Origin of the sequence: Erythrobacter donghaensis, assembly GCF_002155425.1 — a bacterium.
Classification (GTDB): Bacteria; Pseudomonadota; Alphaproteobacteria; order Sphingomonadales; family Sphingomonadaceae; genus Erythrobacter; species Erythrobacter donghaensis.
Map to the genome: position 1 here is coordinate 168,651 of NZ_MUYG01000008.1, position 96,350 is coordinate 265,000.

The 96,350-nt window shown below is 65.9% G+C and carries 70 protein-coding genes and 1 tRNA gene (1 of these 71 only partly in view); 46 read left to right on the forward strand and 25 right to left on the reverse strand.

Annotated features, from left to right (window positions below; genetic code table 11):
* Positions 1 to 737: the 5' portion of a phytase gene (locus tag BZF59_RS05355; protein WP_086607220.1), read on the reverse strand. Its footprint begins 304 nt before the window's first position; only the first 737 of its 1,041 coding nucleotides appear in the window; its start codon is at positions 735 to 737; its stop codon lies off the left edge, out of view.
* On the reverse strand, positions 737 to 3,529 hold the full coding sequence (locus BZF59_RS05360; protein WP_086607221.1) for a TonB-dependent receptor: 2,793 nt from the start codon (positions 3,527 to 3,529) through the stop codon (positions 737 to 739). The genes BZF59_RS05355 and BZF59_RS05360 overlap by 1 nt, the downstream gene beginning before the upstream one ends.
* Before the next feature lie 196 nt (positions 3,530 to 3,725).
* On the opposite strand from BZF59_RS05360, the gene BZF59_RS05365 reads away from it, so the two are divergent.
* The 7 genes from BZF59_RS05365 (at position 3,726) to BZF59_RS05395 (ending at position 13,628) form a co-directional block, all read left to right on the forward strand.
* A complete protein-coding gene (locus tag BZF59_RS05365) occupies positions 3,726 to 4,520 on the forward strand; it encodes an SDR family oxidoreductase (RefSeq protein ID WP_086607222.1) in 795 nt (264 codons plus the stop codon).
* A gap of 128 nt (positions 4,521 to 4,648) precedes the next feature.
* Positions 4,649 to 5,719, forward strand: a complete 1,071-nt coding sequence (locus BZF59_RS05370) for an NAD(P)-dependent alcohol dehydrogenase (RefSeq protein WP_086607223.1) — start codon at positions 4,649 to 4,651, stop codon at positions 5,717 to 5,719.
* Between the two features lie 243 nt (positions 5,720 to 5,962).
* The gene (locus tag BZF59_RS05375; RefSeq protein WP_086607224.1) at positions 5,963 to 6,919 is read left to right on the forward strand and encodes a TorF family putative porin; all 957 of its coding nucleotides are present in this window, start codon (positions 5,963 to 5,965) and stop codon (positions 6,917 to 6,919) included.
* 132 nt (positions 6,920 to 7,051) lie between these two features.
* A complete protein-coding gene (locus BZF59_RS05380; protein ID WP_086607387.1) occupies positions 7,052 to 9,331 on the forward strand; it encodes a penicillin acylase family protein in 2,280 nt (759 codons plus the stop codon).
* An 11-nt stretch (positions 9,332 to 9,342) separates the two neighbouring features.
* Positions 9,343 to 10,062, forward strand: a complete 720-nt coding sequence (locus BZF59_RS05385) for a haloacid dehalogenase type II (RefSeq protein ID WP_086607225.1) — start codon at positions 9,343 to 9,345, stop codon at positions 10,060 to 10,062.
* Between the two features lie 112 nt (positions 10,063 to 10,174).
* Positions 10,175 to 12,802 carry a M14 metallopeptidase family protein gene (locus BZF59_RS05390; protein ID WP_245806037.1) on the forward strand — a complete coding sequence of 876 codons (2,628 nt, stop codon included), beginning with the start codon at positions 10,175 to 10,177 and terminating at the stop codon, positions 12,800 to 12,802.
* Between the two features lie 43 nt (positions 12,803 to 12,845).
* A complete protein-coding gene (locus BZF59_RS05395) occupies positions 12,846 to 13,628 on the forward strand; it encodes a hypothetical protein (RefSeq protein WP_086607227.1) in 783 nt (260 codons plus the stop codon).
* On the opposite strand, the gene BZF59_RS05400 is transcribed toward BZF59_RS05395, so the two are convergent.
* From BZF59_RS05400 to BZF59_RS05415, 4 genes are all read right to left on the reverse strand, one after another.
* The gene (locus BZF59_RS05400; RefSeq protein ID WP_086607228.1) at positions 13,602 to 14,279 is read right to left on the reverse strand and encodes a Fe2+-dependent dioxygenase; all 678 of its coding nucleotides are present in this window, start codon (positions 14,277 to 14,279) and stop codon (positions 13,602 to 13,604) included. The genes BZF59_RS05395 and BZF59_RS05400 overlap by 27 nt on opposite strands.
* A gap of 85 nt (positions 14,280 to 14,364) precedes the next feature.
* Positions 14,365 to 15,366 (reverse strand): DUF6607 family protein, encoded by a 1,002-nt coding sequence (locus BZF59_RS05405; RefSeq protein ID WP_086607229.1) that lies wholly within the window; start codon positions 15,364 to 15,366, stop codon positions 14,365 to 14,367.
* Positions 15,367 to 15,383: 17 nt separating this feature from the next.
* Positions 15,384 to 17,648 (reverse strand): TonB-dependent hemoglobin/transferrin/lactoferrin family receptor, encoded by a 2,265-nt coding sequence (locus tag BZF59_RS05410; protein WP_245806038.1) that lies wholly within the window; start codon positions 17,646 to 17,648, stop codon positions 15,384 to 15,386.
* 178 nt (positions 17,649 to 17,826) lie between these two features.
* Positions 17,827 to 18,480: a TetR/AcrR family transcriptional regulator gene (locus tag BZF59_RS05415; RefSeq protein ID WP_086607230.1), complete on the reverse strand. Its 654-nt coding sequence runs from the start codon at positions 18,478 to 18,480 to the stop codon at positions 17,827 to 17,829.
* 120 nt (positions 18,481 to 18,600) lie between these two features.
* Between BZF59_RS05415 and BZF59_RS05420 the strand changes: the two genes are divergently transcribed.
* Complete coding sequence (locus tag BZF59_RS05420) at positions 18,601 to 20,931, forward strand: TonB-dependent receptor (RefSeq protein WP_086607231.1); 2,331 nt, start codon at positions 18,601 to 18,603, stop codon at positions 20,929 to 20,931.
* Between the two features lie 72 nt (positions 20,932 to 21,003).
* On the opposite strand, the gene BZF59_RS05425 is transcribed toward BZF59_RS05420, so the two are convergent.
* Positions 21,004 to 21,285, reverse strand: coding sequence for a hypothetical protein (locus BZF59_RS05425; protein ID WP_086607232.1), 282 nt, complete (start codon positions 21,283 to 21,285; stop codon positions 21,004 to 21,006).
* A gap of 100 nt (positions 21,286 to 21,385) precedes the next feature.
* On the opposite strand from BZF59_RS05425, the gene serS reads away from it, so the two are divergent.
* The 3 genes from serS (at position 21,386) to BZF59_RS05440 (ending at position 24,739) form a co-directional block, all read left to right on the forward strand.
* Positions 21,386 to 22,792, forward strand: a complete 1,407-nt coding sequence (gene serS / locus BZF59_RS05430) for a serine--tRNA ligase (protein WP_086607233.1) — start codon at positions 21,386 to 21,388, stop codon at positions 22,790 to 22,792.
* A gap of 112 nt (positions 22,793 to 22,904) precedes the next feature.
* Positions 22,905 to 23,669 (forward strand): 5'/3'-nucleotidase SurE, encoded by a 765-nt coding sequence (gene surE / locus BZF59_RS05435; protein WP_086607234.1) that lies wholly within the window; start codon positions 22,905 to 22,907, stop codon positions 23,667 to 23,669.
* Positions 23,669 to 24,739 carry a potassium channel family protein gene (locus BZF59_RS05440; protein ID WP_086607235.1) on the forward strand — a complete coding sequence of 357 codons (1,071 nt, stop codon included), beginning with the start codon at positions 23,669 to 23,671 and terminating at the stop codon, positions 24,737 to 24,739. The genes surE and BZF59_RS05440 overlap by 1 nt, the downstream gene beginning before the upstream one ends.
* A gap of 294 nt (positions 24,740 to 25,033) precedes the next feature.
* On the opposite strand, the gene BZF59_RS05445 is transcribed toward BZF59_RS05440, so the two are convergent.
* Positions 25,034 to 25,435, reverse strand: coding sequence for a DUF1761 domain-containing protein (locus BZF59_RS05445; protein WP_086607236.1), 402 nt, complete (start codon positions 25,433 to 25,435; stop codon positions 25,034 to 25,036).
* Positions 25,436 to 25,451: 16 nt separating this feature from the next.
* The gene (locus BZF59_RS05450) at positions 25,452 to 25,691 is read right to left on the reverse strand and encodes a DUF6356 family protein (RefSeq protein ID WP_086607237.1); all 240 of its coding nucleotides are present in this window, start codon (positions 25,689 to 25,691) and stop codon (positions 25,452 to 25,454) included.
* A gap of 137 nt (positions 25,692 to 25,828) precedes the next feature.
* Between BZF59_RS05450 and BZF59_RS05455 the strand changes: the two genes are divergently transcribed.
* The 3 genes from BZF59_RS05455 (at position 25,829) to BZF59_RS05465 (ending at position 28,782) form a co-directional block, all read left to right on the forward strand.
* Positions 25,829 to 26,203, forward strand: a complete 375-nt coding sequence (locus tag BZF59_RS05455; RefSeq protein WP_086607238.1) for a hypothetical protein — start codon at positions 25,829 to 25,831, stop codon at positions 26,201 to 26,203.
* Between the two features lie 57 nt (positions 26,204 to 26,260).
* Positions 26,261 to 27,643, forward strand: coding sequence for a 30S ribosomal protein S12 methylthiotransferase RimO (gene rimO, locus BZF59_RS05460; protein WP_086607239.1), 1,383 nt, complete (start codon positions 26,261 to 26,263; stop codon positions 27,641 to 27,643).
* 308 nt (positions 27,644 to 27,951) lie between these two features.
* Complete coding sequence (locus tag BZF59_RS05465; RefSeq protein WP_086607240.1) at positions 27,952 to 28,782, forward strand: L,D-transpeptidase family protein; 831 nt, start codon at positions 27,952 to 27,954, stop codon at positions 28,780 to 28,782.
* 113 nt (positions 28,783 to 28,895) lie between these two features.
* Here the strand turns inward: BZF59_RS05465 and tilS are convergent, their stop codons facing one another.
* From tilS to BZF59_RS05490, 5 genes are all read right to left on the reverse strand, one after another.
* The gene (tilS, locus tag BZF59_RS05470; RefSeq protein WP_086607241.1) at positions 28,896 to 29,897 is read right to left on the reverse strand and encodes a tRNA lysidine(34) synthetase TilS; all 1,002 of its coding nucleotides are present in this window, start codon (positions 29,895 to 29,897) and stop codon (positions 28,896 to 28,898) included.
* Complete coding sequence (locus tag BZF59_RS05475; protein ID WP_086607242.1) at positions 29,888 to 30,874, reverse strand: tetratricopeptide repeat protein; 987 nt, start codon at positions 30,872 to 30,874, stop codon at positions 29,888 to 29,890. The genes tilS and BZF59_RS05475 overlap by 10 nt, the downstream gene beginning before the upstream one ends.
* Positions 30,875 to 31,000: 126 nt before the next feature.
* Entirely contained in the window at positions 31,001 to 31,981 is a 981-nt protein-coding gene (locus tag BZF59_RS05480; RefSeq protein ID WP_086607243.1) for a helix-turn-helix domain-containing protein, read from the reverse strand.
* Positions 31,982 to 32,129: 148 nt separating this feature from the next.
* Positions 32,130 to 34,415, reverse strand: coding sequence for a phosphoenolpyruvate--protein phosphotransferase (ptsP, locus tag BZF59_RS05485; RefSeq protein ID WP_086607244.1), 2,286 nt, complete (start codon positions 34,413 to 34,415; stop codon positions 32,130 to 32,132).
* An 80-nt stretch (positions 34,416 to 34,495) separates the two neighbouring features.
* Positions 34,496 to 34,663 carry a YdcH family protein gene (locus BZF59_RS05490; protein WP_086607245.1) on the reverse strand — a complete coding sequence of 56 codons (168 nt, stop codon included), beginning with the start codon at positions 34,661 to 34,663 and terminating at the stop codon, positions 34,496 to 34,498.
* A 283-nt stretch (positions 34,664 to 34,946) separates the two neighbouring features.
* On the opposite strand from BZF59_RS05490, the gene BZF59_RS05495 reads away from it, so the two are divergent.
* Positions 34,947 to 35,156: a DUF465 domain-containing protein gene (locus BZF59_RS05495; protein WP_017666379.1), complete on the forward strand. Its 210-nt coding sequence runs from the start codon at positions 34,947 to 34,949 to the stop codon at positions 35,154 to 35,156.
* Positions 35,157 to 35,429: 273 nt separating this feature from the next.
* The gene (locus tag BZF59_RS05500) at positions 35,430 to 35,891 is read left to right on the forward strand and encodes a DUF1465 family protein (protein WP_086607389.1); all 462 of its coding nucleotides are present in this window, start codon (positions 35,430 to 35,432) and stop codon (positions 35,889 to 35,891) included.
* 3 nt (positions 35,892 to 35,894) lie between these two features.
* Here BZF59_RS05500 and glpK read toward each other — a convergent pair whose 3' ends face one another.
* The gene (glpK, locus tag BZF59_RS05505) at positions 35,895 to 37,367 is read right to left on the reverse strand and encodes a glycerol kinase GlpK (RefSeq protein ID WP_086607246.1); all 1,473 of its coding nucleotides are present in this window, start codon (positions 37,365 to 37,367) and stop codon (positions 35,895 to 35,897) included.
* A 190-nt stretch (positions 37,368 to 37,557) separates the two neighbouring features.
* On the opposite strand from glpK, the gene BZF59_RS05510 reads away from it, so the two are divergent.
* The 6 genes from BZF59_RS05510 to BZF59_RS05530 all read left to right on the forward strand — a co-directional run bounded on the left by BZF59_RS05510 (position 37,558) and on the right by BZF59_RS05530 (position 42,573).
* Positions 37,558 to 38,463, forward strand: a complete 906-nt coding sequence (locus BZF59_RS05510; protein ID WP_086607390.1) for an MBL fold metallo-hydrolase — start codon at positions 37,558 to 37,560, stop codon at positions 38,461 to 38,463.
* Entirely contained in the window at positions 38,460 to 39,284 is an 825-nt protein-coding gene (locus BZF59_RS05515; protein WP_143738099.1) for a hypothetical protein, read from the forward strand. The genes BZF59_RS05510 and BZF59_RS05515 overlap by 4 nt, the downstream gene beginning before the upstream one ends.
* A gap of 71 nt (positions 39,285 to 39,355) precedes the next feature.
* The gene (gene nadA / locus BZF59_RS05520; RefSeq protein WP_086607248.1) at positions 39,356 to 40,357 is read left to right on the forward strand and encodes a quinolinate synthase NadA; all 1,002 of its coding nucleotides are present in this window, start codon (positions 39,356 to 39,358) and stop codon (positions 40,355 to 40,357) included.
* Between the two features lie 63 nt (positions 40,358 to 40,420).
* Complete coding sequence (locus BZF59_RS16205; protein ID WP_158094277.1) at positions 40,421 to 40,591, forward strand: hypothetical protein; 171 nt, start codon at positions 40,421 to 40,423, stop codon at positions 40,589 to 40,591.
* A 239-nt stretch (positions 40,592 to 40,830) separates the two neighbouring features.
* On the forward strand, positions 40,831 to 42,162 hold the full coding sequence (locus BZF59_RS05525) for a DUF2254 domain-containing protein (RefSeq protein WP_086607249.1): 1,332 nt from the start codon (positions 40,831 to 40,833) through the stop codon (positions 42,160 to 42,162).
* A gap of 117 nt (positions 42,163 to 42,279) precedes the next feature.
* Positions 42,280 to 42,573, forward strand: a complete 294-nt coding sequence (locus tag BZF59_RS05530; RefSeq protein WP_086607250.1) for a GIY-YIG nuclease family protein — start codon at positions 42,280 to 42,282, stop codon at positions 42,571 to 42,573.
* A gap of 40 nt (positions 42,574 to 42,613) precedes the next feature.
* Here the strand turns inward: BZF59_RS05530 and BZF59_RS05535 are convergent, their stop codons facing one another.
* The gene (locus BZF59_RS05535; protein WP_086607251.1) at positions 42,614 to 43,516 is read right to left on the reverse strand and encodes a DMT family transporter; all 903 of its coding nucleotides are present in this window, start codon (positions 43,514 to 43,516) and stop codon (positions 42,614 to 42,616) included.
* A 70-nt stretch (positions 43,517 to 43,586) separates the two neighbouring features.
* Between BZF59_RS05535 and BZF59_RS05540 the strand changes: the two genes are divergently transcribed.
* Together BZF59_RS05540 and BZF59_RS05545 are read left to right on the forward strand one after the other, a co-directional pair.
* The gene (locus BZF59_RS05540) at positions 43,587 to 44,699 is read left to right on the forward strand and encodes an alkene reductase (RefSeq protein ID WP_086607252.1); all 1,113 of its coding nucleotides are present in this window, start codon (positions 43,587 to 43,589) and stop codon (positions 44,697 to 44,699) included.
* A 260-nt stretch (positions 44,700 to 44,959) separates the two neighbouring features.
* Entirely contained in the window at positions 44,960 to 45,355 is a 396-nt protein-coding gene (locus BZF59_RS05545) for a VOC family protein (RefSeq protein WP_086607253.1), read from the forward strand.
* 184 nt (positions 45,356 to 45,539) lie between these two features.
* Here the strand turns inward: BZF59_RS05545 and BZF59_RS16335 are convergent, their stop codons facing one another.
* Positions 45,540 to 45,842, reverse strand: coding sequence for a hypothetical protein (locus tag BZF59_RS16335; RefSeq protein WP_211277354.1), 303 nt, complete (start codon positions 45,840 to 45,842; stop codon positions 45,540 to 45,542).
* Positions 45,839 to 46,528 (reverse strand): lipoyl(octanoyl) transferase LipB, encoded by a 690-nt coding sequence (gene lipB / locus BZF59_RS05555; protein ID WP_211277355.1) that lies wholly within the window; start codon positions 46,526 to 46,528, stop codon positions 45,839 to 45,841. The genes BZF59_RS16335 and lipB overlap by 4 nt, the downstream gene beginning before the upstream one ends.
* Positions 46,529 to 46,607: 79 nt before the next feature.
* Between lipB and BZF59_RS05560 the strand changes: the two genes are divergently transcribed.
* On the forward strand, positions 46,608 to 47,459 hold the full coding sequence (locus BZF59_RS05560) for a DUF7847 domain-containing protein (protein WP_086607255.1): 852 nt from the start codon (positions 46,608 to 46,610) through the stop codon (positions 47,457 to 47,459).
* A 23-nt stretch (positions 47,460 to 47,482) separates the two neighbouring features.
* The gene (locus BZF59_RS05565; RefSeq protein WP_086607256.1) at positions 47,483 to 48,841 is read left to right on the forward strand and encodes an MFS transporter; all 1,359 of its coding nucleotides are present in this window, start codon (positions 47,483 to 47,485) and stop codon (positions 48,839 to 48,841) included.
* Between the two features lie 118 nt (positions 48,842 to 48,959).
* On the opposite strand, the gene BZF59_RS05570 is transcribed toward BZF59_RS05565, so the two are convergent.
* Positions 48,960 to 49,304, reverse strand: a complete 345-nt coding sequence (locus BZF59_RS05570) for an arsenate reductase family protein (RefSeq protein ID WP_086607257.1) — start codon at positions 49,302 to 49,304, stop codon at positions 48,960 to 48,962.
* A 154-nt stretch (positions 49,305 to 49,458) separates the two neighbouring features.
* On the opposite strand from BZF59_RS05570, the gene BZF59_RS05575 reads away from it, so the two are divergent.
* On the forward strand, positions 49,459 to 51,639 hold the full coding sequence (locus BZF59_RS05575) for a TonB-dependent receptor (RefSeq protein ID WP_086607258.1): 2,181 nt from the start codon (positions 49,459 to 49,461) through the stop codon (positions 51,637 to 51,639).
* Between the two features lie 9 nt (positions 51,640 to 51,648).
* On the opposite strand, the gene BZF59_RS05580 is transcribed toward BZF59_RS05575, so the two are convergent.
* Positions 51,649 to 52,197 carry a (2Fe-2S)-binding protein gene (locus BZF59_RS05580; protein WP_086607259.1) on the reverse strand — a complete coding sequence of 183 codons (549 nt, stop codon included), beginning with the start codon at positions 52,195 to 52,197 and terminating at the stop codon, positions 51,649 to 51,651.
* Positions 52,198 to 52,217: 20 nt separating this feature from the next.
* The gene (locus BZF59_RS05585) at positions 52,218 to 52,982 is read right to left on the reverse strand and encodes a class II aldolase/adducin family protein (protein WP_086607260.1); all 765 of its coding nucleotides are present in this window, start codon (positions 52,980 to 52,982) and stop codon (positions 52,218 to 52,220) included.
* A gap of 94 nt (positions 52,983 to 53,076) precedes the next feature.
* Here BZF59_RS05585 and BZF59_RS05590 point away from each other — a divergent pair, with 94 nt between their 5' ends.
* The 9 genes from BZF59_RS05590 (at position 53,077) to BZF59_RS16400 (ending at position 65,328) form a co-directional block, all read left to right on the forward strand.
* A complete protein-coding gene (locus BZF59_RS05590) occupies positions 53,077 to 54,456 on the forward strand; it encodes an MATE family efflux transporter (protein ID WP_086607261.1) in 1,380 nt (459 codons plus the stop codon).
* 66 nt (positions 54,457 to 54,522) lie between these two features.
* Complete coding sequence (locus BZF59_RS05595; protein WP_086607262.1) at positions 54,523 to 57,000, forward strand: chemotaxis protein CheA; 2,478 nt, start codon at positions 54,523 to 54,525, stop codon at positions 56,998 to 57,000.
* Positions 56,997 to 57,452: a chemotaxis protein CheW gene (locus BZF59_RS05600; RefSeq protein WP_086607263.1), complete on the forward strand. Its 456-nt coding sequence runs from the start codon at positions 56,997 to 56,999 to the stop codon at positions 57,450 to 57,452. Before BZF59_RS05595 ends, BZF59_RS05600 begins: the two co-directional genes overlap by 4 nt.
* A gap of 54 nt (positions 57,453 to 57,506) precedes the next feature.
* Complete coding sequence (locus BZF59_RS05605; protein WP_086607264.1) at positions 57,507 to 57,872, forward strand: response regulator; 366 nt, start codon at positions 57,507 to 57,509, stop codon at positions 57,870 to 57,872.
* Entirely contained in the window at positions 57,869 to 59,029 is a 1,161-nt protein-coding gene (gene cheB, locus BZF59_RS05610) for a chemotaxis-specific protein-glutamate methyltransferase CheB (RefSeq protein ID WP_245806040.1), read from the forward strand. The genes BZF59_RS05605 and cheB overlap by 4 nt, the downstream gene beginning before the upstream one ends.
* 5 nt (positions 59,030 to 59,034) lie before the next feature.
* Positions 59,035 to 59,892 carry a CheR family methyltransferase gene (locus tag BZF59_RS05615; RefSeq protein WP_086607266.1) on the forward strand — a complete coding sequence of 286 codons (858 nt, stop codon included), beginning with the start codon at positions 59,035 to 59,037 and terminating at the stop codon, positions 59,890 to 59,892.
* Between the two features lie 115 nt (positions 59,893 to 60,007).
* Positions 60,008 to 61,561: a putative bifunctional diguanylate cyclase/phosphodiesterase gene (locus tag BZF59_RS05620; protein WP_245806041.1), complete on the forward strand. Its 1,554-nt coding sequence runs from the start codon at positions 60,008 to 60,010 to the stop codon at positions 61,559 to 61,561.
* Complete coding sequence (locus BZF59_RS05625; protein WP_245806042.1) at positions 61,558 to 63,372, forward strand: methyl-accepting chemotaxis protein; 1,815 nt, start codon at positions 61,558 to 61,560, stop codon at positions 63,370 to 63,372. The genes BZF59_RS05620 and BZF59_RS05625 overlap by 4 nt, the downstream gene beginning before the upstream one ends.
* A 96-nt stretch (positions 63,373 to 63,468) precedes the next feature.
* Positions 63,469 to 65,328 (forward strand): methyl-accepting chemotaxis protein, encoded by a 1,860-nt coding sequence (locus BZF59_RS16400; RefSeq protein WP_158094278.1) that lies wholly within the window; start codon positions 63,469 to 63,471, stop codon positions 65,326 to 65,328.
* A gap of 1 nt (position 65,329) precedes the next feature.
* Here the strand turns inward: BZF59_RS16400 and BZF59_RS05635 are convergent, their stop codons facing one another.
* Positions 65,330 to 67,237 carry a hypothetical protein gene (locus BZF59_RS05635; protein ID WP_143738100.1) on the reverse strand — a complete coding sequence of 636 codons (1,908 nt, stop codon included), beginning with the start codon at positions 67,235 to 67,237 and terminating at the stop codon, positions 65,330 to 65,332.
* A gap of 194 nt (positions 67,238 to 67,431) precedes the next feature.
* Positions 67,432 to 68,025 (reverse strand): HD domain-containing protein, encoded by a 594-nt coding sequence (locus BZF59_RS05640; RefSeq protein WP_245806043.1) that lies wholly within the window; start codon positions 68,023 to 68,025, stop codon positions 67,432 to 67,434.
* Between the two features lie 91 nt (positions 68,026 to 68,116).
* Here BZF59_RS05640 and BZF59_RS16015 point away from each other — a divergent pair, with 91 nt between their 5' ends.
* The 10 genes from BZF59_RS16015 to BZF59_RS16345 all read left to right on the forward strand — a co-directional run bounded on the left by BZF59_RS16015 (position 68,117) and on the right by BZF59_RS16345 (position 94,292).
* Positions 68,117 to 68,329: a hypothetical protein gene (locus BZF59_RS16015; protein WP_143738101.1), complete on the forward strand. Its 213-nt coding sequence runs from the start codon at positions 68,117 to 68,119 to the stop codon at positions 68,327 to 68,329.
* A 72-nt stretch (positions 68,330 to 68,401) separates the two neighbouring features.
* On the forward strand, positions 68,402 to 68,845 hold the full coding sequence (locus tag BZF59_RS05645) for a hypothetical protein (protein WP_211277356.1): 444 nt from the start codon (positions 68,402 to 68,404) through the stop codon (positions 68,843 to 68,845).
* Entirely contained in the window at positions 68,842 to 70,143 is a 1,302-nt protein-coding gene (locus tag BZF59_RS05650; protein WP_143738102.1) for a relaxase/mobilization nuclease domain-containing protein, read from the forward strand. Before BZF59_RS05645 ends, BZF59_RS05650 begins: the two co-directional genes overlap by 4 nt.
* A gap of 17 nt (positions 70,144 to 70,160) precedes the next feature.
* Entirely contained in the window at positions 70,161 to 71,936 is a 1,776-nt protein-coding gene (locus BZF59_RS05655; protein ID WP_086607268.1) for a type IV secretory system conjugative DNA transfer family protein, read from the forward strand.
* A gap of 545 nt (positions 71,937 to 72,481) precedes the next feature.
* Complete coding sequence (locus tag BZF59_RS05660) at positions 72,482 to 74,266, forward strand: M23 family metallopeptidase (RefSeq protein WP_086607269.1); 1,785 nt, start codon at positions 72,482 to 72,484, stop codon at positions 74,264 to 74,266.
* 30 nt (positions 74,267 to 74,296) lie between these two features.
* The gene (locus BZF59_RS05665) at positions 74,297 to 84,976 is read left to right on the forward strand and encodes a hypothetical protein (RefSeq protein WP_086607270.1); all 10,680 of its coding nucleotides are present in this window, start codon (positions 74,297 to 74,299) and stop codon (positions 84,974 to 84,976) included.
* Positions 84,973 to 91,941 carry a hypothetical protein gene (locus BZF59_RS05670; protein WP_143738103.1) on the forward strand — a complete coding sequence of 2,323 codons (6,969 nt, stop codon included), beginning with the start codon at positions 84,973 to 84,975 and terminating at the stop codon, positions 91,939 to 91,941. The genes BZF59_RS05665 and BZF59_RS05670 overlap by 4 nt, the downstream gene beginning before the upstream one ends.
* A gap of 59 nt (positions 91,942 to 92,000) precedes the next feature.
* Positions 92,001 to 93,416: a hypothetical protein gene (locus BZF59_RS05675; protein ID WP_086607272.1), complete on the forward strand. Its 1,416-nt coding sequence runs from the start codon at positions 92,001 to 92,003 to the stop codon at positions 93,414 to 93,416.
* Positions 93,417 to 93,677: 261 nt separating this feature from the next.
* Positions 93,678 to 93,806, forward strand: a complete 129-nt coding sequence (locus tag BZF59_RS16480; protein ID WP_281251637.1) for a hypothetical protein — start codon at positions 93,678 to 93,680, stop codon at positions 93,804 to 93,806.
* Positions 93,807 to 94,007: 201 nt separating this feature from the next.
* A complete protein-coding gene (locus tag BZF59_RS16345; protein ID WP_143738104.1) occupies positions 94,008 to 94,292 on the forward strand; it encodes a hypothetical protein in 285 nt (94 codons plus the stop codon).
* Positions 94,293 to 94,420: 128 nt separating this feature from the next.
* Here BZF59_RS16345 and BZF59_RS05685 read toward each other — a convergent pair whose 3' ends face one another.
* Positions 94,421 to 95,905, reverse strand: coding sequence for a hypothetical protein (locus BZF59_RS05685; protein WP_086607274.1), 1,485 nt, complete (start codon positions 95,903 to 95,905; stop codon positions 94,421 to 94,423).
* Between the two features lie 247 nt (positions 95,906 to 96,152).
* Positions 96,153 to 96,229 (reverse strand) — tRNA-Met (locus BZF59_RS05690).
* Positions 96,230 to 96,350 lie beyond the last annotated feature (121 nt).

Here is a 96,350-nt window from a genome sequence, read left to right on the forward strand (position 1 = left end):
TCGACATCGGCCACCAACATACCCGTGCCGACCGGAGCGACGATTTCCTTCGAACCCGTCGCGATATCGATCGCCCAGATCCCGGCGGCTTCCTCCCCGACATAAAGCGTGCCGGTACGGTCATCGACGACGCAGCCTTCCGGCTGCGAAGGGACGCTGGCAAGCACCGATGACTCGGCAATCGCGTCGCCATGATGCCCTTCGCTTATCCGCGTCTGGTAGATCACGCCGTTCTTGGGAGCGGAAAACGCGGTGAACGATCCATCCGAGGCGAGCATACCCAAGCATAGACCATAGCCTTCACCGGGGCCGACAGGCACACGCTGCGTGGCATCAAATTCCAGCTTCCACGGGTGAAACAGCGTGATCGAAAGATGCGCCGTGGCGAGATCGCTGCGGTCGCTCGCCACAATCCAGATACTCGCGCCGGTCTGGATCAGATCGACATTGTTGAGCCCCGGCGCGGCAAGGAACGACACCTGCTCGCCCTTGAGGTTATAGACGTAAAGCCCGCCCTTCTTGTCGGTCCCGACGATCAGGCTGGCGGCGGGGTCGGCCGCATTGCGCCAGATCGCCGGATCGTCCGCCGCGTCCGCGTTGGCGGTGCCGACTGGCGGGGTTTCGGCCCGCGCGGTCACGCTCACCGTCGGATCGCCCGTGATCGCCGGGGGCACCGTCGCGCAGGCGGCGGCGATCCCGAGCGAGAGCAGTGCGAAGCCGTGAAGGGGTCGGAGCATCAGAAGTTCGCCCTTACCCCGAACTTGAAGGTCGAACCATAGGCCTCGTATTGCAGCAGACGGCGACGATCGTTGAAGTTCTGGAAGGCGAAATACTTGGCGTCGTTGACGTTGATCCACTCGGCGAAGACGCGGATCTGCTTGGTGATGTCGTAGCGCGCCGACAGGTCAAGCTGGAAGTGGTTGTCGACGAAGCGGTCGGTCTCGGCATCGTCGCCCAGCTCGTCGAGATAGCCGTCGCGGTAGGTGCCCGCCGCGCGCAGGTCGAGCCCGCCCTTGCTGTAGCCGAGCACCACGTTGAAGGTGTTCTTCGATGCCGAGGGCAGTTCGATGTCCCGCAGATCGGCAAGATCGCCGTCGGTCGGCACCGATCCGGTCGCGTCCGTATAGGTGTAGTTGGCCTGAAACAGCATTCCGTCGAAAGGCGCGGGCAGCATGTCGAAGGTCTGCGCGAAGCTCGCCTCGAAACCGAAGATGTCGCCGGAATCGCCGTTGATCGGGATCAGCGCCTCCTGATAGTCGACCCCGTTGAAGCTGCCCGGATCGCCGTCGCGGATCACCACTTCGAAATTCTTGACGCGCTTGTAGAACACGCCTGCGGTGATCGCGCCGTTACTGCTCATGTAATATTCGACCGTCCCGTCGAAATTCCACGCTTCGAAGGGCTGGAGGTCGGGGTTGCCGAATTCGGCCTCGCCATCCTCGTTGATGGTGAAGCGCGGAGCGAGGCGCGACAGGCGCGGGCGCACCAGGCTGCGATAGGCGGCGGCGCGCAGGATCAGGTCGCTTTGCGCGGCGTAGCGCAGCGTCAGGCTGGGCAGCCACTGGGTGTAGTCGCGCTCGAAGCTGACGGGCGTGACGATGACGTCAGGCTCGGCATCAAGCACGGTGTTGCCGTTCAGCTCGTTGCTGGTGCGCTCGACCCGCACGCCGCCGATCGCCAGCAGCTGCCCGGTTTCGTAACGGCCCATCAGATAGCCCGCGGTGATATCCTCGGTAACGCTGTAGTCCTCAATCGCCGAGCCCAGCGCGGTCTCGTAGTCGTCGACCTCGAAATTGGCCGCGTTGGCGAGGAAGAAATCGGTCGGCGCGGTGCGGCCCGACATCGGGCCGAGGTCGACGATCGGGTAGCGATAGGGCCCGAGCACGTCGGCAAGCGTATAGTCGCCGTCATAACCGCCGAAGAAGGTCAGGTTGAAATCATAGCTCTTGTCGCGCCAGCGCTGCTTGGCCCCGGCCTGCACGGTCAGCTCGCCATCACCCAGCGCAAAGACGCGGGCGATGTCGGCCTTGAGCGCGAATTCCTCGTCCTGGCTGTCCGACAGGTCGGTGAGTTCGAGGCGGTTGAAGCTGTAGCGCGTAGGATCGTTGAAGGCCGCGGCCCCGCCGGTCAGCGAATAGAGCGGCACGCGCTCGTCGCTGAAGTCGAAATCGATGCCTACCCCGGCATTGGTGAAGCGCGCGCGGAAGCGGGTCGGGTCGAGCGAGAAATCCTCGCGCTCGGTCGACTTGGCGTAGCTTGCCAGCCAGCCCACCTTCCATTCGCCCGTGTCGGTATCCCCGCCCAGCACCAGCGAACGGATGCGCTGGCGCTCGAAGCGGTCCTTGTTGTCGCGGCGCACTTCGATGCGGCTTCCACCAGCCCCGGTGGTGTCGCTGAACTGCGCGCTGTCGGCGTCGCCGCCCACCGGCTCGCCCGACGGCAGGATCACCAGCCGGCGGCGGTATTCCTGATCGTCGAACTGGCTCCAGTTGCCGCGCAGGTAGAGCTTGGTGGTGTCGGTCGCGCGCAGATCGAACGAGAGATAGGTGCTGATGCGGGTGCGCTCGACATCGTAATCGCGGTATTCGATGCCCGGCGAATAGTCGACGCCGCTGGCCGATGTTTCCCAGAAATCGGCTTCGACGTTGTCGGTTTCGAACTTGCGCTCGTAATAGCTGACACCGCCCGCAACGCCGAAATTCTCGCCCAGCCGCTTGGCGAAATCGAGCGCGCCCTTGGGCGTCACTTCGTCCGAATATTCGTTGTAGCTGCCTTCCGCGGTGAGGGTCAGCAGATCCTTCTTGCGGTCGAACACGCTCGGGGTGCGGATCTCGATCGAGGCGCCGATGGTGTCGGCGTCCATATCGGGGGTGAGCGACTTCTTGATCTCGATCGATTCGATCAGGTCCGAGGACAGCACGTCGAGCGCCACCGCGCGGGTGTCGCTTTCGGGTGCAGGCAGGCGCACGCCGTTCAATGAGGTCGCGTTAAGCTGCGGATCGAGACCGCGGATCGAGACGAAGCGGCCCTCGCCCTGATCGTTGAGGATGTTGACGCCCGGCAGGCGGCGCAGGCTTTCGGCGACGTTCTGGTCGGGAAACTGGCCGATCGCGTCGCGGGTCAGCACGTCGGACACGCCGTCCGCCGCCTTCTTGCGCGACAGGGCCGAGGCAAGGTTCGCGCCCTGGCCGAGCACGAGGATGTTGGAGCCACTTTCGCCCAGCACGAAGTTCTGCCGCACGGTGCCGGTGGCCGGGACGGTAACGGTGAACTGCTGCGGCTGCGCGCCGACATAGCGGGCGGTGATGGTGTAGGTGCCCGCCGGAACATCGCCGATCAGGTAGCTGCCGTCACGCTGGGTGACGGTACGGCGGCCGAGTTCCTCGATCACCACTTCCACCGCGTCGAGACCGGCGGTTTCGCTGGCGTCGGCGACGACCCCGGCGACTTCCCCGGCGAAAGCAGGAGCGGCGAGACTGGCGGCGAGCGCCAGCGCGGCGCTGCCCGTGGCGAGACGGATAGAGTTCATCGAATTTCCCCTGTGCCTGCCCGCTGGTGCGGGCGCTTTCGGGGGGCGGTTAGCGCAGGGTCATGACAGCCGGGCGAAGGCCCGGTTACGGATCGATGACGGCGCCAGGTGTGGCGCAAATGTCGCGAATTGAAGAGGTGGCGCGGGCGGCGCGAAAGGCCTAGCCTTGCGCAAAATCCATCAGGAGAGGACAGGGATGAAACTGGAACCGGGCATGGCAGCGGTCGTCACCGGCGGGGCGAGCGGGCTGGGCAAGGCGAGCGCGCAAGCCTTTGCCGATGCGGGCCTGAAGGTCGCGATCTTCGACATCAACGACGAAGCGGGCGAGGCCCACGCGGCAGCGATCGGCGGCACGTTCCACCATGTCGACATCATGGACGAGAGCTCCGTCGAGGCCGGTTTCGCCGCCGCCCGCGCCGCGCATGGGCAGGAGCGCGTGACGCTCCACTGCGCGATGGCGAGCCGCCGCGGCAAGACGCTGGGCTGGGACAAGGAGGCGGGTGCCTACAAGCGGCTCTCCACCGAGGACTACGCCTTCGGGGCCGAGGGCATACTGGTCGCCAGCTACCGCGTCGCGAGCATCTCGGCGCTGGGGATGGCGAACGCCGACCCGGTCAATGACGACGGCGAGCGCGGCTGCATTATCCTCACCGCCAGCGTCGCGGCGCAGGACGGGCAGATCGGGCAGGTGATCTATGGCAGCTGCAAGGCCGGGGTGAACGGCCTCGTCCTTCCGATGGCGCGCGACCTGATGGACTTGGGCATCCGCGTGAATTCGGTCATGCCCGGCATCTTCGCCACGCCGTTGATGCTGGGGATGAAGGACAGGAACCCGCCAATGTGGGTGCAGCTGAACGCCAGCGTCCCCTTCCCCAAGCGCCTCGGCGAGCCGGAGGAATTTGCTTCGCTGGTGCTGGAGATCGCCCGCAACAGCTATATCAACGGGCATCAGTTCCGGCTGGACGGGGCCATCAGGATGCCGCCGAAGTAATTCCGTTTCCACGTCGTCATTGCGAGGAGCCGCAGGCGACGTGGCAATCCATGAACGAACATCGCCGCCTGCGGGAAGGTCAGTCCATGGATTGCTTCGCTCCGCTCGCAATGACGAGGAATTGTGCAATGACCACCGCCACCAACGAATACCCCACCAAGGCCTATGGCGCGACTGCGCCCGACAGCGGCGTCGGGCCGATGCAGATCACCCGGCGCGGTCTGCGCCATGACGATGTGCTGATCGACATCACCCATTGCGGCATCTGCCACTCGGACTTGCACGCCTCGCGCAACGACTGGGGCGGGACCACCTATCCGATCGTGCCGGGCCACGAGATCGTCGGCATCGTCGCGGATATTGGCGAGAGCGTCACCCGCCATGCGGTTGGCGACCGGGTGGCGATCGGCTGCATGGTCGATTCCTGCATGGAATGCGCGCATTGCGAGGCGGACCTTGAACAATATTGCCGCAATGGCGGGATGACGGGCACCTACAACGGCACCGACCGGCGCGACGGCTCGCCCACCTATGGCGGCTATTCGGAACGGATCGTGGCCCGCGAGGAATTCGTGCTCAAGGTGCCCGATGCCCTGCCGATGGCCGAGGCCGCGCCGCTGCTGTGCGCCGGGATCACCACCTACTCGCCGCTTCGCACCTGGAAGGTCGGCCCCGGCAGCAAGGTCGCGGTCGCCGGGCTCGGCGGGCTCGGGCACATGGGCGTGAAGTTGGCAGCGGCGATGGGGGCCGAGGTGACGGTGCTCTCCCGCTCCGAAAGCAAGCGCGCGGATGCGGAGAAGCTCGGCGCCCATGCCTTTCTCAACACCACCGACAAGGACGCGATGAAGGCGGCGCGGGGGCGTTTCGATATGGTGCTCAACACCATTCCGGTGCGCCACGACGTCACGCCCTACCTCCACCTGCTGCGGATCGACGGGGTGCAGGTGCTGGTCGGGATGATCGACATGCTGCCCGAACTGCACACCGGCGTGCTGCTGGGCCGCAAGGTGCTGACCGGCAGCGGGATCGGGGGCCTCGCCGAAACGCAGGAAATGCTCGATTTCTGCGCGGAAAAGCAGATCCTTCCCGAGATCGAGGTGATCGCGATGCAGGACATCGCCGCCGCCTATGAGCGGATGGAGGCGAGCGACATCAAATATCGCTTCGTCATCGACATGGAGAGCCTGCGCGGCACCTGATCGCAAACTGCGCGGATGACGTATCGACCCCGCCCGGCGCGGGGCGATATTGACGCCTGCAAACTGTTGCAGGATTGCCACGCAAGAAAGTTTTATGAACCGCTACGCAAACATAACCTTTGTGCGCTGCACAAGGTTGGCCGATTATGCTTGCGACGTGACGGGAACCCGATTCTTCGGATAAAATCTTCTGCACGGCCCACGCAGGTGGAACGATCCAAACCTCTTCATGGAGCGTTCCTTATGTTTATTCGTTTCGCATCGGCCGCCTCGGCTCTGACCCTTGCCGCCGTTGCCATGCCCGCTTTTGCGAGCGACGCCGGCGCCGCTGAGGCCGCCATCGACACCACCCAGGACGAAGAAATCGTCGTCGTCGACACTGCTGCCGACGACACCGCCGTCGCCGTGCGCGCGATCGCGCCGATCGATCTGGCGACCGCCACCGGTCAGGAAGAAACCCCGGCGATCACCGTCTCGGGCTCGGCCACGCTGGCCTCCGACTACCGCTTCCGCGGCGTGTCGCAGACCGATGAAGGCATGGCGATTCAGGGCGGCTTCACCGTCTCGCACTCGAGCGGCTTCTATGTCGGCACCTGGGGTTCGAACCTCGCAGGCTGGGGCACCTTCGGCGGCTCCAACATGGAGCTCGACATCTTTGCCGGTTACGCCATGCCGGTCGGCGAAGGCACGCTCGATGTCGGCGTAACCTGGTTCATGTATCCCAGCGGCGCGGACACCACCGACTTTGCCGAGCTCTATGCCAAGCTTTCGGGCGATGTCGGCCCGGTCTCGCTTACCGCGACCGTCGCCTACGCCCCGCAGCAGGAAGCGCTGGGCAATGCGTTCCCCGTGGGCGCCGCGCCCGATCCGGGCGACAAGGAGGACAACCTCTACCTCGCCGGTGACCTCGTCTACGGCATCGCCGACACCCCGATCAGCCTCAAGGCGCACCTCGGCTATTCGGACGGCAACCCCGGCCTTGGCCCCAACGGCACCTCGATCGCGCCGACCGGCACCTATTTCGACTGGCTGATCGGCGCGGACGTTTCGCCGATCGAGGGCCTGACGCTGTCGGTCGCCTATGTCGATACCAGCATCACCGAAGCCGAAGCCAACCGCATCCGTCCGAACTTCGCCACGCTGGCGGGGGATTCGATTTCGGATGCGACCGTGGTGTTCTCGGTCACCGCATCGTTCTGATCAAATCGGACGCAGGAGAGGGGCGCTCTGCCACGCGGCGGAGCGCCCTTTTTCCTTTGCGCCTTCCCTTTTGCGCCCCCCGCCGATAGGTTTTGCGGCGCAACCCGCATTGCGGGGCAAAGGGAGAGAATGATGATGCGGATCGCGGCTCTGGCGACCGGTGCGGCTGTGCTGGCGCTGACACCGGCCAGCGGGGCTCTGGCGGGCAAGCGCTACGAAGCCACGATCACCCGCACCACTTACGGCATCCCCCATATCGAAGCGCGCGACTGGCGCGGGGTCGGCTACGGTGTCGCCTATGCCTATGCCGAGGACAACCTGTGCCTGCTGGCCGAGGAATTCGCTACCGTGGCGGGCGAGCGCTCCCGGAATTTCGGCCCCGAGGGCAAGGCGGTGCTCGGCTTCGAGGAGATCGACAACCTCTCCTCCGACATTTTCTTCCGCGCGGTGCTCGACCTTCCGGCGCTGCGCGAGGGTGCCAAGGCGCTCCCCGCGCGGGTGCAGGGGCTGATCGATGGCTATGTTGCGGGCTATAACCGCTTTCTGAAGGATGCAGGCGACAAGGGCATCCCGCCTGAATGTCGCGGCAAGGCGTGGGTGCGCCGCATCACCGCCGACGACATGCTGCGGCTCAACGAAAAGCAGATGCTGCTCGCCAGTTCGCTGAACCTTGCCGCCGCGATTGCCAATGCCGCCCCGCCGGGTAGCCCCGCGCCCAAGGTTGCGATCAGCATGCCGGATCCGCAAGAGCTCGGCATCGGCAGCAACGGCTGGGCCTTCGGGGCCGAGACCACCGCCGACGGGCGCGGGCTGGTGATCGGCAACCCGCACTTCCCGTGGAAAGGCCCCGCCCGCTTCTGGCAGATGCACGTGAAGGGCCCTGAAGGCTACGAGGTGATGGGCGTCGGCCTTGCAGGCACCCCGCTGCCGACGCTGGGCTTCAACAAGGATGTCGCCTGGACCCACACCGTCACCGAAGCGCGGCACTTCACGCTCTACCAGCTGACGCTCGATCCCGCCGATCCGACCCGCTACATGATCGACGGAACCAGCGAGGCGATGACGGCGCAGACCGTCACCGTGCCGATGCCCGAAGGCCAGCCCGCCGTCAGCCGGACGCTCTATTCGACCCGCTTCGGCCCGGTTTTCGTGGTGCCGACACGCGGGATCACCTGGAGCGCGCAGAGCGCCTTCACGCTCAAGGACGCCAATCGCGGCAACCAGCGCGGGATCGAGGCGTGGCTGCGGATCGGCGAGGCGAAGAATGTCGGCGAGGTGCAGGCCGCGGTGAGCGAGACGCTCGGCATTCCGTGGGTCAACACCATCGCCGCCGATCGCTATGGCGATGCGCTCCATGCGGATGTGACCGCGGTGCCCAATGTCTCGGCGGAGATAATCACAGCCTGCTCCCCGCCGATTGCCGGGCTGTTTGCCGAATTCGCGGTGTTGCTGGATGGCGCGCGCGCGGCCTGCGACTGGGAGATCGCCGCAGGCACCGCCGCCCCCGGCCTGATGCCCGCGAGCGATCAGGCGGCGACCATCACGCGCAGCTGGCTGACCAATTCGAACGACAGCTACTGGCTCAGCAACCCGGCGATGCCGTATCGCGCCCTGTCGCCGATCCTCGGGCGCCATGCCACCGCGCGGTCGCTGCGCACGCGGTCGAACTTCGTCGAGACCGCCGCGCTGCTGGCCGCAGGCAAGGTCGATCACGCCCGCGCGCAGGACTTCGCCTTCGCGAACAAGAGTCTCGCTGCGGACATGGCGGTGGACGCAATGTTCCTGCTGTGCACGCAAGAGGCACCCCTGCCCGAGGCGGTGGTGCGCGGCTGCAAGGCGCTTGCCGGATGGGACAAGCGCTTTGACAACACCAGCCGCGGCGCGGCGCTGTTCCGCGCCTTCTGGCCCAAGGCGGCGCGCCTGCCGGGGCTGTGGAGCGTGCCCTTCGACGCCGCCGATCCGGTGAACACCCCACGCGACCTCGCTACAGACGGCGCGAAGGGCGAAAAGCTGCTCGCTGCGCTGGGCGAGGCTGTGGCCGAACTCGACAAGGCCGGGATCGCGCTAGATGCACCGTGGGGCGAAGTGCAGCGGGTGATGGCGGGCAACGAGGCGATCCCGATCCACGGCGGCCCGGGCGGGCTCGGCATCCTCAACGTGCAGGAAGCCGCCGCTGCGTCTTGGGGCCTGACCCCGCGCCACGGGACGAGCTATATCCAGATCGTCGGCTTCGACGAGAACGGGCCGGTCGCCGACGCGATTCTGAGTTACGGCCAGTCCACCAACCCCGCCTCCCCCCACGCCGCTGACCAGACCCGCGCCTATGCCGAAAAGGACTGGCATCGCCTGCCGTGGCACGCCGAGGCGATCCGCGCGCAGGCGCTGGGCAAGCCGAAGCGGATCGCGGAATAGGGCGGCGCGCCGTGGCCCCGCTTCCCAAGGCGCTCGCATTCGACGTGTTCGGCACGGTGGTCGACTGGCGCACCAGCGTCGCGCGCGAGTCTGCCGGGTTTCTAGAAGCGATCGGGCTTGGCGGGCGCGATCCTGCCGAATTTGCCGACGCATGGCGCGCGCAATATATCGCTGCGATGATCGGCATGAAGGCCTCGGGCCGGGAGTTCGTGGTGCTCGACGTGCTCCACCGCGAAATGCTCGAGGCGACCCTGCGCGATTGCGGCGCCGATCCGGCAACGCTCGACGAGAGCCTGCTCGCCGACTGGAACCGCGCCTGGCACCGGCTCGATCCCTGGCCCGACACCGTGGCCGGGCTGACGCGGCTGAAGGCGCGCTTTCCCATCCTTACGCTCTCCAATGGCAATATCGCGCTGCTCTTGGCGATGGCGCGGCGCGCTGGCCTGCCGTGGGATGCGATCCTCGGTGCCGAAGTGAGCGGGTTCTACAAGCCCGACAGGCGCGCCTATCTCCACACCGCCGAAGTGCTCGGCATCGCGCCGGGCGAGCTGTGCCTTGTCGCCGCGCATCACGGCGACCTCGCCGCCGCGCGCGCCGCGGGGCTGCAATGCGCCTATGTCGACCGCCCGCAGGAATATGGCGGCGCGCCCGCACCCGACGCGCATCACGAACAGGCGTGGGAATGGTCGGCGACCAGCCTCACCGACCTCGCCGATCAGCTCGGCTGCTGAGCGCGGCCGCGCGCGCTTTGCGTCATTCGCCCCTCCCCGCTTGACCGCACCGGCTGTCTCGCGGCAAGGCTGCGGGCCTGCCCGGTGTTGGGCGATGGGGCGAGGAACGTTGATGACGAAGGTGTTCAAGGGGCGTTGGCTGGCGATGCTGGCGGCAGGTATCGGGCTAGGCCAACCGGCGGCTGCGCAGTCCTTCATCGAAGGCCAGTTCGATCCCGCCATCCCGACACTCACCGCCACCGCAGGCCACGCGCCGGGAACGCGGATCACCACGCCCGATCAGGCCTATGCCTATCTGAAGGCGCTCGCCGAGGCCGCGCCCGACCGTGCGCAGCTGGTGCAATATGCGGTAAGCTGGGAAGGCCGCCCGCTCTATTACCTCGTCCTCTCCGCGCCTGCCAACATGGCCCGTATTGACGCGATCAAGGCCGACATGGCGAACATCGCCGCAGGGCGCGCGGGCAACGGCGCGGCGCTGCCGGTGACCTGGCTGACTTACGGCGTCCACGGCAACGAAATCTCCTCGACCGACGCCGCCTTGATGACCGCCTATCACCTCCTCGCCGCCGAGGGCGATGCGCGCGCGGCGAAGATCATGGCGAACACCATCGTCGTCATCGACCCGATGCAGAACCCCGACGGGCGGGCGCGCTTCGTCAACAATTTCCTCGCATCCACGGGAATCGAACCCGCCGGTGACCGGCAGGCCGCGGAGCATGACGAGCCGTGGCCCTCGGGCCGCGTGAACCACTATATGTTCGACCTCAACCGCGACTGGTTCACGCTCTCCCAGCCCGAAACCCGCGGCAAGGTCGCCGCGATCCGGCAGTGGAACCCGGTGGTGGTGGTGGACCTGCACGAAATGAGCGGGGACGAGACCTATTTCTTCAGCCCCGCCGCCCAGCCCTTCAACCCCAACCTCACCCCTGCGCAGGTGCGCGCCTATGAGCTGATCGGGCGCTACAACGCCGCCGCCTTCGACGCGCGCGGCGAGCCCTATTTCACGCGCGAGGTCTATGACCTGTTCTACCCCGGCTACGGCGACACCTGGAACGCGCATCAGGGCGCGATCGGCTCGACCTACGAACAGGGATCGGCCCGCGGGCTGGTGTGGGAACGGCGCGACGGAACCGAGCTGACCTATGCCGACGGGGTCGAGAACCACTTCACCGCCAGCCTCGCCACCGCTGCCGCGGTCGCCGACAATGCCCAAAAATTCCTCTCCGATTTCGCGGCCTATCGCAGCGGCAATGCCAGCGGCGCAGCGGGGCGCGGCACCTATGTGATCGATCTCGGCACGCGGCGCTGGAATGCCGAGCGGCTGGGGCGACGCTTGGCCGAACAGGGCATCACCGTGCTGCGGCGCGAGGGCGGCGCGAGCGTGTGCGGCAAGTCCTATCCGGCAGGCTTCCTCGCCGTGCCGCAGGCCCAGCCCGCCGCGCGGCTGATCCGCAGCCTGCTTGACCGCGACACGCCCCTGCCGCCCGATTTCCTCGCCGAGCAGGAGCGCCGCCGTTCGGTCGACCTGCCGCATGAGCTTTACGACGTCACCGCCTGGTCGGTCGGGCCGATGGCGGGGGTCGACGTGCAGCTGTGCAACGCGCCCGCCGGCGGCGATCCGCTCAGTGCCACCGCGCCGATCGTCGCCAAGGCCGAAGGCTCGGGCAGCTTCGCCATTGCCGTGCCGTGGACCGACAGCGGGCAGGCGCGGCTTGTCACCCTCGCCCTGCGCGAAGGGATCGACGCGCGCGTCACCGACCGCGCTTTCTCCACCGGCGGGCGCGAATTGCCGCGCGGCACGGTGGTCTTCCCCGCGGGCAGCAACACGCCCGACAAGATGGCGCGCCTCGCCGAACTCGCCCGCGAGGTCGGCGCGCATACGGTCGCGATGGAGAGCGGCTGGGTCGACAGCGGGCCGAACCTCGGCAGCGAGCACTTCGCGCGCCTCACTCTGCCGCGCGTCGCGGTGGCGTGGGATGACGGGGTCTCGCAACTCTCCGCCGGGGCGCTGCGCTATGTGCTCGAACAGCGCATCGGGCTTCCGGTGACCCCGATCCGCACCAGCCGCCTCGCCCGCGCCGATCTCAGCGAGTACGACGTGTTGCTGGTGCCCGAAGGCGATCCGTCGAGCGTGCTCGGCGAAGGCGGCCAGCGCGCGATCCGCAGCTTTGTGCAGCGCGGCGGGGTGCTGGTGGCGATCGGCGACAGCCTCGAGACCTTCAGCGGCGGTGACAACCCGCTGCTCGCGGTAAAGCGCGAGGCCGCGCTGGGCCGTGAGCCTGCCGCAGCTGGAGACGATGCCAAGGGCGACCTTGCCGAGGCGGTCGCGATCACCAGCGATGCCGAATATCGCGAGGCGATCAAGGATCAGGCCGCGCTGCCCGATACCCTCCCTGGCGCGCTGCTCAACGTAGTGGGCGAGCCCGACCATTTCCTCTCCGCCGGTTACGACAAGGGCGCGGTGGTGCTGGCAACGGGGACGCAGATCTTCACGCCGCTGGGCCGGGACGAGGGCGTCAACGTGATGCGCTTTGCGGCCCCCGGCAATCTCATCGCCAGCGGCTATGTGTGGGACGAGAACCGCAAGCAACTGGCCTACAAGCCCTATCTGATGGCGCAGCGGCAGGGACGCGGGCTGGTGATCGGCTTTGCGCATGATCCCTCGACCCGCGCCTATCTCGAAGGGCTCGACCTGATGATCGCCAACGCGGTGCTGATCGCGCCGTCGCGGGTGCGGTGACACGAGCGCGATAGTGTCCTAGCGATTTGACACGAGCTGTGTCATGCTGACGGGCATGGCGCTGTTCGAAGCCCTTGTCGCTCTCCATGTCGCCACCGGGGTGGTGGGGCTGACGGCGTTCTGGGGGCCGATCGCGACCAAGAAAGGCGCCGCGCGGCACCGCCAGTGGGGCCGCGCCGCCTGCTACGGCTTTCTCGGGGCGGGCGGGCTGGCGATCGCGATGGCGCTGCTGTCGCTCTACGGGCCGGAGCATCGTCACCCCGAAATCACCGACCGCGCGCTTTATGAAGGCCTGTTCGGGTGGATGATGCTCTATCTGGGCATGCTCACCATCGGCTTTGTCGACTATGGCCTCGCGGTGGTCAAGCACAGCCGCAACCGGCGCGCCTTGCGGGCGGTGCGCTATCAGGCGGTGATCGCCGCCGTGGTGATCTCGGGCGCGTGGTGCGGGGTCTATGGCTGGGGCGTCGGCCACCCGTTGATGGTGCTGGTGGCTGTCATCGGGATCGTCTCGATGCTGATCCAGCAGCGCTATATCTGGCGCACCGACGAGCCGCCGCGCACGACCACCGCCCTCAAGCAGCGAAGCGGTAGGGCAAACGAATATGTCGGCGAGCATTTCCGCGCGCTGATCGGCATGGGGATTTCGGCCTACACGGCGTTCCTCTCGGTGGGGCTGATCCGCCTTGTGCCCGAGCACGTCTTCAACCCCGCGATCTGGGCCGGGCCGAGCGTGATCGGGGTGAGCCTGATCCTCTATTTCACCCTCAAGGGCAAACGCGCCGCGACCCCGCGCGCGTCAGGGGTGCGCCCACATCCGCAATAAGTTGGCGATGGTCTTGTCGAGCGTCAGCAGCTCCGCCGACTGGCTGGGCAGCTGGCCGCGCAGCGCGGTGCGCAGGTTTTCCAGATCGAACAGCATCTCGCGCTGGCCGGGATCGGCGACCAGACTCTCGATCCAGCCGACGCACACGATCCGGGTGCCGCGCGTCACCGGCTTGACCTCATGGATGCTGCCCGAGGGGTAGAGCACCAGATAGCCCGCCTCGCCCTTGACCTCCTGCGTCATCCCGGCGGTGTGCACCACCAGCTCGCCGCCGTCGTATTCGCCCGGCGGGGTCAGGAAGAGGGTGAAGGAGAGGTCAGTGCGCAGCCGCCTTGCGCCCTGTCCCATCAGGGCATTGTCGACATGCGCGCCATATTTGCCGTCCACTCCGGTGCGGCTGACGATCAGCGGCGAGAAGCGACGCGGCTGCGCGGCTGCGCGCACCACGGTATTGTCGTCGACGATCCGGGTAAGCTCTTCCTGCAAGGCGCGGCCGGGCGCGGAGTCCATCGCCGCCTGTTCGTTGCGCTTGACCTCGCGCGCGACCGAGCCCGCGGTCTCGCGCCCGTCGCGCCATTCGAGCATGGCGATCCGCTCGGCCAGCGCGGCGAGATGGCTTGCATCGGGAATGGCGTTGATGACGAGGATCATAGCAAGGGGCTTAGCCGCACGGAGCGGGCCTGCAAAGGGCCGGCCGGGGAGAGGACGCATCCCCCGCCGAGAGCTGCAAGCGCGCTCAGCCGCCCTTGCCGGAAGTGCCTGCCTCGATCAGCGCAACCGCCTTGGCGCTGGCGGCGGCGGAGGTCTCCTTGCCGTCCTTGATCGCATCGGCGAGAGTCAGGAGATCATTGGCAATGGTCGTCCCCGCACCCGCTTCCTGTGCGATGCGGATGCCGCCATGGGCCTCGGCCACCGCATCCCACTTGGCACGCACCGCATCCCAATAGGCTCTGGTCTTGTCCCAATAGGTCTCGGCGGCGGCGACATTGTAGCCGTCGAACCGCTCATAGGTGTTGAGGACATACTCCTGCACCACCGGCTTGGGATCGCCACCTTCGGCAGGGGTGATCATCTTGGTGTTGTCCTGCCAGTGGATCCACCCGGTCGGCGTCAGCTGGTGGCGGTTGATGCCCATGTAGTGATCATAGACAGGGCCCCGGATCGCATCGCGCCGGGCGAGCGGGCGCGCGGTCCAGTTCGATCGCCAGCGGCGGATGCCCTGCGTCACCTCCCACTCGCCCCACCCGGCATAGCGCGGGCTGTCATCGACCTGATAGACCGTCTGCGACCAACGCCCGGCGCGCATCTTTTCGGGCACCGGGGTCAGTTCCCACGTGTCGCCGCCCTTGTAGGCGAGGATCACGTCGGGCTCATATTCCCAATCCTGCCGCCAGTGCTTGACGACATAGGGATTGGCCTCGTCCCCGGTGACGAGCAGGTGCTGAAGCACGATGCGCGTGCCGGTGTCCTCGATCACGCGGACAGACTCGTAGCCGCCCGAAATCTTGCGCTCCAGCGGGGTGTAGCCCGCCATCCAGGGGGTCGATTCCTGCATGTCGAAGGTGACCTTGAAGTCGCCCGCCATCGCAAGGATAGTCTGGCGATCCTGCTCGAAGGCGGCCTTGGCGGCTTCCGCGGTCTGGACGATAGGGCCGTCAGCCAGCGCCGGGGCAGGCGCGGCGGCCAGCGCCAGCGCGGCGAGGCCGGTGGAGAGCAGGGTCTTTGTCAGTCGGGTCATGGTGTCCTCCAGAGGGTTCAGAAACGGTAGCTGGCCGAAAGGCTGAGGTTGCGGCCCGGCCGGGTGAAGGTGTCGAGGATGCCCGCGTCATCGACACTTAGCCCGCGCAGATCGGACCACAAAGCGTAGCTCTCGTTGGTCAGGTTGAAGAGCCCCGCGCGCAACTTCAGCCGGTCGGTGACGGCGTAGAAGGCGGTAAGATCGAGGATCGTGGAAGCATCGGGCCGCACGAACAGATCGGTGCCGTCCTCGGCGCGCCCCACTTCATCCTTGTCCTTGCGGGCGTTGTGGGTGAGGATCAACTCGCCCCCGAACCGGCCCGAAGGCGCGCAGTAGCCGAGACCCGCGACCACGTTGAAGGGGTCCACGGTGTCGAGCGGGGTCCGCATCCCCGCCGGGTTGATCGTGTCGCCATTGACATAGGCAAAGGCCAGCCGCGCGTGGAGGCCGCTCTCCAGCTTCATCTCCGCCCGCGCCTCGACCCCTTCGATCCGCGCGCGGTCGAAATTGACGAACTGGAAGACGGCGGGGTTCTGCGGGGTGAAGCCGCCGCTCACAACCTGCTGGTTGATGAAGTCGTCATAGTCGCCGCGAAACCCGGTGAGTTGGAGCGAGAAGATGTCGCCGACATAGCGCGCGCCGACCTCCCAGCTCTCGCTGGTCTCGGGCCGCAGATCGGGGTTGGGGATAGAGGTGTAGCCGCCCGCGATGAATTCAAAGAAATTGTTCACCTGCGACGGCGTGGGCGCGAGGAAGCCTTGCGCATAATTGCCGAACAGCACCACATCGCGCGCCAGCTTCACCGTGGCGCCAAATTTGGGGCTCAGCCGGTCGCCGCTCTGGCCCGAGGCGGCGAAGGTCGGCAGCAGCGGGTCGGCCGTGGGGTTGAGGTCGTAGAAGTCGAACCGCAGCGCCGGGAACAGGGTCAGCACACCGCCAGCCAGACTGATCTCGTCGGCGATGAACACCCCGCCCAATGTAAAGTCGGTCGCGGGGAAGGCGCGGGTGGGGAAGGTCTCGCCGCGCCCCGGAACCGTGCCGTCGCGCAGCCCCTCCTGCCGCGTCCAGCTGACATCGCCGCCGATCGCGATGCGGTGGGTCATCCCGGCCAGCGCGAAGCCGCTGCGCACTTCGCCCGCGGCGCCATAGACGCGGTTTTCGAAGGTGTTCAGCCGCTCACGATCGGGTGCGGGTATGGCGGTGAGGCTGGTGCGTTCCTCACGGGCAAACTGGCGGTCCTCGGCATCCTGCCAATAGGCGGAGAGGAACGCGTATTCGATCGCGTCGCCGGGCGTGCCGTCATAGGTCCAGTCGAGCGAGGCGCGCTTGCGCTGGTTGGTGTCGCGGGCGTTCAGCGCATCGACCGTCCACACCGGCGCAGGGCCGAAGGTGAAGGCCGGGCCGAGGCCGCTCAGCACCTCGGTCTCCACCGCGCTGTCGAGCCATTCGCCGGTCAGGCGGATGCTGTGCGGGCCATTATCCCACACCAGCTTGGCGAGCACCGCGTCGCTGCGTCCGTCCTGCGGATTGGGCGCAGTGCGGGTGGGGCCGGTGCCCTCGACGCGGCCGCGGTTTTCCAGCTCGCTGAAGTCGCGGCGGGTATAGGCGATCATCGCAGAAAGGTTGCCGGTCTGCCCAGCGAGGGTGGCGGTCTGCGCGAATTCATTGTCGTCGCTCGAATATTGCGAGGTGACGAAGCCGCCAACGTCCGCGCCGCCGATGATGTCGACGGGATCGGAGGTGACGAAGCTGACCGCGCCCGCAAGGCCATCACTGCCATAGAGCGCCGAGGCCGGGCCGCGCAGGATCTCGACCTGCTTGACCAAACTGACGTCGGCAAACCCGCCGCGCCCGGCGGCCTGCGGACCGAAGCTGAAACCTTGGGGGGAACGGATGCCGTCGACCTGGATCAGCACCCGGTTGCCGCCGATCCCGCGCACGGTGAAGTCCTCGTTGCGCGCGCGACCGGTTGCGCCGATCGCCGCGCCGAAGCGGGCGGGCGCGCGGCGGACAGAGACGCCGGGTTCGAAGCGCACCAGATCCTTGATGTCAGTCGCGAGCTGATCGGCGATGTCCTGATCGGTGATGACCGTGACCGTCGCAGGCGCTTCCTCCTGCAACACAGGAGTGCGGGTCGCGGTGACGGTGATGCGCCCGGTCTGCTGCTGGCTTTCCGCCTCGGCAGCAGCGGCGGATTCGGCGGCGGCGTTCTCGGCGAAAGCGGGCGCAGCGAAGATGGCGAGCGGAGCGGCGGAGAGGGCAAGTCGGGTAATCAGAGACACAAGCGGGGACTTCCTGCTGGAGGAGAGGGAACGCCCGGCTTGTGGTCTTGTTGCGAATGAGAGTCAATAGTAATTGCTAATAGGAATCGTTCTCATTTTTGTTATCCAGCCGAGCGCCCGTGCCCGGCGACCTCGGCGGCGCTGGCAAAGTCCTGACAATCAGTCGATTTCAGCGCCCTCAGCGGCGCAGCAGGCCCTCGGCCAACAGGCGGTTGACCCCGGCGGCAACCTCGTCCGGGCTCATGTCGCCGGCAGCGCCGTCCTCGCCCCATACGACATAGCGCAGGCCGACGAAGACGTTCATGCCCATCATCGCCCAAGCCTCGAGCTCGCCCAGCCCGTCGCGGAATTCGCCCGCCTCCGCTCCGGCGCGCAGGCGATCGGCGATGCGCGCGGCGATGGTTTCGTAGTGTGCACGGTAGCTCGCCGGATCGACGAATTCGGCCTCGTCGATGATGCGGTAGATTTCCTTGTGCTCGGCGGCGAAGTGCAGAAATGCCGCCAGCGCGGCGCGCTCGATCTCGATCGGGCCCATGCCTTCGTGCAGCGCGGAGCGAGCCGAGGTGCGCACCTTCTCGCTCATGTCGCCGACCAGCGCGCGGAACAGCGCGTCCTTGCTGTCGAAATAGGTGTAGAAGCTGCCCAGCGCCATCCCGGCGCGCCGGGTGATCGAACTGACCGAGGCTTCGTGGAAGCCCTTCTCGCCGAATTCCTCCGCCGCCGCGTCGAGCAGCTTGCGCAAGCTCCGCCTTCCGCGCTCGGTACGCGGGGTCTTGGCATCGCTCACGGCGGCCTGTGCGACTGTAGTCGCGGTGCCCGGACTGTTGCCCATCAGCTACTCCCTCCACGCTTTCGGTAGGCTGCGCAAGCACTCCATACAAGTCTAAACTTGAAAGGTGGTTCAACTTTCAATATTGAAGCGGACACAAGAGGGACAGGAGAGGAACACCCCATGATCAAGACACGTTACGTCCGCGCCGCGCTGCTTGCGGGAACCGCCGGACTCGCCGCCTTTGCCGCACCCGCCATGGCGCAGGACAGCGCTGCCGACGCTGCCGCAGAGGTCGATGCCGCCGCCGCCGAGGAAGAGGGCGTGATCTACGTCACCGCCCGTCGCCGCGAGGAACGCCTGATCGACGTGCCGCTCTCGGTCACCGCATTGTCGGGCGATGCGCTGGTCAAGCAGGGGGTGCAGGACATTGTCGCGGTCGCGCAGCAGGTGCCCAACATCACGCTTGAGGTGAGCCGCGGCACCAACACCACCCTCACCGCCTTCATCCGCGGGGTCGGCCAGCAGGACCCGGTCGCCGGGTTCGAAGCAGGCGTCGGACTCTATGTCGACGATGTCTACCTCAACCGCCCGCAGGCCGCGGTGCTCGACATCTATGACGTCGAGCGGATCGAAGTGCTGCGCGGACCGCAGGGCACGCTCTACGGGCGCAACACCATCGGCGGGGCGATCAAGTACGTCACTGCCCGCCTGCCCGACGACACCAGCGTCAAGATCCGCGGCACCTATGGTTCCTACGATCAGGCGGATCTCATCGTCACCGCCTCGACCCCGATCAGCGACAGCCTCAAGATCGGCGCGAGCGGCGCGCGCCTTTCGCGCGGGGGCTTCGGCGACAATCTGACGCTCGGCACCGAGAACTACAACAAGGACGTGTGGGCCGCGCGCGGGACGATCGAATTCGACAACGGGCCGCTGTTCGTGCGCCTCTCGGGCGACTACGTGAAGGACAATTCCGAAGCGCGGCAGGGCCATCGCTTCATCCCCGGCCTCGTCAGCGGCGCGCCGGTGCTCGATAACGTGTTCGACACCCGCGCCGGGCTCAACATCGTCGACCAGGAGGTCGAGGCCTGGGGCGGCGCGCTCAACATCGCGCTTGAAGTCAGCGACACCATAACTTTGAAGTCGATCACCGGCTACCGCGAGGACAAGTCAACCACCCCGATCGATTTCGACAGCCTGCCCGCAGTCGATCTCGACGTGCCGGCGATCTATGAGAACGACCAGATCAGCCAGGAACTCCAGCTGCTCTACGAGGGCGACCGGCTGTCGGGCGTGCTCGGGTTCTACTACCTCGACGCCAACGCCTTTACCGCTTTCGACGTGGCGCTGTTCACCACGCTCAACGGGTTGACCGCGCAGACGCTGGGCGACGTCAACACCAAGACCTGGTCGGTGTTCGGCGACTTCACCTATGATCTGACCGACACGGTCAGCATCTCGGTCGGCGGGCGTTATACCAACGACAAGCGTTCGAGCCGGGTGCTGCGCACGACCTTCCTCGGCGGGTTCTCCAACCTGTTCGGCGGCACCGGGGTTGCCGCGGCGGTGACGAGCAACTTCAACGGCAGTGCGACCTTCAAGGACTTCAACCCGCGCGCCTCGATCAGCTGGCAGCCCAACCCCGACAACAACCTCTATTTCACCTATTCGCAGGGCTTCAAGGGCGGCGGCTTCGACCCGCGCGGCCAGACCAGCGCGTGCCGCAACGCCACCGGCGGGTCCTGCACCCCGCAAGAGGTGTTCGACTTCATGGCCTTCGACCCCGAGACGGTCGACAGCTACGAAGTGGGCTACAAGGCCTCGTTGCTCGATAACCGGCTGAACATCAGCATCGCGGCCTTCCTCGGCCAGTATAGCGATGTGCAGATCCCCGGCTCGGTCGGCTTCGATGCCAACGGCGACGGGGTGAACGAGAGCTTCATCGGGATCACCTCCAACGCCGCTTCGGCCGACGTCAACGGGATCGAGTTCGAAGGCTCGGCGCTGGTCGGCACCGACTTTGCGGGCGAAGGCAGCCGCTTCAGCGTCAACTGGTCGCTGGGCGTGCTCGATGCCAAGTTCAACACCTTCATCGACAATTTCGGGCGTGACGTTGCCGATCAACGCGTGTTCCAGAACACGCCCGACATCACCGCGCATATGGGCTTCACCATGGGCGTGCCGGTGGGCGAAGGGATGATGGACTTCATCGGCCTCGCCTCGCTCCGGTCGGATGCGAGCCAGTTCGAAGTACCCAACCCGTTCCTCGATCAGGACGGCTTCGTGCTGGTCGATGCGAGCATCGTCTACACCGCCGACAGCGGGCTGTATTCGATCGGGCTGCACGGCAAGAACCTGTTCGACAAGGAATATATCGTCGCAGGCTACAACTTCGTCGCGGGCGGTGTGGGCGGAGCGCCGTTCATCCCGACGCTGGGCCGCGAAGGTACGCTGACCGGCTTCTACGGCGATCCGCGCCGGGTGTTCGTGACCGCGCAGATCAACTTCTGATCGCCACGCAGACGACAAAAGGGCGGCGGAACCACGATCGGTTCCGCCGCCCTTTTTGTGTCTGGCTTAGCCTCAGTGCGCCATCGGCGCGGTCTGCGGGGTGAGCGGAGCCGTTTGCGGTGCGGGCTTCGGCGGCGGGGGCGTCGGCTCGCTCGGCTGCTCGGCCGCCTTCTTGTCGAGATAGCGCTTGGCGAGACAGCCGCCCACGCCGATCACCGCCATCGCCGGCAGGCTGACACGCGCGATGATCGCGGGAACGGCCCCTGCGACAACGGCGCCGGTCACTCCGCCTGCGGCCTTGTGCCGCTTGGCCACGCTCGCGCCGATGCCGGCGCCAATCAATTTACGGATCATGGTATCGTACCTCCTTGACGAACCAAGCCTTCCGGGCGGCGGGATGTTCCATCGCGATTGCGGCTTTTCTTGCCAAGCCCAAGCGGGCATAGCGCGGCCCATGCACGACATTCGCCTGATCCGAGAGAACCCCGAAGCGTTTGATGCAGGCCTCGCCCGGCGCGGGCTGGAGCCGCTCGCCGCGCAGCTGATCGCGCTCGACGAGCAGCGCCGCGCCGCGACCACCGCGGTGCAGGTGGCGCAGTCGCGCCGCAACGAAGCCTCGAAGCTGATCGGCGCGGCGATGGCCAAGGGCGACCGCGAGGGGGCCGAGACGATCAAGGCCGAAGTCGCCGCGCTCAAGGAACAGATGCCCGCGCTGGAGGCCGAGGCCGAGACGCTTGCTGCCAAGCTGAAGGCCATGCTCGAAGTCATCCCCAACCTGCCGGGCGCGGACGTGCCCGATGGCGCGGGCGAGGAGGAGAACGTCGAAGTCAGCCGCTGGGGCACCCCGCGCGCCTTCGACTTCACGCCGCGCGAACACGCCGACATCGCCCCGGCGCTGGGCATGGACTTCGAGACCGGCGCAAGGCTCTCGGGCGCGCGCTTCACCTTCCTGCGCGGTGGCATGGCACGGCTGCATAGGGCGCTCGGGCAGTTCATGCTCGACGTCCAGACCGGCGAACATGGCTATGCCGAATGCAACCCGCCGGTGCTGGTGAATGACGCGGCTATGCGAGGGACCGACAAACTGCCCAAGTTTGCCGAAGACAGCTTCTTCGCTGCCGACATGAGCACTCGAACGAAGCTGTTTTGGAACGCAATGCCTTCAGATTTCGAAGCGCAGATGGCTTCAACTGAAGAGGGACAGTTTAAGCCTGCGGTGCAAGGGATGCTCGACACGGCAGACACAGCTGAACAGTTCTGGCTCATCCCCACTTCGGAAGTCTCCCTCACCGCCAGCGTCATGGGCGAGCTGCTGGACGAGGCCGCGCTCCCCATGCGCCTCACCGCGCTCACCCTGTGCTTCCGCTCCGAGGCGGGCGCGGCGGGGCGCGATACGCGGGGGTTCATCCGTCAGCACCAGTTCGAAAAGTGCGAGCTGGTCAGCATCGTGCGGCCCGAGGACTCCGAGGACGAACACCAGCGCATGGTCCGTGCCGCCGAGACCATTCTCGAGCGCCTCGCCCTGCCCTATCGCAAGCTGCTGCTGTGCACCGGCGACATGGGCTTCGGCGCGCGCAAGACCTATGACCTCGAAGTCTGGCTCCCCGGACAGGGCGCTTTCCGCGAGATCAGCTCCTGCTCCAACACCGGCGACTTTCAGGCGCGCCGCATGAACACCCGCTACCGCGTCGCGGGCGAGAAGAAGACCGAGTTCGTCCACACCCTCAACGGCTCGGGCCTCGCCGTCGGGCGCACGCTGGTGGCGGTGATCGAGAATTACCAGAACAAGGATGGCAGCGTGACGGTGCCCGAGGCGCTGCGGCCCTACATGGGCGGGCTTGAGGTTATCCAGCCACAGTAACAACTTCCGTCATCCTGAACTCGTTTCAGGATCCATCCCTCCGCAAGCACCGGCATTGAAAGGACAAATGGATGCTGAAACAAGTTCAGCATGACGACGTTGAGGGTGAGGCATGAGAATCCTCCTCACCAATGACGACGGCATCCACGCCCCCGGCCTCAAGGTGCTGGAAGAGATCGCGCGGCAATTCTCCGACGATATCTGGATCTGCGCGCCGTCCGAGGAGCAGTCCGGCGCGGGACACTCGCTCACGCTCACGCGCCCCGTGCGGCTGCAACAGCTGGGCGAGCGGCGCTTTGCCGTCACCGGCACGCCCACCGATAGCGTGATGATGGCGCTGCGTACGGTCATGCCCGATGCGCCCGATCTCATCCTGTCGGGCGTCAACCGCGGGGCCAACCTTGCCGACGACATCACCTATTCGGGCACCGTCTCGGCGGCGATCGAGGGCGCGCTGGCAGGCATCCGCTCGATCGCCTTCAGTCAGGTCTATGCGCGCGAGGGCATGGGCGATGACGTGCCCTTCGGCGCGGCGCGCGAATGGGGGCCGCGGGTGCTCGCGAAGCTGATCGACGCGCCGATGGCCGAACGCACGCTGATCAACATCAACTTCCCCGCGCTCGCCCCCGAGGCGGTCAGGGGCATCCGCGTCGTGCGGCAGGGCTTCCACGACTATTCGCGCGGCACCATCGTCGAAGGCCGCGACCCGCGCGGCTATCGCTATTTCTGGTTCGGGCTCGACCCGATTGAGCACACGCTCGACCACGGCACCGACCTTGAGGCGATCGAGGACGGCTTCGTCGCGGTCACACCCTTGCAGCTCGATCTGACCCACTATTCGACCATCGGCATCCTCGCGGAGCGGTTCGGCGACTGATGGCGCAAGACGTCAGCCTCAACCCCTTCAAGCGCAAGCGGAAGCGGACCGAGCCGTTCCGCCCGCTCAAGCGCGAGGTGCGCCTGCCGGTGTGGGGCGACGTGTTCATCCGGCTCGGCGTCGCTTTCTTCCTGCTGGGCATGGTCATCATGATCCACTGGTGGGACCGCGACGGGCTGGTCGACAATGTCGACAAGCACATCAGCTTCATCGACGTGGTCTATTTCACCATGATCAGCGTCACCACCACCGGCTTCGGCGACATCGCCCCGGTGTCCGACCGCGCGCGGATGATCGAGGCGCTGATCGTCACCCCGGTCAGGATCGCGGTGCTCTTCATCTTCGTGGGCGCGGCCTACGATTTCGTCATCAAACGCAGCTGGGAGAAATGGCGCATGGCCCGGATTCAGGAGCAGCTCACCGATCACGTGGTGGTGCTGGGCTACGGCGTGTCCGGCTCGCAGAGCGTGGGCGAGCTGATCGAGCGCGGGGTCGATCCACGCTGCATCGTGGTGATCGACCCTTCGGAAGACCGCCTGGCGGAGGCGGAGAAGCTCGGCGTCAACGTCATGGCCGCCGATGCCACGCGCGACGAGACGCTGAAGGCGGTGCGGATCGATGCGGCGCAGACCGTGCTGGTGAGCGCCGGGCGTGACGACACCTCGATCCTGATCGTGCTGACCGTGCGCCACCTCGCGCCCGACGTGCCGATCAGCGTGGTGGTGCGCGCCGACGACAACGAGCTGCTCGCGCGGCAGGCGGGGGCGAACAATGTCATCAACCCGGTGCGCTTCACCGGGCTGCTGCTGGCCGGCAGCGTCAAGGGCGCGCACATCGCCGATTACCTCGCCGACCTCGCCAGCGTCGGCGGGCGGGTGCAGTTGGTCGAGCGGGTGGTGGGGCCTGAGGAGTGCGGCAAGCCGATCACCGACCTCAAGAGCGGCGGCCAGGGCCTGCGCCTCTACCGCAACGGCCGCGCGATCGGCTTCTGGGAGGAAGAGTGCCAGACCCTCCAGCCCGGCGACGTGGTGGTCGAGATCGTGCCGACGGCGGGGAACGGGGCGGAGTAGCGGCCGCAGGGCGGAAGCTTGCGCGGCTTTGCGAAGAAGAGCTGCCGTTCGGCTAGCGACCCCTCAGCGGCCCTCTACTACTCGTCGCCCCGTGCTTGACACGGGGTTTGGCTTTTCTTCCTCTCAGGTGGCGAAGCAAAGGAGCCAAGCCCCGTGTCAAGCACGGGGCGACGGTGAGGAGAGGTGGCAGCTTACCACCCACTTGCAGACCCAAGCCCCGTCGATCGCTTCCGCCAAAACCCGCCGTCGGCTCCCCCTCAACTGGCAATCGCCCCGGAGCGGGTGTCCCTTCCCTCACCCCCGAAACCACACGAACACCGCGCCCATCGCCGCCATGCCGACGAGGAAGTGCCCGGCGTCGATCAGGAACAGCGCGAGCGGCTTCCTGAGGTAGAGGTAATTGATCCCGATCGCGGGGATCATCACGCCCACGGCAAAGCCTACCGCCATCATCATCACCACGAAGGCGGGCGGATCGGTGCGGGCGAGGAGGTGCCACAGCACCATCGCCACCAGCATCTCGAAGGCGAAGGTCAGGCCGAAGATCAGCGCCATGTTGCCGCTTTGCAGCTGGCTGTTCGACAGCCCCGCCGCGCGCTGCCACGGCCCTGCAAAGATCACGCCATACCACAGCGCCCCGACCAGGAAAAAGGCGGCGGTTCCGGCGAGCACCGGCACCAGGGCAAAGTCGTTCATGCTCGCGCTCCCGTGACTAAATGACGTAGGCGAATTCTTCCTCCGCCTCGGTCGCCTTGCGGCCGCGCATTTCCGCATCGAGCTGCACCACGGTGCGGCTTGCGGTCTTGACGAACAGGCCGGGCACCAGCGCGTGGACCATGCAGGCGAGACCGCCCACCACCATGCGCCAGCCGAAGCTCAGGGCGGTGCGGGCGTGCTGGCCATAGGTCTCGCCAATGGCGCGCGGGTGGTCGGTGAAGAGCTTGGCGATCATGCCCCGCGTCATGCCTCTTGCGGGCGACAATCGTCAAGCCCGCTGCTTCGATGTGCCGACCGGCAATACCGGCTTCCCTTTGCGACCAAGGCCTTGCATATCTTGCGCTATCCAGACCAACGCAGGGGGCAGACAGAGTGGGCGTAAACATCAAGGGCATCGACAACATGACGGTCGAGGAGATCGTCGAGGCGGTCGATGCGGGCGGGCGGTTCGTGGTCTATCAGTGGGCGGTCTCGGTGATCTTCGCCTCGTTTCGCAATTCGACCGACATTCTCTTGGTGCCGGGCACCAGCAACCGCATCCTGAAGGGCCTGCCGTGGACGCTGCTGACCTTCGTGCTGGGATGGTGGGGCATTCCGTGGGGCCCGATCTACACCGTCCAGTCGCTGTGGCAGAACCTTTCGGGGGGCAAGGACCTGACCGAGGCGGTGTTGCAAGAGATCATGCACCCGCGCGACTATGCCATGCGCAGCGGCCACCAGCCGTCCTTCCCGATGCCGGAGGCCTAGGCCCTCGCACGGGTAAAGCGTGACAGCGGCGCGCTGCGGGACTATGGGCGCGCCGTCATGACCTCCGCGCCCCTCTCCCTCCCGGACCAGAAGAAGATCGGCATGGTCAGCCTCGGCTGTCCCAAGGCCCTCGTCGATTCCGAGCGCATCCTCACCCGGTTGCGCGCCGATGGCTATGCCTTCGCCGAGGACTATGCGGGGGCCGACGTGGTGCTGGTCAACACCTGCGGCTTCCTCGATTCCGCCAAGGAAGAGAGTCTTGCCGCGATCGGCGAGGCGATCGCCGAGAATGGCCGTGTGATCGTCACCGGCTGCATGGGCGAGGAGGCCGACGCGATCCGCGCGGCGCATCCCAGCGTGCTCGCGGTGACGGGGGCGCACCAGTATGAGCAGGTGGTCGAGGCGGTGCACATCCACGCCCCGCCGAGCCAGGGCCCGTTCGTCGACCTGATCCCGCAACCCGATATCAAACTCACGCCTCGACATTATTCTTACCTCAAGATTTCAGAGGGTTGCAACCACTCCTGCGCCTTCTGCATCATCCCCGATCTGCGCGGGAAACTCGCCAGCCGCCGGATCGACGCGGTGCTGCGCGAGGCGGAGAAGCTGGTCGCGGCGGGCACCCGCGAGCTGCTCGTCATCAGCCAGGACACCAGCGCCTACGGAGTCGATATCCGCCACGAGAGCCGCTCGTGGAAGGGTCAGGACGTCCGCGCGCACATGACCGACATGGCCCGCGAACTGGGCCAGCTTCGCACCCCTGAAGGCCAGACGCCGTGGGTGCGGCTCCACTACGTCTACCCCTACCCGCACGTCGATCAGGTCATCCCTCTGATGGCCGAGGGGCTGCTGACGCCCTATCTCGACATCCCGTTCCAGCACGCCAACCCCAAGGTGCTGAAGCTGATGAAGCGCCCCGCCAATGAGGCCAAGGTGCTCGAACGGCTGAAGTCGTGGCGCGCGATCTGCCCCGATATCGCGATCCGTTCCAGCTTCGTGGTCGGCTTCCCGGGCGAGACCGAGGAAGACTTCCGCTACCTGCTCGATTGGCTCGAGGAAGCCCAGCTCGACCGCGTCGGCGCCTTCCGCTTCGAGCCGGTCGAGGGCGCGGCGGCCAATGCCCTGCCCGATCAGGTGCCCGAGGCGGTGAAGGAAGAACGCTACGCCCGGATCATGGAAGTGACCGAGCGGATCAGCGCCGCCAAGCTTGCAGCGAAAGTAGGCCGCACGCTCCCCGTCATCATCGACGAGGTCGGCGAGCCCGACGAGGACGGCGACATTGGCGCCACGGGGCGCTCGCAGGCCGATGCGCCCGAGATCGACGGCGCGGTCTATCTGCGCAATGTGCCCGGGAGCCTCAAGCCCGGCGACATCGTCGAGGCCACCATCGAGGATGCCGACGCGCACGACCTGTTCGGGGCGATTGCCGGACAGCAATAAGCGTTACAAAGCGGACACCGTGTCCGCTTTGCAAACCGGCTTCACCCTCCTGAATTGCAATCGCTTTACCTGTGCACGCGCAAGCGGACGGACAGGGGAGCAGGGCCTTTGTTGCGCGCGCCGGACGCAGAGGCAAAGGGGTGAGGATCGACGATGGCAAAGAGCAGCGCACAGCGATAGCCGCATGGCGCGGCTGTAGGAAAGCGGCGCCCTTTTGCGTTAACCCCTCCCCCGCCACCGTGCCGCCAAGGGACGCGGAGGTGTTAGCCTCTGGCGGTAACGCGGCTAACACGGCATAACCTTAGCCCATGATCCGCACATTCGCTCTCCCGCTCGTCTGTCTTGCCCTGCCCGCTGCGGCGGTGGCGCAATCCGATGCCGACCGCGCGGCCGATGCCGCCGAGGTGGTCACCGCGCAGGCGCAGCGCACCTTCGAAGAGGTCGATCCCGATCTGGCGATGGACCCGGCCGACGATGCCGCTGCGGTCTATGCCGGGCTGCCGCCGCCGACCGCCGCTTCGGCGTTCTCCACACCCGACATCGCCCCCGAACCCGAGGCCGAGGCCGAGGCCCCGCGCGGCCCGGCGGTGCGGATGATCCCCGCCCCGGCGGTGCAGCCGCTTGTCGAAGCCCCCGCCGTCGCCGCGCCGACACCGGCGGCACTCACCAGCGACGATCCTTTCGTGATCAAGTCGATCCTGCCGATCGAAGGTTCGATCCGCTACGGCGACTGGTTCTGGGACGAAAGCGCCGCGCCCAAGACCGGCAAGCTGGTGATCACCGTCGACCTCGACGCGCGCGTGATCAGCGCCTTTCGCGACGGGCACGAGATCGGCACCGCTGTCGCGCTGCTCGGCACCCAGCGGCACCCTACACCGCTCGGCACCTTCCCGATCCTGACCAAGGAGAAGGACAATATCTCGGAGAAATACAACAACGCGCCGATGCCCTGGACGCTGCGGCTGACCTGGGACGGGATCGCGATCCACGGCTCGCCGGTGCTGAACGGCTATGCCAGCCACGGCTGCATCGGGGTGCCGGACGAATTCGCCGCCAAGCTGTTTGCGGCTTCCAAGCGCGGCGACAAGGTGATCATTACGCGCGGCAAGATGATCGGGGTCGGCGACAAGGTGATGTGATTGGAGACGGAATACCGTTCGCCCTGAGCTTGTCGAAGGGCTGCACCTCACTTTTGGCGGCATTGCCGCGCAAGAAAGAAGAACGGTCCTTCGACAGGCTCAGCATGAACGGTCTAGTTCACGCTCCCCCGCGCCGGTTCCGGCCGGAAGCGCCAGACGCGCATTGGCACACCGACTTTCTCGACCCGCTCCACCCCCGGCACCGCCATCACCCCACCCAGTGAGGCGTTCTCTCCCGCCCACAGCCGGTCCCATGCCCGCGCGGCCTCCGCACGGGTGGCGTGCCCGCCGAGCTCGCGGATGATCCTGAGGATCGTCTCGATGCTGATGATCCGCGGCGCGTTGGCGCAATAGCTGAAGCCGGGCGCGGTGCTGTCGCCCTCCTCGCGCATCACCATCTCGTGCCAGTCGAGTTCGGCATACCAGCCCAGCGCCTGCCACGCTTCGGCCAGATGGCCCGCGCTGGCGGCGAGCTGGAGCGGGTCGAGCCAGTCCGCATCGGCCAGCGCGGCGCGCAGCCGGGCGCGGTCATAGGCGGGGTCGGTGTTGCTCGGGTCTTGTGCGGGGACAATCCCGGCAGCCGCGACCACCGCCGCCAGCTCCGCCTTGCGCCAGCCGAGGAGCGGGCGCAGCAGCGGGATCGCGCTGCCCTCAATCACCGTGGCGGCGCGCACTCCGGCGAGGCCCGCCAGCCCGCTCCCCCGATTGAGGCGCATCAGCAGGGTTTCGGCCTGATCGTCGGCATGGTGCGCAGTGGCGAGTGCGCCCAGCCCCTCGGCGCCCGCCCATTGCGCCAGCGCGGCATAGCGCGCGCGGCGCGCTTCGGCCTGAAGATTGCCGGGAGCGAGCCGGACGCTGATCGGCGTGAAGGGAATGCCGCGCTCCGCCGCCACGCGACCGACCAGCGCGACCTCATCCGCCGCCTCGGGCCTCAGGCCGTGATCGATGCTGGCGACCGCGATCCGCCCCGGCAGGGCCTCGGCGGCGAGCAGCAGCAGCGCGAGCGAATCCGGCCCGCCCGAGACCGCCAGCCCCAGCGCTCCGTCGCGCTCATCCTCGGGCCAGAGCGCTGCGAGGTCGGCGACAAAGCGGCGGACGGCGGCCTCTAGCTGCACTTCACCTTGGCGACGCTGGTCTTGTATTCGTCAGCCAGCCGCCCGGTAGCGATCAGCGGATAGGTCGCCGCGAATTCAGCGAGCGCGATGCAGGCTTTGGGCATGTCGCCCTTGGCGATCTGGGTCTGGCCGAGATAGAGCAGGCTGTCGGGCGCGCGGTCGCCGTTCTTGTTGGCCTGATAGTTCTTGAGGAACCAGCGCGTCGCCTCGTCATACATCTTGTCGTCGAGGAAGGCGCGGCCCAGCAGGTTGCGACCAAAGCTGATGCGTGAATGGTTGGGATATTGCTCGACGAACTTCAGGAGCTGCTGGCGCGCTTCGGGGAAGAACCCGGCGTTCCAGAGGCGGAAGCCGTAGGAATATTCGTCATCCCCCGCGTCCGCCGTCTGCGGCTTGGTGATCGCCTGCACCGCGGCCAGCCGCGCGGGTGACGGGGCAGCAACCGGCGTGGTCTGCGCAGGTGGCGGTGCCGCCACGGTCTGCACCGGCGGTCGCGCAGCGGGGAGCGGCGCGGGTGCGGGCGCCGCAGAGATCGAGGGTGTCGTCACCCCCGCCGCCGGAAGCGCCGGAGCGGTGCTGAGCGGGGCATTGGCCGCGGTCTCCAGCGCCGCCAGCCGCATCTCCATCTGGGAGAGCGCGTTGGCCTGTTCCTCCGACCGCGCGGTGAGGCGCTGCAACTGCCCTTCCAGCGCATCGAGGCGCACCAGAATATCGGTCACCGCGGTCGTCGATGGCGCGCCGGTGGCGGTCTGCGGCGTGGTCGCCGGGGTGGTTTCGGGTGCGATCTGAGGCTCGAAGAAGCGCCCGTCCCCGCCGGGGAAGACCTTGCGCTGGAGCGCGCGCACTTCGGCCTCGACCTTGCGCAGCCGGGCTTCGGCAGCGCTGTCCTGCGCGGCGGCGGGCAGCGGTGCGAGCGTCGCGGCGATCAGCGCGGCGCCGACAAGTCGCAGAGGAAGGTTTCGCGAGGGTTGGGTCATGGTGCGTCGGGCTCCCTGGCTATGGCCGCATGGCGTGGCGCAGGCCACATGAATATCATCGGAATCCCTGCCCCCTGCCGCCGCGCAAGTCGAGAGCGGCAGACCCCCTAATCAACGGGAAAAGGATTAACGCTCGCCCGCCGGGGCAGGCTCGGGCGCTGTCGCAGGTTCAGATGGAGGCGCGGAGGCCCGTTCGCTGACAGACGCGGAGACGGGCGTGGTCCTGACAGCGGCAGTTTGCGAAGCAGCAGGGCGGAGCGCTGGAGCCTGCGCGCCGGTGGCGACCGGCGCAGCGCTCGGCACGGCAGCGGGCGTCGGAGCCCGCGCCAGCAGCGCTGCCGCCGAAACCGGCGCGCCCGCGATCGTCACCGGACGGTCGGCCAATCGCGCGACGTCCTTCCCGCCGACTGTCAGCCCCAGTGCATCGGGGCGGCCGGTGTTGATGCGCGGATCGGTGGCGGTGGCGGGAACCGTGATCGTCTCGCCCTGCTTCAGGGTGCGCTCGACCAGCCGCTCGCCGCCTTCTTCATAGAGCCGCAGCCAAACGCCTTCCTCCAGCGCGGTCAGCACCACTGCGCCGCCCGCCGCCGCCTCGGGCGCAGCGGACGGTGCGGCTGCGACCAGCGCGGGGCTGGCGGTCGCCTCGGGCTCGATCAGCGAGCCGGGCACGCTGCCCGCGCCGAAATAGCTGTTGTAGAAGGCAAAGGCCCCGACCGCGAAGACCAGCACCGCCGCGCCCATCGCCCAGACCAGACCGGACGACGGCAGCCGCGCCGGATCGCCCGGCTCCATCGTTGCCGAAGGCACCACGCGGCGCATTGACCCGTCGGCCAATTCGGCGCGCACCGCATCGGTAATTTTTGCCGGATCGAGCCCGACCGCCTGCGCAAAGGTGCGCGAAAAGCCGATCGCATAGGCGCGGCTGGGCAGGCTTTCGAAATCGTCGGCCTCGATCGCTTCAAGATGCCGGCGCGGGATCCGCGTCAGCGCAGCGACATGCGCGATGTCGAAGCCCTGTTCCTCACGCGCGCGGCGCAAGGTTGCCCCCGGCCCGGCAAGGGGCAGTTCTGGCGCAGTGTCTGCGCTGTTTGGTTCTTCGCTGTCCATGACCCGGGTCCGCGCCTTCTTGCGAGGCTGTTGTGTGAGTGTTTGCGTGAATTGTCCTTGAACGGGACTCACCCGTTCAGGTGATTTCTGTCAAGCGTTGCCGCATCGGGTGGGCGTGTTGTGGCCACGCTTCTCCGCAAGGCTCGCCTTAATCGTACTCGATCCCGCGCTCATCGGCCCAGCCCGACAATTGCGCGCGCAGGCTGATCGCGGGATCGGCCAGCCAGCCGGTCATCGCGGCGGTGAGTTCGGCAAGGTCGACCTTGCGCACCAGCTCCTTGATCGGGCCGACCGCAGCGGGCGTGATCGAGAGGCGGCGGTAACCGATCCCCATCAGGGCCAGCGCCTCCAGCCGCCGCCCGCCCATTTCGCCGCACACGCCGATATCGACGCCCGAGCCGACCGAATTCTGGATCACCCGGCGCAGGAACCTGAGGATCGAAGGGCTGAGCCAGTCGTAACGCTCGGCCAGCTTGGGATTGGCGCGGTCGGCGGCGAACAGGAACTGGGTGAGGTCGTTCGTCCCGATCGACAGAAAGCTGAGGCGCGGCAGCAGCATGTCGAGCACCTCGGCCAAAGCAGGCACTTCCAGCATCGCGCCGAAATTGATCCGCTCGGGCAGCAGCTTCTTCTGGTTGCGCAGGAAAGCGAGCTGTTCGTCGAACACCGCCTTGGCCGCATCGAACTCCCACGGTTCGCTGACCATCGGGAACATCACATAAAGCGAGCGCCCGGCGGCCGCTTCGAGCAGCGAGCGCGCCTGGATCTTCATCAGCCCTTCGCGTTCCAGCGCAAGGCGCAGCGCGCGCCAGCCCATCGCCGGGTTTTCGTCCTGCGCGGCGATCTCGGATGCGAGATAGGGCACCGACTTGTCGCCGCCGATATCGACCGTGCGGAAGATCACCGGCTTATCGCCCGCCGCCTCGAGCACGTCGCGGTAAAGCCGCGTCTGGCGCTCGCGCTGGGGCAGGGTGGCGGAGACGAGGAACTGGAACTCGGTGCGGAACAGGCCCACCCCGTCGGCTCCGGTCAGCGCCAGCGACGTCATATCGTCGCGCAGACCGGCGTTCATCATCACCTGAATGCGGGTGCCGCAGCGGGTGAAGGGCTCGACATCGCGTAGCGAAGCGTAGGCCGCCTGCTTTTCGCGGCTCTTGGCGAAGCGCGCCTGAAAGGCCTCGGCGACCTGCGGCAGCGGGCGCACGATGGCGCTCCCCGCGCTGGCGTCGAGCAGTATCTCGTCGCCCTCGCGGATCGCGGTGCGCACGCCCCCGCCCTTGCCATTGTTGATGCGCCCGATCACCGGCACGTTCATCGCCCGTGCGACGATCACCACATGTGCGGTGAGCGAGCCTTCCTCGAGGATCACGCCCTTCAGCCGCCGCTTGTCGTATTCAAGCAGCTCGGCCGGGCCGAGGTTGCGGGCGATGAGGATGGTGTCCTTGCGCAGCCCCTGCGACGCGGCGGTGCCGACCTGCCCTGCGACGATGCGGATCAGGCGGTTCGCCAGATCCTCCAGATCGTGCATCCGGTCAGCCAGCAGCGGATCGTCGATCTCGCGCATCCGCATCCGGGTGTGCTGCTGCACCCGCTCGATCGCAGCTTCGGCGGTGAGGCCGCTGTCGATCGCCTCGTTGATGCGCCGCGACCAGCCTTCGTCGTAAGCGAACATCTTGTAGGTCTCGAGCACCTCCTCATGCTCGCCCCCCGCGCCGAATTCGGCCTGGCTGGCGAGCGTGTCGATCTGCTCGCGCATCCGGTCGAAGGCGCGGTAGACCCGCTGGCGCTCGGCCTCGGTGTCCTCGGCCATGACCTGCGTGATCTCGACCCGCGGCTGGTGATAGACCGCCACGCCCGCGCCCAGCCCCTTGACCAGCGTGAGGCCGGTCAGCGTCTGCGGCCCGGACTGTTCGGCGGTCAGGCCGCGGGCTTCCTCTTCATCGACCAGTTCGGCATTGGCGATCAGTTCGGAAAGCACCATCGCGGTGGTCTGGAGCGCCTCGATCTCGACCTCTTCGTAGCGGCGCGGTTCGACATGCTGGACGCACAGCACCCCCACCGCGCGTTCGCGGTAGACGATCGGCACGCCGGCGAAGGAGTGGAACTTTTCCTCGCCCGTTTCGGGGCGATAGAGGAAGTCGGGATGGGCCTTGGCCTCGGCGAGGTTGAGCGTTTCGACCTTCTGGGCGATCGCGCCGGTCAGGCCCTCGCCCACGCCCATGCGGGTGACGTGCACCGCGCTCTGGTTGAGGCCGCGGGTGGCGAAGAGTTCGAGCATGCCTTCGCGCAGCAGATAGATCGAGCAGACCTCGCTCGACAGGCACTCGCCGATGATCTCGACCACCTGATCGAGCTTGCCCTGCGCGTGCATGCGCGAGGCCATGACATCGGTCAGGCGGGTGAGGATCTGGCGGGCGGCGGCAGCGGCGGTCATGGCCTGCAGGTTTACGGAGGACACCGCTAACCTGCAATGGCGCAGATCGCTGCTGCGCCGCGCGCCATCACGTTACGCCGTCAATGCGCGGCGATTTCTTCCTTCAATCGCAGTTTCTGCTTCTTGAGTGACTGGATCATTGCGGTGTCGGGCACGGGCCGGGCCATTTCGTCGCGCAGCCGGGCTTCGAGGCCGGCGTGCTTGCTCTGAAGGGCATGGAGGTGAGACAACACGGCTGATGATGCCATAAGGCGTTCTCCTGTCAAAAGCGGGGGAATGCCCCCGTGCAGGCGACTCGGCCAAGGATGCGGTCGAGCCGCAGGTTCGAAAGAACCACAGCAAGGCTAGCTTGCAAAGCCCTGACGGATCGTAAATCGATGCAATCGCCATTACGCAGGACGAACCGTGATAGGATCGGCCCCAGATTTGTGCGCGTGCCATCTACCCAAGCTGTGCGGGAACGCGTAGCGGGAGCCTGCATTGGGGCGGGTCACAGGCCCCGCGAACGCACGCGAAGGAAGACAGCCGACGATGACCGAGCAGGAGCTGCGGAAAAAGCTCGAATTGCTCAAGACCGAGCACCGCGACCTCGACGCCGCAATCGCCGCGCTGACCGAGGCCGCGCGCGGGAGCGCGTCAGCCGACATGCTCCAGATCGCCCGCCTCAAGAAACGCAAGCTGCGCCTCAAGGACCAGATCGCGATCATCGAGGACACGCTGCTGCCCGATATTATCGCGTAACCCTTCCAGTCCCTCCCCGTTCGGAACGAATGGGGAGGTGGGCGAGGCCGTCAGGCGTCGCTCGGAGGGGTCATTCCTGTTGGCGCTTGCCCCTCCGTCAGCCGCCTGCGGCGTCTGCCACCTCCCCATCCCTGCGGGACAGGGAGGAACTGACGCGATTCATCCTTAACAACCCATCAATTCTGTTCCCGGAAGGGACGGATGTGAAAATTGCTTGGAAAGTAACCATAGTCATATGGCGGCCCGCGTCGGCCAAGCGTAGGCATGTGCGACATGGCTCGCACCACCAGTCTTTCGCGCCCGATCATTGAGGCGCTCTACTCCGAGGCGCTCGTTCTGGCGGACGAGGTGCGCGCGGTGTTCGCGGCCGGCGTCCGCGAACCGCTGGCGGGTGAGGACGCTTTCGCGCGTCTCGCGCTGTCGACGGAAGGCCTCAAGACCACCACCCGGATGATGCACGTGCTCGCCTGGCTGCTCAACCAGCGGGCGCTGTTTTCGGGCGAGCTCAGCGAAAATCAGGTGCGTCTGCACGGCGCGCTGCCGCCCGATCGCGGCTCGGACGAGGCGCAGCTGGCGCTGCTGGAGCCCGAGACCCGCGAGCTGATCGCCGATACCGAAAAGCTCCACCAGCGCATCGCCCGGCTGGACGAGGCATGGCGCCAGCATTTCGAAATGACCTCCCCGGCGCGCGCCTTTCAAGACCGGATTGGGCGGGAGCTGGGAAGGTTCGGTTAGGGACTACGCGGCAGCGAGGGCCTTCTTCCACGCCGCCAGCCTTGCGTCCCTGACCGCATCCTCCATCGCCGGTGCGAAGGTCGCGAGCCGCCCGCGCATTGCCTGCGCCGCGCTGGCGAGGTCGGGGTAGAGCCCCGCGCCCGCCGCCGCCAGCATCGCCGCGCCCAGCGCCGTCGTCTCGACAAAGCCGGGCCGCTCGACCGTGACGCCCAGCATGTCGGCGAGGTCCTGCGCCATCCAGTCGTTAGCCGCCATGCCGCCATCGATCCGGAGCGTCTCCCACGGCGCGCCGTCGGCGGTGAAGGCGGCGCACAGGTCGTGGGTCTGGTGCGCCATCGCCTCCAGCGCCGCGCGGGCGAGCTGCGCCTTGCCGCTCGCAAAGCTGAGCCCCGCGATCACGCCGCGCGCCTCGGCCTGCCAGTGCGGTGCGCCGAGGCCGGAGAGCGCGGGCACGATCACCACGCCGCCCGCATCCGGGATCGAGCGCGCCAGCGCCTCGGTCTCGGCGGCGACCTCGACGATGCCGAGCGAATCCCGCAACCACTGCACCAGGCTCCCCGCGACGAAGACCGAGCCTTCGATGGCATAGGTGCGCGCACCCTCGATCTGGGTCAACACCGTGCCGAGCAGGCGATGGGTCGAACGCGGGATCGTCTCGCCGTTGCAGGTCAGCACGAAGGCCCCGGTGCCGAAGGTCGCCTTGGTCTGGCCCGGTGCAAGGCACGCCTGCCCGATGGTCGCCGCCTGCTGATCGCCCGCCAGCCCGGTGATCGGGATCGCCCGGCCCAGCAGCGCCGGATCGGACATGGCGAGCGGCCCGGCCATGTCGACCACGCCCGGAAGCGCCGACAACGGCACGCCGATGAGATCGCAAAGACCCTCATCGAACTGCGCGTCCTCCAGCCCCATCAACAGCGTGCGGCTGGCGTTGCTGGCATCGGTGATATGCGCCGCCCCGCCGGTGAGCTTCCATGTCAGCCAGCTCTCGACCGTGCCGAAGGCGAGCGTGCCCTTGTCCGCCGCCGCGCGCACTTCGGGAACGTTGTCGAGCATCCAGCGCATTTTGGTGCCCGAGAAATAGGGGTCGAGCAGCAGCCCGGTGCGTTGCTGCACCCCGGCCTCATGCCCCGCCTCGCGCAGCGCCATGCAGAAGGGCTCGGTGCGGCGGTCCTGCCAGACGATGGCGTTGGTGAGCGGCTCGCCGCTCTGGCGATCCCACGCCACCACGGTCTCGCGCTGGTTGGTGATACCGATGCAGGCGATCATCGCCGCCCCGCCCGCCTTGGGCAGCACCTCGCGCGCGCAGGCGAGGGTTGTGTCCCAAATTTCGCGCGGATCGTGCTCGACCCAGCCGCTTTGCGGGTAATGCTGCTTCAGCGGCGCCTGCGCGCTGGCGACCAGCACGCCGTCACTCGCGAACAGCATCGCGCGGGTGGAAGTGGTGCCTTCGTCGAGGACGAGGATGTAATCAGACATAGGGAACCCTCTCTCTTTTCCTGTCTCCTAGCCGCGCTCGGAGCACGAAGTCGAGATGCGTCTCCCCGCCCCGGGCTTGACCCGGGGCCCAGCTTCCTTCCCGCTTGCCCCATCCAAAAAAGCAGCGGGGTCCCGGGTCAGGCCCGGGACGGGGGTTGCCGACAAGGAAGCACAGGCCCAAATGAACCCCATGGTCACGATCCCTCCCCAGCCTTGGCCCACCGGCCTTGCCGATGATGTCGAACCGCTGGTGCGCCGCGTGCTCGCGCCCAATCCCTCGCCCTATACCTTTACCGGCACCCAGACCTATGTGGTGGGCGAGGCGACGGGGCCGGATTGCGCGGTGATCGATCCGGGGCCGAACGATCCCGACCATATCGAGGCGATCCTCGCCGCGATTGCGGGGCGCAAGGTCATTGCGATCATGTGCACCCACACCCATCGCGACCACTCCCCCGCCGCCGCGCCGCTGGCCGAGCGGACGGGCGCGCCGATCGTCGGCTGCGCGCCTTTGGTGCTGGCGGTGGACGTTTTGGAGAAATGGGGGCCGCGCTCGGACGAAGCTTTCGATCCGACCTACGCCCCCGACCGCGTGCTCGAAGATGGCGAGGGGATGCGCGGCACCGGCTGGACGCTCACCGCCGTCGCCACGCCGGGGCATACCTCGAACCACCTGTGCTTCGCGCTGGAGGAGAGCGGCGCGCTGTTCACCGGCGATCACGTGATGGGCTGGTCGACCAGCGTCGTCATCCCGCCCGATGGCGACATGGGCGATTACATGGCGAGCCTCGACAAGCTGATGGCGCGCGATGATGTGCGCTATCACTCGGCCCACGGCGCGGCGATCGAGAAGCCGAAGCAGCTCGTCCGCGGCATGATCGGCCACCGCCGCCAGCGCGAGAACCAGATCCTGCGCCTGCTGGGCGAGGCTGCGCGGCCCGTGAGCGACTTCATCCCCGCCATGTACAAGGGCCTCGACCCGCGCCTGATCGGGGCGGCCGAAATGAGCGTCACCGCGCACCTCATCGATCTGGAAAAGCGCGGGCTGGCCGCTATGGCAGGCGATATCTGGCACATCGGGAAGGGCGCAGAATGATGAAGACGACACTCAAGGCGGGGCTGGCCGCTGCACTGGTCATACTGGCCTGCGGGCCGCTCGCCGCACAGGAGAGCCCGCAGCAGGCCTTCACGGCGGCTGTCGGTTCGCTCACTCAAAGGCTCGGCCCGGTCGAAAGCGGGCTTGAGATCGCGACCACCGATGCCGCCGCCAATGCCGCCGATCTTGCCGCGATCGAGCAGGCGCTGGACGCCTTTGGCACGCCCGCCTTCCCGCTCGATGGCTTCGCCACCTTCGAATCCGTTTGCGAGCCGCTCAACCGCCTGTCGGTGCGGCACGTGCTCGACGGCGCTTCGGCGCTGCGCCGCCCGGCCGATGCCGCGCCGCCGTCCGCGGCAGAAATCCAGACCTTCACCGCCCAGCTTCAGACGCTGCAGTTGCAGAATGCCGCGCGCTATCAGGACGCGGTTACCGTGCTTTCGGCGGGTGGGCTGCGCTGCATGGTGAAGCACTTCCCGACGCTGTCGGCGTTTCTCGCCGGCTTGCCCGAGGCCGAACGCACGCCCATCCGCATCGATGGCGCGCGCAAGATGCGGCAGGGCGGCGCGCAGACGCTGATCGGCTTCACGATGGCGCTGCGCGATCCGGCCACCACGCCCGCCAACAAGGCGCGTCTGAGCACCTATCTGGCCGAGGTCGCCGATCCCCTCGCCGCCGCGCTGACGCCCGAACTGCGCGCCTATGTCACCGCTACGATCGACCAACTGCCCGCGACGCAGGATGCCGATGCGCTGGCGACGACCGCGCTGGTGACAACCGCGATGGCGACCACGGCGTGCGAGGATCTCTGCCGCTACTGACACGCTTTTCGCTCGAAAAACGTGGGCCAGTGCCTATATCGGCGGCTCCTGATGTTATGGGGACTGAGACGATGAGCCTGCTGACCCGCAACCCCACCGGCACCGATCTGCTGGCCGAGATTGACCGCCTCCGCAAGGAGAAGAACGCGGTGATCCTCGCGCATTACTACCAGACGCCGGACATTCAGGACATCGCCGACTTCGTGGGCGACAGCCTCGAATTGTCGCGCAAGGCGGCGGCGACCGATGCGGACGTGATCGCCTTTTGCGGGGTCAAGTTCATGGCCGACACCGCCAAGATCCTCTCGCCGCAGAAGACCGTTATCCTGCCCGACATGGACGCCGGGTGCTCCCTTGAAGACTCCTGCCCGCCCGAGAAATTCCGCGCCTTTCGCGAAGCCCACCCCGATCACATCGCGCTGACCTACATCAACTGTTCGACCGAGGTGAAGGCGCTTTCGGACGTGATCGTCACCAGTTCCAGCGCCGAGACGATCCTTGCGCAGATCCCGCCCGAACAGAAGATCATCTTCGGCCCCGACCGGCACCTGGGCGGCTATCTCAGCCGCAAGTTCAACCGTGAAATGCTGCTGTGGCCCGGCGTGTGCATCGTGCACGAAGCCTTCTCCGAGACCGAATTGCTCAAGCTCAAGGAGCAATACCCCGATGCGCCGATCGCCGCGCACCCGGAATGCCCGCCAACGATCATCGACCACGCGGACTATGTCGGCTCGACCAGCGGCATCCTGAACTTCGCCAAGACCTTCCCCGGAGACACCCTGATCGTCGCGACCGAGCCGCACATCATCCACCAGATGGAAAAGGCTCTGCCCGAAAAGACCTTCATCGGCGCGCCGGGTGCGGACGGGAACTGCTCGTGCAACATCTGCCCCTACATGGCGCTGAACACGATGGAGAAGCTCTACATCGCGCTGCGCGACCTCTCACCGCAGATCGAGATCGAGGAAGGCATCCGCCTGAAAGCCAAGCGCAGCCTCGACCGGATGCTCGAGATGGCAAGCGGCACGGTCGGCATGGGGGATCTCGGCAGGGTCGCGTTTTCAGGGGATTAGAGCGAATTCCCAAGCTAGGGAAGCGGAATAGCAAGCGATTCAGTGGCCCGGTAGATTGGGCGCATGAAGCACATCTCAGAAATCGTCCGCGCCTTCATCAAGGCAGACCAGCCGCGCTTAGGCTTGATAGCGTTGACCATCTATTGCGCCAGTGCCGTGGCCGTGGCGCATGCCGCCCTAGGTGCCAGCTTTCGCTGGCATGACGTGGTGTGGTTGTGGCACCAGCTTTCCTAACGCGTCACCCCAGCGAAAGCTGGGGCCTCGGGCTGTCATTTACTACGCTCCTCAAATGGTGCGGCGGCTTTGTCGACATTATGACCAACTGACGGCAAGAGGTATTCCAGACAGGTGTTATTAGCAACTTGGCTGCGCCCGCGATGTAGCACCACAAAAACAAGACCGCCTTTTCGGGCGATTGATCCGCACCGCCACGGGCGCGGCTGGCACAATCCCGGACACTGGGGAACACTCACATGACCGCGCGCATCAGGCTTTGGTGGCTGACTCTCAAGGGCAGCTACTGGTTCTACCCGGCGGTGCTGGCGATCGGCGCCTTTGCGCTGTCGTTGACGACGCTGCATCTCGACCGCACCACCAACACCGCATGGCTCGCCGAAATCGGCCTGATGGAGCTGGCCGGGCCCGACAGTGCATCGGACATCTTGGTGCTGGTGGCGGGCGCGATGCTGGGCGTTGCCTCGACCGTGTTCTCGATCACCATTGCCGCGGTCGCCTATGCCAGCGGCACCTATGGCCCGCGGTTGCTCAACAATTTCATGGAGGATCGCGGCAATAAGGTCAGCCTTGCGGTCTTCATCGCGACCTTCGTGTTCTGCGTGAACGTGCTGCGCACCATCAGGCACGACGGCGCGAAGACCACTGGCTTCAACGGCGAGGTGTTGGAGCTGACCTCCTTCGTGCCCAACCTGTCACTGCTGATCGCCTACGGGCTGATCATCGTCTCGGTCGGTACGCTGGTCTATTTCCTGCACCACATCCCATCCTCGATCCGCATCCACACCGTGCTCCAGACCATCGGAGAGCGGCTGATCGACGATATTCGCGAGGTCTATCCCGAAAAGCCCTCGGCCCCCGCGCCCGCCCGCGATGCCGAGGGCGCGCCGATCACCGCCACCCACACGGGCTATGTCCAGTCGATCAGCTTCGATGCGCTCGCGACGCTGGCCGCGGCGACGGCCACGCGGATCACGCTCGACTGCCGCACCGGCGATTTCGTCCATCCCGGCATGGTGCTGGCCCGCTGGACGCGCGATGAGGATGGGGAAGAGGGCGCGCCGTTCGATTCCGCCAAGGCGCGCGACGCTTTCATGCTGGGCGGGATGCGGACCTCGGATCAGGACTTGCGGTTTCTGGTCGATGAGCTGGTCGAGATCGGCCTGCGCGCGCTGTCGCCGGGGATCAACGACCCCTTCACCGCGATCACCGCGATGCACTGGCTGGGCGCCGCCACCGCCGAACTGGGGCAACGCGACCTCGACCACCAGAGCGGCGATGACGAGAGCGCGGCGGGGCAGCGCGTGATGCGGCGCGTGGTCACCTTTGCCGACTATGTGCGCCGCGGCTTCGGCTCGATGCGCAGCGGCGTGGCGACCAGCCCGCTGGCGGCCATGGTGGCGCTGGAAACCATCGCCAATGCCGCGCAGGTCCTCAACGACGAGACCCGCCGCGCCGATCTGATGCGCGAGGCCGCGCTGCTGTTCGAACAGGCCGGCACGGCGCTGGTCGGCCCCGATCTCGCGATGGTCGAAGCGCGGTATCGTGCGATCGAGGCAGCGGGCGGTTAGGCGCGCGCGGCTGTGCCAATCTCGCTGTCATGGGTTGGAGCGGGTCAGGGCCTTGTTCGCCTTTCGTCACCCCAGCGAAAGCTGGGGCCTAGGGCGGCCCTGTGATAAGCCATCGCGATGGAGCGCGGCGGCTACATCTACATCATGACCAACAAGCGCTACGGCGTGCTCTACACCGGCGTCACCAGTGACCTTCCGGCACGCATCATGCAGCACCGCGAGGGTAAAGGCGGGGCCTTCACCTCCCGTTACAAGTGCACCCGGCTGGTCTATATCGAACACCACCCCACAATCGAGGACGCCATTGCTCGCGAGAAAGCGATCAAGGCCTGGCAGCGCATGTGGAAGATCGAGGCGATCGAGAAGCAGAACCCGTCTTGGGATGATCTTTTCCTCACGATCAACGCTTAGTCGCCCTAGGCCCCAGCCTTCGCTGGGGTGACGATGAAGGCTATTTCGCCCTAGCCCTGCTCACCGCCAGCGCCGCGCCGACCAGCACCATGCCGACGATATCGAGTGGGGAGAGCACCTCGCCGAACGCCAGCCAGCCATAGATCGAGGCGACCACCGGCTGGGTCAGCAGCGCGAGGCCGACCACCAGCGGCGGGAAATATTTGAGCGCGAAGACCATCAGCCCCTGCCCGATCAACTGGCTGCAGACGAACAGGCCGATCACCGGCGTCCAGTCGGTCGGCCACACCGGCTCGCCCAGCAGCAGCGCGATGGCCAGCAGCACCGGCGCGCCGAACAGGCTGACCCAGACCAACAGGCTCCATGATCCGAATTGTCCGCGCGCGCCCTGCAACGTCAGCAGATAGACCGCATATAGCAGCCCCGCGGTCACGCTGAACAAGTCGCCCACCAGCGTTTCGTGGCTGATCTCCAACGAGCGGCCCAACAGGATCGCCGCGCCGGTCAGCGCGAAGATGATCGCCAGCCACTCCAGCCGCCCCGGCAGGGTGCGCGCGACCAGAAAGCCCCAGAACAAGAGCACGATCGACCCGGCATTGCCGAACAGCGTCGCATTGCCCAGCCGGGTCATCCCGATACCGATGTGCCAGCTGGCGAGATCGAGCGCGAAGGTCACCGCGCCCAAGGCCACCAGCGCCAGCGTTGTGGCGGGCATTCCCGTCAGCCGCTGGCCGTTGGCGCGGGCCAGCAGCACGAGGAAGGGCAGCGCCAGAAACAGCCGCCAGAACCCGGCGGCGACGGGGCCGGTGTCCGCCACCCGCACGAACCACGGCCCGATCGCGAGCGCGACATTGCCGCCGATCAGCGCAAGCAGCAGCAGCCATGCCGCCGGAGGGGCGCGTTCGCCGACAAGTTCTGCTTTGCCCGCACCCTCATTTTCCATGCTTGCGCCCTAGCCTCGCGCCCCCCAATTGGATAGCCAATCGCAACCGACGCTGAAGGATTACCCACACATGCATGATGCCTTGTTCCAGCCGCTCCAGATGGGCGCGCTCCGTGCCAAGAACCGCATTCACATGGCCCCGCTCACCCGCGGCCGCGCGGCCGAGCCGATGTTCGTGCCCAACGCCATGATGGCGACCTATTACCGCCAGCGTGCCGGCGCGGGGATGATCCTCACCGAAGCGACCGGCATCAGCCGCGAAGGCCTCGGTTGGCCGAGCGCCCCCGGCATCTGGAGCGATGAGCAGGTCGAAGCCTGGAAGCCGATCACCAAGGCGGTGCACGAGGAAGGCGGCCTGATCGTGATGCAGCTGTGGCACATGGGGCGGATCGTCCACCCGGTGTTCCTCGATGGCCAGCCGCCGTTCTCCGCCAGCGCCACCACCGCGCCGGGCGAAGCGCACACCCCGCAGGGCAAGCAGCCCTATGCCGAAGCGCGCGAAATGACGCTGGAGGACATCCGCCGCACCATCCACGATTACCGCCGCGCCGCCGAAAACGCCAAGAAGGCGGGCTTCGACGGGGTGCAGCTGCACGGCGCGAACGGCTACCTCGTAGACCAGTTCTTACGCGACAAGACCAACCTGCGCACCGACGAATATGGCGGCAGCCCCGAAAACCGCACCCGCTTCATGCGTGAAGTGCTCGAAGCGCTGATCGACGTGTGGGGCGCGGACCGCGTCGGCATCCGCCTGTCGCCCAATGGCGATTCGCAAGGGACCGACGACAGCAACCCGCCTGCGACCTTCGGCGCCGCCGCCAAGGTGTGTGAGGAACTGCGCCTCGCCTTCGTCGAACTGCGTGAACCGGGGCCGGACGGCACCTTCGGCAACACCGACGTGCCCAAGCAGAGCCCGCTGATCCGCAAGATCTATTCCGGCCCGCTGATCCTCAATTCGGACTACACCGCCGAGGAAGCCGTCGCCGATATCGAGGCGGGCAAGTGCGATGCGGTGAGCTTCGGGCGGCCCTATATCTCCAACCCCGATCTCGACAAGCGGATCGCCGCGGGCGCGCACTGGAACCCCAACAAGGACGTGCCCAAGAGCTGGTACTTCCCGATCCCCGAAGGCTACATCGACTACCCGACGCTGGAACAAGAACAGGCTGAGGCGGCGGAGTAAGGCGCAAGCCCTCGGCAGCGTCCGCTTCGGGCGCTGCCGGGGCAAAAGCGGTCGTTCGGGTTTCGACCCCGTTGCGGACGTCGGCTTGCGAGCGGCGACTTTCTGAAAGCGGCCACATGTTCATCGGGTCCGGAACCGCTGTAGTCGGAACTTTCCGCCCATTCGGCCAAAGGTGTTCAATGCCATGGCTCGCAACTCGCCGCTTGCTCTGATCTCCCACTGCCCCCACAAGCGTCCGCGAAAAGATAGGGAGAAAGAGATTGCTGTTCCACACAATGGTAGGCTCCAACGACATTGAGCGGTCGCGTCAGTTCTACAACGCGGTTCTGGGTGTTCTGGGAATGCCAGAGCCGATGAACAATATTGCCGGAAGCGGGCATATGCGCCTCTTCTACCCGAACCCGGGCGGAACAAACTTCATCGTCACTCAGCCGATCAACGATGAACCTGCCACCGTGGCGAACGGGGCTACGGTTGCTTTCTCGTGCAATTCGCCCGAACAAGTTCAGCAATTTCATGATGTGGCCGTAACCAACGGCGGAACGTCGATCGAAGACGCTCCCGGCCCGCGAGAGTCTGCGATGGGAACGATCCACCTGACCTACGTGCGCGACCCTGACGGCAATAAACTCTGCGGGATCCACATCCCCGGGTAGAGTTTCCACCCCTTTTTGGACCGGCCCACTGAGCGATTGGAAGTTCGATAGGGCCGGGATCAACCCTCCACATGTTTGGTCAACCAGTTGACCGCCTACTAGCGGCGACTCGAGCTTGACGCCTTCCCGCCCGATTGCGGCCACTAATTTCCGCATTCACAGCGGCAGCGGGTGACGGATCAGATTATTCGGCAGGGGCCGGGGCGGCGGGGGCTGATTCGGCCCCTTCGCTTGGCGGCGCGTCATTGATGCCCGCCATTGGCTCGACATCGGGCTGCTCGGCATCGACATCGCCCACCGGCGCGGCCTGACGCGGTGCGAGCGGGGCTTGCGAGGTGACCTGATCGAGCGGGATCATCGCGTCCGAGATCGATCCGTCCAGCACCTCACCCGACGCCGCGCCGCCCTGCTTGGCAGCAGGCGCGGCCTCATCCCCACAGGCTGCGAGGGCGAGGGCCAGACAGGCAAGAGGCGCAAGGCGGATCATCGGCACGCCCTTTTGGCGGCAGCATCGAGCGCGTCAAGAAAATCGTCGCTCGTGGCCATCAGGGCGTCGTCCCATTGCTCGGCCGACACGCTGAGGCCCAGTCGCGCCAGCGACGTGACGCCATATTCGGCGATCCCGCAGGGCACGATCCCCCCGAAATGCGCAAGGTCGGGGTCGAGATTGACCGAAAAGCCGTGCATCGTCACCCAGCGCCGCACGCGCACGCCGATCGCGCCGATCTTGGCCTCGCTGCCGTCGATATCTCGCGTCCAGATGCCCACACGGCCCTCAGCGCGCCAGCTTTCCACCCCGAAACGCGCGAGCGTGGCGATTACCCAGCCCTCGATCGCGTGGACGAAGCAGCGCACGTCCTTCCCGCGCTCCGCAAGGTTCAGCACCAGATAGCCGATCCGCTGGCCCGGCCCGTGATAGGTATAGCGCCCGCCGCGTCCGGCCTCGACCACCTCGAAGCGCGGATCGACCAGTTCGGCTGGGTCCGCGCTGGTGCCCGCGGTGTAGACCGGCGGGTGTTCGAGCAGCCACACCAGCTCCGCCGCGCGGCCTTCATGCACGGCGGTGTTGCGCGCCTCCATCTCCGCCAGCGCCTGCGCATAGGGCACGGGCGCAGCCTCGCGCCGCCATTCGATCGGAAAGCCGGGGCCGGGTGCAGGAGCAATGCTTGCCATGGCGCATCGGTGGGGGCATTGAGCGGCGAGATCAAGAGGCGATTGCGCGACACGCACCTCGCGATGAAAGGGATCCGACATGGCAAACCGCAAGCTCGACATGGGAGCCGCCTGGACTCAGGCGACCGCGCTGATGGGCGCCAATCGCGACACGCTCAGTGCGATTGCCGGGCTGTTCTTCTTCCTGCCCGCGATGGCGAGCGCGCTACTGGTGCCCGAGCTGGCCAACCCGCCCCAGCCCACCGCGCCGCCCGATGCCGATCCGCAGCTGGTGATGCAGGCGATGATGGACCAGATGACCGCCATCTATGCCGCCAACTGGCCGCTGCTGCTGGCGGTGCTGGCGGTGCAGTTCCTCGGCTCAATGAGCCTCTTCGCGCTGCTGACCGATCGCGGGCACCCGACCGTGGGCGAGGCGCTGGCGACCGGGGTCAAGAGCCTGCCGTCCTATCTCGCCGCGCAGTTCCTGACCGTGATCGGCGCCTCGCTCGCGATCGGCATTCCGCTCGGGGTACTCTCGGCATTCGGCGGGCCGGCGGTGGGGCTGCTGGCAGCGCTGCTCGCGGTGGTGCTGATCGTCTATGCGATGATCAAGCTGTCGCTGATCGGCCCGGTGATCGCCATCGAGGGGCAGCTGAACCCGCTCGCGGCGATGGGGCGGTCGTGGCAGCTGACCAAGGGCAACAGCCTGCGCATCTTCGCCTTCATCCTGCTGCTGCTGCTGGTGATCGCGGTCATCCTCGGGCTGGTCTCGGCGGTGGTGACGCTGATCCTGTCGGCAATCGGCGGCAGCGTGGCGACGATCGGCGGCGCGGTGATCGATGCGCTGGTGAGCGCGCTGATGGCGGTGATCTTTCTCACCGTGACGGTGACGATCTACCGCCAGCTCGCCGGGCCCTCGCCCGAGCGCGTCGCCGACGTTTTCGAATAGCGACGCGCGGGGCAAGCACGGCGATGGCCGACAGTCACCCTGGCCACGACCACGAGCTGAGCGCGCCCGCTGCCTCCACCGGCGCGATCCCGCCGGCGCGCATGGCGCTGCTGTTCATGGTGATGCTGGTGACCGCGGCGGGCAACACCGCGATGCAATCGGTCATGCCCTCGATCGGCACGGCGTTGCAGGTCGAGGACGTGTGGATCAGCCTCGCCTATTCGTGGTCGGCGCTGCTCTGGGTGGTGTGCGCGCCGTTCTGGGCGCGGCGATCGGACCAGCGCGGGCGCAAGGCGATGATGGCGCTCGGCCTGACCGGCTTCATCACCTCTTTCGTGCTGTGCGGCGCGGCGCTGTGGGCGGGCCTCGCAGGCTGGATGTCGGCGCTGTGGGCGCTGATCGCCTTCGCCGCCGCGCGCAGCCTTTATGGCGGCTTCGGCAGCGCCGCGCCGCCTGCGGTGCAGGCCTATGTCGCCTCCCGCACGCCGCGCGCGCAGCGGACGCAGGCGCTCTCGCTAATCGCGTCGAGCTTCGGGCTCGGCACGGTGATCGGCCCCGCGCTTGCCCCGTTGATGGTGGTGCCCTTCCTCGGGCTGGGGCTGACGGGCCCCTTCCTTGCCTTTGCCCTGATCGGGCTGGCCGCGCTCGTCCTGCTGCGCCTGCGCCTGCCCAATGACGAGCCGCGCTTCGCCGCGCGCGGACAGGCGGTCGCCTATTCGAGCGGATCGGGCGCGCCTGTCGATCCGCAGGAAGCCAGCGAGGCCGAGGACGGCACGCCCCCGCCGCGCCTCAGCTGGCGCGATCCGCGGCTGCGTCCATGGGTCTTCGCGGGGCTGTTCGGCGGCCATGCGCAGGCGATGGTGCTGGGTATTGCGGGCTTTCTCGTGCTCGACCGGTTGGGGCTGCGCGACACGCCCGCCGAGGGCGCGGGGCCGGTGGGGCTGGTGCTGATGAGCGGTGCGATCGCCACGCTGCTGGCGCAATGGGGGCTGATCCCGCGCTTCGATCTCGGCCCGCGCGCGGCGACCTTGTGGGGGATCGCCACCGCGGCTTTCGGGACAGTGCTGCTCGCCATCGCGGGCGATCTTCACCTGATCGCGCTCGGCTATGCCATCGCCTCACTGGGCTTCGGGCTGTTCCGCCCGGGCACCACCGCGGGCACCTCGCTCGCGGTGACGCGCGCCGAGCAGGGGCAGGCGAGCGGTATCGTCGCGTCGCTGGCGGGGGCGAGCTACATCTACGCCCCGGCGCTGGGCGTGTGGCTCTATGGCCATTCGGACTGGCTGGGCTTCGGGCTGATCGTGGCCCTGTGCGCCATCGTGCTGGTGCATGGGTGGTTCAGACTGCAGGCGGACCGGGAGCTGACGAGGGAAAAGGTGTGATTGCGAACGCGCATCCGCGCGTTCGTCCTCGGCGAGCTTCAGGCCCTGCGGGCCTGATCGCCTGCGGCTCGCGCGCGTGCGCTCGCGGTCGCTACGCGACCGAGTGCAGCGCCAGCCGCTAGAGTATCTCGAGAACGATATCCTGCGGCCGGCAAAGCCTCACCCCCTTCTCCGTCTCCACCAGCGGGCGCTCTATCAGGATCGGATCGGCGACCATCGCCGCCAGCACCGTCGCATCGTCGGCGTCGGGCAGGCCGCGTTCCGCCGCATCTGTGCCGCGCAGGCGCAGGCCCTGCTGCGGGGTGATCCCGGCATCGCGGTAGAGTTGCGCGAGCTTTTCCGCGCTCGGCGGAGTCTTGAGATATTCGATCACCCGCACCTCCACCCGGCTGAGATTTTCGAGGATCGCCAGTGTCTTGCGCGAGGTGCCGCAAGCCGGGTTGTGCCAGATCGTTGCCTTCATGTCAGTTCTCCATGCTCGGCAGATCGGCCCGCCGACCGGCCTTGGTGACCTCAAAGCCACATTTTTATGATAATCAATCGCAATTGCACACAAGACTTGCAGATGCGAATGGCTTGCAATAGCTGAGCAAACCAGACGACCCGAAAGGTATTCCATGATTCCCGCTTTCGCCCGCACCGCCCTGCTGCTCGGCTGCGCGACCATCGCTTTCCCCGCCCTTGCCAATTCTGACGCCAACGCTGACGCCAGCGCCTCCGCCGACAATGCCGACGCCGCCACGCTCGCCGCTGCCGCCGAATCGAGCGCGCAGGCGATCATCGTCACCGGCCAGGTGCTCTACACCGACCAGATGAACGCGACCAAGACCCCCACGCCGATCATCGACGTGCCCCAGTCGCTCAGCATCACCACCGCCGACCAGATCACCCGTCAGGGCTTCGACTCGGTCGCCGACATCGTGCTCTACACCCCCGGCGTCACCAATTCGCAAGGCGAAGGCCACCGCGATTCCGTGGTGTTCCGCGGCGTCCGATCGACCGCCGATTTCTTCGTCGACGGGGTGCGCGACGATGTCGAATATTACCGCGGGCTCTACAATCTCGAACAGGTCGAGATCCTGCGCGGCCCCAACGCCCTGCTGTTCGGGCGCGGCGGCACCGGAGGCATCCTTAACCGCGTGACCAAGAAGGGCGTGGTGGGCGAGACCTTCACCGGCTTCCTCGCCTCGGTCGACAGCTTTGGTGCCACCAACCTGTGGGCCGACGTCAACCTCGCGACCGGCGACAATGCGGCGCTGCGTATCAACGCCGCCTATGAAAGCCTGAACAACCACCGCGACCTGTTCGATGGCGAGCAGATCAGCGTGAACCCCACCTTCCGCGCCGAATTGGGCAGCCGCACCACGATCGATCTTTCCTACGAATATCTCGATCACGACCGCTTCATTGATCGCGGCATACCGACCGATAACAACGGCGATCCAGTGCGCTTCCTCCAGCGCATCACCTTTGCCGACCCGGAGAACAACTACGCGACCTTCCGCGCCCATGTGCTGCGCGGCACGGTGCAGCACAGCTTCTCCGACAGTCTCAAGGGCAACTTCACCGGATCCTGGGGCGATTACGACAAGACCTACGCCAACTACTTCCCGGTCAATTACGACCCCGCCACCAATATCGTGGCGATGGACGGCTATATCGACAACGGCCAGCGCCGGAATCTGATCGTCTCGGGCAACCTGATCGGGGAATTCGCCACCGGCGGGATCGGCCACACGCTGATCGTCGGCGGCGAATACATCGACACCAGCAACGACAACAACCGCTTCAACGCCGTGTTCGACACCGCCCAGGCCGATGGCCGGCGCACCGATGTCGAGTTCTTCGACGCGCGCCGCGACTTCCCGATGCGCGGCGGGGTCGGCACGCTCGCCGACGGGCGCACCACCCGCTACGGCTTTACCTCGCTCAACGACGATACCGAGGCCGACCTCACCGTGTTCTCGGCCTATATTCAGGACGAGGTGAAGCTCGCCGACTGGCTGCGCGTGGTGCTCGGCGCGCGGTTCGACAGCTTCGACATCACCGTGCTCGACAACCGCACCGGCATCGTGCGCAGCCGCAAGGACGAGGAAGTGACCCCGCGCGTCGGCCTGATCCTCAAGCCGCAGGAAAATCTCTCGCTTTACGGCAGCTATTCCGAGACCTTCCTGCCGCGTTCGGGCGACCAGTTTGCCGATCTGGGCGGCGGGGCGGACGCGCTCGACCCCGATACCTTCTCCAATCTCGAAGCAGGCGTGAAGTGGGACGTGCGCCCCGATCTCGCGCTGACGGCCTCGGTGTTCCAGATCGAACAATCCTCGCCGCAGGTGGCGGACGAGAACCCCGACACGCTCGAGGTGATCGAAAGCAAGATCCGCGGGTTCGAGGCGCAGTTGCAGGGCCAGATCACCCCCGGCTGGTTCCTCAGCGCGGGCTATTCCTACCTCGACGGCGAACAGCAGAGCCGCACCGGCCCGACCGGGCGACGGCTGCGCGAGCTGCCCGAACACATGTTCTCGATCTGGAACACGGTGCAGGCGACCGACAAGCTCGGCTTCGGCCTCGGCCTGACCGCGCAGGACGAAACCTTCGCCGACAACGGCAACACCGCGACCCTGCCCGCCTATGCGCGGGTCGACATGGCGGTGTTCTACCAGCTGAATGACAAGCTGCGCCTGCAGGTGAACGTCGAGAACCTGACCGACGAACTCTACTTCCCCAACGCCCACTCGGCCAACGAGCTGACCGTCGCCCCGCCGGTCAATGCTCGGGTGACGATTACCGGGAGGTTCTGAGCCGGATGCCTATTCCGAGGGCGCGACGCGCAGGGCTGGCACGGCCTTGGCCGCGTCCTCGGGACTGATCGCGGGGGCCGGGGCGGCGCTGATGCTCTCTTGCCGCTGGGCCACGCGCCCGGCCTGCTCGACCGCTTTCACCAGCCGCGGATAGACCCCGCAGCGGCAGATATTGGGGATCGCGCCGTCGATATCCTCGCGCGTGGGCTGGGGCGTGCGCATCAGCAGCGCGGCGGCGGCGATGACGATGCCGGGGGTGCAGTATCCGCACTGGATCGCCCCTTGCGCCACCATCGCCTGCTGCACCGGATGCGAACGGTCGCGGCTGAGGCCCTCGATGGTGGTGATCAGCCGCCCCTCCGCCTCGGCCAGCGTGATCGCGCAGGACCGCAGCGCCACCCCATCGACCAGCACCATGCACGCGCCTGAACACTCCGGCCCGCCGCCACACGCCTTGGTGCCGGTGAGGTTCATCGCCTCACGCAGCGCGTAGAGCAGCGGCATCCGCGGATCGAGGTCGAACTCGACCGGCCGCTCGTTGACGGTCATGCGGGACATGGTGGAACCCTGCTAGCGGCCTACTGCCGCCAGCTGTCGTCGATGCGGTCGATCTTGCGCTTCCACGCCTCGAAGTCGAACATGCCTGCGCCGCCCTGCCCGCTCATCACGGCAAGGTCGCGCTGGTGCACATCGACCACATCCTGCGGGACCAGCACGGGATCACCCATGCTGAGCGTCGCCACCTGAATTTCGCAGGCGCGCTGCAAGGCCCACATCTTGACGAACATCCCCTGGAGGGTGCGGTCCATCACGACGGGGCCGTGGTTGCGCAGCATCAGAATGGTGTGGTTACCGAGGTTCTGCACCAGCCGCTCGCCTTCTTCGGCGCGCACGGTGACACCCTCGAAGTCGTGATAGCCGATCTGGCCCTGAAAATTGCAGGCGTAGAAATTGGTCGGCAGCAGCCCGTCCTTGTGGCTCGCCACCGCCATCGTCGCGGTGGTGTGGACGTGGCAGATCGCATCGGCGCGGCCGCCCAGATGCTTGTGGAAATAGGCGTGCTGGGTGAAGCCCGCCTTGTTCACCATGTAGGGCGACCCGCCGACGTTGTTGCCCTCAACATCGATCTTGACGAGGTTGCTGGCGGTCACTTCACTATACAGCAGCCCGAAGGGATTGATCAGGAACGTATCCTTCTCCCCCGGCACCTTCAGCGAGATGTGGTTGTAGATCGATTCCGACCAGCCGAGGTGATCGAAGATGCGGTAGCAGGCGGCCAGATCCAGCCGCGCTTGCCACTCTTCCTTGCTGCATTCGATTCCGGGTTTCAGCTGGGTCGCCATGGCGTGATCCTCTCCGTCGTTCCTTGGCCCAAGCTATCGCACGGCGAGGGAATGTTTTGCAAGGCATGGCAAGCCCGGCTAGGTCACCAGCGCGATGAATGCCCCCGCCCCTTCTTCTGCGAAACTGGTGAGCGGCAGCATTCCGGGGCACCTCGTCAGCCAGACTTTGCCCGCAGTGATCGGCGTTGCCGCGATCATGTCGATCGGGATCGTCGATGCCTATTTCATCGGCCAGCTGGGCAGCGAGCCGCTGGCCGCGATCAGCTTCATCTTCCCCGTCGCCGTGTCGAGCACCTCGCTCGGCGTGGGCGTGATGGTGGGGATCAATTCGGTGGTCGCCCGCGCGCTGGGCGAAGGCGATTTCGAGCGCGCGAAGCGGCGCGCCAATTTCGGGATCGTCTTCGCCGCGGCATGCGGGGTGCTGATGGGCCTCGCGCTATGGTTGCTGATCGACCCGATCTTCACCGCGATGAACGCGCCTGCGCATCTGATGCCGCTGATCCATGACTACATGGTGCCCTATGCGATGGGCTTTCCGCTCAGCCTCGCGATCATGGGCTTCAACGGCGTGCTGCGCGGTCAGGGCGAAGCCAAGCGGACGAGCACAGTCAGCATCGCCTATGCCGCCGCCAACTGGGTGCTCAATCCCATCCTGATCACCGGCGCTTTCGGCTTCGAGGGCTACGGCATTGCAGGCTCTGCCTATGCCACGGTGACCGGGTGGGGCGTGGGCGTGCTGGTGGCGCTGTTGCTGCTGCGCGGCACGGCGCTGCCGCTCAATCTCGGGGCTTTGCGCGACTGCAGCCTGATCGATCCCGCCAAGGCGATCATCAAGGTCGGGCTGCCGGCGGCTTTCTCCAACGCGATCAACCCGCTGGGCCTCTCGATCCTCACCGCGCTGGTGGCGCTGGAGGGCGAGGCGGCGGTGGCGGGCTTCGGTGCGGCGGGGCGCTTGCAAAGCTTCGTGATCGTCCCGCTGCTCGGCCTGTCGGGCGCGATCGGGGCGATTGTCGGGCAGAACTGGGGCGCAGGGCGGATCGAACGCGCGCGCGAGGCGACGCTTTATGCCGCGGGCTTCTGCGTGGTGTGGGGCCTGCTGGTCGCGGTGGTGATGACCTTTGCCGGGGCCAGTCTCGCTCGGGTGTTCACCGATGATCCCGCCGTGGTCGCTGAATTCGATCTCTACCTCACCATCGCCGCCTGGGGCTATGCGGGCTTTGGCCTGCTGATCGTCGGCAACGGGATCATGAACGCGGTCGACAAGGCGGGCTTTGCGCTGGGGCAATCGGTGGCGCGGGTGTTCCTCGTGATGCTGCCGGTGGCGCTGGTGTTGCAGCCGGACATGGGCAGCGCGGCGATCTTCACCGCAGAGCTTGCTGCCAACCTGTTCGGCGCGATCTCGGCAGTAGTGCTGGTGCGTTACATCTTCGCACACAAGGCACCATCCGGCGCGCATCCGGCAGCCGCGCGCTAGGCGGATGTTAACCAAATCCGCCCCATAGACCTGCGGCTGAAAGGCGGCAAAAGGGCGCACGACCTCATGGACGATCTGCTGGCGGATTTCATCGCCGAGACCCGCGAAATGCTGGAGGCTTCCAGCGGCGAACTCGTCGCGTGGGAAGCCGATCCGGCCGACCGCGCGCGGCTCGATGCGATTTTCCGCTTCGTCCACACGGTGAAGGGCAATTGCGGCTTCTTCGATTTCCCCCGCCTCGCCGCTCTGTCCCACGCGGCCGAGGACGCGCTGGCCGATTGCCGCGGCGGTCGCCGCGATCCCGACGGGCCGCTGGTGACCGCGGTGCTCGCCATCATCGACCGGATCGCGGCGATGGTCGATGCGATCGAGGCGGGCGAGGACTTCCCCGAAGGCGGCGACGAAGCGCTGATCGCGGCTCTTGATGTTTCACGTGAAACGCCAGACGACATGGCAACCGATGGGCAACGAGGCGGCGACGACACCGCAACAGCCCACCTTACCCATCCCCCGGCCAAGGCCCTGTTCAACCCGGGCGAGGAGCCCGCCACGCTCGCCCGCCGCGCCGACGCTGCCGGGGCCCAGCGCACCATCCGGCTGCCGGTGGAGTTGCTCGACCGCGTGATGAGCGGCGTGTCCGACATGGTGCTCGCCCGCAACGATCTTGCTCACCGGCTGCGGCAGGCGGGCAACCAGCCGACCATCGACGGCCCGTTCGAGCGGCTCACCACGATCCTCTCCGACGTACGTGACGCGATCACGCGGATGCGGATGCAGCGGATCGAGACGCTGTTCGGCGCGCTCCCGCGGCTGATCCGCGATCTTTCCGCTGAACTCGGCAAGCAGGTGATGGTCGATCTCGACGGCGGCGATGTCGAGCTCGACCGCGAGATGATCGAGACGATCCGCGATCCGCTGACCCACATCCTGCGCAACGCCATCGACCACGGGGTCGAAGCGCCCGCCGCCCGCCTTGCGCAGGGCAAGCGCGAGATCGGCCTCGTCGCCATCGCCGCGCGCCAGTCGGGCAACACCATCAGCATCGTCATTGCCGACGACGGGCGCGGGCTCGATGAAGATCGGATCGCCTCGAAGGCGGTCGCCACCGGCCTGATCTCCTCTGCCGAACGCGCGCAGATGAGCCGCGACCGGGTGCTCAACCTGATCTTCGAACCGGGCTTTTCGACCGCCGAGACCGTCAGCAATGTCTCGGGCCGCGGGGTCGGGCTCGACGTGGTGCGCCAGAACCTCGAACGGGTCGGCGGCTCGATCAAGGTGACCAGCGTGCCGGGCGAAGGCACCACCTTCAGCCTGCAAATCCCGCTCACGCTCAGCATCATCGCCGGGTTGACGGTGGAGACCGGCGGGCAGCGCTTCGCGATTCCGCAATCCTATGTCGAGGAAATCGTGCAGGCCTCCTCCAGCGCGCTCGACCTCAGCTGGCTGGGTGAAAGCGCGTTGGTCACGTTCCGCGGCGTGCGGGTGCCGTGCCTGATGCTGGGCGAGGTGCTCGGGCTGCCGCGCGCCGAGAGCGAGACGGGCGAGCCGACGATGGTGATGCTGCGCCTCGCCAGCGGCGATCTGTTCGCGCTGGCGGTGGAGGGCATCCACAATCACGGCGATCTGGTGGTCAAGCCGCTTGCGCCCGCTGTGATGCGCTCGGGGCTCTATGCCGGATCGACCCTGCTCGACGATGGCACCCCGGTGCTGCTGCTCGATGTCGCCAATATCGCCGCGCAGGCCGGTCTCGTTTCGGACACCCGCGCGCGCGTGCTGGCCGCCACGACCGAAGATACCGCCGCTGCCGAAACCACGCCGCGGGCGATGCTGTTCACCGATTTCAGCGGACGCCGCGCGGCGGTGAGGCTGGAGCTGGTGCAGCGCATCGAGACTGCGCCGGTCAGCGCGATCGACCGTACCCACGCCACCGCGCGGGTGGTGATCGACGGGTTGATCCTGCCGCTCACCGGCCTGCCCGATGGCCCCCTCCCCGCCCGCCGTGTGCGCCTGCTGCGGCTGGGCGATGGCACCTGCGATCTGCTCTATGCCGTGCGCGAGGTCGAGGATGCGGTCGAACTCACCGCCCCCTTGCAAGCCGTGCCCGAAGACCCGCTGGTCGAGGCGGTCACGCTGATCGGCGGGGTGCCGGTCACGCTGCTTGATGCCCACGCGCTGTTCGCCCGCTACGGCGAAGCACCGGTCGCGGCCGAGCGCACCCGCTGCATCCTGCCCGAAGGCGAATGGGCGCGCACCATCCTTGCTCCGCTGGTCGCGAGCGCGGGCTATGACGTGTTGCCCGAAGGCGAAAGCGACACCGGCGCGATCGGCCCGGACGCGATCAGAATCGTGTTCGAGGACGTTTATGAAGTCGCCGAAGCGCTGGGCCGCGATCTGCCGGGCACGGTGATTCGCCTGCGCGACCAGCCCGATGCACCCGCCGGATGCGCGACCGTCTATCGCTATGACCGCGAAGGCCTGCTCGCCGCGCTCGCTGCGGCCAGCCGCAGCGCCCGAGTGAGCGCCAGGGCCGGAGAAGCCGCATGACCGGAGCCCTGCTTGTCATCATCCAGATCGCCGGCCGCCGCTGCGCGCTGGGCGCGCTGGAGGTGAAATCGGTGATCGAGATCGGCACCATCACCCCGGTGCCGCGCGCGCCGCACTGGATCAGCGGCATCACCGCGCTGCGCAGCCAGGCGCTGACCGTGATCGACTGCCGCCGCGCGCTGGGCCTTCCGTCCGGGGACTGGCCGACCGATCACCGCGCCGTGGTGGTCGCCGATGGCGGCCATGCCTATGCGCTGCTGGTCGATTCGATCGAGGATATCACCACCGCCGCGGGCGAAGTCGGGCAGGTGCCGGGCGGGTTCGGCGCGGAATGGTCGCGCATCGCGAATGGCATGATCGAGACCCTGGCGGGCCCGGCGCTGCTGCTCGATCTGGGATCGCTACTGGCGGGGCCCGAGGCCCTCTCGCGCGAAATCGAGACGCTGGTTTAATCCAATCCTTACCAAATCAACCCTAGGTTGGCCGCGCCAATCGCAGGAACGCCCATGAAAACATGCCTCATCGTCGATGATTCCCGCGTGATCCGGAAGGTGTCGCGGCATATCCTGGAAACGCTCGGCTTTGCCGTGGACGAGGCCGAGAACGGCAAGCTCGCGCTCGACGCCTGCGAGGCGGCGATGCCCGATGTGGTGCTGCTCGACTGGAACATGCCGGTAATGACGGGGATCGAATTCCTCGTCGCGCTGCGCCAGCGCCCCGGCGGAGACAAGCCCAAGGTGGTGTTCTGCACCACCGAAAACGACGTCGCCCACATCCGCGAGGCGATCAGCGCAGGCGCAGACGAATATGTGATGAAGCCCTTCGATCACGAAACGCTTCAGATCAAATTGCAGCTTGTCGGGTTTGCGTGACCCCTCCCCAATCCCTGCCGCGCACGGCCCCTGCTGCTGCGGCTGACACCGCCACCCGCCGGCCTTCCGCCCATGGCGGAGCGGCAGCCGCGATCCGGGTCATGATCGTCGACGATTCGCTGACGGTGCGCACCATCTTCAAGCGCATGGTCGAAAGCGATCCGGCGCTGGTCATCACCGGCACCGCCAGCAGCGCCGAGGGCGCGATTTCCCAGCTCTCCGCTGCGCCGGCCGATGTGGTTCTGCTCGATCTCGAAATGCCCGGGATCGGAGGCCTCGATGCGCTGCCCGCGATTCTGGCGACGCCGGGCGGGCCGCAGGTGCTGGTGGTTTCCTCGCTGACGATGGACGGGGCCGAACACACCATGGCCGCGCTCCAGATGGGGGCGGCCGATACGCTGCTGAAGCCGCGTCCGGGCGGCTTTACCGAAGACTATCGCGCCCAGCTGCTCGGCAAGATCCGTGCGCTCGGCACCCGCGGGGCCGATCAAGCCACCGCCCGCGTGCCCGAGCCGCCTGCGCCCAGCTTCGTGCGTCCCAGCCTTGCCCGCCGCACCACGCGGCCCGAGGTGGTGGCAATCGGCGCTTCGACCGGCGGGATCCACGCGCTCGGCCTGATGCTGCGGCGGTTGGGGCCCGAATGCGATGCGCCAATCCTGATCACCCAGCACCTGCCTGCCTCCTTCATGCCGGTCTTCGCGCGCCAGGTCGAAACCGCCTGCGCGCGCCCGACCGACATTGCCGAAGATGGCATGGCGCTGACGCCGGGCCGCATCCTGATCGCGCCGGGCCACGGCCATATCGTCGTTCAACGCAGCGGCGCGCGGCTGCTCGCGCGGATTTCGTCCGAACCCGCGCCCAGCGGGTGCCTGCCCTCGGTCGATCCGATGCTCACCAGCCTTGCCGAGGTGTGCGAAGGCCGTGCGCTCGGCGTGATCCTGTCGGGCATGGGGCGCGACGGCGTGGTCGGCGCGCAGGCGCTGGTCGCGGCGGGCGGCATGATCCTTGCGCAGGATGCCGATACCAGCGCGGTGTGGGGCATGCCCGGCGCGGTGGCGCGTGCGGGGCTCGCCAGCCTCGTCGCCTCGCCCGAACGGCTGGCCGATGCGGTGATGGCCAAGACCGGCGCGGTGCCTTCCGCCCTGCGGCAGGCGTAGCGGCGATGGATGTCAGCGAAGCCTCCTTCCAGATCATCGCCGATCTCCTCGAATCGCGCACCGGCCAGCACCTGACCGAAAGCCGCCGCTGGCGCGTCAATTCGGCGCTCGCGGGGATTTTCCGCACGCACGGGATCAGCAATATCGACCAGCTGGTGTGCCTGCTCGCCGCCCCGCCGCGCGGGCTCGACGGCCCTGACCTCGCGCAGGAGGTGGTCGAGGCGCTGCTCAACAACGAGACCTATTTCTTCCGCGACAAGCCGACCTTCGACCAGCTGCCCGGCGAGATCCTGCCCGAGCTCGCCCAGCGCCGCCAGGGCGCGCGGCGGCTGTCGATCTGGTCGGCAGGCTGCTCGACCGGGCAGGAGGTCTATTCGCTCGCCATGCTGTTCATCGAACAGGCCGAGCGCTGGCAGGGCTGGACGATCGACATTCTCGGCACCGACGTGTCGCACCGCGCGATCGAGGCGGCGCGCAGCGGGCTCTACAGCCAGTTCGAGGTGCAGCGCGGGCTGGGCGTGACTCAGATGCTGCGTCATTTCGCGGAAACCGAGCGCGGCTGGCAGGTCAGCCCCGACGTGCGGCGGATGGTTCGCTTCCAGCAGCACAATATCCTGCGCGCGCATCCCGGGCGGATGGCCTTTGACCTCGTATTGTGCCGCAATGTGCTGCTCTATTTCGACCGGCGCACCCGCGCGGAGGCCTTTGACCGGCTGGCGCAGGCCGTGCTGCCCGACGGGTTTCTGATGCTGGGCGCGGGCGAGACCGTGGTCGGCCACACCGAACGCTTCGTGCCGACCTCGCGCCGGGCGAGCTTTTTCGAGCCTCCGTCATCCAGCGCGGCGCTCCAGAAAATCGCGTGATTTCGTGCGTCTCGCGCGCTTCGCGGGCGGGCGGCTTTACCCTTCCTTAGCCGCTGGCGTTTAGCACGTTTGATCAAAGGCGCGGGTCATGCGCGCCCATCGGGACAGCGTACGAGTGATAAAGACCAAGCACCCCCTGCGACTGACGCCTGTCGGGCTGGTGGTCATCCCGATCGGGGTGGCCAGCCTGATGACCGGCGCTCTGATGCTCGCGGTCAGCTTCAGCGACCATCTGGCGATCGGATCGCCGGCTGCGCTGATGATCTCGGCGATTCTGATCTATGCCGCGACGCTGTTCTTCCTCGGCCGCAGCGGCATTGTCACCATTCGCGGGCTGGATCAGCGCGCGCACCGCGACATGCTCACCGGCCTGCCCAACCGCCATGCCTTACACGAAGACATCCTCAACGCCTCGCGCGGGGACGAGGAAGTGGCGCTGGCGATGATCGATCTCGACAGTTTCAAGCAGGTCAACGACCACTATGGCCACGCCGTTGGCGACCAGCTGATCGCCCAATGCGCCGATCTGCTGCGCGAAGTCTGCGGCGACGAAGTCACCTGCTACCGCCTCGGCGGGGACGAATTTGCCGCGGTGATGCATGGCAAGGTGGCGGGCACCATCCTCGAAGGTATCTGCCGCACCTTGCTCGAACGGCTCGGAAGCCCGATGCCGCTCGGCCACCGTCAGATCGCGGTCGGCGCGAGCATCGGGCTCGCCCGCTCGACCGCCGACCTGCGGGTGCCGTCGTCCGAGATGCTGCGCCGCGCCGACGTGGCGATGGACATGTCCAAGCGCGGCGGCAAGATGCGCTGCACCTGGTTCAACGAAAGCTTCGACCGCCGCCGCGAGCGCGTGCGCGAGATCGAGGACGAGATCCGCACCGGCATCGCCGCGGGCGAATTCCACCTCGCCTATCAGCCGCTGGTCGGGGCTGAAAGCAAGCGCATCGTCGCGGTCGAGGCGCTGCTGCGCTGGGATCGCGGCAATCGCGCAGCCCTCGGGCCCAATATCTTCATTCCCGTCGCCGAGGATTCGGGTCTCATCAACCCGCTCGGCATGTGGGTGCTGCGTCAGGCCGTGTGCGACGCCAGCCGCTGGGACGACATCACGCTGTCGGTCAACATCTCGGCGGCGCAGCTGCGCAATGCCGAATTCCCGATCAAGCTGGGCGAGGTGCTGGAGGAAACCGGCTTCCCGCCGCACCGGCTCGAACTCGAAGTGACCGAGACCTGCCTCGTGCTCGATCCGATCGTGGCCGAGCGCACGCTGGGCGTGATCCGCAGCTTCGGCGTGCGCATCGCGCTCGATGATTTCGGCACCGGATATGCCTCGATCGGCTTCCTGCGGCGCTTTCGCTTCGAAAAGCTCAAGCTCGATCGCAGCCTTGTCGAACTGGCGGGCGTGGACGACGGCAGCCGGGCGATGATGCTGTCGAGCATCGCGCTCGCCCGCGCGCTCGACATGGGGGTGACCGCCGAAGGCGTCGAGACCGAGGAACAGGCCGAACTGGTGCGGCTCGCCGGGTGCGACCAGATTCAGGGCTGGCTCTATTACAAGGCCCTGCCCGCTGCCGAAATCGACCGGCTGATGGCCGAACAGAACCACCGCCTCGCAAGCTCTGCCGGGCACGGGCACAAACGCGGGCATGGGGACGAACAGGCAGCATGAGCGCGCTATCCGACATTGCTCTCAACCTCGAAGCCGAAGCCGCAGCCGAGGTGCACGGGCCTGCCCCCGCCCCGGCCAGCCAGCCCGCGCGCCTGCGCGCGTGGTTCGACCGGCTGAGCATCGGCGGCAAGATCACGCTGTTCTTCAGCGCCAATCTTGCCTTCGCGCTGCTCGCCGGGCTGTTCGTGGTCGGCGGCTATGTCGAACTGGGCAAGCGGACGGAACAGATTGGCACCACCCATTCCGCCGCGCTCGAGGCCGAGCGCCTGCTGGTGCAGCTGAGCGAAAGCCAGCGCCATGCCGAAATGCTGACGGTCCAGGGCGGCGACCGGCGCGCGCGCGCCGCCAGCGAGGCGCTCGATCAGGCTGCCGTGACAGTCGCTGCGCTGGGCCAGGCGGTCGGCGATGGCAACGCCAAGGCCGACGCGCAGCTTGCGCGGATCCGCGAAGGCGTGACCGATCTCAGCCGTCAGGTTGCCGCCTTCGACGCCGAAACCGCCGACCCGGTACGCCGTCAGCGCATGGCGCGCGAGATCGCGGCCACCAGCGGCTCTGTCCTGACCGCCGGCACCGCGCTGGCGGCGCAATTGGGGGCAGAGGTCGACACCGCCTCAGCCGCAGGCGAAGCGCTGATCTCGCAGCTTCTGGTGATGTGGATCGCGCTGGCCACGGTGCTGACGCTCATCACCCTGTTTGCGCAGCGCTATTTCCACCGCAATGTCGGCGCGGTCCTGACCGCGATGGCGCGTCAGATGACCCGCATCGCGGCGGGAGAGCGCGATGTCGCGATCAGCGGCAAGACCCGCGCCGACGAGATCGGCGAAATGGCTCGCGCCACCGAAGTGTTCCATCGTGCCGGGGTGCGGCTTGAAAAGCTGAGCCGCGAACGGGCCGAACGCGCGCGTGCCGAGCTCGACGAACAGTCCCGCCAGCAGGGCTTGCGCGAAGAGGCGCAGCTCGAGCGCGACAGGGTGCTGGCCGGGATCGCCGACCAGTTCGAAACCACCGTCGGCGAGGTCGTCACCGGCCTTGTCGCCGCCTCCAGCCAGCTGCAATCCACCTCCAGCCTGATGGCGACCACCGCCGCCGACGCCAGCAACCGCACGGGCGAAGCGGCCAGCGCGATGCAGGAAGCCACCTACGGCGCCAGCGCGGCCGCGGCGGCGAGCGACGAATTCGCCATGTCGATCGGCGAGATCAGCCGGCAGGCAGCCTCATCGGCGCAACTGGCGCGCGAGGCGAGCCTGTCTGCCCGCAAGGCCGACAGCACGATCGGCGCGCTTGCCCTGTCGGCCGACGAGGTGGGCCAGATCGTCGAACTGATCAGCACCATCGCCAAGCGCACCAACCTGCTCGCCCTCAATGCCAGCATCGAAGCGGCGCGCGGCGGCGAGGCCGGGCGCGGCTTCGCGGTGGTGGCGAGCGAGGTCAAGGAACTCGCCAACCAGACCGCCCGCGCCACCGAACAGGTCGCAGCGCAGATCCGCGCGATGCAGGACACCACCGGCGCCAGCGTCAGCGCGCTGCGCGACATCGCCAGCCAGATCGAAAGCCTCGAGACCACCGCCATTGCCATCGCCAGCGCGGTCGATCAGCAATCGGTGGCGGGCCATGATCTGGCGCGCAGCATCGATCTCGCCGCACGCGGCACCGAAAAGGTCGCGGGCCATGTCGAGGATGTGCGCGCGCTGTCGCTCTCGACCGGGGCTGCCGCCAGTCAGGTGCTCTCCAGCGCCACCAGCCTCGAAGGTCAGGCCACCACTTTGCGCACGCAGGTGCAGGACTTCCTCTCCCGCGTGCGCGGCGGCTGACGACCGGGCTTTCCCGCTGCCGATCCTCTCTCGGTCAAACTTTTGGAAAGGATTATCCTTCACAAAAGCTTTCAGAGAGACCCCGGGGATCGCAGCATGAACATGATGAGCCTGCAAGAACGCCGCGAAGAACAGGCCGTGCCTGACTTTGTCCGCCAGATGCAGATGGAAGAGAGCATCGATCCGGTCGATCCGGGCGAGCCCCCCGCCCCGCCGACGCGCAGCTCGGTGCTGGAGCGGATGAGCTGGTTCCGCGACCTGCCGCTGGCGCGCAAGATCAACACCGTGTTCGGCACTTTCCTGGCTGTCGGGTTGCTGATGGTGCTGGTGCTGGGCCTTGGCCTTGGCGAATTGTGGAACCGCTACAACGCCTCGGCGGGTTTGCAGCAGTCGCTGGTCGCCGCCGAAACACTGCAAGCGCGCAGCGGCGACCTGCGCTACCATTCGGTACGGGTGCTTTATGATCGCGGGGCCGAGCTACGCGAACGGCAACGCGGCAGCGAAAATGCGGCCGGCGCGCAGCTCGCATCGGTCGAGGCTGCGCTGGGCCGGCAGGCGCCCGAACTCGCTCCGCAAACCGCAGCTGTGCGCGCCGAACTCACCCGGTTCGAAACCACCTTCGCGCGCGCCAGTGATGCCGTGCGCGCAGGCGGCAGCGCCAATGCCGCCGCCGCCGATGTCGCCGCACAGGGCGATGCCCTGATCGCCGCAGCCACGCGCCTGTCGGCCGATCTTGCCGCCTATAGCGAGACCCGCGAAGCGAGCGGGATTGCCTATTTCTTCAACATGATCCTGATCATCGCCGCGCTGGCCATTCTGGGTGCGGCGGTGCTGCTGATGGGCCTCGCCTATCTGTCGCGCGACTTCTCCGCGCGGATCGTCGAGATCACCGGGGCGATGACCCGGCTGGCCGACGGCGACCGCAATTTCACCATCGCCGGGCAGGAGCGTCAGGACGAGATCGGCGCAATGGTCCGCGCGCTCGACCTGTTCAAGCGCGCCAGCAGGCGGATGGAAAGCTGGGCGCGCGAGCGTTCGGAAAAGGCCGAGCAGGAATTGCAATTGCAGCAGGAGCGCGAGCGCGAGCGGCTGGAGGCCGAGGCCAAGCGCGCGGCGCTGCTCGACGATGTGGCGCGCCAGTTCGAGCGCACCGTCGGCGACGTGGTGAGCGGCGTGGCCGCGGCATCGAGCCAGCTCCACACCACCGCCACCCGCATGGCCCAAAGCGCCGAGGAAGCCAGCCGCCGCACCGGCGAAGTCGCGTCCTCGATGGAAGAGGCCAATGCCGGGGCTACGGCTGCCGCCGCCGCAAGCGACGAATTCGCGCTCTCGATCAGCGAGATCAGCCGTCAGGCGGCCTCCTCCAGCGAACTGGCGCGCCTCGCCACGGTCGCCACCGGCGAGGCGGACGAGACGATCTCGGCCCTCGCCGCTTCAGCCGAGGAAGTCGGCCAGATCGTCGAGCTGATCCAGACCATCGCCCAGCGCACCAACCTGCTGGCGCTGAATGCCTCGATCGAAGCCGCCCGCGGCGGCGAGGCGGGGCGCGGCTTTGCGGTCGTCGCCAGCGAGGTCAAGGAGCTCGCGATGCAGACCAGCCGCGCGACCGAGAAGGTCGCCGAACAGATCCGCGCGATGCAGTCCACCACCGGCGCCAGCGTCAAGGCACTGCGGGCGATTGCCGGGCAGGTGCAGGATCTCGAGTCCACCGCCGTCTCGATCGCCACGGCGGTCGACCAGCAATCGGTCGCAGGCCGCGATCTGGCCCAGAGCATCGACCTCGCCGCACGCGGCACCGAGAAGGTCAGCGCGCATATCGAAGACGTGCGCCAGCTGTCGCTCTCCACGGGCGCGGCGGCCTCGCAGGTGCTGCTCAGCGCCAACGAGCTGGAAGCCCAGGCCAGCCACTTGGGCGATCAGGTGCGCGGCTTCCTGCGGACCGTGCGGGCGGGTTAGATTACTCCGGCTTGGCGTGCCAGAAGGCACGGTTGATCACGCTTTGCAGCAGATTGGCCAGCATGATCAGGCCGAACAATAGCACGGCATAGGTGGTGCCGGTCTCCACAAGCTTCGGAGCAGCGGCAGGCCATGACCAGATCATCAAAATGATGCCCAAGGCCAGCGACGTGGCACCGGCGGCAATCTGCGCCGTAGCAAGCCGCATCAGCCGCTTCGCATGGGGCGTGTCCTTCGCCAGCGCAGCGAGGCGGTGATCGGCCCAGGTCTCTCCGATCCAACGCAGATGGCCGGTCAGATAAAGGATCAGCAAGGCCCCAGCCGCCACCGCAGGCATCAGTCGCAACGCGAAGCGCGCATAGTCCCGCCAGCCTGCCTCGCTCGACGCCACCTCGCCGAAAATCCGCCATTCCTCCGGCGCGAAGGGGATCACCACCGCTGCGATCACCACCGCGCCCGCCGCCCACAGCAGCATAGTGAGCGCCAACGCCTGCCCGATCATGGTCAGGTAATCGGGCACCCCCGGCACATAGCGCGTCCCGAACGGTGGCGACGGATCATCGGCGGGCTCAGGCGCGCGGGCTGCGGTCAACCACGCGATGACCGCCTTGTAATAATCCGCGCGCGTGTTGTCCCATGGCCTCGGCACCTGCCAATATTGCACATGCGCCAGGCCGAACAGTTGGCGGCCCGTGCGCCGGACATTGTGCAGGCGCGGCAGGTTGGTGCCCGGCGGTGTGCCCTCAGGCTCGGCAAAGCGGTCGATGGCGCCGGCGACGGGATCGGTGTTCGCTACCAGATTGACCCAGGCGCAATCGGCGAAGATTTGGCGCTCCGGCCCGGCATCGCGCGGCTGGGTCTCGAAGGCGACGATGCGCGGCCACAGCGCGGCAAACTTGTCGAGCGGACTGCCATAGGTCACCAGTCCGCGCAGCCGCGCAAACAGCGCCGGGCGATTGATGCAATCGCGCTTGCCCAGCCAACCGGGGCGCGCGGGCATCATGCTCTCGATATCCTCGCGCAAGGGGCAGTCGGGATCGGTGGTGAGTGCATCGGGGAGCGCCTCCCACACCGCCCGGGGCAGATAGTTGGGCAGCGTATGCCCGATCTCGCCAATCCCGTTAAAGGCCACCACCGAGCCAAGACTGTGCGCCATGATATACCAGCGCGAGTGCGGGCGGGCCGCCATCGCCACCATCTCCGCCACCATCCGCCGCCGGATCGCGACGCGGCGCGGGTGTCCGGGATCGGAAGGTAGCCCCTGACCCGGCCGCGCGCGCTCCTCATAGGCCTGCACATCGCCGAGATACTGCACCAGCAGCGAGGGCGAGGTGCTCACATCGCCGAGCGTCCCGGCCACCTTCTTGAACAGCGACCATGACAGCACCGTCAGCACCGCCACCAGTCCCGCCCAGGCGAGGCCGAAGCGGGTGAGCAGCTGGTGGCCCAGCTGACCCCCGACCGAGCGCGGCATGGCCACAGCAGGGCGGCGCGGCCGGGGACGAGAGGGGCTATCCTTGTCGAGGGAATCGAGGCCCGAGGCATCGCGATCGAGATAGATCGGCGCGCCCCACTGCCCCAGCCCCCAGATCCAGAACCGCACGCTGTCGATCAGCCCGCTGCGATGGCCAAGATCGGCCCACCACACCTCGTGGCAGTGAAAGTCGATCCCCTGCGCGGGCTGGTTGCGATAGCGCAGGCTGACGGTGATCGGGGCGGGATCATCAAGCCGCGGCTGGCCGGGCGGGCGTTGCCAGTGATCGGTGCGATCAACAACGGAAACGCTTGCCGTCTCCCCGCCGTAGCGCCGCAGCAGTTCCGCCAGTTCGACCACCGACTGGCGCAAATGGGCCCAGCGCGCCTGCTCGCCTATCCCGTGGACGAACAGCAGCCCGACGGATTCTGCCACGGGCGGCGGCGACACGGGGCGGTCAGCCGTCATGGCCAGTTCGCTCGCACACGCATGTCATGCGGCAGTCTGTGTCGGTGAAGATACTGGCTCATCCCACCCCCCGGTTTGCGTGCGGGGATGATGACACAGCTTTACTGGAGCGGACAAATCAAAACGGCGTTTTCGGGAGCATGTGGCGCATCGTGAGCAGGCTAGCTGCGGGCGGCGAGTTCCTCCATCTCGCTGACCTCGCGGGCAAAGCGTTCGGCGGCGAGGCCCGGGGCGTGGACGCGGAACGCTTCGGAGAGGGCGCGGTAATACCACAAGACCTGGTCGCGGTCGGCAGTGAAGCGCTCCCACACCGCCGCTCCGACGGCGCGCAGATCGGCGTTGATTGCGCTGGCATTATGGGTCTTGTCGGCGAGACTGACCGCAAGGCTGCGGGCGGGCTTGTGGGCGAGGCTGGCGATATAGGCTTCCTTGCGCGGGCGCCATGCCGGCTTCTCGGCCTCATGGCTGTCCGTGCAATCGGCGACGATCGCTGCGACGCCCTCACCGAAGCGGCGCCGGATTTCCTTGAGCTGCGCGAGCCCGCCCTGATCCTCGACCGCATCGTGGAGCAGCGCGGCAATCGCCTGATCCTCGTCCGCCCCGTTCTCGAGCGCGATCGCCGCCACTGCGAGCAGGTGGGAGACATAGGGCACGCCCGAACCCTTGCGGATCTGGGTGCGGTGGAGGCGACTGGCGTAGGCGAGCGCTTCGTCGAAGCGGTCGGTGAGGATGGGAGTGCTTGTCTGGTCGCTCATTGCCTGTCCTTTCATGGCTCGACCAACACCGCCCGCGGGAAACGCCGATCGCGCCCGGCAGCGAGGCTGCGGGCGTGAGGGGGATTGATCTGTGTGGGTTTTGACGGTGGTTGCGGGAGCTGACCCACGTCATAACCCTGATATTCAGGGGTTGCAGGGCAAGATGGTTGCGGGGGCTAACCCGCAACAGGCCCTGCCCCCTGAAAAACGTCAGGATTCGCTAGGGGCGCACGCCCGCAACCCTTTCAACCTGCTGTTCAACGCCTACGACATCACGGACGTCCGCAAGAAATCCGCTCTCTGATCGGCTTGACCGTTCAGAGCGCAATGGCGCGAATGATCCTCAGTGGTGTTGCGGGCCGAAAGGCAGCAACCCATGGCACGTGGGAAGAACGGCAAGCGAGACGCACCCTTCTCGCTTCGCCTGACATTCGAAGAGCGGGCGCGGATCGAAGCGCAAGCGGGCGAGATGCCCGTGGGCGCATACATCAAATCCCTGCTGCTGGCAGAGGATGCACCGAAGTACCGCAAGCGCCGCAAGCTGCCGGTGGAGAACCGCGAGTTACTGGCCCAGGTGCTGGCCTGCCTCGGGGCAAGCCGTCTGGCGAGCAATCTCAATCAGCTCGCCAAGGCGACGAACGTCGGCAACTTCTATTTTGATCACGATACGAAGCGGTCGATCAAACAGGTCTGCGATGATGTTCGGGCCATGCGCATTCTACTCATGCGCGCCTTGGGTCAGAATACCGATGAGCCCAAGCCTGCGGAATCGCCCTCGCAAAGTTTCGCGCGCGCCAAGGCGCCGAGGCTGCGGTCATGATCTTGAAGGGCTCTCAGCGCGCTGGCGGTGCGCAGCTTGCCGGGCACCTGCTCAATGAGCGGGACAATGATCACGTCACGCTCGGAGAGATACGCGGTTTCGCTGCCGATGATCTGCACGGCGCGTTCAAGGAAGCGCAAGCGGTCGCCTCTGGCACGCGCTGCAAGCAATATCTGTTCTCGCTGAGCCTGAATCCGCCGATTGGCGCGGATGTATCGGAACGCGATTTTGAGCGCGTGGCGGATGCGGCTGAGAAGGCTCTCGGCCTTGAAGGCCAGCCGCGGGCCATCGTCTTTCATGAGAAGGAAGGCAGGCGACATGCGCATGTCGTCTGGTCGCGCATCGATCCGAATGAGATGCGCGCGATCAATCTCGCGCATTTCAAGAACAAGCTGACCGCGCTCTCGCGCGAACTCTACCTCGAACATGGCTGGCAATTGCCAAACGGCCTTAAGCCGGACGGGCTGCGCAACCCGCTCAATTTCTCCTTGGACGAATGGCAGTGCGCCAAGCGCGAAGGCGTCGATCCGCGTGAGATCAAAGCAGCATTTCGGGATGCTTGGAACCGCTCGGATAACAGACAGGCATTCGCCAATGCGCTCGCCGAATACGGCTATTTCCTCGCGCAAGGTGATCGGCGCGGCTTTGTCGCGGTTGATCTGGGTGGCAATATCCATGCGGTCGCGCGCGCAGCGGGCGTCAAAGCCAAAGACGTGGCCGTCAAGCTCGGTGATCCGGCGGCGCTGCCGCCGGTGGGTAAGCTTGCCGAAGAGTTGGCCATGCGTCAGAGCGACCAGCTCAAGCGCTTCATCGGCGAGGTCAAGGCGCGCCATGCGCAGCAATTAGCGCCACTCGAAGCGTCGCGCGCGCAGATGCGCGGCGTGCACAAAACCGAGCGCGCGCGCCTCAAGGCCAAACAGGAAGAGCGCTGGCAGGCCGAGACCGAAGAACGCGCAAAGCGCGTACGCACAGGTTTTGCCGGACTTGTCGACAGGCTGACAGGCAAGGCCAGAGCCATCAAAGAGCAAAACCGGCTGGAGGCCTATGAAGGCCTGCGCCGGGATCAGCGTCAGCGTGATCGGCTGATCAGCGACCAGATGGTCGAGCGCCGCGCGCTCCAATCCCAATTCACCGAATTGCGCCAACGGCAAAAGCAGGACCGCCGCGTCCTTGCCCGCGATGTGATGTCCGCATTGCGCCAGTCCGAGCGCCTCAAAGCTGCACGGGAAAGGGACAACAATCCACGTCCCGATCCTGCGCACCCACGCCGCAAGCGCGGCATTTCCCTCGACCGCTAGAATGAAGGAATGGTCCAATGAACTTGGATACGAAAACGCCTGACTGGAAACTCGTTGCTGGTGCGGGAGCCGGTAGTCTCATCATCATCAAGCTCATCATGATGGGCATCGAGAGCTTTGCCATCGGCACGATGCAGATGATGATGATCGCCATGGCGGGAGCCTTGGGCTTTTTCCTCGGCTGGTTTGGCTCGCCGCAAGCCAGGCCGTTTCGCATCGCGATGATGGTGATCATCGCAGGGCTGCTGCTGCTGATGGGCATCGGCGATGCCGGTCCTGCCGGTGTCAGCATCACCAGCATGTATGCCTTTGCCGCTTTCATTGTCGGACTGCTGTATTGGGTTGGTGGTGTGGTGCGTGCCTTTGCCACGCCGCCCACCACCTTCGGCTCTGCTGAGTGGGCAACGCTGCCTTACCTCGAAGACAAGGGGATCATCGGCGAGACCGGCATTCGGCTTGGTGTGTTTCCTGCCGGTGTTGGTGATGATGATCGGCACCGCCCCATCCACTATGCCAGTGATCGGCACCTTCTGACGATTGCCCCGACCCGCTCGGGCAAAGGCACCACCGCAATCATTCCGAACTTGCTGACCTATCAAGGCTCGGCGCTCGTGATCGATCCGAAGGGCGAGAACGCGATGATCACCGCCGCGCGGCGCGAGGCAATGGGGCAAGACGTCTATGTCGTCGATCCGTGGATGATCACCACCAGCAGCAGCATCGCGCGCTTCAACCCGCTCGACTGGCTGGAAGCGGGCGATATCGACATCACCGAGAATGCGATGCTTCTGGCCGATGCTTTGGTGGTGCCTGATGGCAGCGGCGAAAGCTTCTGGATGGAAGAAGCCAAGGCGCTGCTCCAAGGCATCATCCTCTATGTCGCGACTGACTCACGGGAAGCGGGCAACCGGCATCTGGGCCGGGTGCGCGATCTGCTGCTGCTCGATGGCGATGACATGAAGCTGCTGTTCGAGCGCATGTTGGAATCGCATCATCACATCGTGATCAGCACGGGCGCGCGGTGTCTGCAAAAAGAAGAAAAGCTGCTCGCCAATGTCGTGGCCTCGGCACAGGCGCAAACGCACTTTCTCGATAGCGCGCGCATCCGTGATAGCCTCGCATCCTCGGACTTCAAGTTCGAGGATCTGAAGGGAAAGGCCATGACGATCTATCTGGTCCTGCCATCTGACCGGCTGAATGCCTTCTCGCGCTGGCTGCGCTTGCTTATCCAGCAAGCGATCACGGTCAATGCGCGCAACATCGCCATCAAGCCCGAAAAGCCAGTCCTCTTCCTGCTCGATGAAATGCCCGCCCTCGGTCGTCTCACCATGGTCGAACAGGCGTTCGGTCTGATGGCAGGCTTTGGCATTCAGCTCTGGGGCATCGTTCAGGATGTGAGCCAGCTCAAGGGCATCTATGGCGACGGCTGGGAGACGTTCATCGGCAATAGCGGCATGATCCAGTACTTCGGGAGCCGTGACCGCATGACGGCCGACTATTTCTCGGCGCTTTGCGGTGTGACGACGGTGTGGAACTTGTCGAGCGCGATCGCGCGGGCCTTCAGCTCCAGCTCGGGCCAGGGCGGCATGTCCTCAAGCAGCTCAACCACCACCACCGAGACGACGTCGGCGAGTCAGCGCCAGCTCGCCTATGCCGACGAGCTGATGCGCATGCATGAAACCAAAGAGCTGATCCTGATTGAGAACCTCAATCCGATCATCGGCACCAAGGTGCGGTGGTTTGAGGATGACGGCCTCAAAGCCCTTGGGCGCAACCTGCACGACGGCAATTGACCGATCACCAGCAAGGGGAAAAACGATGCCGGACCGGCAACCGCCCAAACTGTCCGCCCGGGAAACCGGGCGGACTTCTTTTACCAAGAGCGATCTTCAACAGGCAAAGCCTAGCTTGAGCCTGAGCAAGGACCGAACCAGTTTCAGTGCAGCGGAGCTCAAGCGGGATATGCCGTTGCGCGATCAGGACAATGTGCAGATGCGCCCCAAACCGCGCGGGATAACCCTAGACAACCCGCGCTTGGCCCCGCCCGGAATGAGCGGGATCAAGACCGGTGATCGGGCGATAGGGCTAGCCCGATCATCTGCCCTATCAGACAATCGACCGCCCGCCCGACCGACCCTCAAGAAAGAGCCGGGCAATGGGGCAAGCATCCAGCCGCAGGATTGTTGCGACGAATATGCGATGTTGAGACTTAGGTCTCTCCTACTTACTCGTGGATCTAACGGCATAACCAACCAGCGCTTTAACTAGCGGACACTCCCTGCTTTTCAATTCCACCCAATGCTTTAACGTAGTGCAGATATTCGATTCGGGGGTTCGAATGCCGGGTGACGATTGGGATTTGAGTGACTCGGACTTTCAATTCTTTCCGGATGGGAAGTACCCGGTCCAACTGAAGCATGGCTTCGATCCGGCCTATCATGGCGAGTATCGCGGCTTCTACCCGGAAGATACGACGAAAAGCGTGGCGCAGCAGTGGCGGCCCGAATCCAGCCGTTTCGATGGACGGACGCCCCCGCACGGGGCGCTAGACATCTATGCCCCCTTTGCCCCGCACCCGTTGGAAACCCCGGTCTGCGCAGTGGCTGATGGGGATTTGGTGTGCCGGGTCGGCGATGTCTCCCCAAACGGGGTCTGGAACCGGGCAGAAATTCATTTCGGCAAGCACCAGAAGTATTCCTATGGCCACCTGTCACGCTTCGAAGGGCGCAACCGCAAAGGCGTGAAACGCGGCGAGGTGATCGGCTATGCCGGATGCACTGGCAACGCCGACACGCAGCAGGAATGCAGCAAGTGCGGCGAATGCCGGGTCAATTCCGGCCACGTGCACCTGATCGAATTCAAGGACACGCACATTCAGCCGCCGACCAAAGTCAATCCGCTGATCAGTACCGGGCTGAAGCTGCGTTACGGCGCGGGAGACGATAGCAAGACCATCGACTGCAAAGATCTGGTGAAGCCGGTCGGGTCCGGGCGTCCCGACGTGTGGATGCCGCCAGGACCAAGCGGAAACCAGCCCCGCCTCATAAGCGAAACGGTAACCGTGCCATTGCGCGCTGGGGACAAGGGCGGCAAGGCCGTGCGCACACCGCTGGCCAAGCCGTTTCAGCACCTGGAATTTGCCGACACCAAGTTGCTGGAAAGCTCGCGCGACTTCTACGCCCTTTGCGATTTGCGACGTAGCCGGGCTGCCGACGCCAAAAGCCCGCTGGGCAAGTTCCTGGAGACACGCAGGGCCGCCGCGCTTGACCTGCTGACGATCGGCGGCACATCCATGTTGGGGGAGCTCAAGGGCCGCGTGCTGAAGGCGGACAGAACCGTGATCGGGCTGGAAGCCGCAGACCCCGACACGCAAGTGGCCGAATGGGTGATGCGCCACCTTTCCTATCTTAACCAGATGCTGTGGGTAGCATTCGGCGGTCCGGCCCTGAACGCCTATGCCACCAACGTCGCAGGCACGAGCGGGGGCGATCGCTACAAGATGTCAGGCGCGCTTGGGACCACCGAGCTGGCGCTGGCGGACAAGGCTTTGCTGGAATGTGGCGGCGGGCTCGGCGGCAGCGCCTGGCTGAGCGCGTCCTCACCCTACGCGCGCACGGCGATCCATCGCAGCTGGATCGACCTGGAGGCGAGCGACGGGAAGGTGGAGGAGAAATGGGTCTACGCGGTCTCCTTCGGAGCGGGTAGCCTGATGCACGCGACCGTGTCGCACAGCATGGCCGACTATCGCTTTGGCGGCACCAAAACGGGGCAGGAGATGGAGGAGCGGATTGACGACCATATCTCCGCCCTGCGGCAGACGGCTGCAAGTGTGGTCGATGTCAATCACCGGATCATGCTGCATTCCGTGGCACTGTCGGGGACCGGCGGGGAAGAAGCACAGCACCTCGCCCTTGCCGAATTGCGACCCCTAATCCAGTCGGCCGTGGATCGCCTGCTTGATTGCGCGCTAGCCGACCTTGCCTTTGCGCAGGCCCTGCTAGACCGCCTGATCGTCGGCAACCGGGTGCTGTTCGCAGAATTCTGCAAGTTGGCAAACAAGGGAGAGAAAGACACGCCGTTCTCGCCCACGCTCTACACCGTTACGCTTGACGTACCGGCGTAGGGCGATGGCGCAGGGGGCAGGGGGCAGGACATGATTGACCACGCCTTCGTCGTCGAGCACCTCCCTAAAGAGGGCGATCCGGCCGGCGTGTTGGAACTGGCGCTACGCCTGTCGGATGCCTCGGGCGCGCTCTCGCTGACGGTGCAGGCGGGCAGCAAGAGCGCCTCGTTCGAAGTCGAGGAAGACGAGGGAGACGGCGCCTGGCGTATCGCGGATGCGGGCCGGGATGCGTTCGCCCAGCTGGGCCTGATGGGGTTCAAGCCGCACGCAAATGCCACACTTGCTGCCGTGCGCATCGTCGTGCGCCAGCCACCGGCGGGCGGCGACTACACCTGCGACCACCCCTATTTCGCGCTGTACCTGGACTGGACAATCGATGCCCAGACCAAGGGCGCATGGACCTTTCCCAGCGGCCAGTTGGGTGCAGAGGTGGACGCCCACCTGACGCTGACAGCGGGCATTTCGTGCATTTACGAGCCCGCGCGGACGCAGGCGATCGGCGCACGGGCGCTGCAACTGCGGCTGGACCTGGATTTCATCGCCTGCAGCACCGGCTGGTTCCCGCTGCCGCTGGTCGAACTGGGGCGCTGGCCGGGCGATATTCGCGGCCTGTTCGCCTGGCTGGGCGGCTTGCTGCAAGACTTGCCCGACCCGCCCGATTTCCCGGACTTGCCACGCCTGCCGCCGTGGAACCTGTCCCTGCCACTGCGCGCGCGCCTGCCGTTCGGCATCCGCTTCCGCGAGGCCTACGTCATCCTGAGCCAACCCACGGCTGGCGCAGGCAAGGTGATCCAGGCCCGCGCCCACAAACCGGTGCTGGAATGGAAGCTGACCGGCGGACAGTATGAGTTCTCCGACGTCGACCTGGCGCTGACCTACGACGCCGGAACCGGCAAGTACCAATACACTGCCACCCTGTTCGAAGCGAAGTATCCGCGCGAAGTCGATCCAGCCCCGACCGAGCCCGATGCCATCAGCCTTCCCTTCGGTGCGCTGGAGCTGCGTGCCTCGGCATGGCGGCTGACAGCAGGCATTTTCGGCAACGACAAGGGCGCCTGTCCGGAACTTGTGCTGGAAGCCGGTGACGTTTCGCTTACGTCATCGCTGTGGTCTGCCGAAGAGCCGCTGTGGCAGGCAGATGCCCTGCGACTGCACCTGCGCGATATGACCCTGCTGACCTGTCCGCAGGAATTCCAACTGTTCGCCAATGCCGATTCCGAATGGCGCGTTCGCTATCAGAAGCCGCATCACACAGTGGCCAAGTACAGCGAGGCAAAGGCCCCGGAACCACCCCCTGACGAAGATCCGGACAGCGAGTTCCCGCTTGAGTTCATCAAGGGCCAGTTCGATCTCGAAGGCCACCTGTTGGTGGCCTGGCGCCAGCAGAGCGGTGCCCTGCTGGACAAGTTGGCCAGCATGGTGCCGGGCCTCGTTCCCGAGCAGGCCGGTCCTTCCACACCCGGTGACAAAAAGGTGGTGGCGCTGGAGGTGGCGCGCTTCGGCGGTTCCGGCGGCGATGACCTGCAAGCGCGCATCGAGTGGTTCGACGAGACGGCGCCCGCGCCCGCAGCCGAGCCTCGGGCCGCGCCTTCCGCCAATCCGCCGGCCCTTGCGCTGGACGAGCACTGTTCGGATACACTTGCCAGCGGCGCAGTCCTCCTCACCCTGCCAAAGCCGGCCAGCGGGTCCACCGCTCCGCTGCCGGTCAAGCGGGCCGCCTATCGGCTTGACCTGCCCTTGCTCGACATTCGCATTGCCGAGCCGCAAGCACGCTCGATCCTGTTCTACAAGCCGGCGGGGGAGCAGCCGGTGCTGTCGTTGCTGCACCTCTACGGCGGGGGAACGGAAGCAGCGCCCGTCCCGGTGGTCCACGCGGCCATCGACCTGTCGATGGGCGATGGCGACCAGCGCGAATTGCTGCCGACCGCCCCCAAGCCCGATGCCGGCCAGCCCCCCGCCCCCCGCAAGGAGCCGCCGTTCTTGGAACTGGGCCTGGCTGCGCGAGCGGACAAGGTCGCCCTGGCCGTGACCAGCTGGCAACTGGGCAAGCACCCCAAGGTCCTGCGCGCCTATCGCAATGCCCTGCCGTTTGTGCCGTTGCTGGCCGATCTGCACACCGATAACCAGAATTGCACCGACCTGCCGAAACGGCCCGCCCCGCCGGTGCCGCCGCTGCGCCTGCACCCGGGCTATTTCGGATCGCCCAACCCGCTGGTGGGCGATCAGTGGCAGCTGTCGATCCAGGCCGCAGTAGAGCGCAGCCTGCGTTCGCTGCTGTCGTCATCCGACAAGGCCGGCTTCCCGATTTCCTTCAAGATCACAAGTATCTGCTGCGATCTGGAGGCGGGTGCCCCCGCCGACAATACGTTCCTGCCGCCACTACTGGTCAACGCGCAGCTTACCATCCAGGCAGATATTTTCGGCGATGCCGAGCAAGAGGATATCAGCTGCGATGCGCAGTTCCGCTTCGACCCATCGGACATGTCGCTCACCCTGGAAAAGGGCGGCGGGTTCGACATCAAGAGCAAGCTGGAGCAGGTGCCCGCCTGGGCCACGCGCATGGGCTTCCCCGAAAAGCCTGGCGACTACCAATATTCGCAGGAAATCGACCTGCTGGGCCTGAAGGCGACCTTCTATCGCCCGATTCCGGAAGAGCAGGACGCCAGTGGCAAGGCCGCCTTCCTCACCCTCGACCTGACCGGCGGCAAATTCGAAATCGCCTTGGCAGAGGGCGTCAACGCCGTCCTGCGATACGAAGATTTCGGCGATGAACCGCTGACCTTCGATGTCGACCACTTCCGTATCGGCCCCGGCGGGTTCGATATTGCTGCAGCGCTGAAGACCGCCAGCGTGAAGCTGAAAGGCCTGTCCAACAGCTTCACCCTCAGCAAGGCGCGGCTGCTGGTCACCAACAGCGTGATGCGCCGCCTTACGATTGGCGGTGAAGGCAAGCTGCCGGATATCCTGGCGCGCACGCCGGTGAAGGTAAGCTTCACCCTCTCGCAGGGCAAGAAAGGCGGCGCGATCCGGATCGACGATGCCTATTGCGAATTGCAGGAGCCGGGCAAGCCGATCGAAACGCAGGACCTGCGCTACGTCTTCAAGATCGACGCCCTCTCGCTGCGCTACCTGCGCGAAGGGGAACAAGGCCGCCATTGGTTCTTCGAAATTTCTGGCAGCGCGACGTTCAAGCCGGGGGCAGATGAATTTACCAGCGGGTTGCTGGAAAACCTCGGCTCCATCTCGGTGGAATTCGTGCGTGCCCCACTGAGCGACGAGTTCGCCGATCACCTGGAATTTATCGTCGAGCTGAAGACGCCGAAACGCTTTTCAGTGTTCGGCCTATTCGAGATGGAGCTGCGCTCGTTCGGTTTCGCGCCCATGCACGATTTCGATAGCGGGAAGAATAGAAAGCCGGCCATCATACTGGGCGGACAATGCGAATTTGCCGACAGCGGTGACGTTATCTCGGCAGAAATCGATTTTCACCGGCTCTACCTCGGCATGCCGAAGGACAATGAGAACGTACCCCAGATCGAATTCGGCAAGCTGACGGTTACCATTCGCAGCGATGCCGGGTACGAGATCAGCGGTTCGGTGGATTCGCGCGACGACGAGACTCAGAAGGGCTTCATCGGAAGCGGCAGCTTGGCGATCCCGGGCTTTCCCCACATCGCTGCGGCATTTGCCTTCATGCGCATCCGCGAACCCGGCAAGCCATGGCGGCGCGCGTGGTTCATCGCAGTGGAGGGTGCCGGCCTGTCCTACCAGCTTGCGCCCTTGCCGATCTACCTGCGGCAGGCGGGACTGGGCTTCGGCTATCGCATGACCTTGCCGTTGCTGGCCGAACGGCCCAGCACCGTTCCGGCACTGAAGGACTATCTGCTCAAGGCGCTCGACCAGCACTACACGCTGGCTAAGCCGGAGAGCTGGGTTACCAAGTATGACGGCACCTGGGCCGTCGCGCTTGAAGGCGTCTTCACGCTGGGAACGGCGCAAAAGGACCCAATCAAGTACGACGCCGAGAAGGAAGCGAAGCTGCGCACCGTGATGGTGCAGGCGCTGGCGGCGATGGACAAGGATGGCCTGGTAGCGGGCGCCAAGTTGTGGCTGCCGGTTTCTTACCAGGATTTCCGCAGCAAGCCGGAGATCCTGCAGCGCCCGCTGGCCAAGGGCTTCCTCAGCTTCTCGCCCAGCCAGCAGCGGCTGCTGGCCTTCGCCCGCAAGGAAAATAACGCCTACTACGGTCCAGAGAAGGACCCGCTGACGCAGCTCTTTCGCACCATACTGGAACCGGTGCAGTGGCAGGCGGCCGTGCTGGCAGAGCCGGGGCGGCTGCGCGGTGAAATCGGCTGGAAGGACCGGCTGGTCTACCGCATCAAGCTGGGCCCGCTGGACCTGCAATGCCGCGGCGGCATACTGTACGCGGTGGAGCAGGGCCACGCGGTCTACGGCGTCTATTTCTCCGCGCGGGGCGGCCTGGGCCTTAGCGCCAAGGCGGGCGGGCGAAGCCTGGGCATGGAGATTTCCGCGCAGGCCGATGTGCGGTTATCCGCGCAATTGATGTTGGCGCAGGACCTGCGCAATCCGCTAACCGGCACCAACGTTTACGCCCGTACGTCGTTCGATGTGAACGTGCGTTTCTCGGTCAGCGCGTGGATGCGCATCAAGGCCGGGTTCGTGAAAATCACGATCCGGATCGGGTTCTCCGTTTCCTTGCAGATCCTTGTCGCGCTTGAGCTGGGTTTTGTAGACGGACGGGAACTGGGCTTCAAAGGCCGCGCCACTGTCTCGATTAAGGCTTTCGGACGCCGCTTGCGGGTGGGCGTGCACGTGGGCGTGAACGAAGACGCGGTCGACAAAGCGCGCAGCAAGATGGCCAGGTTCACGCACTCCATGCTGGACCCGGTTGGCAGGCCGCCATCGGATACGGCAGCCTCTGCGCTGCTTGCCGACCCGGCGGTGATCGAAGGCACGGCGCGTCTGCTCTCGTCACCGACGGCAGTGAACATCTATGCCGCGAGCACCGACGGTGAAAGCGCCAACGCAGATGCCGAATATGCGGTCGCTACCATCGAGACCAGGCTGACCGACGGCACGCCAGCCTGGCTGTTGTGGATCATGCCGCTGCCAGCGCAAGACGGCGCGGCGCTGGGCTTCTACCCCCTGCCCCCGCAAACCGAGAATGAAGCCAATCCGCCGGTATGGGCGACAATCACCAACCTTCAGGCACAGCCCGATTCATCACTCTACGCCATCTCTCCAAGCTCCCAGGAATGGGAAGAAGTCACTGGCGATACGCACAATATCATCTGCCGCGACAGGGCTGTGCTGCCCGTTCAGGGCGAGAACGATGCACCTGGCCCTGATCTGGATGGTGGCAAGCTTGAACTGCGGCGCATGATCGCTGGCTGCTACATGCCAAAGGACCGCGAAGCGAAGAGCTTCCCGTTCGAATTCACCGGCAAACAGACAGATCTTGAAGCGCCGGCCAGCGACATCGCCGCGTCGCCCGAGGATCAGCTGTCCGACAGCCGTTTGGGCAATGGTCCGCGCTTCGAACGGCAAGCGCTCGATACCAACGATCCTTTCGACCAGGCACTGGCCGCGGCGATCGAGCAAGACGAAGCCGATGCCGTCGACGAAGGCCCGGACTTCACCTTGACCGACAAGCAATGGCAAGACGCGGCACTGGGCAACCAGGGTTTCCTGCTCAAGCAGTTCCAGCAGGATATCGACGAATACCGCCGCGCAGGCGCCATAGACGTGAGCAAGCGACTTGAGGCAGCTGCGGGTTCGACGGCCACGGTGTGGCACAGCGGCATGGTGCTGCTGGCGACCGGCGCGCTGCCGGCCTGGGTGCGGGATCGCGAACACCATGTCGACGCCACGCCCGAGATCAGTTTCCTCGAAAGCCCCGCAAAGGGTGGCAAGCTGCGCCCCATAGTGGAACCCGAAAAGGCACGACTCGATGGGAACAACGTCCGCCTGGCCAGCCCCCCGATCGCCCATTTCGACGAGGAAACTTTCGCCTTGTCGTGGCAACTCGACTGGACCGATGGCGAGGGACCTAGCGCGGCACCCGGTATCGGCACGGATGTCGAAAGCTTCGTCAGCCATTACAGCATCGAACTGTACCCGCTGGGCGGCGCGGCGGGTGCCTCGCGGCCGCTGTTTCAGCGCGAAGTCCTGCCCTCAGTGCTGCTCGTATCCTCGAAAGATGGGAAGGAACCCGGCAAGGAGCTGAAGACGCCCTACAGTTTCACCATCCGGACCGAGGAATTGTTTGGCCGCGATGGCAGCAACGGGCAGCAGCTGGCACAGGTGTTGGCCGTGGTCACACCGCACGGCCAAGCGGGCGAGGTGGGCGAACCCTTCACCATCGTCGCCAGGCTGGAGCCGCGCCTCACGCCGCTGCCGCCCGATGCGCCCGAACTGCTGCTGACGTGCGAACTCGCCGAGGATGAGCCGGACAAGGACGTGTTCGTTGCCCGGCTCAAGTGGCAACGGCCGCCCTTGCCCAATCAGCAAGGTATTGCAGCAACCACCCATTGGGAACTGGTCTGCCGCAAGCTGGCACACGTGCCACTGGGCCATTACCCGCAAGCCGGATCGGCAGCGCAGGACGGCACCGGCAACATCGGCGAGGACCCCAGCCCCCGCCCGGGGGACCTCTGCCTGCGGTTTGAAACCAAAGCCGCGGACGAGACGGCCGGTGGCAACGTCAGCTGGACCTTCCCCCGAGCGGATGCTGACGGGACTTCCGATTGGCGCGATCACGAGGGTCGGCCGCTGGCGGGCACCGAACAGAAGGCGCTGCGGGATTCGCTGGTCAATCGCGATAGCGCAGCCAAGAGCGGTGGCCACGCGTGGCAGCTGTTCCTGCGCGCAATCACCGTACGCGAGATTTCGGGCAAGGAACATGCCGCCGCATCCAGCATGGTGCCGCTGGAGATGTACGCAGGGCCGGAGGACACGACCGCCGCTGCAACCGATAGCACAACGCGCGTGCAGCTGGATCACTTCGAATGGCCGCAACGCCTGTCCGGCCCGGTCCTGTTCCGGCCACAGGTAGAGGCCGGCACCATGCTGGTGCCCTTCATAAAGGACGAGGGCAAAGAGGGTTCCGGCCTCTCGATCGACTATATCGAGGCTACCAGTGACGAACGGGTCGTGTCGGCCAGCTGGTGTGGCTACATGCCGCTGGGCGCAGCGTCGGATAACGTGCCGCTGACCGCCTTTGCGGGCTTCCGCCTGATGGAAGCGAGCGAAGACGGGCTGGATAACCTTGATCATGCCGAGCGTTCGGCAATTGACCGGGCACGGGAGATTGCCGTGTTCGACGCCGTCGACCCCGCCATCGCTGCCGCTACTCCGCAAACCCTGGGTGCGACACAGGATTGGCAAGCCTGGTATCCCGCGCAGCACAGCCTGATCGGTTTTCTGGCTGGCAAGCGCGCGCGCGGGGACCGTCGACCGCTGCCAGACGCCTCTCGCTCGTGGTATTCGTGGAGCGATGCGGAGCTTGTATGGCCGGCACCCGGTCCGGTCGATGCTGCGGAAGAAGACGAAGGCGACAACGAAGCCGGCTATGCGCAGCCCGAGTTGCACCAGTTCCTCACCAAGCTGGTCAAGGCGCTGCGGGCCGAACTGGGCGACGATATTGAGCTGGTGGTTTCCGCCGGCCTGCCGGACAAGGACCACGGCAGCCACAGCGCCTGGCTGAAAGACGGCAACCTGCCCGAACTTGACCCCTATGGCTGGGCCTCGCTGTGGTACCTAGGACTGGCGCGAGAACTGTCCGCACGCAAACGTCACACCCTCCAGCCGATTGCGGCAAGCGAACTGTTGCATGCCTGCGAGGAATGCGCGCAGACACTGGTAAAGCAGTATCCGGAGCTGGGACCGCACCTGATGCTGGATATTCCGCTCCGTGCAGATGCCGGGGCGAGCGCCTCGGCCAGCGCCCGGTCGCTTGATGATCTCGCGCTTGACCGCGTGCAGCTGGCCTTGCGCCCGACCATTCGCCCGACCCATGCCTACCTGCATGCCCGCTTGCCGCAGATAGCAGCCTTGCCGCCGCCGAATGATAACGACACCTCCTTCGCGGTGCAGTTCCTGGGCGTAACGGTAGACGAAACACTGTTGCAACGCGCGGCCGAAACACTTCAAGTTGAAACGATCTCACTGGCCCACCTCACTTTCAACCAGTTGCGCGCAGTCCTGAAAGAACTGAAGCGCGATCCTCAAGGTGGGCCGGAGAGCCTCCGTCAAGGTCCCGCTGCAGAGATCCTAGTGAAGGCGCCAATGCAGACCGAAGGCGGCGGAACCGCGGATCTGCATTGGCTCAAAGATGCGCTCGAGACGGATTGGCCGACGGCGGATAGGCACGACGAGGACAAGCCAGCGGGACCTTCCGTTGTGGAAGGACTGGTTGTGTCCATCCTCGACCGGCCACTTTCTCTGGTCGCGGCAAACAGCGCTGAAACCGGGTCCGGAATGGAAGGCGATTTTCCGCTCTGGCCGCATGGCCGCTTCGCCTCTGCCCCCGACAATGGCAGCAACGCCCCCGACGAGTTGTACCGCTACTTCGGACTGGAACCCTCGCCTGACAACCCGCCAGAGGATTCCGAACACGCCAGGATCAACAAGGCATATCCTAACTGGGCACGCCGCTTCTTCAGCGTTGCGCCGCTCGATGCGGCCGCGCCTGCCCCTGCCGCATTCCGCTTTGAGGAGCGCAACGCTGCCACGGCCGCACCGCTGACCGGGGCCGTCTCGACGCTGGCCCCCAGTGCCGACGGGACCTTCAGCGTGAACCGCAAGCTCAATCTGCAATGGGCAACCACCCGCTCAACCTATGTCGCCGCCATCGGCCGCTATGATCGCCTGCTGGGAACCATGGCCGCCAATGGCGCGAACCGTGCAGAGGCAGCGCAAGTGCCGGAAGCCGTGACCCACTACTACCTCCCCCGCGTGCGCAAGGTGGAGCCGCCCCAGCTGCTCGGCGAACGGCTGGTCACCAGCGACGATGGGATCGGGCACCACGAGCTGGTTTTTGCGCTGCATGCAGAGGACGGGGCCCAGCAATCCAGCCTGACGCTGGCACGCAAGCTGGACTACCGCGGCGAAAGCTTTCTGCCTTCGCGCCATTTCGTCCACGAACCATGGGCCGCCCGGATCGTCGGCAACGCCGAGCCTCCGGAATTCTCGCAACCCAAGCACCCCGCGCGCACAGAACGGCTGAATTTCACCGCGGCCGATGCCAGCTTCCTGCTGGACATCCCGGCTGCCCGTTTCGGCGCCACCAGCCGGCTGTTCCGCTGCGAGCCCTACTTCTACGAAACCACCCTACGCTGGCATGCCAGTGCCGGATTGCGGCACTCCGCAATCATGGATGCGCAACTGGCGCGGCCGGCATCCGGGTTGTCGCAGACGCAGGACATCACGCTGAGCCGGGCGGAGCCCGCTCGCACTGCTTTCGAGAGCCCATTCACGGCCGTCAATGCCCGGATCGCCTGCTGGCTGGAGGAGCTGTCGACACTGGGAGGCAACCTGTCGCTGGCGGACCATTTCAGACGCGAAGCGGTTCGCCTCATGGTTCGTTTCCCCCGTTACTTCGAAAGCCTCGACGATGCAGGCGAGCGGGCGCAGGAAGATATATACTTGGGCTATGGCCGCTTACCGGACTACGAAGCTCGGCTGACGCTGACGCTGGACGTTTCCGACAACGCCCTGCCGCTGGCCATCGTCCATCCAGTGGCGGAGGGAGACAGCCTATTCGCGATCGAGGCGTGCAACAGCGCCAACTATGCCTGCACGCTGGAACAGCCCCAAACCGGCCAGTGGGACGCAGGCCTGCAGCTGTCGTGCACCATCGGGCAGGTCGGCGAGACCAGCAGCGCCAGTGTCGATGTGCCGGAGAGTTCGTTGGCGCGGGACCCTTCGCAAGAGGGTAGCGAAGCCGTATTTGCCGCAACGGCGTTGCCTGTCACGGGCAGGCTTGCGCTGCTTGCGCCGCTGGCCGCGCGGCTGGATCGCTACATTGACGAGGCGGGTGCGAAGCAACTGCGGCTGGTCGAGGTGGGCAGGCTCGCCCTTGAGAATCTTCGCCCCCTTACCCGGGCGGGCGGCACTGACGGGCCAATCAATCAGAACAATCTTGCCGTCGCCCTGCGCATGATCTTCGACGGCGAGCGCAAGGCCGCCGCGCTGGCTGCAACCCATGGTCTGCCGGACATACCGATTGGCGGGATCGAATCGGACCTTTGCACCGCCATCGAAAATGCGCCCGCAGCAGCGCTGCGCATGCTGGATGATACTGGTCTCAGCCAGCCCTTGTGGAATGCCTGCGCTGCGGCAGGATTGGATCTGTGGGCGCTGGATGCGACGGCCGGGCCATACTGGACGCGATTGGCCGAGCGGCCCACCAGTGCAATGGCGGTCATTGCCACCGTGGGTAGCCCGGATGATGGCTGGCATGCGGCCCTTGACCAGTTCCTGGCGCTGGCCTTGGCAGTGACCGCCCAGCCGCGGCTGGGCAGCGCGACCATCCTCGCCCGCTCGCGGCAGGCAGGGGACGCGGCTGCCAGCCTTTTCCCCGGCGTCCTGCGGATGCAGGCAAGGGCGGCGATGGCATCGCAGCAATTCTCGGTCTGGGTGCAGAAGAGCAATTACCGGCAAGTGCAGTGGGGGAGGCGCGAGGCATGATCTTCAAGGTTCAGAAATGCCTGCTGCCGCACCTTTACGAGCGGAAGTGGCCGCGAGAGCGGTACTTGAAACCGAGTCGGAGCTCGGACATCGTTTACGCCTATCGTGATCCCCCGCCGCCGGGAACGGTACGCCTGTACGGTGCCAACTGGTCATTCATGCTAGTCGGAGAGCTCCAGTCGAAGGACCAGAAACCGGGCCACCACCGGTTCCTGCCGCGTGAGTTCTTTGCCCAGCCGCCAGCTACCTTCGGCGACTTCTACCAGAACGTCTTCGCCGTCGATGTCTATCGAAGCACGACGAGATACCCGGCGAACCCGTTCCACTATTTTCCAGTACCGGACTACAAGAAGAACGCGCAGAAGGTCAGGCGACACTCCACGTTGACCCTGCAACGCCTGCAAGGCAGCCGGATCAGGAACCCCAACCTCTACCAGCTCTCACTTGGCTGGCTGGAGGTTCCGGTGTTCGACAGCACCTCGCAACAGCAGGCGGTCGGTCGGCGCGGCCTGATCGACAAGCTTTGCCGTGCCCTTGGCCTCACACCGGAAGCGGGCAACGGCAGCCAGTCGATCTACCTCTACCCTGACGGCTTCTGCATCTTCGCCAGCATCGCGCTGCCGTGGCGTGACCTTACGGACCGGGTTTCGGGCTGGTTCAAGGTCACCGCGCGGACTTCCGCAGATGGCTCCGTGACGGGCGGGCTGGCCCTGTGCTTCGACAGCCACCTGCCCGGCAACGAAAATGGCGACTTGCTTGCAGGGTGGCAAAAGGCGGCCCGGGGGCTGGACAATGTTTTGCTCCACGATGCTTTGGGCGCCGAAATCACCAGCAGGCCGCAATGGTTGGACATTGCCCGCAACCAGACCGCCGATCCGCGCGAGTTCTTCTGGCCAGGGCGCTACACACCGATCAAGCTTGGCGACAAGTTGGTTGGCGATCTGGCTGACTTGGCAACCCTCTCGCGCCCGGCTGATGGTGAGGTGCAAGTCGGCACCAGCTACATCAAGGCCAGGTTGACCCCCGGGCGATCCGCGGCGCAGGCGCTCGCCAGCCTAGAGATTGCCGGGGGCGTGGTCTCGATCCGGAGGAGAGACGGCGCCAGCGAAATCGAAATCTCGGCTGGTGCGGCGGCGGGGCAAGGATCGCTTGCCAGCTTGTCCTACAGGTACTCGCGGCAACAGAAATCCGCTTCGGAAGACATCACTATCGCCGCTAGCGGCGACGCCGGGCAGCCGCTGGAGCTGGCCATTCCGCTGGTGGAGACGGCCAGCGCCCTGCGGCGCGAAGCGGGCCTGCCGCTGCGGGTGGTCGAAGCGGACGAACAGGTCGACCCTGTCGGCGCCTTGTGGACTTTCTCGCCGCTCGACAACGGGTGGCTGCACCTCCCTTTCCCCGATGCGACGCTGGCCGGGCTGGACCGGCTCCTGCGAGAGGATGATGCCGACGAGGCCACAATCACATCGGCACAGTCCGACGGTAGCGTTGCCGGCGGCATCCTGATGGGCAACGCGCGCAGCCTGCCAGGTTACGATGCCGGCCATCGCGAGTGGTCGCTGGGCGTGGTCGGCGGGCAACAGGGGTGGTTCAAGCTCAAACTCGTCAACCAGGCCGCCCAGGGTATGCCGCCGCATTGGTCCATCGCCGCTGCCTGCGCGGGACTGGTGGGCTGCTCGGTGGAGGTCGAGGGGATGCCGCTGGTCACGCCGTTCCGGCAAACCAGCGAACGCCTGCTGCCCGACCACGCCGAACGCGCCTTGCGCACGCGGGGGTTGCGAGCCACTTCGCCGCAGGACCTGCGCGGTATCGAGCGACGCATGTGGCAACACGCCGCCGAAGTCGAAGGCGACCCCGCGCGCCGCTTCGTGCGCGCCCGCGTGCTGTTGGACGCGCTAACAATCACCGCGCCGCAAAAGGCCGGGGCCGCGGTGAACCTGGAGGGAACGGTCGACCTCGATATCGCCATTCGGTCTGCCCACCCGCCCAAGCGGCCGGCCGAGACCGTCCCGCCGCAACTGCAACCGTGGCTGTGGGTCCGGCACGATCGCGCCGCGATGATGCAGAACCTGCCGCTGGCACGTTCCGGCGAAGCCGCGCGCATGCCCGGCGGGGAACGCGAACTGCTCCCGTTCGGCCCGCAAGCCAGCGGCAACAGCTACCGCTTGCGACTTGGCGAGGGCTGGCAAATGGACCGGCTGCACGCGAAGCTGGAGGATCACGAGCGCGCGCCCAAGTTCACATGCGCGCTGCTGGACGGCACCATCATCAGCGAACTGGGCATGGCCTCGCTCTCCCTGCCCAGCCTGTCGCTGTTTCCCGCCAGCACAATCGCCGATGACAAGCGGCTGGACCTACCCGGCCTCGGCTGGCCGGTCTCCTCGTCCGGCAACATTCGCGCCGGTTGCCATGCCGAGTTGCGGCACGACCTGGCCTGGCGCGACGAATATCACGCGCTGGCCCGGTTCGCCGCCGAAGACAGCGGCGATGCGACGGACGGCGCGGCCCCGGCCAGCGAGTCCGATGGGGCCTTCACCCCGTCTCCCGACAACTGCCCCGACCACGCTGCCACAGCCGCCTGGCGCGACCTGAATCGCTTGGCCGCCACTGCCGCGACTGACCGGCGGCATCTATTGCGCCGCGTCACCGGGGGCAGCGGCGGGTTCCTGCTCACCCACGATTTCGATGGCGGCTCGCAACTGGCGGGAGTTACGCTCGACCTTGCCCCCGTGCTGCAACCACCAAGTCAGCCAAGCCAGTTGGTCCGCGTCGGCCGGATTGCCCTTGGCAGCAATCCGCAAGGTGTGCTCGGCGGCTTGCCCGAAACCTCGGACATGCTCGGCCTTAACGGCACCTTCAACAACCATAGCTATCGCTTCGGCACCGCCGACCTGACGCTGGCCGATGGTGCTTTCACCGACCAGCTCGGCCAGCAATCGAAGGCAGCCGAGCTGCACGGAGCTTGCTGGGTGCGGTCATTAGGCGCCACCAGTCTGGTCTCGCTCGCCGCTGAGGCAGAGGCGCGGTTCGGCAATCAGACGCTGCGGTTCCATTTCTGCGACGTGCCCACGGGCGTGGCGGGAACGGCATCGCCCGCCACGTGGAACGATATCGGCACGGCCCAGCACGAAGGGCTGCGCTGGTGGATCGTCGGCAATGAAATGCCACCGGAATACGCCGGGGATGCCCCGCTGATCGCCTGCGAGGGCGGACTCTATTTCGAACCCCTGCACAGCGCCGCGCTGGAAGGCAGTGACGGAAGCCCGCTGACCTGGCGCATCGCTGGCCGAATGGGCCTGGTGCGCAACGGCCGCTTCCTGCCGCAGCTTGGCGCACAGAAGGACGACAAGATCGAACTGGTTGTGCAACAGTGGGCCAACGGCAGCTGGATCGCTTGGCTGGACTGTAATGCCACCATCAACCTGCCGCTGGACGTTGTCAGCGACAGTCCGGACCTCGCCGTGCCGCCCATTCTTGCGTGCAAGCTGACCACTGGCAGCAACGCGGAAACCGCCTTGTCGATCGGCGACGCCATGCTCCATTTCGACCTGTTCGGGGAACCGGCCACTGTCCCGCTGGCGGTGGTCGGCAGCCTGCAAGATGACAGGTTTGCCCTGCGCCACGATCCGACCCGCCCACCTGCGACCCCCGCCACCGATCCGCGTTTCAGCATTGCCAGTGACCTTGTCGCCGTTGCCGTTGATCGCGACCAGACCCGTATCGAACTGGCGTGGGCCTTCACCGCCGATCTCTCAGAAGGTGACCTGGCGGCCAGGCTGACCGTGACGGTCAACCATCCGGCATACCAGCCAGCCGGTACCCGGACTGCGAAACTGGTGCTGGGCGAATCTGGCGAAATGACCTGCTCGATTGCCGCACCAGCGGTGGAATTCCGCAAGGATGTGCTGGCGCTGGCCTGGCAGGCGGACCGCGGCAGCTGCAGCTTCGCCCCGGATTGCTGGCTCCGGCTGCTGGGGCAGGCGGATTGCGACGGGACGCTGGTGACCACGCTGGCAGCCAAGCGGCCTGATGGCGAAGCCGCGGCGGTCGAACTCGATGCCGAATGGCGGTTTACCCAGCCCGGTTCGCCGGTCCTGCGTATCAACGGATCGAACGGGAAACTGTCGCTCCATCTGCATGGCGGCCTGCAACTTGACGATGCGCGCCATGGTGCCGCGATCGCCTTTGGCGGCAGCAAGGTCGGCGCGCTGGGGGCGTCGGCAAGCGTGACCGCCCATGTCGTCCACCAGCTGGTATCGACCGATGGCGGCAAGGTGGCCTTCCCGGTGGTGGATGCAGCCCTGTTCGAACGGCAGGCAGATGGCAGCTGGATCCTCGATCTAAGCGCCAGCGCCATTGTCTATGCTCCCGGAAACGGCGACGCCTTGCTGTGCCAACTGGCGGCGCGGCGCCCGTTCGATCCCAAGACAGGCCGGCTTGGCACGCCGGTCAATTCGGCGGCCAGCTTCTGCGTCCCAATCCAGCCGGTAAGCAGCAGCAGCATGCGCGGTGCGCGGGCCCGCCTGGGGAAAGCGCTAGAAGTCGGTGAGAACAAGGAAGGGTGGACGGATCGCCTGCTTGCGGCTTCTGGCCAGGCACCACTTTACGTCAGCGCGCAGGCCGGCGAAGACCTTGGCGCGCTGTTCGCCATGGCCCACGACGGCAAACCGCTCGGTTCCATCGCGCTGGGCCTGCCACCGGCGTGGGACGACCGGCACGGTCCGCTGGACAACTTGCTGGACTACGTCCACTATGTTGCGGCGCAGTTGGACGAGATCGGCATCCTCGCCCCACCCACCGCTCCCGAAACGTTGGGAGGCAAGCTCGTCCGCGTGATCGGACCCGACGCGCATGGCGACCGCATCGTGGCCTATTCCAGCGTTGCAGGGGCCGAGCTGGCGCAGGACGTGGGTGATGCGAAAGTGCGGGCGACCTGGCTCGAACAGCTGTTCCTTGGCAATGGCAGCCGGTCGCGGGTGGCGGCCATTATCGAGGCAGGCAAGGACGGCACGCGCCGCTACTCCGTCCATGCCGGCAAGGTCGCCCGGCTGCGGCGCGCCTATAACTTCGGGAGTCCGTGGCAAGGTCACCTGCCGCAAGCAGCCGATCCGCGCCGGTCCGTCGACGGGTCAAGCATGGGGCTGGCCTTGCCCGCCGGTTATCGCGCCGTCGCCAGCCGCGCGCTGGACCTGTCCTACCGGGCAGACGACTACGGTGCCGAGCAGGCCGCAACCGAGACCAGCATTGCCGCCCATGCGCTGGAACGCAGCTGGACGCTCGAAAGCGGAGCCGCAGACCGGTTGTACAGCGTGGACGCGGGCTTCATGCTCGCCAGCCGACAAGCCATCGCGTTCCGGCCCCAGCAACCGCTGGGCGACAAGGATGGCCAGACCCGGCGGCTCACCCCGATGCTGGATGATGGCGCAGCGTCAGCCGCGGCGGCGGGCCTGGTGCCGTCGACCTTGCCGACCGGCCTCCTGCGCCAATTGCCGCGCGACCTGCCCAAAAGCCCCGCCAAGCGCGAACAGTTCTACGCACCTGCCGCCATGACCGAGCGCGACATTTCCGGTCGCGCAGGCGCCGCGCACACCCGTCGGCTGGGAATGCTGATCGGCGCCGCGTGGAAAGAAGAAGACAGCGTGCCACCGCTCGTCGTCGGCGAAACGCCGTTCTTCGGCCGTCTGCCCCGCCCGCCGGAGATCGCCACAGCGGATCGCTTGCGGGCAGACCAGTTCACGCCGCGCAATTTCACCGCCAGCAGCAATCCGTGCTTTGCCCTCTACGGCACGCGCGCCGCCTCTCCTTTTGCGCGGCCGCGCTCGGCAGCCCTGGGCCGCGAGCCGATGAGCGAACACTTGTGGAGAGGCGAGCTGCTGTCTCCCGCAGAAGGCGTGTTCTACCCGGCATGGGCCGGGCCGATCAGGTTCCGCATCACGCTGGCCGCAGGCACGCCGCATGCCAGTGCCCGCTGGCATGTGCAGGACGTCCTACTGAAACTCTCGGACAGGTCCTTCCCCATCGACCTTGTGAAGGTCAGACTCCTCGACGACGAATACGAGATCACGGTGCCTGCCGATTTCCTGCAGGCGCTGCAGAACCTCGAAGTGGCCGGCGAATGCCTGCTGCGACTGCAACTGGTTTTGCAGGAGGACGACGGCGGCGAAACCTACACCAGGATGGCGCGCGTGGTGTCCCTGCGCCTGCCGGTCAGCCCGCGAGGGGCGAAGGGGCCATTGCAGCCCGCCTATCTGCACTTCGAGGACCCGGCATTGAACGAAACGCTGCAATTGCCCTCCCGCCTGGCAGCGCGCCGCGCGATGGCCGCCGACCGGGAGAAGCTGCGCGCCGCTGACATGCTCACGCTGGCCTGGGTGGTCGATCCGCAGGCGGTGAACCTGACTGTCTCGCTGACCTATTTCAGCGCGCGGCGCGATGAGAAAGGGGAGGAAGGCATCGTGCTGGAGCCGGTCTCCGGCTGGCAGGTGGAGAGCGGAATCTGTGCGGCGCTGATCGATTGCGCCAGCCTGAAAGCTGCCCCGGGACAGCCGGAATTTAAGGGACTGCAGCGTGGCGGGGTGCTGGTGGTGTCAATCAACCAAACGAGCGCCCGGCGAACTGACCAGCAAGACGGCATTACCATGCGCTTCGAAGTGGTCGAGTCCTCGTTTCTGCCGCGCAACAAGGCGAGCTACGCACTGATCGCTCTTGCGACGGCAAAGCCCGACGGACCTCGTCTTTTCGCACCGCTATTCGTGCAGTCACCCGCTCCGACCAATTGCGACCTGCTCGACCCGCGCGACCTGTTGCAGGGCTTTGCCCGCTTCGTCGCGAACGAACGATGGACCTATTTCGTCCCGAGAACCAGGGCAGAGACAACACCGGCAGAGCGCTACGTCCTGCAGAAAATCTCACACGACGGGGGCACCTATCTGCCCCCACGTCTCGCAGATTGGACCGAACTCAGCTGAACATCGCGCCGACACGAAAGCATGGTCAGCGGCGATACTGATTAACAATGGGGGAAATTATGGGATTGATTGCAGACCTCGAAAACGCAGTGGGCAAGCCAATCGAAAAAATCTGCCCCAACCATTTTCACAACCACGCCAACAATCACTGCGCCCATTTTGTCAGTCATCTCGTCGGTCTGTCATTCACCTACAATTGCGTGGAATATCAAGGCGGGGCTGGCAAGCCCGGCAACATCCGCGTGCACGAGATCTTTGCGCAGTGTCCCTTGGTCGGCAACTTTTCCGATGCCGATCCCAGCCGCACCCAATTGGTCTTTGTTACGCGCAAGAACAATGTCGAGCTATCCCGCAAGTGGATGGGCAATATCCCTCAGAAACATGTCGGGGTGTACTGCAATGGACACGTGTATCACTACTCGAACACGGCTAATGCTGTCGCAAAATGGACACCCGAGAGGTTTTTGCAGGTGTTTCAGGACAACTACGCTGGCGACCAAGGCCTCTTCTTCGGCACTATTCCAGGCGAGAGCATAAAACTGGATGTCGACCTTACGGGTGCTACCGTGAACAAGGGCAAGGCTTTTGCTCTTCGCAAGGACGGCCGGGATTGGCATGCAAGGGAGTTGCACGAAGCTGCGGGTAGCGAATTCTTCATCGGACGCGAAGTGCAGCAGGCCGGACGGCAATACTACGGCATCCACCAGCCCGCGAGTATGCGCCACGGGCGCCGGTTCCGCGCTGCCGATCACTTGACTGACATCGATCACTGGGCGGTGCTGCTGGAACTTACGGGGCATTGCGAGAGCGACAACTATTTCAATCTGGTCAACACTTACGACCGGGCCAAGTTCACCTATGGTTTCTATCAGCTGGCCGCACACACGCCTAATGACAACTTCGTCCTGCTGCTGCGCGAACTACTGCGCCTGCCCAGCGCGAACAGCTACTTTCCGGAACTCAAACTGATCAATAGCCAGGTTCACTGCGTGAAGGACGACGGCAGTACCACCAACCTGGAGCAACCCTTTGGCGGTCAGTTGCAGTTCCTGATGAACTTTCTCAACCCACTCCGGGTGCCGATCGATTCGCAGGAAGTCCTGAACGCCGCGCGACTGATGCATTGGACTGCCGCCGACCCGCAGTGCCGCAAGGCACAGGTCCGGATCTCGGCAGAAATCCTTCAGCGCAAAATGTCGAGACTATACAGCGGCTGGTACAATCTCGACGGTGTCAGCGACGTGATTTGCGGGATCATCGCCGACATCCATCACCAAGGTCGTGGAAGCAAGACGACCGTGCTGGAGGCACTGAAACAGCCCGACCCGAGAGCAGCATTGTTGACAGTAAACAGTGCCAACTATGGATCGCGAAACCAACGTCTGGGCGACAAGATCGCCGAGTTCGAAGCGGCCGGTATGCTCGGCAAGAAGCACTACGACGCAGCCTCGAATGAATTTGTCACAAGTGCTTGAGAGAGTAAGACAGTTCACTCTAGGTTTCCCCGTGGCACTTTTGCGCGCGATGCTTGCTAGGTGCCAGTCTCTGCCGAGAAGTGTGTCGAAGTGGAGGGATTTGGGAAGCGTCCGCTATATTGATCGCAATTCAGTTCCAAAACCGAAGATTTTCTCCTCGGAGAGGATGGAGCGCACCGAAGCCGCTCTGCGAACCTCCTTGTGCGAAAGCGACGACCGGCTGAAGTCGCAGCGTCGCTTCGCATTCGATCGCGGTCTGTAGTGCGGACCTTGCACGTGGTGCGGATGCTCGATCCCGAGGCGCCTGTGCTGCGCGATGACGGACGAAACCTGATCGATACCATATTTCGACGCAAGTGCGGCTACTGCGAGACCTTCGCCACCGCATGAAACGACGGCGATATCGAGCATTACCGGCCAGAGAAGAGAGTTACCGAAGCAGATGAAGCGGGCAAAGAAGCACTCGGGCTACTGGTGACTGGCCATGCGGTGGGAGAACCTGCTGCTGAGCTGCCAGCACTTCGCAAACAGCTCATCATCCCGCCTGACGCAAGCCCACAGGAGAGAGGACATCCTGCGCCGAGGGCGTTGGTGGCTTCAGGCAAGCTGAACCGCTTTCCGGTCGAGAGCAATGCATGGGTGGTCGATCACCTCGCGGACGTGGCCAGCGAGAACCCTCTGTTGCTCAATCCGTGCGGGACGAATCCGGAGGATCTGTTCGGGTGGGAGTTCCAGCTGCCGCTGTCCACCGTCATAGCCCGGAACAATGACATACGCGCGGAACGCACGATCGATATCCTCGGCGGAGACGGATCCTCGCCCGCTTGCAACCAGTCTTGGATGCCGCGGATGACACAACCGCCCAGCTGCATCTGAACACCGTATTGAAGGATATTGAGGACCTAAAGACGAGTTGTGCGGCCGCCTAGCCATTTGCCGGGATGGCAAGGGGATTCTGTCGGGAACTCGAAGAAGAAGTAACTGGAGCCTTGCATTAGACGCCTTCAGGCGCCGGGTTTGCGCCCCAGGTCCAACGTGGCACGCAAGGCCCGAATGTGGAACGGCACTCGCTCCACGCCAGCTTCGACTGCCACCTTGGTATTCCAGTACTTGAGATGCGTGAACAGCCGCCGCTTGCGATCGGCTTCAGTCACGTCGGTCTCATCAGTGCATGGAAGCACCGATATGTCTTTGATTCCGCTTAGATACGAGCCATCATCTGCCTGAATTCCGAACACCTCGGCCACTGGGCCAGAGATCAGGTCGCCACATATGATGGCGGATCGCGGAGAATAGATATTGGTCCAGGTAGTAAAGGCGAACATTGCGGCATGGTGCGGGCGGCGCGGTGACCGCGGATCAGCATCGTCGCCGAAACTATCCAACGGTGAGGGGCGATAGGAGAAGTGGTAATGGGCATCGAAAGTCTTTGCATCGTACTCTAGGATTGGCGGGCACGATGGCAGTTCGCGCACGGCTTTAGCGCGCTCGAGCGCGGGGCGATCGCGGGCCATCAGGAACTCCGCATGAGTGAGCGGAGAGCCGATCGAAATAAAGTCGCTGACCAGCCAGCGGCTGCGATGTCGACGCGCCTCGTCAAAGACCTCACGCTGCAAGCGGCGATATTTAGTCGTCCATTCAGCGTCGCCGCCGGATTCTCGACCTTCGCGAATATGTTGTTCGAGCGCTGCGCGGCATGGCTGGAAGGTGACCGTGCCATCTAGCTGCTCCCCAAGCCGCGCAAATGCGTGCGCAAGGATGTCATAAGCGACGATCGTGCCAAGCGAATGGCCAACCACCAGGATCCGCTCATAATCGGCATCGCCCCATGTGCCGTCTTCTTTGCGCCCCATCAGGCTTTCGAGCAATTGCACCCCGTTTTCCCGTATGGCCTGCCGGATCGCGATATTCTCTGGCTTCGCCTGGACGTAGCGCACCACATCGCCCACGTGGCTCACCATTACCGCGATAATGCTGGAGCTGATTAATGCCACCGCGCCCAAGCCCAGCTTCGTCAGCGGCGCTGGTTCGGACGGTCCCGCGTCGACTAGGTCAAGGCCGAAGGCCAACACCGCCGTACCAACCACCAGCGTCAGCATGCAGAGAGCTATCCAAGTCGGCAAGATTGAACGTGGCACCCGCTTCCACGGATTGCGGAGTACCAGAGAGCCAAGCCACGTTTGCACCTGTGCCCAAGTCGTGCCGGTCACGCGGTACGCCCAATAGTATTCAAAGAAGTCGATCCGCGCTCCGCCGACGCTTTCCTCAGTGGTGATCCGGTTTAGCTCAAAACTGCGGTTCCGTGCGTCTGGCTTGACCCATGACGCGTTGTTCTGGCGGTTGAAGCTACCGGTGTCGGGATGAGGCTTGCCCTTTCGCGTCAGCGAAAGATCTGTTGTCCACGCGGCTTCAACAAACCCCTTGATGGTATCCATTGGCACCTGCTCGCCGATGCCGTGCATGATGATCACCGCTGTTTTCCCGCCCATCACACACTCCTGCCTCTCAGGTAACCTGACGAACGCGAAGGTGCCCGTTGAAGGTGTCGCAATCCAGCGGAAACTGCCCGCAAGAAATTCGCCTCAACTTGCGCATTTCGCCTCAACCAGCCCCTAGATCCCGTCAAAACGTCAATCGATACTCCCAAAGGCGCTTCCTAATTGCTTGCGGAAAGAAACACAAAAAGCCCCACTGGTAACAGTGAGGTTAAAAAATCATGGGTTTTCAATGATACGGTGGTTGCGGGAGTTGGATTTGAACCAACGACCTTCAGGTTATGAGCCTGACGAGCTACCGGGCTGCTCCATCCCGCGTCACCTTGTATGGCGTTCCTCGCTCATGCGACCTGAAGGTCGCGTCGCTGCGGGCGGCCAGCCGGCCTTGCGGTTCCTGCGGAACCGTTTGGCCTCTTCCAGGACCACTTGAGGGCCGGAA

What these genes read in the sequence shown, in the direction of transcription:
- BZF59_RS05395 (WP_086607227.1), top strand. Translation starts at nt 12,846, where the DNA reads ATGCTGACGGGCATGGCGCTGTTCGAAGCCCTTGTCGCTCTCCATGTC.
- BZF59_RS05415 (WP_086607230.1), bottom strand. Translation starts at nt 18,480, where the DNA reads ATGGGCAACAGTCCGGGCACCGCGACTACAGTCGCACAGGCCGCCGTG.
- BZF59_RS05560 (WP_086607255.1), top strand. Translation starts at nt 46,608, where the DNA reads ATGGCAAACCGCAAGCTCGACATGGGAGCCGCCTGGACTCAGGCGACC.
- BZF59_RS05640 (WP_245806043.1), bottom strand. Translation starts at nt 68,025, where the DNA reads ATGAGCGACCAGACAAGCACTCCCATCCTCACCGACCGCTTCGACGAA.
- BZF59_RS05605 (WP_086607264.1), top strand. Translation starts at nt 57,507, where the DNA reads ATGAAAACATGCCTCATCGTCGATGATTCCCGCGTGATCCGGAAGGTG.
- BZF59_RS05500 (WP_086607389.1), top strand. Translation starts at nt 35,430, where the DNA reads ATGGCTCGCACCACCAGTCTTTCGCGCCCGATCATTGAGGCGCTCTAC.
- BZF59_RS05510 (WP_086607390.1), top strand. Translation starts at nt 37,558, where the DNA reads ATGGTCACGATCCCTCCCCAGCCTTGGCCCACCGGCCTTGCCGATGAT.
- BZF59_RS05665 (WP_086607270.1), top strand. Translation starts at nt 74,297, where the DNA reads ATGATTGACCACGCCTTCGTCGTCGAGCACCTCCCTAAAGAGGGCGAT.
- BZF59_RS16400 (WP_158094278.1), top strand. Translation starts at nt 63,469, where the DNA reads ATGAACATGATGAGCCTGCAAGAACGCCGCGAAGAACAGGCCGTGCCT.
- BZF59_RS16205 (WP_158094277.1), top strand. Translation starts at nt 40,421, where the DNA reads ATGAAGCACATCTCAGAAATCGTCCGCGCCTTCATCAAGGCAGACCAG.
- BZF59_RS05490 (WP_086607245.1), bottom strand. Translation starts at nt 34,663, where the DNA reads ATGGCATCATCAGCCGTGTTGTCTCACCTCCATGCCCTTCAGAGCAAG.
- BZF59_RS05420 (WP_086607231.1), top strand. Translation starts at nt 18,601, where the DNA reads ATGATCAAGACACGTTACGTCCGCGCCGCGCTGCTTGCGGGAACCGCC.
- BZF59_RS05540 (WP_086607252.1), top strand. Translation starts at nt 43,587, where the DNA reads ATGCATGATGCCTTGTTCCAGCCGCTCCAGATGGGCGCGCTCCGTGCC.
- ptsP (WP_086607244.1), bottom strand. Translation starts at nt 34,415, where the DNA reads ATGACCGCCGCTGCCGCCGCCCGCCAGATCCTCACCCGCCTGACCGAT.
- BZF59_RS05595 (WP_086607262.1), top strand. Translation starts at nt 54,523, where the DNA reads ATGGACGATCTGCTGGCGGATTTCATCGCCGAGACCCGCGAAATGCTG.
- BZF59_RS05670 (WP_143738103.1), top strand. Translation starts at nt 84,973, where the DNA reads ATGATCTTCAAGGTTCAGAAATGCCTGCTGCCGCACCTTTACGAGCGG.
- BZF59_RS05565 (WP_086607256.1), top strand. Translation starts at nt 47,483, where the DNA reads ATGGCCGACAGTCACCCTGGCCACGACCACGAGCTGAGCGCGCCCGCT.
- BZF59_RS05390 (WP_245806037.1), top strand. Translation starts at nt 10,175, where the DNA reads ATGACGAAGGTGTTCAAGGGGCGTTGGCTGGCGATGCTGGCGGCAGGT.
- BZF59_RS05525 (WP_086607249.1), top strand. Translation starts at nt 40,831, where the DNA reads ATGACCGCGCGCATCAGGCTTTGGTGGCTGACTCTCAAGGGCAGCTAC.
- BZF59_RS05645 (WP_211277356.1), top strand. Translation starts at nt 68,402, where the DNA reads ATGGCACGTGGGAAGAACGGCAAGCGAGACGCACCCTTCTCGCTTCGC.
- lipB (WP_211277355.1), bottom strand. Translation starts at nt 46,528, where the DNA reads ATGGCAAGCATTGCTCCTGCACCCGGCCCCGGCTTTCCGATCGAATGG.
- rimO (WP_086607239.1), top strand. Translation starts at nt 26,261, where the DNA reads ATGACCTCCGCGCCCCTCTCCCTCCCGGACCAGAAGAAGATCGGCATG.
- BZF59_RS05675 (WP_086607272.1), top strand. Translation starts at nt 92,001, where the DNA reads ATGGGATTGATTGCAGACCTCGAAAACGCAGTGGGCAAGCCAATCGAA.
- BZF59_RS05465 (WP_086607240.1), top strand. Translation starts at nt 27,952, where the DNA reads ATGATCCGCACATTCGCTCTCCCGCTCGTCTGTCTTGCCCTGCCCGCT.
- surE (WP_086607234.1), top strand. Translation starts at nt 22,905, where the DNA reads ATGAGAATCCTCCTCACCAATGACGACGGCATCCACGCCCCCGGCCTC.
- BZF59_RS05440 (WP_086607235.1), top strand. Translation starts at nt 23,669, where the DNA reads ATGGCGCAAGACGTCAGCCTCAACCCCTTCAAGCGCAAGCGGAAGCGG.
- BZF59_RS16335 (WP_211277354.1), bottom strand. Translation starts at nt 45,842, where the DNA reads ATGATCCGCCTTGCGCCTCTTGCCTGTCTGGCCCTCGCCCTCGCAGCC.
- BZF59_RS05625 (WP_245806042.1), top strand. Translation starts at nt 61,558, where the DNA reads ATGAGCGCGCTATCCGACATTGCTCTCAACCTCGAAGCCGAAGCCGCA.
- BZF59_RS05480 (WP_086607243.1), bottom strand. Translation starts at nt 31,981, where the DNA reads ATGGACAGCGAAGAACCAAACAGCGCAGACACTGCGCCAGAACTGCCC.
- BZF59_RS05615 (WP_086607266.1), top strand. Translation starts at nt 59,035, where the DNA reads ATGGATGTCAGCGAAGCCTCCTTCCAGATCATCGCCGATCTCCTCGAA.
- serS (WP_086607233.1), top strand. Translation starts at nt 21,386, where the DNA reads ATGCACGACATTCGCCTGATCCGAGAGAACCCCGAAGCGTTTGATGCA.
- BZF59_RS05535 (WP_086607251.1), bottom strand. Translation starts at nt 43,516, where the DNA reads ATGGAAAATGAGGGTGCGGGCAAAGCAGAACTTGTCGGCGAACGCGCC.
- BZF59_RS05515 (WP_143738099.1), top strand. Translation starts at nt 38,460, where the DNA reads ATGATGAAGACGACACTCAAGGCGGGGCTGGCCGCTGCACTGGTCATA.
- BZF59_RS05445 (WP_086607236.1), bottom strand. Translation starts at nt 25,435, where the DNA reads ATGAACGACTTTGCCCTGGTGCCGGTGCTCGCCGGAACCGCCGCCTTT.
- BZF59_RS05655 (WP_086607268.1), top strand. Translation starts at nt 70,161, where the DNA reads ATGAACTTGGATACGAAAACGCCTGACTGGAAACTCGTTGCTGGTGCG.
- glpK (WP_086607246.1), bottom strand. Translation starts at nt 37,367, where the DNA reads ATGTCTGATTACATCCTCGTCCTCGACGAAGGCACCACTTCCACCCGC.
- BZF59_RS05495 (WP_017666379.1), top strand. Translation starts at nt 34,947, where the DNA reads ATGACCGAGCAGGAGCTGCGGAAAAAGCTCGAATTGCTCAAGACCGAG.
- BZF59_RS05685 (WP_086607274.1), bottom strand. Translation starts at nt 95,905, where the DNA reads ATGGGCGGGAAAACAGCGGTGATCATCATGCACGGCATCGGCGAGCAG.
- BZF59_RS05650 (WP_143738102.1), top strand. Translation starts at nt 68,842, where the DNA reads ATGATCTTGAAGGGCTCTCAGCGCGCTGGCGGTGCGCAGCTTGCCGGG.
- BZF59_RS05580 (WP_086607259.1), bottom strand. Translation starts at nt 52,197, where the DNA reads ATGTCCCGCATGACCGTCAACGAGCGGCCGGTCGAGTTCGACCTCGAT.
- BZF59_RS05370 (WP_086607223.1), top strand. Translation starts at nt 4,649, where the DNA reads ATGACCACCGCCACCAACGAATACCCCACCAAGGCCTATGGCGCGACT.
- BZF59_RS05590 (WP_086607261.1), top strand. Translation starts at nt 53,077, where the DNA reads ATGAATGCCCCCGCCCCTTCTTCTGCGAAACTGGTGAGCGGCAGCATT.
- BZF59_RS05575 (WP_086607258.1), top strand. Translation starts at nt 49,459, where the DNA reads ATGATTCCCGCTTTCGCCCGCACCGCCCTGCTGCTCGGCTGCGCGACC.
- BZF59_RS05600 (WP_086607263.1), top strand. Translation starts at nt 56,997, where the DNA reads ATGACCGGAGCCCTGCTTGTCATCATCCAGATCGCCGGCCGCCGCTGC.
- BZF59_RS05380 (WP_086607387.1), top strand. Translation starts at nt 7,052, where the DNA reads ATGATGCGGATCGCGGCTCTGGCGACCGGTGCGGCTGTGCTGGCGCTG.
- BZF59_RS05360 (WP_086607221.1), bottom strand. Translation starts at nt 3,529, where the DNA reads ATGAACTCTATCCGTCTCGCCACGGGCAGCGCCGCGCTGGCGCTCGCC.
- BZF59_RS05475 (WP_086607242.1), bottom strand. Translation starts at nt 30,874, where the DNA reads ATGACCCAACCCTCGCGAAACCTTCCTCTGCGACTTGTCGGCGCCGCG.
- BZF59_RS05570 (WP_086607257.1), bottom strand. Translation starts at nt 49,304, where the DNA reads ATGAAGGCAACGATCTGGCACAACCCGGCTTGCGGCACCTCGCGCAAG.
- BZF59_RS05530 (WP_086607250.1), top strand. Translation starts at nt 42,280, where the DNA reads ATGGAGCGCGGCGGCTACATCTACATCATGACCAACAAGCGCTACGGC.
- BZF59_RS05375 (WP_086607224.1), top strand. Translation starts at nt 5,963, where the DNA reads ATGTTTATTCGTTTCGCATCGGCCGCCTCGGCTCTGACCCTTGCCGCC.
- BZF59_RS05585 (WP_086607260.1), bottom strand. Translation starts at nt 52,982, where the DNA reads ATGGCGACCCAGCTGAAACCCGGAATCGAATGCAGCAAGGAAGAGTGG.
- BZF59_RS05425 (WP_086607232.1), bottom strand. Translation starts at nt 21,285, where the DNA reads ATGATCCGTAAATTGATTGGCGCCGGCATCGGCGCGAGCGTGGCCAAG.
- nadA (WP_086607248.1), top strand. Translation starts at nt 39,356, where the DNA reads ATGAGCCTGCTGACCCGCAACCCCACCGGCACCGATCTGCTGGCCGAG.
- BZF59_RS05400 (WP_086607228.1), bottom strand. Translation starts at nt 14,279, where the DNA reads ATGATCCTCGTCATCAACGCCATTCCCGATGCAAGCCATCTCGCCGCG.
- BZF59_RS05660 (WP_086607269.1), top strand. Translation starts at nt 72,482, where the DNA reads ATGCCGGGTGACGATTGGGATTTGAGTGACTCGGACTTTCAATTCTTT.
- BZF59_RS05450 (WP_086607237.1), bottom strand. Translation starts at nt 25,691, where the DNA reads ATGATCGCCAAGCTCTTCACCGACCACCCGCGCGCCATTGGCGAGACC.
- BZF59_RS05405 (WP_086607229.1), bottom strand. Translation starts at nt 15,366, where the DNA reads ATGACCCGACTGACAAAGACCCTGCTCTCCACCGGCCTCGCCGCGCTG.
- BZF59_RS05365 (WP_086607222.1), top strand. Translation starts at nt 3,726, where the DNA reads ATGAAACTGGAACCGGGCATGGCAGCGGTCGTCACCGGCGGGGCGAGC.